The sequence below is a fragment of the Inquilinus ginsengisoli genome (assembly GCF_050434925.1).
GTDB classification, from domain to species: Bacteria; Pseudomonadota; Alphaproteobacteria; order DSM-16000; family Inquilinaceae; genus Inquilinus; species Inquilinus ginsengisoli_B.
The window spans coordinates 4,640,980-4,751,234 of sequence record NZ_JBNDJK010000001.1 but is presented as its reverse complement, the minus strand read 5'-3'; the positions used below and the strand labels follow the sequence as shown (position 1 = coordinate 4,751,234).

Here is a 110,255-nt window from a genome sequence, read left to right as displayed (position 1 = left end):
GCGCTGATCCGCGACAAGCGGATCGACACCCTGTCGCTGCTGGCCGCATCGCAGACCCGCGACAAGGACGCCCTGACCATGGAGGGTGTGTCGCGCGTCGTGGCCGAGCTGAAGGAGAAGTTCGACTGGGTGATCTGCGACAGCCCGGCCGGCATCGAGAAGGGCGCGGTCCTGGCCATGCGCCATGCCGACATGGCGGTGGTGGTGACCAACCCCGAAGTCTCCTCGGTCCGTGATTCGGACCGGATCATCGGTCTGCTCGATTCCAAGACCGAGCGTGCGGAGAAGGGCGAGCGGGTCGAGAAGCACCTGCTGCTGACCCGCTACGACCCGGCGCGGGCCGAGCGCGGCGAGATGCTGAAGACCGAGGACGTGCTGGAGATCCTGTCGATCCCGCTGCTCGGCATCATCCCGGAGAGCGAGGAGGTGCTGCGGGCCTCGAACATGGGCGCGCCGGTTACCCTCAATGCCCCGTTGAGCGCCCCGGCCCGGGCCTATGCCGACGCGGCGAAGCGGCTGCGGGGCGAGATCCTGGAGATGACGGTCCCGAGCGACAAGAAGGGGATCTTCGCCAAGCTGTTCGGCCGGAGGGTTGCATGAGCCTGTTCAGCTTCTTCACCAAGCGCAACTCCGCCCCGGTGGCGCGGGAGCGGCTGCAGATCCTGCTGGCGCATGAGCGGTCGGTGATCGGCGGCCGGTCCGACCTGGTGGCGATCCTGCAGGAGGAGATCCTGGCGGTGATCGCCAAGCACATCGCGATCGACCGCGAGAAGGTCCAAGTCAAGCTCGACCGCGGCAATTCTGTGTCGACGCTGGAGGTCGACATCGAGATCCCGACCCCGGAGGGTCCCGCCCGGATTGCCGCGCGCGGCTGAGCGAAGCCGGTCTCACCCAGAAGGGGCGATGCGGAAGGCCCCGGTGAGACGACGCTCCGGTCCCGGCTCAGCCGGCCGGACTCCTCCCCAAAGCAGCCTCGACGGCCTCAGCCCTTCACCGCCTCGATGGTGAGGCTGAGCGGCAGGTTCGGCCGGTCCGCCGGCATCCGCCACAACCCGTCCGCTCCCTGCACCAGGCACGGCCACATCTGCCAGGCGGCGGCGTCATGCTCGCGCAGCGCCATTAGCCGCATCCCGGCCGCCAGCAGCGCGCCGACGATGCTGGCGAGCGGATGGTCCCATTCGACCGAGCGGGTGTGGGTGAAGACGGCGTCGCGGTCGGCGTAGCTGCCCTGCATGTCGAACTCGATCGGCACGTCGCGAAAATAGGCGTAGCTCGGCACGAGGGGCGCCTCGGCGGCGGCCTGGTCCAGCGCCCGCGCCGCCGGATGGCCGTCGAGGAAATAAAGCCGCCCGCCGGGCTTCAGCAGCGCCGCCACCACCTGTGCCCAGCGGACGATGTCGGGCAGCCAGATGATCGTGCCCCAGCTGGTGAACACCAGGTCGTAGGCGCTCTCGCCGAGCAGGCGCGGCGCATCGTGGAGGTCGCCCTCGACGAATTCGGCGCCGCTACCGGTCTCGGCCGCCAGGGCCCGGGCCGCGGCGACCGCGTTGCGGGAGAAATCCAGCCCGGTGACCCGCGCGCCGCGCCGGGCCAAATACATCGTGTCCATGCCGAAATGGCACTGCAGATGGGCCACGCGCAGCCCGGCGATATCGCCGATCTCCGCCGCCTCGATCGGCCCCAGATCGGTCTCGCCGCGCCGGAAACCGTCGACATTGTAGAAGGCGGAACGGAGATGCACCGCCACTCGCTCGTCCCAGCTGGCCCGGTTGGCGGCAACGCCCTCGTGCATCGGTTCCTCCCCTCGCCCGCGCTTCGTCGGCCCCAGCTTCTACCAAAAGGTGCAGCGATCCGACAACCGCGGCCTCGGGTCAGCCCGCCGCCCGGCGCGCCGGCATCGCCGACATGCCGTCGACGGCGCGGAGCATGCCGGCATAGAGCGTCCGGGTCACCCGGGCCGAGGTCAGTACCGCGTCGATCTCCGCCGGATCGTCGAGCGCCGGCAGGGCTGCAGCCAGCGTCCGGACATGGCCCTCTCGCGCCTCGACACGGTTGCGCAGGAAGCTGAGCGCGCGGCGGATGCCGGCGATCCGCGCCGTGCGCAGCAGGCCGTCGACCGCCGTCCCGGCGCAGGTGGCGGCGAGGTATTCGAGCAGATAGGCAATCCCCAGGAAGCCGGCCGGATGGTCGCTGCGGGCGAGGAACCGGCACCAGGCGATGCAGGCCTCGGTCGGCGGCGTCGGCACCGAGGTGACCACATCCGCCCGGCTGAAGCCGAGCGCATCGAGATCGTCCAGCACCCGAAGATCCAGCCCCGCCACGTCCTTTGCTTTCTCCTGCAGCAGCAGCGCCAGCGGCATGTGCCGGCCTTGATCCAGCATCCGCTCCGCCGCCAGCGCCAGGGCCGGCTGCAGCGCATGCTGGTAGTGATAGGCCTCGCGCAGGGTGTTGGCATAGGTCGCAATACCGGCCGAACCGTCGAGCAGGCTGCGGGCGCTGCGGGTCTGCCGCACCGCCACGACCATGGCCACGGCTTCGGCGTGTAGCACATCGAAGAATGTCGCACCCATTCCGTATCACCATTTTCAGGATACGAACAAATCGTAAACACTATTTTATAGCAAACGCAATACTATTTTTGGTGGTGCACCCGGCCAGCCCCACCCGTCGCCACTGCGCTTGCCCCGAAGACCGCGCAACGATACGAATGCCGCCCATCAGCGCCTACGGCGCTCAAGTTCTCCGGAGTTGTGTTTCATGGAGCTGAACGATCTGATCCGCGGCCTCGGGCTGGATCCCGACGCCCTGGCCGGCGGCACACTGGTCGTCCGGTCGCCGGTCGACGGCGCCGAGATCGCCCGCCTGCACGAGAATACGGATGCCGATGCCGACGCCGCGATCGAGCGCGCGTCCAACGCCTTCCTGAACTGGCGCACCGTGCCCGGCCCGCGCCGCGGCGAGCTGGTGCGCCTGTTCGGCGAGGAGTTGCGCGCCCACAAGGCCGAGCTGGGTCGGCTGGTCTCCATCGAGGCCGGCAAGATCCTCCAGGAAGGCCTGGGCGAAGTGCAGGAGATGATCGACATCTGCGACTTCGCGGTCGGCCTCTCCCGCCAGCTCTACGGCCTGACCATCGCGTCGGAGCGGCCGGGCCATCGCATGGCCGAGACCTGGCACCCGCTGGGCCCGGTCGGTGTGATCTCGGCCTTCAACTTCCCGGTCGCGGTATGGTCGTGGAACGCGGCGCTGGCCTTCGTCTGCGGCAACCCGGTGATCTGGAAGCCGTCGGAGAAGACCCCGGTCACGGCGCTGGCCACCATGGCGATCTTCCGCAAGGCGGCCGAGCGCTTCGGCGGCGTGCCGGACGGCCTGGCCGAGATCCTGATCGGCGGCCGCGCCATCGGCGAAAAGCTGGTCGACAGCCCGAAGGTGCCGCTGGTCTCGGCCACCGGGTCGACCCGGATGGGCCGCGAGGTCGGGCCGCGCGTCGCCCAGCGCCTCGGCCGCTCGCTGCTCGAGCTCGGCGGCAACAACGCCATGATCGTCTGCCCGTCGGCCGATCTGGACATGGCGGTGCGCGCCATCCTGTTCGGCGCCGTCGGCACCGCCGGCCAGCGCTGCACCAGCCTGCGCCGGCTGTTCGTGCATGACAGCGTCTACGACAAGCTGGTTCCGGCCCTGAAGCAGGCCTATGGCGCCGTGCGCATCGGCAGCCCGCTGGAGCAGGGCACGCTGGTAGGGCCGCTGATCGACCAGGCGGCGTTCGACGGCATGCAGAAGGCACTGGCGGCGGCCCGCGACCAGGGCGGCACCGTCACCGGCGGCGCGCAGGTCACGGTGGGCGTGCCGGCCGGCGGCTTCTACGTCAGCCCGGCGATCGCCGAGATGCCGGCGCAGAGCGACATCGTCAAGCACGAGACCTTCGCGCCGATCCTCTACGTCATGAAGTACCGGGAGTTCGGCCAGGCGCTGATGCAGCACAACGACGTGCCGCAGGGCCTGTCCTCCTGCATCTTCACCACCGATATGCGCGAGGCCGAGACCTTCCTGTCGGCGGCCGGCAGCGACTGCGGCATCGCCAATGTCAACATCGGCACCTCGGGCGCCGAGATCGGCGGCGCCTTCGGCGGCGAGAAGGAAACCGGCGGCGGGCGCGAGAGCGGCTCGGATTCCTGGAAGGCCTATATGCGCCGGCAGACCGCGACGGTGAACTACAGCCGCGAGCTGCCGCTGGCGCAGGGCATCGTCTTCGATCTGGGTTAAGACCCGGGGGCTAAGTCGGCCAAAAATCCGACAAAACGCAGGCGGGCGGCGGTTCCTTGACGGGTCCCCGGCCGCCTGCGCTAATGCGCAACAGACGCCCGGCGACGTCAGCCGGGGCACCAAACACGGGGGGATGTTCATGCATATCAGCCGTTTGGCATTGGCGGCCGGCGCGGCGCTGGCGCTGCTGTCCTCGGCGGCCGTCGCCGCCGACAAGGTCACCGTCGCGGTCACGCAGATCGTCGAGCACCCGGCCCTGGACGCCGCCCGCGAAGGCGTGAAGAAGGCGCTGGAGGAGGCCGGCTACAAGGACGGCGACAACCTCGTCTTCCAGTATGAATCGGCCCAGGGCAACCCGGCCACCGCCGCCCAGATCGCGCAGAAATTCGTCGGCGAGAACCCGAATGTGATCGTGCCGATCGCTACCCCGTCGGCCCAGGCGGTGGTGGCGGCGACCCAGGACATCCCGGTGGTGTTCACCGCGGTCACCGACCCGGCGGGCGCCCAGCTGGTGAAGAACCTGGACAAGCCGGGCGGCAACGTCACCGGCATCTCCGACCTGTCGCCGCTGGCCGACCACCTGAACCTGATCAAGGAGATCGTGCCGAATGTGAAGACGATCGGCGTGCCCTACAACCCGGGCGAGGCCAATGCGGCGGCGCTGATCTCGGCGCTGCAGGAGATGGCGCCGGAGTGGAAGGTCGAGATCGTCACCGCCGCCGCCTCAAAATCGGCCGACGTCCAGGGCGCGGCGCAGAGCCTGGTCGGCAAGGTCGACGTGATCTACGTCCCGACCGACAATACCATCGTCTCGGCGCTGGAAGCCGTGATCGCGGTCGGCACCGAGAACAAGATCCCGGTGTTCTCCGGCGACACCGACAGCGTCACCCGCGGCGCCATCGCCTCGGTCGGCTTCGACTATTTCGAGGTCGGCCGCCAGACCGGCGCGGTCGTGGTCCGGGTGCTGAAGGGCGAAAAGCCGGGCGACATCGCGGTCAAGAACGCCAGCGGGACCGACCTGTTCGTGAACACCAAATCGGCCGCGGCGATGGGCGTCACCGTCCCGCAGGCGGTGCTGAGCCGTGCCAAGAAGGTGATCGAGTAAGCGTCCGACGCCCCCTCTCCCGCTCTCGGGGGAGGGGGGCTTTCGGTCATGCGCCCCGATGCGGCCGCCGGACATGACAGCTCCGGCCGGAAGCCGTATATCGGGGCCTTCTCGTTTCCGCGGCCGCCGCCGGCCGCCCGCAGGACGTGTTGATGAGTCTGTTCGCCTTTCTCGGCGCGATCGAAATCGGGCTGATCTTTGCCCTCGTCGCGCTCGGGGTGTTCCTGTCCTTCCGGGTGCTGAACTTTCCCGATCTGACCGTCGACGGCAGCTTCCCGCTCGGCGCCGCCGTCACCGCCACGCTGATCGTCGCCGGCCTCGATCCGGTGTCGGCGACGCTGGTCGGGGTCGCGGCGGGCGCCCTGGCCGGCCTGGTCACTGCCTGGCTCAACGTCCGCTTCGGCATCCTGCATCTGCTGGCCAGCATCCTGACCATGATCGCCCTGTGGTCGATCAACCTGCGGATCATGGGCAAGCCGAATGTCGCCCTGATCAACCAGGACACCGTGATCGGCCTGTTCGCCTGGCTGTCGCCGGTGATCGAGGCGGCCGGCCTGCCGGCGCGGGCGACGCTGAAAGTGGTGGTGCTGGCGATCATCGTGCTGATCGTCGGCCTCGCCCTCGGCCGGTTCCTCACTTCGGAGTTCGGCCTGGCCATGCGCGCCACCGGCGCCAACTCCCGGATGGCGCGCGCGCAGGGCATCTCGACCAAGCTGCACATCTATGTCGGCATGGCACTGTCGAACGCGCTGGTGGCGCTGGCCGGCGCCCTGTTCGCCCAGACCGCCGGCTTCGCCGACGTCACCGTCGGCACCGGCACCATCGTCAACGGCCTGGCCGCGGTGATCCTGGGCGAGACCATTTTCCGCACCCGTTCCATCGTGCTGATGCTGCTGGCGTGCGTGATCGGCGCCGTCCTGTACCGCACCGCCATCGCGCTGGCGCTGAACACCAGTTGGCTCGGGCTGCAATCCTCGGATCTCAACCTGGTGACCGCCGTGCTGGTCGGCGTCGCGCTGATGCTGCCGGGCGTTCGCAATCCCTTGAAGACCCTGTTCCGGCGGAGCGCCTGAGATGATCCGAGTCCAGGACGTTCACGTCACCTTCGGCCGCGGCACGCCGCTCGAGAACCGCGCCCTGCGCGGCCTCGACCTGACCATCCCGACCGGCGAGTTCGTCACCGTCATCGGCTCCAACGGCGCCGGCAAGTCGACCCTCCTGAACGTGCTGAGCGGCGACGCGCCGGCGGAGCGCGGCCGGGTCGAGATCGACGGCGTCGACGTCACCCGCTGGCCGGCGCCGAAACGGGCCGGCCTGGTCGCACGGGTGTTCCAGGACCCGATGGCCGGCACCTGCGAGGCCCTGTCGATCGAGGAGAACATGGCCTTGGCCCATGCCCGCGGCCGGGCTCGCGGCCTCGCCGCCTCGCTCGACGGGCCGCGCCGCGCGGTGTTCCGGGACAAGCTGGCGGTGCTGGGGCTGGGGCTGGAGAATCGCCTGGGCGATTCCATGGGGCTGCTCTCCGGCGGCCAGCGCCAGGCGGTCAGCCTGCTGATGGCGACGCTGGCCGGGATGAAGATCCTGCTGCTGGACGAGCACACCGCGGCGCTCGACCCGCGCACTGCGGATTTCGTGCTGCGGCTGACCTGCAAGATCATCGAGGAGCAGAGGCTGACGGCGCTGATGGTGACCCATTCGATGCGCCACGCCCTCGACCATGGCAGCCGCACGGTGATGCTGCATGAGGGCCGGGTAGCCTTCGACGTCGCCAATGACGACCGCAGCGGCCTCGACGTGCCGGACCTGCTGCAGCTGTTCAGCAAGGTCCGCGGCGGGCAGCTCGACGACGACGCCCTGCTGCTGGCCTGAGGCTCGGAGCTACTTGCTGCCGGCGTCGAGCGGCCGGCCCCAGAGCAGGTGGCGGATCACCGGCAGGAGCACGGCGACGCCGAGACCGAGCGCCGGCCACTGCACCCAGATGTCGTAGGGGCTGGTCATCAGGTTGATGACCAGCAGCACGGCGACGACCACAAGTGCGCCGAGGAACCGGCGGCGCAGCCGGTCGAACATCGCGTGCCCTGGTTGGCCGGCCGCAACAGGCAGGATCCGCTGCTCCGCCCAAGGCACTTCCGACCCGATTCGCAGGGCATAGACCCGCACCGGATCGGCGATGTTCTTCATCGAGCGCGGACCGAGATCGGCGAAACCGGTCTCGATCTTGCTGCGGACCTGCTCGTAGACCGCGCCGGACAGGCAGATGCCGCCCGGCACCGCCACCTCCTGCAGCCGCGCCGCGACATTGACGCCGTCGCCTAGCAGGTCATTGCCGCTGACCACGACGTCGCCGAGATTGACGCCGATGCGCAGGCGCATCCGGTCCTCTTCGGGCTGGACCTCGGCCCAGTCGCCGAGCCTGTCCTGGGCCGTGATCGCGGCCTGCACAGCGGCCAGGGCGCTGGGGAACTCGGCCAACATCCCGTCGCCCGCCAGGTTGAAGATTCGGCCGCCCTGCCCTTCGATCGCATTCCGCAGGATGCCGCGGGCCTGATCGAGCCGGGCCAGCGTGCCGGTCTCGTCGCGCCCCACCAGCCGCGAATAGCCGACCACGTCGGCACAGAGGATGGCGGTCAGGCGGCGTTCCGGGGGCATGTCGGCCTCGATGCAAATGGCGGCCGATCATACCTCAGCGGCGACAAGATCGCGAGACTATGGAACAATAGAGGAACATGGCAACCCAGGTTGGTCAGAAAACGATTGACCATATCGGATAATCGCGATATTCCCGATTTATGGATCCTCTGACAGCCTTCAAGGCGCTAGCCAATCCGGTGCGGCTGAAGATTCTGGCCGGGTTGAAGGAGCCTGCCCGGCATTTCCCGCCGCAGGATGAAGGCGATGTCGAGATCGACGGGGTCTGCGTCAGCAGCATCCAGGAGGGCATCGGCCTGTCGCAGTCGACGACTTCGGACTATCTCGGCATCCTGCATAAGGCCGGGCTGGTCACGGTCAAGCGGCGCGGTCAGTGGACCTACTACAAGCGCGACGAGGACAGTATCAGAAAGCTGGCGGAGCTCACGCGGACGGAGATCTGACTTTTGCCTTGAGAGTTCGGGATATCGCGATATCCAGAATCTTATAACCCTTCTACCAAGTCCGATCGGCCGAGAGGTCCGCGCGTACATCGAGAATTCTCGATTTATCGAAGGAGAAAACCTTGTCCCAGACAATGACAGCCGCCGTCCTGCCCCGGTTCGGCGGGCCGGAGGTGTTCGAGATCAGGCAGGTCCCGGTCCCGCCGCTCGGCCCGCGCCAGCTGCGCGTCCGGGTCCGTGCCACGGCGCTGAATCCGCTCGACGGCCAGATTCGGCGGGGCGACTATGCCGACCTGCTGCCGCTGCCGGCGATCATCGGCCATGACGTATCCGGCGTGGTCGAAGCTGTCGGCGCCGAGATCGTTGAATTCACGCCGGGCGATGAGGTCTGGTATACGCCGAAGATCTTCGGCGGGCCCGGTTCCTATGCCGAGCTGCAGGTTGCCGATGCCGAGATCGTGGCGCGCAAACCGGCGAAGCTCAGCCATCGCGAAGCGGCGAGCCTGCCCCTGGTCGGCGGCACCGTCTGGGAGGCTTTCGTCACCCGCGCGCAACTGCAGGCCGGCGAGACGGTTCTGGTCCATGCCGGAGCCGGCGGCGTGGGTTCGGTCGCGATCCAGCTGGCGAAGGCGATCGGGGCGCGGGTGCTGACGACCGCCCGTGCCCGCCACCATGCCTTCGTCGCGGAGCTCGGCGCCGATGCGGCGATCGACCATACGCAGCAGGACTATGTCGAGGCGGTGATGGGGCTGACCGACGGCCGCGGCGTCGACGTGCTGCTCGACACGATCGGCGGCGATGCGCTGTCGCGCAGCCCCTTTGCCCTCGCCCCGTTCGGGCGCGTCGTCTCGATCGTCGACATCGCGCAGCCGCAGAACCTGCTCGAGGCCTGGGGCCGCAACGCCACCTACCACTTCCTGTTCACGCGGCAGAACCGGGCCAAGCTCGACGGGCTGGCCGCGCTGGTCGAGCGCGGGCTGGTGAAGCCGGTGATCGGCGCCACGCTGCCGCTGGAGCAGATCACGCAGGCGCACGAGCTCATGGAGAACGGCTCGGCGCACGGTCTGCGCGGCAAGATCGTGATCGATGTGACGCCCTAAGCACCAATATGCCACCGCGCGGCAGCGGGCCGCCCCGCTGCCGACGTGCAGTCTCAGCCGACCTCGCCCTGCCGCCACAGCCAGGCGGCACCGCGGACGCCGCTGCTGTCGCCGTGCTTGGCCTTCAGGATCGGCGTGGCGCATTCCCGGCCGAACACGATCGGCGGCAGGCGGCGCGGTACCTCGTCGTAGAGCCGCGCGACATTCGACATGCCGCCGCCGAGCACGATGGCGTCAGGGTCGAGCAGGTTGACGACATGGGCCAGGCCGCGGGTCAGCCGGCTGATGTAGCGTTCCAGCGTGGCCGAGGCGTCAGGATCGCCGGCCTGGGCGCGCGACACCACCTCATGGGTGGAGATCTCCTGCCCGGTCACCCGGACATGGTCCTTGCCGAAGCCTGTGCCGGAGATCCAGGTCTCCAGGCAGCCCTGCTTGCCGCAGTAGCAGTCGGGGCCGGGCAGCTCCTCGGGCGTGGCCCAGGGCAGCTGGTTGTGGCCCCATTCGCCGCCCACGCCGTTGCCGCCGCGATGGGCGCGGCCGTTGACGGCGATGCCGGCGCCCGTGCCGGTGCCGATGATCACGGCGAAGACCAGCCCCTTACCCGCCGCGGCGCCGTCGGTCGCCTCCGACACCGCCAGGCAGTTGGCGTCGTTCTCGCAGCGCACCTCGCGGCCGAGCGCGGCGCTGAGGTCCTTGTCGAAGGGCTTGCCGATCAGCCAGGTGGAGTTGGCGTTTTTGACCAGCCCGGTCTGCGGCGACAGCACGCCGGGCATGCCGACGCCGACCGTGCCGCGCTCGCCCACCGTGGACTCGACCGCGCCGACGAGGTCGCGGATCGCCTGGACCGTGCCGTTATAGAGGCGTGGCGTCGGGATGCGCTGGCGATGCAGCTCCGTCCCGGCATCGTCCAAGGCGATCGCCTCGATCTTCGTGCCCCCGAGATCGACGCCGATCCGCATGCCCGCCTCCGCCCGTCTTCAAGCCCAAAAGGCCGTCAAGCCACGAAAACAGCCCCGCATCCGGGGCTGCAGGTCTACACCGGCACCATGTGCGCCCGCGGCTACTTCGCCGCGAGCACCATGATCATCTGCCGGCCTTCCATCTTCGGCATCTGCTCGACCTTCGACAGGTCCTGCAGTTCGTCGCGCACCTTGACCAGCACGTTCATGCCGATCTCCTGATGCGCCAACTCTCGCCCGCGGAAGCGCATGGTCACCTTGACCTTGTCGCCCTCCTCGAGGAAGCGCCGAGCACTGCGCATCTTCACGTTATAGTCATTGTCGTCGATGTTCGGGCGGAGTTTGATCTCCTTGACATCGATGACCTTTTGCCGTTTCCGCGCCTCGTTCTTCTTCTTCTGCGCTTCGAATTTGAACTTGCCGTAATCGAGAATCTTGCAGACCGGCGGCTCGGCATTCGGCGAAATCTCGACGAGGTCCAGCCCGGCCTGCTCGGCGGCCCAGAGAGCCTCGCGCAGGGGCACGACCCCGATCATCTCGCCATCCGCACCGACCAGCCGCACCTGCGCCGAGTCGATCTCGCGGTTCACCCTGGGCCCATCGCGGGTCGGCAGGGCATTGGTTGGTAGTCTAGCTATGGATAGCCTCCGTCAATTGCTGCGACCCCGTCTGCACCTCCCCCGTCTTGGATGTCAACGGTGATCGCGCCTCTGCCACAAGTTTATGAAGCGCCTCGCCCAGGGCAAGGACTTCCTGCGCCTCGCCCCCCAGGCGGCGCAGCGCCACATTCCGGTTCTCCGCCTCGCGTTTTCCGACCACCAGCATCAGCGGCACCTTCTTCAGGCTGTGCTCGCGGACCTTGTAGTTGATCTTCTCGTTGCGCAGGTCGATCTCGGCCCGGATGCCGGCGGCGAGCAGCGCCGCATGCACCTCCTGCGCGTAGCCGTCGGCCTCGCTGGTGATGGTGGTGACCACCGCCTGCACCGGCGCCAGCCACAGCGGCAGCTTGCCGGCGTAGTTCTCGATCAGGATGGCGATGAAGCGCTCCAGCGACCCCAGGATCGCCCGGTGCAGCATCACCGGCCGGTGCTTCGCCCCATCCTCGCCAACATAGGTGGCATCGAGCCGCTCCGGCAGCACCGAGTCGAACTGCAGCGTGCCGCACTGCCAGGTCCGGCCGATCGCGTCGGTCAGGTGGAACTCGATCTTCGGCCCGTAGAACGCGCCTTCGCCCGGCAGTTCCTCGAACTCCAGCCCGGCCGCCACCAAAGCATCGCGCAGCGCCTTTTCGGCGACGTCCCATTGCTGGTCCGACCCGGCCCGGACGTCAGGGCGCAGGGCCAGCTTCACCGCTACATCAGGGAAGCCGAGATCGCGATAGACCTCGTATTGCAGGGCGATGTAGCGCGCCGACTCCGTCACAGACTGTTCCACGGTGCAGAAGATGTGCGCATCGTCCTGGGTGAAGGCCCGCACCCGCATCAGCCCGTGCAGCGCGCCCGAGGGCTCGTTGCGGTGGCAGCTGCCGAATTCCGCCATCCGGATCGGCAGGTCGCGGTAGCTGACGATGCCCTGCTTGAAGATCTGGACATGGCAGGGGCAGTTCATCGGCTTGATGCCGGACAGCCGATCCGGCGAGCCGTCCTCCTTCTGGCCGATCACCACCTTGAACATGTTGTCGCCGTACATGTCCCAGTGACCGGACGCCTTGAACAGGCTGGAATCGACCAGCTGCGGCGTCTTCACCTCGACATAGTCGGCCCGGGCCAGCTTCTCCCGGATGTAGTTCTCCAGCGTCCGGTACAGGGTCCACCCCTTCGGGTGCCAGAACACGCTGCCGGCCGCCTCCTCCTGCAGATGGAACAGGTCCATCTCGCGGCCCAGCTTGCGATGGTCGCGACGCTCGGCCTCCGCCAGCTGGTGCAGATGGGCGTCGAGCTCCTTCTGGTCGCGCCAGGCGGTGCCGTAGATCCGCTGCAGCATGGCGTTGCGGTGGTCGCCGCGCCAATAGGCGCCTGCCACCTTCATCAGCTTGAAGCCCTGCCCCACCCCGCCGGTGGTCGGCATGTGCGGGCCGCGGCAGAGATCGAGCCAGTCGCCCTGACGATAGACCGAGATGCTCTCGCTCTCGGGCAGGTCCTGGATGATCTCGGCCTTGTACTTCTCGCCCTTGTTCTTGAAGAACTCGATCGCCTCGGTCCGGTCCCACACCTCGCGGGTGAAGGGCGCGTTGCGGCCGATGATCTGGCGCATCTTCGCCTCGATCTTCTCGAGATCGTCGGGCGTGAACGGCTCGTCGCGGGCGAAGTCGTAGTAGAAGCCGTTCTCGATCGCCGGGCCGATCGTCACCTGGGTGCCGGGATACAGCTCCTGCACCGCCTCGGCCATGACATGGGCGGCGTCGTGCCGGATCAGCTCCAGCGCCTCGGGCGAGCTGCGGGTGACGATGCCGATCTTTGCGTCGCGGTCGACCACGGTCGCCAGATCCGACAGCTTGCCGTCGATGGTCAAGGCGATCGCCGCCTTGGCCAGGCTCTTGGAGATGTCGGCGGCGATGTCGGCGCCCGACATCGGGCGGTCGAAGCGGCGGACCGCGCCGTCCGGCAGGGTGATGGCGATGCCGCCAGGGCTCGACAGCTCGGCCATGAGTCTATCCACGTTCTATCGTCCGGAGAGGGCGAGGCACTGTAAGGGGCGAGGGCAGCCTGTCAAGCGGCGCGCTCACGCCACCTGCGATGGCGAGGACTGGCGCATCACCCGCGGCGGCTTGATCGGCCGCTTCGGGGTCAGGCGCCAGCGCTTGTGCAGCCACAACCACTGTTCGGGCCGGGCACGAATCCAGCCTTCGACCACGCGGTTCAGCCGGATCACGCCCTCTTCCACATCGGCCTTGCGGTCGCCGCCGCGGGGGATGTCGAGCGGCGGGTCGATCACCGCGCGGTAGCGGGCGCCGCGGGTGCGCTCCACCCGCATCGGCAGCAGGGCACAGTTGAAGTGGTAGGCCATCTCGACCGCCGCCGGCGAGGTCAGCGCATCCTGGCCGATGAACGGCACCTTCAGCCCGCCGGTGTAGCGCTGGTCGACCATGACGCCGAGGACACCGCCGTTGCGCAGGATGCCGAGCGCCCGGCGCGCGTCGTTGCCGGCCATGCGCTTTTCCAGAAGGCCGGTGCCGAGGGAACTGCGCACGCTGCGGACCAGACGATCGACCAGGCGGTTGTTCAGCGGACGCACGAAGATGGTCAGGGGTGCGCCGTGGCGCGTGGCGACGATCGGGCCGGCCTCCCAGTTGCCGAAATGGGCGAGCGCGATGATCACCGGCCGCCCGTCGGCCCGCGCGGCCTCGTAGTTCTCGATCCCGTCGACGGTGATCCGGTCGGCCCGGCGCGACTCCGCCCGGCCGAGTGCCCGCAGATGCGGATATTCGCCCATCACCCGGCCGAGATTGTCCCACATGCCGGTGAGGATCTCGCGGCGCTGCGCCGCGGTCAGCTCGGGCATCACCAGCTGCAGGTTGCGGTCGCCATGCCGGGTGGCGCCGATCCGCATGCCGATGGTCCGCGCTGCCCAGGACCCGAAGCTCGAGGCGACCTCGATCGGCATGCAGCGCAGCAGCCCGTAGACGGTGTAGGCCAGGACCGCCTGCAGCGGATGCACGACATAGGCCCGCACCAGGCGCGGCCATGCCTTCCGCAGAGGCTTCAATCTGTTGCGTAGTCCGCGCATCGGAAGAATTCAGGATCGAGATTCGCTCAACGCGAAAATTGGGAATGTTGCTGGACAAAGGCAAGCTCGCTGCCGGGAGTGGGAGCCATGCAGAGATCGCCGGCCCGCCGGGCGCGGCGGCACGTCGCTTGAGCCGGACCGGACCCGCATGCTAACCCGGCGGTCAAGCGAACGGAAAACACTCCCCAATGGTCAACGTCATATGCGCGAAATGGGGCCCGAAATACGGGCCTGAATACGTCAATCGGCTGAAGTCGATGGTCAGCCGCAATTTGGCGCGGCCGCACCGTTTCGTCTGCTTCACCGACGACCCGACCGGCCTCGACCCCGATGTCGAGCATTTCCCGATGCCGGTGCTGCAGGTGCCGGAGCCGCATCGCAACCTGCCCTGGCGCAAGGTGACGCTGTTCGGCCAGCCGCTCGGCGACCTGAAGGGGCCGACGCTGTTCCTGGATCTCGACATCGTGATCGTCGACAGCCTGGACCCGTTCTTCGACCACCCGGGCCGGTTCTGCGTGATCCACAACTGGACCCACCCGGACCGCCGCGTCGGCAACACCTCGGTCTATCGGTTCGAGATCGGGGCGCATCAAGACGTGCTGGACAATCTGGTGGCCAACCACCGCCAGATCTTCGCGCGCTACCGCAACTCGCAGACCTATGTTTCCGACCACATCGGCGAGATCACCTGGTGGCCGGACGCCTGGTGCGTCAGCTTCAAGAAGCACTGCATGCCCGGCGGCCCGTTCGGCCTGTTCAACTGGTTCATGACCCCGCGCCGCCCGGACGGGGCCCGGATCGTGGTGTTCCACGGCGACCCGAAGCCGGAATACGCGATCAGCGGTCATTGGCCGGGACGCTGGTCGAAACATGTCCGGCCCACCCCCTGGGTGGCCGAGCACTGGGGTTGACCGACCCGTCCGACATCTCCGCGCTGCGCTGCTGGATCGTCAGCGAAAGCAAGGCCGGCACCATCGCCCAGTGCCGCGGCGTGGCCGAGAAGCTGGGCGTCGCCACCGAGACCCGGCTGGTGCGGCGCCCCGATCCGGCCAAGTCCGGGCTGGCCCGGCGCCTGAACCGCCGCTGGACCCATATCCGCAACGTCCATCTGAACCGGATCCGGCCGCCCTGGCCGGATCTCGCGATCTCCTGCGGCCGCCAGGCAGAACCCGCGGTGATGGCGGCGACGCGCCGGTCCCGCGGCGCGATCTTCACCGTGCACCTGCAGATCCCGACCGTCGGCTTCGACCGGTTCGACCTGTGCTTCGTCGGCCGGCACGACTGGCGGCCGGAATTCGATGGTCGCGACGACGTGCTGCCGATGGTGGGCGCACCGCATCGCGTCGACGCCGCGCTGGTCGCCGGCCACCGCGCCGCGGCGGAGCAGCGCTTCGGCGCCCTGCCCGGCCGCCGGGCGGCGGTGATGATCGGCGGCCCCAACCCCGGCTACCGCTTTTCCCCCGCCCGCATCGACACCCTGGTCGCACAGCTGCGCGGTCTGCAGGCCGAGGGCTGGAGCCTGCTGGTCACGACTTCGCGCCGTTCCGACCCCGCCGTGCTGCCGCGGCTGCAGCAGGCGCTGGCCGGCGATCGCGGCTTCGTCTGGGACCGCACCGGCGAGAACCCCTATTTCCAGTACCTGGCGATCGCCGATGCCGTGCTGGTGACGGTGGATTCGATCACCATGACGTGCGAGGCGGCCTCGACCGGGATGCCGGTGTTCTCGATCCCGCTGGACGAGACGCCCGGCCCCTATCTCGGGAAGTTCCACCGCTTTCACCGCGACATGCAGGAGACGCTCGGGCTGACCCGGCCCTTCACCGGCACGATCGAGCCCTACGCCTATGCCCCGCTGGACGAGGCCGGCCGCATCGCCGGCATCATCCGCGAGCGGATCGCCGCCGACCGGCAACGCCGCGGGTCGTAGTCAGCTTGTCCAGCGCGCCAGCCGGCGGCGCCACCGCCGTCGCGCATGGTCCAGCTGCTCGCGCAACACCCCGCGCGGCGTGACCGCGGCCGGCAGGGTGAAGGGTTCCGCGACCGCCTGCGGCACCCGGTCATGGGGCAGGTCCAGAAGCCGGGCGAAAGGTTCGCCGGTCGCGATCTCCTCCGGCGTCCACTGGCACCAGGCCAGGCGCTCGAACACCGGCTCACGTTCCGGATAGGCCGGGCGATCGACATCGGTGCCGCGCCGGCACAGCTCGTGGCAGATCAGGGTCGGCCCGCAAAAGAAGGCCGGCACGCCGGCGATCAGGCCCTTGATCGCGGCCGTGCTGGTCCAGGTCACCGTGCACCAGGCGCCGCGCAGTTGCTCCTCCAGCGGGACCGTCGTCTTGCGGGTCCGGCGCACCACCGGGCGCCGGGTCGCCAAGGTCAGGCCGTAATCCCAGCCTTCGGGCATGCGCCGGAAATCCTGGCCGGCCCCCTTCAGCTTCTGGCCGATCACCAGGACGTGCTCGCCGCCGCGGCTCCAGTCCCGCATCGGCACGTCCCAGCCGCGCCACCGTTCCGGCCCGCCCGGCGGAAACCGCCCCTCTCCGTTCCAGCCGTCGAGCGCCACCTGGAAGAAGCGCTGCGGACCTATCGGCGACAGCCAGCCGTTCTCCATCACGATGGCCCGGCCGCCGACCGCCTTGATGGTGCGCAGCGCCGCCAGCCGCTCGGTGCCGAGGAAGGGCGACCAGCAGATCAGGACGTCGTCCGGGCCGGCGTCGCGGTCGGGCATGCCGATCGTGACCGGGCCGAGCCGGCGCGCCCCGGCCGCGACCTCGTCATAGGGCTTGACGTTGGGCTGGCCGGGGGACGGCGGGTCGCCGAGGACGATGAAGATGCGCATGCGTCGATGGCTCCGGCGTCAGGACATGCCGAGGCGACGGCGGACCGGATGGTCGCCGGGCAGGCGCAGGGTCAGGTCGCGCACGCGGCCCAGCAGCGTGTAATGCGGGCGGACCGCGGCCGGCTCTTCGAGCCGCACCGGCGTGCCGTCATGTGGCAGATCCAGCAGCCGCCCGAGCGGCTCACCGGTCGCGATCTCGGCCGGGCTCCACTGGCACCAGGCGAGGCGCTCGAACACCGGCAGCCGATCGGGGTAGATCGGCGCCTCAATCACTAGGCCGGGCCGGGACAGCTCCGGGCACAGCGTGTTCGGGCCGCAATGGAAAGCCGGGATGCCGGCGACCAGCCCCTGGATCGCGGCCGTGCTGGTCCAGGTCACCGTGCACCAGGCGCCGCGCAGATCCTCCGCCAGCGGCCGCGCCGCGCCCGGCATGCGGCGCAGCACCGGCCGACGAGTGTCCAGGCGCAGGCTCTGGGCCCAGCCCGGCGGCATGCGCCGGGCGTCGCCGATCGACTGGGCCTTCTGGCCCAGGACCAGGACGTGCCCGCCCTGCCGCTGCCAGTCCTGCAGCGTCACGCCCCAAGCGGCCCAGCGCGACGGCCCGCCATCCGCAAACCGGCCGGTGCCGTTCCAGCCGTCGAGCGCGAACTGGAAGTGGCGGACGCCGCCCGGAGGCGACAGCCAGCCATTCTCCAGGATCACGGCCCGGCCACCCGCCGCGCGCACGTCGCGGACCGCCGCCCAGCGCTTGGACAGCCGGAACGGCGACCAGGTGATCAGGACGTCCTCGGGCCCGAACCGCTCCGGCAGCTCCGTCGCGGTCGGCCCGAAGCGCTCGCAGGCGGCGATGCATTCGCGCCAGGGCTTGCGGTCGCCCTGGGGCAGATAGACGAAGAAACGGAGCGTTGTTGGCATCTTACGAATTTGTATCCGACAACTCGCCGAGCGGGGCAAGCCTCGCGCTCAGGTGCCGGGGCCGGAGACGGAGCGGCGCCGGAGCCCGACGCCGGCCTGCTCGATCGCCGTCATGATCAGCGCCCGGTGAATCTCGCTGTATTGCGGCCGGCGGGAGGGGATCACGTGGTCCTCGGAATCTCCGACATCCGGCCGCGGCATGCAGACCGGGGTTCCGGCCACCGGGATCAGCCCGGCCTGGCGGGCGACCTCGGCGATGGCTGCGGCATAGCCTTGGGACTCCCTGCATTGCGGGTCCAGATAGGGGCCGCTGGCATAGAGGCAGGTCAGGGCCTGCTCGCGGCAGAAATCGCCGATCCGGCGCAGCGATGCGGCCGCGTCCTTGCGCACCGCGCGGGGTTCGTAGGTCCGCGGATACAGCGGTCCGCCGAACCGGGCCGGGTTCTGCGGCACGTAGTCGAGCCGGGCGATGGCCGGGTCGATGGGCTCGCCGGTCGCCGCCGCCTGCAGCATCCCGGCGGGGATGTCCCAGGTGGCCAGCGAGGACAGCATCACCTGCGGCGGCACGCCGGCGAGGTCGCCCAGCGTCTCGGCGGTGTAGAGCGCGCCGGGCCAGGACGGCCTGCGCCGCATCATGTCCAGCGTCTGCATCACCACGACGACGCGCGGCCGGGTCTCCCGCACCGCACGCTTCAGCATATTCAGCGTGCCCTCGAAGCCATAGGTGCCGACCAGCGGCAGCGACATGACCGAAAGGCCGAGCCGGCGGCTCCAGTCCCGCGCATCAATGCCGTTGCCGAGCGAGCTGTCGCCGACCAGCAGGATGTCGACCTGCCGGGTGTCCTCGATCTTTTCGATCTGGTACCGCAGCAACTCGGATTCCCGCCATTCCGACAGGCCATTCTGCATACCCCACAGCGACAGCGCGCAGATCGCGGCCACCAGCGCCACGGCGGCCGCGGCGCCGGTCAGCAGGTAGCGGCGCGCGTCAGAAGCGGAAATAGATGAATTCGGAGACATCGTTCAGCTTGAGGATGCAGGCGGCGAGCAGGAGACCGATGGTGGCCGCGGCGACCGGATGCGGCCGCCAGGCCGGGACCAGCCGGCCGAGCGCCGGCGGCTCGATCCCGTCGGCATAGCCGCGGGTGGGCAGGCCGACGCCGTAGCGCCGAAACAGCGTCTGGACATTGGGCAGGCACAGGCAGGCCAGCAGCCCGGCGATCCCGGCGCCGAGCGACAACCAGACGTTCCATGCCATGCCGGGAAGCAGCGCGCCGAGGATCGTCTCCAGCGTCACCGACGGGGCATAGTCCAGCGCCGGTTCGTGCAGCCCCCCGGCGACGCCGAACAGCCCGGCATAGATCCGGCCGGCGGTGGCGATGTCGGCCGCCCGGAACGGCACCCAGGCCAGGATCACCGTCGCCGTGGTCAGGAGCCAGGCCAGGCCGGCCGGCAGCGGCACATGGAACCGGCTGGCCCGCCAGGCCTGGCAAGCGACGATCAGCAGGCCGTGCAGCGCCCCCCACAGGATGAAGGTGAAGCCGGCGCCGTGCCAGATGCCGCCCAGCAGCATGGTGACGAAGACGTTGGCGTAGCGCCGCCCTGGCCCATGCCGGTTGCCGCCGAGCGGGATGTAAAGATAGTCGCGCAGGAAGCGGGACAGGGTGATGTGCCAGCGCCGCCAGAACTCGATGATCGACAGCGACCGGTAGGGCGAGGCGAAGTTGATCGGCATCTGGATGCCGAACATCCGGCCGAGGCCGATCGCCATATCGGAATAGGCCGAGAAGTCGAAATAGATCTGCAGCGCATAGGCCATGGCCGCCGCCCAGGCGTCCAGCAGTCCGGGCTGCGAGCCCTGCGCCGCGGCGTTGAACACCGGCGAAGCGATCAGGGCGAAGCTGTCGGCGACCAGCACCTTCTTGGCCAGGCCGATGGTGAAGATCGACAGGCCGACCGCCAGATCGCCGATCCGCGCCGTCCGGGCGCCGCTGGCGAATTGGGGGATCAGCTCGCGGTGATGAACGATCGGGCCTGCGATCAGATGCGGGAAGAAGACGACGAACAGTGCATAGCGCGGCAGCGGCCAGGGTTCGCCCTCGCCGCGGGCGACGTCGACGAGATAGGCGATCTGCTGGAAGGTGTAGAACGAGATGCCGATCGGCAGGGCGATATGGACCGCGATCGCCGGCCAGCCGAAGGCGTCCGCTGCCGTCTGAGTGACGAAGCCGGTGTATTTGAAGACGAACAGGAACAGCAGGTTGCCGGCCACGGCCAGCCGCATCCAGGCGCGCCCGCGCGGCGTCAGCCGGTGGCGGTAGATCACCCCGGCGAGGTGGTGGTTGAGCACGATCGCCGCGAGCAGCAGCAGCAGCTCGACCTGGGCCGAGGCCCCGTAGAACACCAGCGAGGCGACCAGGAGGGCGGCGATCGCCCAGGAGATTCCGGCAAAGCGGCGCGCCGCCATCCACAGCGCATAGGTCAGCGGCAGGAAGAGCAGGATGAAGGCGTAGGAGTTGAACAGCATGGACGGCAGGAGACCTCGGACGACCCGAGGTCATCCGCTCGGGCGGCCAGATAATGCACAAATCCGACGATCGATCCACCGGGACCGGCGATTCGCGGCGTCCCTACCCGATCAGGCGTTCCGCGATCCGGTCCAGCGGCTTGCGGCCGGCCACGGCCGCCCGCACCCGTCCGGCCATGGTCCAGGCCGACGACACCGCGTCGGGATCGATCAGGATCTCGGGCCGGCCGTCATGCGGCAGCGACAGCAGCCGCGCGAAGGGCTCGCCGGACCGGATCTCCTCCTCGGTCCACTGCATCCAGGCATAGCGGCGGAACACCGGCTCACGCTCCGGATAGATCGGGTTGTCGACGTCGAGGCCGCGCCGCATCAGCTCGCCGCAATTGATGTGCGGCCCGCAATAAAAGGCCGGGATGCCGCGGATCAGCGACTTGATCGCGACCGTGCTGGTCCAGGTCAGCGTGGCGAAGGCGTCGTCGAGCTGCCGGTCCAGCGGCGCCTCGGTGAACCGCGTCCGTCGCACTACCCTGCGGCTGGTCCGCGGCACGACGCTCTGCGCCCAGCCCGGCGGCATGGCGCGGGGGTCGAGATTGATGCCCTTCGGCCGCTGTTCCACCACCAGGATGGTCTCGCCGCCGCGGCGCCAGTCGCGCAGCGGCACGTTCCACGAGTCCCAGCGGCTGCCGTCGCCGGCGGGGAAATCGCCGGTGCCGTTCCAGCCATGCAGCGCGAGCTGGAAGTATTTCCGCCCCTGGACCGGCGACAGCCAGCCATTCTCGCCGATGATCGCCCGCCCACCGGCCGCCCGGATCTGGCGATAGATGTCGCTGCGGAAGGTGCCGCGAAACGGGGCCCAGAGAATCGCGATGTCGTCCGGCTCGAACCGGGCCGGCGTGCTCATATGAACCGTGCCGAGACGGGCCGCGCCTTCGGCCAGCGCCGCGCCGGGCTTGCCGATGGTCACGCCCCAGAACACGAAGATCCTAGCCATGCGTGCCGTCGCCGCGCGCCTCGGCATAGATGGCATGGGGCTGCTCGAGGTCCAGCGCGTAGTTCGCCTCCAGCGCCGAGGCGGCTCGGGAGAAGACGGCCCCCTCCTTCAACGCCCCCTTCGCCGACCAGATGAAGCTGTCCTCGTCGAACGCGACATCGACCAGGCCGGCCGGCATGTGCTGCCACCGGATCCGCGGCTTGAGCCGCCGGCGGATGACATAGAGATAATAGATCGCCGGCTGGTCGATATGGTCGGTCGGCCGCATGTGCAGCGCCCGCCAGACGACGGACGCCAGCTTCTCGCAGAAGCCGAGCGATTCCTTGGAATGGCTGACGCCGACGGCACCGGCCATCACCCGGCGCCAGACCCTGCGCTCGCCGAGCCGGAAATGCAGCGTCACGTCGGCTCGCTCGATCATCCTGAAGACCTGGCCCAACGGCCGGCGGACGATGCCGTCGATGTCGACGCACAGGATCGGCGCCTTGCAGGCCAGCAGCAGGTGATGCAGGACCAGGAACCGCGCCGCCGAGAAATAGACCGGCCTGGGCAGGGACAGCCGCCGGTAGGAATCATCCTCCCAAGTGAAGGACAGCTTCACATGGCACAAGGACCGGCGCATCCGGTCGATATGGTCGAGGGTCTCCTGGCAGGGACCATAGAGATGGATGTGGATGTGCAGCGGCTCCGCCAGCTGTTCGGCGGACAAAAGGAAGCTCGGCGCGAATTTCTTGTAGTAGCCGTCGTCACAGCCGCAAAAAAGAACCCCCGGCGTCCCCATATCCGGCGTATTGCCGCGAATCCTCAAACGATAGTTCTTGACGGCGTCCCTTGCCCGTGAGTCGGTCAAATTTTCCAGAAGAACGGAAAAGGACAATCGCTTTAGAAACCATCGGGACAATCTCTTGAGTGAATGACCGCTCATGACGCCTTGTCCGAAATCCTATGCCCTTTGAGGCGGCGGCGATCGTCTGTCACCTCCCGCTGCACCACTCACCGACAGGCTGGCGGCACGAGAAATACCACACTGTGCCCGGTATCACATCCGCTTTGCGGCGCTCCAGCCCTCCGCCCACGGTTGGCGCATTGTGGGACGGAACTGTGGGCAGGATCATGGCATGACCGTGAATTTCGCACGGCCCTCGATCACCCGGATTCGCGCCAATACGCCTCCTGCCGCTCCAGGACCAGATCGGCGCCCCGGCTCCGGCCCTCCTCCTTCCGTCCGCCCTTGAGATGATCCATGAACCGGCCGAGGGGGGAATTGATCAGCACATGCGGAACCTTGAGGCCCAGCCCGCCGGCGATGTCGTAGGATCTGTGCCCCCGGCGCTCGGTCTGTTTCCGGACGATGTCGAACAGATAGGAGTCGTGGAACTCGTATTCGTGGAACATCTCGTCCCGGGTGTAGAGCCGCTCGAACTCCGCCAGCATCTCGCGCGTCGCCGGATGGCGCAGGTTGTAGGCGACGAAGCCGCATTCGGAATGGATGCGCCGGCGCAGATAGCCGACGAAGCAGTCGGCCGGGATGAATCCCTCGATCTCGTCCCGGCCGACATCGGCGAAGAACCGAGTGTCGGCATCGATCCAGATCAGCACGTCGATCTCCGCGGCCGCGGCGGCGTGGAAGATGGCGAAGCTCTTATGGGCGAACCGCACCGCGTTCCAGCGGTAGCCTTCCCCCCAGCGCTTCTCGCCGAGCTTGAAGCGCAGCTTCGCCAGATCGTAGCTCAGCCGGAAGCGCGGGCGCCGTGTCAGCCCATGGGCCAGCGGATTGTCGGCGTGGCGGTGCTTGAACGCCGCCAGATCCGGCGAGCTGGCGATCAGATCGCGCACCTCGATCCGGCCGCCGGAGAGCTTGGGCGCGAAGCCTTCGCAATACAGCAGCAGCGGCACCTCGGCGGGCCAGTGGCGATCGAAGCTCTCGACCATGCGCCGCCCATAGGCTTCATATCCTGCGGCGTTGCAGGTGGTCACCACGGCAAACCTGCGCCTTCGCTCGGCAGGCCGAACAATCATGTTGTGTGATTCTTTGAGAACATCCCCGGTTGGCGGCGAGCATAGTGGGTTCCGCAAGTATCCGCGATCCCAATTTTTGCAGTTTGAACGGCCGTACATATTCGGACAACCGACATTGCGAGACGGCGCCGCCGCGGCACCCTGCCGGAAAGCCATCCTAGACGAGCATCACGCGTGCGCCCGCCGAGATTCGTCACGTCGACGGCCCCGGCTTCGCCAGCACCGCATCGTAGTCGGCCCGGTCCAGCCCCATCACCGCGCCGCCGCGGCCGACATTGCGCAGGATCCGGCCGTCCGCCTCGAACGCCTGGCGCAGGATGCCGAACTCGCGCCCATAGATCTCGTCCTCGGGGCGGACGTACTGATTCGTCTCGCTCTGCCCGGCGGCGTAGAAATAGGTGGTGTCCTGCGCGTAATCGAGGTCGACGCCGAGGATGTAGGCCTCCGCGAAGCCCATGTAATGGGCGATCTGGGCGGCGAACAGGATCACCGTCGAATCATTGCCCAGCCCTTGCCAGGGATGGTGCCGGAAGCCCTGCTTGCGCAGGCCGCCGCGATAGCCGGGGAAGGTCACCACCCGCTCGGCCGACGGCCGGAACTCGGGCCGGGCGGCGATGGTGTCGCGCACCAGGTAGGTGCCGACCGGCAGGGTCGAGACATCGGCCTTGATCCGGTCCCAGCCGCGCAGGTCGCTCAGCACATAATAGGGAATCGGCGCCGGCAGCCCGTGCTCCAGCGCCTTGTAGCCCTTCTTGACCACGAAGAACTGCTCGCCGGCCAGCTTCGACAGGTCGAAGTCGAGCAGCGACGGCGCATTGCCCAGCAGGAAGCAGCGCTGGCCGCGATGGCGGTCCTTCAGCTGCATGATCCGGCGGGTGCGGCCCGGCGCGGCCAGGGCCCCGGCCAGGGCGTAGGTCTTGGCGAGCAGCGGCAGCATCGCGATCTCCTCAGCCCTCGGCCGCGGCAGGCGCGCCCAACAGCTCCCGGTAGACCGCCAGGGTCGAGCCCGTCATCGCCTCCTTGGTGTAATGCGCCGCGACCGTGGCGATCGCCCGGTCCGCCATCCACCCGCGCTCCTCCGGCGTCAGCGACAGCGCATGGTCGATGGCGGCGGCCAGGGCGTCGGGGTCGTTCGGCGGCACCAGCCAGCCGGTCTCGCCCTCGGCCACCAGCTCGGGCGGTGCGCCGATATTGGTGGCGATCACCGGCCGGCCCAGCGCCATCGCCTCCACCACCACGCGGCCGAAGCCTTCGGGATCGGTCGAGGCATGCACCACCACGTCCGACAGCATATAGGCGGCCGGCATGTCGTCGCAGTGGTCGACCAGCTGCACCACGCCGTTCAGCCCCTTCGCCGCGATCCGGTCGAGCAGTTCCTTCCGATAACCGCTGCGGCCCTGGTCGCTGCCGACGATCAGGCAGCACAGGTCCTGCCGGCCGAGCCGGGCCAGCGCGTCGATCACCACGGTCTGGCCCTTCCACCGGGTCAGGCGCCCCGGCATCAGCACCACCGGTCGGTCGTCCGGCACTCGCCAGGCGCGGGCCAGCTTGATCATCCGCTCGGCCGAGACCGCCGCGATCGCGAATTGCCGCAGGTCGACGCCGCGCGGGATGGTGCGGATCCGCGCCGGATCGGTGCCGTAGCTGTCGACGATATAACGGGCGACGTAGTCGGAGATGGCGATCACCCGGTCGCCGCGCCCCATGATCGCATTGTACAGCCGCTTGGCCGCGCTGTGCTGGTTGTAGGGCGCGTGCACGGTGGTGACGAAGGGGATGCCCCGGCGCCGGCAGGCGGCATGGGCGCTCCAGGCCGGGGCGCGGCTGCGGGCATGCACCAGGTCGACCCCGCGGTCGCGGATCAGCGCCTCGAGCCGGCGAATGTTGCGCCAGATCGTGACCGGGTTCTTGCCGGCCAGCGGCAGCGCGACATGCTCGGCCCCGGCCCGCGCCAGGTCGCGCAGCATGGCGCCGCCGGCCGAGGCGACCAGCGCCTTGCCGCCCGCCGCCTCGATCGCCGCGGCGACGTCGACGCAGCCGCGCTCCGCCCCGCCGGTGCCGAGCGCCGGCAGCACCTGCAGGATGGTGCGTCCGCGCAGATCGACCGGGGACGCGTCGGCTGCGTCGTCATGGGGCAGGAGTTGAGCGGTCACGGGATCCGATGGTACCGGGCAAACAGGGCGCGCACCCTACCTCAGCGGCCGGAGGCGCGCCATCGCCCGGATCGTCAGGCAGGGCTGCGCCAGCGCAGCGACATGCAGGACAGGCCGGCGTCGAGCTTGCCGGTCTCCTCGACCTGCAGCGGCACCACCCGGTAGCCGAGCCGGTCGAGCGCCTCGGCGGTGCGCGGGAAGGCGGCGCCGACCAGGACGACATCGTTGACCCGAAGCGCATTGGCGGCCGCGTCCTCCCCCTCCGGCACCCGCACCACGCGCATCCCGGGGAAGAAGCCGGCCAGCGCCTCGGTCGCCAGCACCGTCTCGCTGTCGAGCAGCGAGCAGGCGGTCTTGAAGTGCAGCACGCCGGGCGGCGGCGTCACCACCTCGGCCTTGCGGCCGAGCTCGGCCAGCAGCGCCGCCAGCGCGCCGGCGCCGCGGGCATCGGTGCGGGCGGACAGGCCGATCATGACGGCGCGCGGCGTCACCAGCACATCGCCGCCCTCGGCGAAGCCGGCCTCCAGCGCCAGCACCTGCTCGAACCGCGCGGTCAGGGCCGCGGCGATCTCCGCCGCCTCGCCCAGCCGCGACGGCGCGCCGGGGCGCAGCAGGATGGCGCCCTCGGGGAAGGTCAGCGCCGGATCCTCGACGAAGACGGAATCGGGGAAGCCCTCGAGCGGCGGCAGCACCTCAACCGCCACGCCCGCCTGCTCCAGCGCCGCGACATAGGCGGCGTGCTCGGCCCGGAACCGGGCCATGTCGGGCGCGCCCCGGTCGACGGCGCGCAGCCCGTCCACCGCGGACCCGGCAGGCTGGCGCGCCAGGGCGCGATCGAACCGGAACACCTCGGCCATTTTTTGTCTCCCGCTTCCCTGTTTTGCGACGCCGAGTCTAGCGTGAGGGCCGGCGGCCGACCATGCCGGAAGCGACGTTCACCAGGCAATCGCTTGAAGGCAGCGCGACGTCGGAGGCCTTGCATTTGCCCCTCCCGCAAGCGGGACCTTTTCAGAACGTCCATCCCTCACCGTCATTGCGAGGAGGCGAAGCCGACGAAGCAATCCATCGTCCCGCACGAGCGGCTGCATGGATTGCTTCGCTGCGCTCGCAATGACGGTGTTGGGAATTCTGAAAAGGTCCCGCTTGCGGGAGAGGCAATCGGACCGTCCCCCATCCGCTGCCGGAGGCGCTTCAAGCGATTGCCCGCGCCGTTCACGATCCCCCACAACTCCGCTTGCCGAGCCCGACCCTCATGGCTATTGTCGGCGCCTCCAGCGGAGGGGTGGCCGAGTGGTTGAAGGCGCTCGCCTGGAAAGCGGGTATACGGTGTTGAGCCGTATCGAGGGTTCGAATCCCTTTCCCTCCGCCATTTATCGCTGTAAGTAGCTGTTTTTACGCGATAAATTGCCAGACAGAAATCTTGGCCTACATATCAGCGCACACATGCAAGCCCGGTCGATCCCGACTCGACGCACCGGACCGGCGGTGAGTCGTCTCCGCAACAGCGGCTCCCTGTCGGGGCCGCTCGGAACCCCGCGCCCGCGCCGCCCATTGCAGCGACATGGAGCACTGTAGCGACTGGCGCGACTGGACCGTCCTCCCGACCGGCCACGGCACCGGAACCGTAGGCTGTGGCGATCTCCGCGGCTGGTTCACGCGCAACAGCCATGGCCACATCCAAATCGAGTGGACCAGCGCGCCTGAATCCGTCCTTCCGCCGGATGTCGTCCGAGCCGCGACCGAAGCCTGCGCGAAGGCCGATGGCGGTCAGCATACAAGCAAGGCCGGGCGAAACAACGCGGGAGGCTGAGGTGGCGAGCGGGCGCGATGCGTCGGATTGGACGGTCGAGCACACCGGCGATGAGGGCACTATCCGCTCCGCCAACTATCGCGGGCGCTTCCGGGTCGACCGGCGCGGCGTGATCCGGCTCATATGGCAGGACGGGCCCGAGCCGCAGGATCATGGGCCGGTCAGCCAGGCTGCCAAAGAGGCGATCGAGGCGGCGATCAGGCCGAGGGCCTAGCCGACTCACCCGCCGCCGCGCTATCGGTCACTGATGAGCGACGCCCCTCCTCCATCGAAGATCTTCGCCCCCGGCTGGGTCCACTACTGCGAGCGCGCCGGCTGCACGGCCTGGGGCGCCTTCGGCAGCCCGGGCCCGCGCGGCGAGACCGTCTGGCACTGCAAGGAGCATGATCCGAACGGCGGGAGGGGGAGTGAGGGGCGACCCGGCATCGCGCCGGACTAAGCGCTTGACGGCCCCTCATCCAACGAACACGATATGACGACAACAGCAATCTATCACTGTTGAATTCTCGTATTTGAAACTCTCACTCGCAGATGGCAGGCACAAGCGGCGAATGCGGCTGTTCTGAAATGCCGGCGATACTGCATTACTTTCATACGCAATATGTCGAAGGATTGCAGAACTCCGATGAAAAGCTCAAAACCAAGAAGGATAATAACACCTGTTAAACCACAAAGGGTTCGCGATCCGGTACACAACCTCATTGAATTTGGAACTGGTCAATTCGAACACACGTTGTGGCGCGTAATTCAGGAACCGCCTTTTCAGAGATTGAGGCGTATTAGACAACTCGGCTTCTCCGAATTCGTTTTTCCAGGGGCGACCCACACCCGATTTGCTCATAGCATCGGTGTCTTCTACATCGCTCGTTCACTGATGAAATTGATCGAGCGTCATGTTGGCAATGCTTCGGGGCAATTCCTTGAATACCAATCTCGCTTGGCTCTCGCTGCCGCGTTAGTACATGACGTCGGACACGGAATGTTCAGCCATGCGTTCGAAGAAGTTGCTAGAGATTTTAATTTAGATATGGGAAAGCATGAAGATGTCAGTAAAGCAGTAATTAAGGATAGCGAAATAACAAATGTCTTTAACACGGAACTTGGAAGCGGTTTTTCTAATGATGTTGCCGACTTAATTGGCAGCAAGGAGCCCGGAAGCCTCTACGATGCAGTAGTATCGAGCCAATTTGATGCAGATCGGCTAGACTATATGCAACGCGACAGACTGATGACTGGTGTTCAGAGCAGCGGATTTGATCTTCCCTGGCTACTGGCTAATTTAGAGATCGGCTCGGTTCAGACTGGCACTGACGATGAAGGCACCGGATCGATTGAGACACTCGTACTCGGGCCTAAGGCGGCGCAAACTGCCGAAAGTTATGTTCTTTCCCTCTTTCATTTATATCCCAATGTTTACTTGCACAAAACAACTAGAGGCGCTGAGAAGATATTTGGCGTATTGGTCCGTCGTATGCTCAGGCTTGGCCTGGACGGTCAGGAAGCTCTAGTGGGCTTGGCATCAAATCATCCCCTGATTCGCTTCGTTAAGGACCCAACCAGATTGGCGCATGCGCTTGTCTTGGATGACGCAGTCTTTTGGGGTGCCCTTCCGATGCTGATCGAGGCCCAGGACTCACAGATTCAAAAGTTGGCGAAAGCGCTCTACGAGCGTCACCTCCCAGCCGGCATCGATATTCGAAGGCAGGTGGAGATGGCCCTTCCGATTAAGAAGGATGAGCCTCGGCCACACTGGAGAGCACGCCTGACGCTCGTCTGTGCTCAGATCGAGGCAGCACTAAAGGCTGAGCCGTTGGCCGATCCGGACGGCGCGGCTCGCATCCTCGTCGACAGATATGAGCGGGTGCCATACAAGCGGTATGCGGATTCCAATTCGCCGCTGAACCGGATACTCATTCGAATGGGGGTCGGAGAACCAGGAGACGTCGCCGAGATGTCACCCGTAATCGCAGGCGCGGAACCCTTCTCGATTTTTCGCGCTTACGTTTTCCGAGATGACACAGAGGCACGCCAAGTGGTAGAGAACATAGTGAGAACGGAAATCGGGGGAAGCACAAATGGCCACGCGTAATCCGCACCTCGCGGCGACGCGCATCATCATCGACGCCGGTGGAGAGCTCGTTGGGCGTACCCGCCTCCAGAAGATCGCGTATCTGATGCAACTGGCTGGCTTCGGCGAGGAGTTCGAATTCGAGTACCACCATTTTGGGCCATATAGCGAAGATCTGGCTCGCGGTATCGATATAGCCGCCGCATTTGGGGATGTCGAAGAGGAAGAAAAACAAGCAGCTTGGGGCGGCCGATATTCGGTTTTCACACTCAAGCAGCCGGCGGCAGCGGCCGATCAAATGCGGTCTGAGTTCGCGCAGCAAGCCAAGCTTTTAAATGCCGTTGAGTTAGAACTTGCTGCTACTGCGGCCTTTCTGTTTGCTGTTGAGCGCAAGGATGACCCTTGGGAGGAAACTCGGCGCCGCAAGCCGGAGAAGGCAAGGGACGGCAGGTTACAGCGGGCGATGGTTGCATATGAGAGCCTGCGCGGCTTGCAGACCCCGATTCCACTTCCAAAATTGCCGGAATAGTGTGAGCCCCGCTCCGGCGGGGCTCTTCGTTTCACGGCGACTCCCGCCTAGGGGTACCGCTGCCACCCCTTTCGGGCGGGCCGCACATATGCCCTTATTCCTGCAGCGCTAGGGGGTCACCCGCGCTCAGGCCCGGCCCGGATCTATCCCCACCACGTTCCGGGTCGGGCCACCCACGCTATGGTGGCATCGCTGCATCCCAGCTCGACTCGATCGCCGGGCAACACGGCCATGGCATCGAATTAATTTCAATTTCAGGAATATTGGGCTATGTATCATCCCACATAGACGTTCCCTCCGGGGGAAATGAGCGTGAACGCCATCGATTACAAATTGCAGTATGCCGTTGGTCCCGTCGCGGTACGAGCTGGTACGCCAGCAGAGTGGCGGTCATTACCCTCGAAACCGACAGAAAAGATGATCGCCGCCGGGAGCAAGGCTGGTCCGGTTAACGTGGATGTCGCGTGGCGGATATATCGAGCGGTTCTCGAGGCTGCTCGCTGATCGGCTCTGCTCGGCGCTGGGCCCGACCCGGGTCTCGCCTCACCATGTTCCGGGTCGGGCTTCGTACAAGCGGCGCGCGGTCGGAGCCGGTCTAGCTGTGCGCACTGCCGTTGTGCCGCCCCTGCTCACGGTCCGGCGAAACTAGCGGCCCACCGAGCAGGAAGGGACGCTCGTCGTTCCGCATGCGATGCCGGTTCGCGGTCTCGACTATCCATCGACCGTCCCGCGGCTGCTCATCAACGATGAAGTCGTAGGGCCCGCCCGTGACCTCGAAGCCGTGTCTCGAGAGGTCGTGCGCCGCCTTCCAGATGACCGTTGGATCTCCCGGTGCCACCGGAGGCTCCTCTTCGACAAGGGCTGCCTCTTCCCACGCGTCAGCTGGTTCATCGGCCAGGCGGTACTCGACCCGATTGCCTCCACCAGATCGCTTCAGCCGGCCCTGCTCAAGCAACTTGTCGAGCCGCTTGTAGGCCACGCCCTGCGAGATGCCCATCCGCTGCTCGATCAGACGGCGGTTGACGCGCACCTTGCGGCTGCGAAACTCGGCAATGACCTTCATGAGGTCCTCTGCCCATGTTTCGGGCTCAGGGTCGAGCCACCCCTCGGGCGCGGAGACGGGCGCGCGCTCCTCGGAGAAGCGGATATCGACGGGCCAGTACACGTGCTTGGTGGATGTCCCGACGTTTCGAACCTTGCCCTGAAGCAGCAGGTCCGTGACGCGGTGCCTCGCACGGTCGAGGCTCGTTCCGAGCGCGCGCGCTAAGGCGAGCGTTGTGGCCTGTTCCTTCCTTCCGACCAGGGCGTGCAATGCGGCCATTGTCTCCTTGCCCCGATCGACCTCTGCGAACGCGCTCCGCGTCAGCGGGCCATCGCCCACTAGCCTGTAATGTGCACCATGGTATTGGCCGTGCCTTTCGATTTCGCCCGCCAACCTTAGTCGCCGCAGGCGATCGGCTGCGTTCCCCAGAGGGATCCGCATGTACGAGGACAGAGTGGTCTTGGTGACCGGCTTCCCAGCTTGTGACATCTCGCGGATCGCATAGAAGGTTGCTTCCTTCCACCCACCAGATGTCGCGGGGTCTCCCGCCACAGGGCGCTCGGGGTCCTCCGATTGCGATGTGGATGGCCGTTTCAGGCAGTCAGCCTGACGCTGCGGCTCCGCGGTCGGAAGGGTCGCCCGCGGCGCTCCTGCGCAGATCCATTCCTCTGCCGACTGCGCCGCGGCCATGGCCACCGAAAGCAGGGAATGTTCGTTCAGCGCCGCATTGAGCAGGCGTTCTCGGAGAGCGACCGTCATCTGGACCTCGTCGAGAGAGGGCGTGAGCCCGATCTAACTATGGGGTCGTGAGAGGATCGAGGCCGCAATATATGGCGTTTCAGAGTTCGATTCGACTCAAATCTGCAACCGATTGAGTCGGCCACTGCCAACAAAAAGAAGGGCGGCCGAGTTGCCCCGGCCGCCCTCGCCTGCCCGCTATCCATCAGCCCAAAAGGCTGATCGGTCCTATCGACGGCTCCTCATGCCGCAAACTCCGGCGGCTCGATATCCTGGAGCGGCTCGTCGCAGGGTCGATCATCTACGGCTTCGTCGTCGCCCTGTGGCTCCAGATCCTCGCCAGGAGCATCCAGGGCATCGAGGGCGGCTATCAGCCGCTCCACCGCCGCCTCCATGCGGGTGCGAAGGGACTGGTGCATCAACCCACCTCAACCAGCCGGGCGAAGTCGGCCAGCGCGCCGGCGAGGCGCCCTCTTTCCTCCCCGCTTTCGTCTTCGTCGTCGTCGAACATCTCGATTGCGATGATGGATCGCAGCTTGCATGCAACGCCGGCTGCTGTCGTAGCCTGCGTAGCAAAAAGAACGCGCTCCGCCTCGTGCTTGGCCAACATAGCGGCTTCCTCGACCTCCTCCAGGGCGTCGAGGCCGCAAGCTTTGCGGTCAGCGTCGCGGCGGCGGCGCAGTTCCTCCAATTCCGTCTTCAGCGCGTCGGCTCTGGCCTGCCAGGCACCGGACTGGGACCTGCCGGCGGCGCCACGCATCAAGTGCGAATGAATGAACGGGGCAAACGCTCGATCAATCTCGATTTCGTTCTCGGCGAAGGCAGTCCCCACCGTTAAGACCCGGACCTCTGCAAGATCGGGCTTCTCCCGTCGCCACTTCGTATCAGCGTCATCGACCGCTTTGTATGCTGCGAGCCAAGATTGATCCGCCTTCTTCCAGGCTTCGAACGCGGCGACCGCCGGATCGAGTGTGAGGCTTTCCGCGATCGATGCGATCGGGATGCCCAACGCCGGCACGCCGATCGCGGCGAGCCCGAACGTCCGGCGCGAAAGGAACTTCCCCGTGATATTCTGTTTATCAGCCATGACCTGCACTCCTGGTGCGGTTGCGGTTAGGGCCGGGCGGGAGGTGGCACCCTCTTGCCCGGCTCGCTAATTTCTGGCATCAGATAATCATGAAGTCAATAACTAGCGCTAGAAAATCGAAGGGTCGGCCCAAGATCGGCGCGACGCCGATCAACGTCCGCATGCCGCCCGAGGAACTGGTTCGGCTTGATGCCTGGATCGAGGATCAGCCGGAACCCAAGCCGTCGCGGCCGGAGGCCATTAGGCGTCTAGTCGAGCGTGGCTATTCGAGAAAAGGGAATTGAAATGAAGGTTAGGATTTTCAGCGAAGAGTTGCCCAAGGACGGCCAGGAAGCGGACTGGCCCGCCATTCCGCGCGAGGGCGAAGTTGTCACCTTCCACCATCGCGGCGGTGGCTCGAGCCTGCGCGTCGAAACCGTAAGATGGCACGTAGATACAGACGGCACCCCTATTGAGGTCGAGATTCGGCTAACCTTCTAGTTCGACTGGGCCATTCGCCTCGCGTGCCGGGGCGCAAAGCTCTAATCCCCGCCGCTGGGCATCGCCGTCATCAATAGCCGTCCTTCGGCTCGCCGAACCCGAACGGCGCGATGCTCGGGGGCGGCGCGCGCAGCTTCTCCGGCAGGAGTAGACGCTGACGTTTGGCCTGCTCGATCGGCGTGCCGATATCGACGCCGTCAACGAACTCGTGGACCGTCGCCATCGCCCGGGCCTCGTCATAGGTCAGGGCCACCGGCTGCCCATTGCGCCGCCGCGCGACGGCTCCGTCGGCACCGACCAGCGTCCAGCCGTCCCCGCTCGGTGACGTGACCCACAATCCCCACCGCGCATTGTTCCTGGCCGCCATGTCAATGTCTTCCGGGTAGTAGAGTCCGGATCGATCCGGCAGCGTCGCCAGATCGGCCGCCGTCAGCCGCGATCGAACGACATCACTGGCCTCGGCCATATGCGACCCAAACCCGGCCGGAGCCAGGGCGTTGTACATACCGGTTGAGACCATCACGTCGTACTGGCCGGCGATTGCCGCGACAGCCCGCCGGGCCGCCGCGCTCTCCCCCATGCCCTGCGTTGCCAGCCCGTAGGCCAGAAGCTTGGCGGACTCCACAAAGGCGGCGCCGTGCGCTTGGCCGCCGGCCAGCACACTGAAGGTGCCGATGAATTCGGCCAGGTCACTCTCGATCTTCGTATCGATGCTCTTGCTGACGGCGTCCTCCAGGGCCGACTTCACGACGCCCGGCTTGGTCATCTCCTGCTGCAGGACATTCGTCAACGTCGTCCTGGCCGCCATGTCGTTGATCAGCCCCAGCGCCACGAACTGCGACGGCAGGCCCCCAGGCCCGCGTTGCAGGTCGGCGAACGCCTCAGCCCAGACGTCGATACCCATGGACGCCTTTAAGCCGGCCATGTAGTCGGCCACGGTTTTGGGATCCATGGTCGCGATCCTGCCTAGGATCTGCTGGCGGCGAGCATTGGGCAGGATCGCGCGGGCGCCGGGGGGCACGCCAATACGCTCCTGCAAGGCAGTCGTCGCCGTGGCATACCTAGCCCAGTTCTCCGGGGTCGGCTGCGCTTCCAGAGTGGCCGCCGCCGCTCGCACAGTCGGGTCCGCAACGGCATAGCCGGCCGGATCCTCCGTCATTGCCTTGGCCCTCCGGTCGGCCTGCTGATCGAACGTCTTTAGTATGTCCTGCCGGGCCGCGAATTCTCTGGCCTGGCTGGTCGCGGGCACCAGGTCAGTCGTCGGATCGGTGACTAGGCCGAGATTCGAGCGGATGGCCGCCGTCAGCGGCCCGGTCCCATCGGCGAGGTCCGCCCGCATCTGGGCGACGTCCGCCGGTGCAGCGAATTTGATGCTCTGATAGAGCTGGCCAGCAATTTGGGCGTTCTTCAGGCCGCCGATGACCTGTTCTGCCTCCACTGGCGGCAGGGTCGCCCGGATCTGCTGCTCCGGGATTGGCACCGTGAGGCCGGACGTCAGGGCCGCATCGGTCTCCTTGACCGTCTGCGCAAGCTGGCTGCGATCGACGCCATAGGCTATCTCGTTCGCGGCCCATGCGCTGTTGAGCCGGCTGAGGCTGACGCGCTGCAAGTCCGGGTCGCCAGCGGTTTGGGCCAGGATCTGCGCCGTGGCGCTCTGGCGGTCGGGCAGCGCGCCCGGGTCGAAGTCCCTGGCGTATTGGGCCCGGCCTTCATAATTGTGGCCGCCTCGAGGATTGGCTGCGGACCATCCGGCCGGGCGCTCAAACCCGATCGCGGCGTCCAGTGCTGCTGGCAGGTCCGTGGCATTCTTCAACGCCGAGCCGGCCGATGCCTCGCTACCAGCAAGCTCATAGGTCGCGAATTCCAACTGCGTCCCGATATCGGCGGGGCTGGTGCCCTTCTGCGCGGCGAAAGCCTCCAGAGCCGCGCGGCGGTCGCCACGCCACTGCATGAGCCCGAAGGCGGTGCCGCCGTCGCCGACTGCGCCCGGGTTGCCCCCGGACTCCGCCATGATCTGCCCGACAAGCGCCCGCGCCGCCGGTTCCGGATATCCCGCGGCGCGGAAATGCTGGAACGCCATGGCCGAAACCGGCGAGCTGTTCACGCCGCGCGGCGTGCCGCCGGCCATCGCAGTGCTCACAATCTGATCGGCCCGCGCGTCGAGCACTTGGGGGCGCAGCGTCTGGCCAATCCGGGCCGCGTCCTCCCCCATCATCTCGCCGCGGTATGCCTCGAACAGCTTGGCCGCGCCAAGAGGGTCCCCGTCGCCTAGCATCACGCCGACTGACGCAGCGACCGTGTTGCCAATGTACTGGCGACGGCGGATGGCCGCAGTCTCTGGATCCTCGCCGAGCCGGCGGGACAGGTTCGCAATGTCCTGGATCCCGTTGGAGAGATAGGTGCTGTAAAGGCTAGGATCGGCCGCGAACGACGTGGCGAGCGTGGCGCTGCTCTGGGCGGCCGACGTCGCCGACGCCACAGCCCACGCTTGGTTCTGTTGCCGGGCGTGCTGCGCCGCCTTCGCGGTCAGCGACGTGAACTGCTGGTCGAGGATGGGTTTGATGGACCGGCGCACGGCGTCATTCGGCGCCGCGGCCAGGGTCTGCGACTGCTGCTGCCTCAGATCCGCTTGGAAAGCATCGAGGCCAGCAACGGCGTCCTGCCCGTTGAGCATGCTGTACTTGCCGAAGGCGTCGAGCGATCCCTGTTCGGCGCTGGTGACCAGGTCGCGGCCCATGCTGTCATTCGCCAGACTGGCCTGGCTGATGACGATGTTGCTGGCCTGCGCCGCGGCGCGCTGGATACCTTCGCCAAGGCCGCCGAGCGCGCGCGCCTCCAGAGCCCCGAAGGCGGCAGGATCCGCAGAGGAGCGGCCGTAGGGCAGCCTCTGATCGGCCGGAGCGACACGGGGGGCATTGATCGTCGGGATTGCCATGGATAGTTCCCCCTCAAGCCTGTGGTGTCGGCGTGATCAGGTCGCGCAGGCCTTCGGCCTCGGGGCCCATCGCTCTCAGACAGGCCGCGCGAACCTCCTCCTCGCGGAATTCTGGGAGGTCGGTGCACAGGTTGTGAACCCACGCCTCCAGCTTCGCCCAGCGATAGGCGAGAGCCGCCGGTTGATCCGTCGCCAGCGCCGCGGTGGCTCCCCAAAGTCGGTCCGTGGTGTGCATGCCATCTGCCTTTGCTGCCCAAGGCGGAGTATCTCTCCGCCGCACCCGCCCCTCCAACGCGAGAGGCGGCCTCAATTCCGCAAGCGGCCTTGGGGCCGGCCTACGTCTTCGCATACGGTCACCGCATCTTTGCCGCCCGCGCGGCGAGTTTCCGGATGAACGCCGGGTCATTCCCCAAGCCGGTCTGCTCTAGGTAGGAGACGATGGTCGGATCTTTCTGCGCGGCTGCCTGGACCAGCCGCTGGGCGGCGGCGACGTTGGCCTCGAACTTCGGTCCCCAGTCCTGCCGCAGCTGCGCAAGCGCGACGTCCTGGGCGACTAGCTGATAGTCCGGCCGGGATGCGGCGACCACGTCCCGCCATGCCTCCTGCGCGAACGTCGTGCCGGCGCCGGCGGCGACCATGGCATCGGCTGCGCGCGCCCGGGCCGCGTCCCCTTCGGCCGTCAGGTCCCATCCCTCATCGGACGGGGCGGCCAAGCTGATGCTCCCGGGCGTCGCCGGTGGCTCGTCGAAGCGGACATATTCGCGGGTCGGAGGCGGAGCCGGCTCGTACAGCGTCGCGGCAGCGCTTTCGGGCACCGGGTCATCGGCGGGGGCCGGGCCCGGCTTGACCACCGGCGCGGTCGTGACTACCGGCACCGATGGCGCCGGCTCTGACAGCTTCGCCGCCTCTGCCGGCGCGGCGCTGGGATAGAGCGCGGCGAGCGCGTCCCCGGTCATCGGTCGCCATCCTGAGGCAAGCCGATGTCGATCGTCAGAGCCGGGGCCGCATGACGGTTCAGCTGCTGCCGCGGCGGCGGCTCGGTGTCGGCCGGCAGCATGTACGGCGCCATCGCGGCCAGTTCGTTGCGGCGCTTCTGCTCGGCCACCGCGGCGATCTGCTTCTCGGCCATCGCCTGATAGGCCGCCTCCTCAGCCGCCTGTCGTACCGGCGTCACCGGCCAGCGGTCGCGGATCTTGGCGCCCAGCTCCTCGGCCGCCTGCTCGCAGGAGAAAACGTTCTCGAAAGCGTGGACCAAGCCCCCATAAGCCGATGGGATGTCGTCATGGGACAGGATGCCGGCCGGGATGAGGGTCATGATAATTTCGTCGCGCACAGGCCGGCGCACCTCAACCAGCAGCTCGTCACCGACACCCGTCAGGGTGTGGATTTCCCGCGCCAGCCGCTTCATCCGGTCGTACCGATCGATGAGCACGGCGAGCGCGTCATCGATCTCGGAGGCTGCCGCGCGGCGCTCGTCCTGGAGCGCAAGCGCCTGCTCGAACTGGGCGACCTTTCGGTGATACTGCTCCGCCGCAATCTCGGCGCCGATCGCCGGCTGGAGGCCGTCCAAGCGCACCTGGATCTCCTCGAGCTCGCTGTGCAGGTCGGCTATCGCTCGGCGCCGGGCAACGCGCGCGGCGGTCTGCGCCAGGTCGAGCCCGGCCAACTCGGCCTGCTTGGCCTCGACCTGCCCCTTCACGTCGGCCATCAGGGCGTTGAGCCGGTCGCGCTCGGCGTGCGCCGGCTTGTCGACGGTGGCGGGGGCGGCGGTGGACATGCGGGGTTGCCTTTCGGGCTGAGGATGGCGAGGCGTCAGGACGCGCTTGCGAGGACGGCCACGCGGGCGCCCGGTGGGGGCGGTCATGTCGGGTGCTCCTCCAGATGGACTGGATTGAGCCACCGCCCCTTAGCGTCCATGGGATAGACCCCGGACAGCCGCACATAGTCGGCATCGAGGTAGCGGCGGATCCGGATCACGCAATCGCTCTCGGTGGGCTCTATGCGGGCCCTGGCGTAGGCCCGCTCGTCGGCGACGTCATCGGATGCGACGAGGACGAAGGCCCGGCGAGGCGTTGCCTGCTGGGCTTCTAGCGCCTCCAGGCGCGCCATCAGGCTCGCTTTCGCCATGGCCCTGCCGTCACGCTAGAGGGGGCGCCCGCCTTGCGCTCAAGCTCGTCGAGCCTGCGCTCCAGGTCCGCGCCCTCGATCGCCTGGCGCAGGACGTTCAGGCCGAAGATGAAACGCGATCCGGTTTCCGGCGAAAGCTCGTCCCGGCGCATCTCGCGGTAGACCTTCGCCATCTCGGTAATGACGCCACCGGCGGTATCTAGACGACCGATCCGAGGGGCTCTCGTGCGGGGCTTTTTCATGACCTCTGCAACGCAACTTGTAGGCTGGTCAGTATACTGCGTCCGCGTGTCGCCTCTAACGCGCTATTTTTGCTCTATTTCTTGACGAATAAAGGCGGAAGGAGGCTCCCCCAAACCCATTCATCGGTATCGTGATCGATCCGCGCGAGCGCCGTCGGAAACTCGTCCGAGCGTGCGGCCCGATTGAACCCAAGATCGGCGATGAGCGCGCGGCACCGATCCGAGAATTCCTGCCGATCCCTGACTGGCTCGCTGGGTTCGACCGGCCCCCTGTAGTGAGGTGTGACACAGACGATGCGGGGCTCGATGGCGCTCTCGTACCCCAGCAGAAAAGCGGTGGTTCCTTCCTCGATGGTGATTTGAAGCCGCTCCAGGACATCGGCGATATCGAGGTGTGGCGCGGCGGCGATCCAGTTGATGTGCCCGGCGATGCCGCGCAGCCCGGCATCAGCCTCCAGCCGTTCGACCCGGGCGAGTAGCGATGCCCTGGTCATGGCACGGTCCGGTGGCGAGGCGTGACATGGGCGTATGGCTGAGAGCGTGGCGGCTGCATCTTCGATCCTTCAGAGGGAGGGGTTGGGCGTTTTCTCGTGGTTTCTCATTGGGATGAGGCCTGACGAGTGCGCAGCGTAACGGCTGCTAAGGGGCGATCCGGAGCGCGCGGCGGTAGCCGGCAGCCACTGTTCCCTCCTGTTCGCAGGAGGCTCATCACGGGGCTGACTTCCCTGTCGATATGCTCGGCGAGCGGGCGCCCAGAAGATCCAATGCCTCGCGCAGGCCATTCAGATCGTCCTGCAGCACCATCCGGCGATGGCGAATATCCAGCAGCCTGGTCGAACGCTGCCCAGTCTCCAACTCGGTCACGATCTCATCGGCCGCCTGGCTGCGGAGACCTTCCATCTCAGCCTCAGCACGTCCGATGGCGATGCGGAGCAAGCTGATACGATCCGTAGGGTGATCCTGGTGCGTCATCACGACGTTCCTTTCGCTGGTCCCGATGTCCTTCGCAGTGGCGTTGAGCCCCCGAAAACCCCCAGTTCGGGGGCGTTCCAACGCCCGGGGGTATATAGGGGGTTGGAAGGAAGGGTGTTGGGAGGCAGTTGGAAGGGTGTTGGGAGGGGGTTACGAGGGTGTTGGGAGGGGTGTTGGGACCCCGTTGGAAGCCCATTTTTTGAGTTGGAAGGGTGTTGGAAGGTGATGATCGTCATGCCTCGACAACCAACTTCGAACGACGCTTTGAGGCGGGCCCGAACTCCATGATCCGGATGCTCCCTGCACCCAGAAGGTGCATCATCGCCCTCGATAGTTCCTGCTTGGTCACCCCTCCAGCGTCGGGATGGCGGGCGAAGATCGTTGGAGCGTGCGTGGGACCATTGTTGGCTGACACGTTCATCCCCTGCTCCGTGAGCCGGCCCAACAGCCGCAAGAACGTGTCCTCGGCCTTCCGAGCGCGTGCCATGGCGTCAAGGCCGTCGATGCCATCCAGAGGCACGAAGATCCCATCCCGCCAGCGCACGGTCAGAACGTCGCCGGAGCGGCCATAGTTGGCCTTCTTGGTCGTGAGGGTCCGCACGTCCGGATCCGGCTCTGTGCCGTCCTGTGCCTTCGCGCGCTCGAAATAGAGCCGGCTTCGAACCGTGTTGTTCCATGACGTGCTGCCCGATGACCCGGAGCCGGACGCCATGCCGGTGAGCGACGGGTGCGACAGGATCAGCACCGCTGTCTCATGTGCGCGGGCCATACCCTTCATGAGGCTGATGAACTGCCGAACCTGCGATCGGTGGTTCTCGTCGCCGCTGAAGGCGTCGGCCAGCGTGTCGATGACCACCAGGGTCGGGCCGAACGCCGCAACCTCGGCAGCGACCGCCTCATACAGTAGCGTCGCCTGGATGGTTCCCCCGCGTTCCGAGAGCTCGCCCAGAACCGCATTCTCGCCGACCAGGTCGACAAGCCGCAGGTCGGACAGATCGGACCAGCGGACGCCGCGGAAAGCGCGGATGGCCTCGAGCCGGCGGTGCATCTCGTCGGCGTCGTCCTCGGCCGAGACGTACAAAGAGCGACCCGGTTCCGGAGCGGTGCCGATCCAATCGCTGCCTATGGCGCGAGCGACACAGAGCTGCATCGCGAGAAGCGATTTGCCCGTGGCGCCGTCCCCCGACAGCATGCTCACGGTCTTCGCAGGGAGCAGGTTTGGCACGATCCACTCCCGAGCCGGGATCGCGACGCCTTCCCAATGCGCGGGATTGATGACACGGAGCTTCGGTACGTCGAGCGCCGGCGCCCGGGTATCCTTCGGCACGGCAAAGGGAATGTCGTCGGAATACGGCGGCACATCGGGATGCGATACGGCGTTCATGCCGCCTGCCGCACTGTGATGCCCGGCATCCGGCGCTCGTAGGCGCTAGTGATCGCAGCGCGTAGGCGACGGGCCAGTTGCGGAGTTTCGCACTCGATCGGTCCGGATCTCTGCAGGGCAGCCATTGCCGAATCCTGCAAGGGCACAGCGCCGTCGGGAGGCGCCCCGGCGCAAAGCCATCCCCACGCCGTCTCATACAGCCGGATGGACCATCCCCCCTGAGCTGCGGTCACTGCATCGGGGTTGAGCCAATCCAAACCACCACGTCGCGGCCAGATGCTTGCCGGAGCCCGAGGGCTGAATGCGAATAGATCGGCCAGAACACCCCGGTCGTATGTCGGCAGGATCAAGAACGGCCGGCCGACGTCATTCCCAGGCGACCACATTCCATCGAATATCCGGACGGTCGCGAAGCCGAAGCCGGTTGCGGCAAGCCCCGGCGCCGCCGGAGATGCCTTCAACCAGGCCAGCGAGACGTCATTGCGCCGAACGGCTGCCACTGCGGCCGCAAACTCGATTTCAAGGTCACCTATGCGGAACGGGTCGGCGTCGCCCATCTCGTCAATGTGATTGACGAGCTCGATGAGGCATGAGTCGACCTGTGCCGCACCCGATAGTTCGGGCGAGCTTGTCATGCGGTGGTCACGCGGGTAGTGGGCGGGATTGGTCTGTCGAGAGACGGGCGTCGCCATCACGGCGGTGCCTCCTATGTAAGCCGCCCTAGCGCCCGGAACCGCGTGCTGCTACAATGGATTGTTCCTAACTTCGCCCATGTATCAGCGACGCCATCCGGTCACACGGGTGGCGTTTCGCGTTTCAGGCGGCCTTGTCGTCGGCCTCAAGGTACGACTTGAGGGACGAGAACAGCACCAATCGCCGGCCGGCCTTGAGCCGTGACTGAAGGCTGCGTTCGTTGATCAGCTTGTAGATCGTCCCGCGGCTCAATCCGGAGATCGCAATGGCGGTTTCGACGGTGACTGAGATCGGCTGCTGAATGTCGGAGGATGCCGTGGACAAAGGTGCACTCCAATGCGTGCGAGTGAATCCAGGCCTCCGATTATATGCATGCCGAATCCCCCCTCAAAGGAACGATCTCAATGTTTTTTTTGCCGGCTACCCCGCAGCCGTAGGCGCTTGATTGAACTGAAGAATATTCGCGTCGGCCTCACCCGAGGCGCCGGGCTCTCTGCTCGGAAGTGCACAAAAGGCCGCCCAGTCAGCCATCATCCAGCGGCGCTTGTCGAGCTTGGCGCCGCGCTCATAGGCGGCCCGCGCCTTGTCCTTGATGCCGTGCGCCAGCGCCGCCTCCGCCACCTCGACTGGATAGCCGGTGGTCTCACCGGCCCAGTCCCGGAAACAGCTCCTCATGCCGTGAACCGTGGCACCGCGACCGCCCATCTTCGGATCGACCCACGGTTTCGGCTGGCCCTCGGGCACCTCGTTCAGGTCGCGAATGACCTTGGCCATGGCCATGTTGCTCAACCCCCGCCCCTTCTTGCCGCCGGGGAAGACGTAGTCGCCGTGTTTGGCGTCGCGCAGCTCCAGCATCTCGCGCAGCACCGCGAGGGCTGCCTCGGATAGCGGCACGACATGCTCGCGCTCGCCCTTCATCTTGTCGCCCGGCACAGTCCAGAGCGCGGCGTCGAGATCGATCTCTGGCCACCGGGCGCCGTAGGTCTCGTTCGAGCGAGCAGCAGTCAGAATGGTGTACTCAAGCGCCCGGGCGGCGACACCGTTCTTGGCCCTGAGCTTGGTGATGAAGGCGCCGATCTGCGGATAGGGCAGCGCCGGGAAATGCCCGTCTCCGCCGCCGTTCTGCTGCCGCTTGGCCCGCTTCGTCTTCTCGACCTTCGGCAGCAGCGGCTCCAGGCAGCCTTTCCAGGCGGCGGGGTTGAGCCCCTGTGGCCGCCAATTCTCGGCGGCAGCATAGTCCAGCACGGTCTCCAGCCGACCGCGGAGCCGGCTCGCGGTCTCGGGCACCCTGGTCCAGAACTCGTCAGTGATGACCCGCCGCACGGCCGGTGTGTCGATCGCGGCCACATCGAGGGCGCCAATTGCCGGATAGGCGTACTGCTCCAGCGTATTTTTCCACTGCTGCCGATGCTTCGGGTTCTTCCAGGTCGGCTCGAACTTCGCGATATAGCGCTTGGCCGCCTCCTTGAAGGTGACGACTTTGGCGGCATCAGCAACGGCCTTGGCGCGCTCGGCCCTCTTGTGCTCCAACGGATCAATGCCATCGAGCAGAAGTCGACGCATCCCCCGCGCTTTTTCGCGTGCGTCCTTCAGATCGAGGATGTCAGCCGGGCCAAGCCCCATCCAGTGCGCGTTGCCATTCCTCATGTACCTGAAAAGGTAGGATTTTTGCTCGGCGCTTCTGACCTGCAGATAAAGGCCGTTGCCATCCGAGTAGCGGCCTGGCTCCTTCAGCCTGCGCACCTGGACCGCCGACAATTTGTCTTTCATCACCACCTCCAGCATTCGACTCAGTGTACATGTCGAATGTGGATAGCGATAGACGGGCGTGAACAGGCATGGACAACGGAAACCATAACCTATTGGGGTAGCTTTGGTTTTTTGGACGGCCGTGGACGGCCGTGGACATTGGTTAGGCGGTCTTCCCCTCCGCCATTCAGCTTCGCGCTCACGCGCCTCGCAGGACTGTCGCCTCTCCTCATCGCGAACCAGGATGCCCTCCGTAGCTTCAGCGAAGGAGGGCCGCCGATGTTTCATGTCTAGCTTATCGAAAGCATTTCAACACAGGGTCAGCGCTACGTCGGAGTGACCGCGGGCCTCAAGCAGCGTCTTCAAGACCACAATTCAGGAACGTCGATCCACACTTCAAAATTCAAGCCATGGCGGTTGACGATCGCGTTTAGCAATCGAGCCAAGGCAGAAGCTTTTGAGCGCTATCTCAAGTCGGTATCTGGTCACACTTTCGCCAACAAGCGCTTGTGGCAGTATCCTTCATGGTGGATTGAGGCCTGAACGCATATCGACCACCTCGATCGTCTATTGACGTCGTGCGGTGAGCACCGCGCTCCGATCGTGCCATGAAGAATATTCGTTATTTAAGTAAATTGATATCAATAGGGAGGAAGTAATGGACCTTAGCACTCGCCTTGTCGATCTTCAGAAAAAAGTCAACGCCCATAGAGAAATTTTACTGACTGAGGAAGCAGCGAAGACGGCCCTTGTTATGCCATTCATTCAGGCGCTGGGTTACGATGTATTCAACCCTGGAGAGGTTGTACCGGAGTTTACTGCGGATGTTGGAACCAAGAAAGGCGAGAAGGTTGATTATGCCATTTGCATGGATAGAAAAATTTCGATTCTGATCGAATGCAAACCTTCCAGCGCGGAGTTGAGCCTCAACCATGCGAGCCAACTCTTCCGATACTTTAGCGTCACGGATGCCAGATTGGCCATCCTGACGAATGGTGTTGTGTATCATTTTTACTCAGATGTAGATCGCCCCAATAAAATGGACGAAAAGCCATTCTATACGTTTTCTATAGAAGCGATCAAACCATCGGATGCAAAGATCCTTGAAAAATTTGGGAAATCCTCTTTCGATATCGATCAAATCGTTCAAGAAGCCGTCAACCTGAAGATGCAATCCCAGCTCAGAAGAGAGCTGGAAAGGGAGTTCAACGAACCTTCAGAGGATCTCGTCCGCATACTGGCATCACGCGTTTACGGCGGACGGCTAACACCAGCAATCAAGGAAAGCTTCAGCAAAGTACTGCCGGCGGTGATTTCCAGCCTGATCCGTGATTTGGTAAATGAACGACTTTCCTCGGCCCTTAATGCCGCAGCTCCTGAAATTCCTGACGTTGTTGACGGCAACTCAGACGAAGAGGCTGTGATGACAACACAGGAAGAAGTTTCAGGCTTTCACATTATTCAAGCAATCGCCTCGCGACTTATCCACCCAAAGCGCGTCGTGATCAGAGATGCGAAATCCTACTGCGCCGTGTTGCTGGACGACAACAATCGCAAGACCGTCGCTCGGCTGCACTTTAATGGGGTGACAACCAAGCACCTTGGGCTGTTCGACGGCAAGGATGAGACCAGGCATTCGCTCTCTGATCTGACCGAGATCTACCAGTATATGAGCCAGATCGAGGCGCGGATTCGGGAGTTGGATCCGAGCATTCCAGTGCGATCTCAAGCCTGATAACCTCTTCTGGCAACCACGTTATCAGTCGGCCGGAGAGCCAAGGATGCCACGCACGCTTGAAGGCCGCTGCGCCTGCGGATCCGTGCGGTACCGGCTGCTGTCGCCGCCGATGGTCGTGCATTGCTGCCACTGCTGCGACTGCCAGCGGCAGACGGGCAGCGCCTTCGTGCTCAACGCCCTGATCGAGGCAGACCGGGTCGAGCTGCTGTCGGGCGAGCCGGAACTCGTCGCCGTGCCGACCGACAGCGGCGAGCCGCACGTCATCCACCGCTGCCCCGCCTGCCGCACGGCGCTGTGGAGCACCTATGGCGGCCGCACCCAGATCCGCTTCGTTCGGGTCGGCACGCTGGACGACCCGACGGCGCTGCCGCCCGACGTCCACATCTTCACCCGGTCGAAGCTGCCCTGGGTGGTGCTGCCGGAAGGCGTCCCCGCCTTCGAGGTCTACTACGAGATGGAGACGCTCTGGCCCCACGCCAGCCTGGACCGCCGGCGCAAAGCCCTGGGCGGTTGACCCGCCGCTCTCAGGCGAAGGCCGGCTGGGCGCCCTCGCCCATCCCGCGCGGCAGCGCCGCCACCGGGAGTTCCACCGGCGCCGGGGCGAACAGCAGGTCGGGGCGCGCCGCGGCCCAGGCCTTGTCCTTGGCCAGCGCCGCCGGGCGGTTGTCGGTGCGGCACAGCATCAGGGCGCCGGACGGGTGCCGCCACAGGTCGAAGCCGAGCAGGTCGGGGAACTCGCGCAGCGCCGCCTGCAGCAGCGCCGCCGGGCCCTCCGCCGCCAGCAGCCGCCGCGACAGTGTGTTGCGGTAGAGCTTCAGACCATCCCGTTCCCGGACTTCCCGCGTGACCGCCATTTCCGGATCTCCTTCGTCCGGGGCCGCGACGCCTCGCGGCCCGACGGAGAGAACATAGTGCGAACGCGACAGGGAGTCCAGCAAAAGGAACAATTCGGGAACTGTCCGTTTCGTTCAAGCCGCGCGGCGCGGCAGGGCGCAGACTGCCGGGACATCGACCATGGAGTCCGTCATGAGCCGAGCCCTTTCCTCCCGCACCCTCAGCGTCTGGATCGACCGCGACCCTGACGCCGTCTATGCCTTCCTCTCGATCCCCGAGAACTTCATGCAATGGGCCAGCGGCCTCGCCGATTCGCTCGAGCGCGACGGCGACGGCTGGGTCGCCGACACGCCGGAGGGGACCGTGCAGGTCCGCTTCACCCCGCCCAACCCGTTCCGCATCGCCGACCACTGGGTGATTCCGCCGAGCGGGCCCGAGATCGCCCTGCCGATACGGGTGCTGGCCAATGGCGGCGGCAGCGAGGTGACGTTCCACCTGTTCCGCCTGCCGGAGATGGACGACGCCCGCTTCGCCGCCGATGCCGAATGGGTCGAGCGCGACCTGGCGACGCTGAAGCGGGTGCTGGAAACCCGGCAGCCCGGCGCATAGACGAACGTCGAATACGTCCCGCGACGGCGCGGCTGTTAAAGTTGCACGATAGCGCGTCGTACTATAGGGGCGTTCGCCCTCACAAAAATCGGCGCGCCGGCCACAATGAACAGGGAGGATGCGCCGATGACTGCCGTGTCAGGTGCCGAGCTTCGAACACCGCTACGAACCCTCACCAGAGCCGAGGAACGGAAGGTCATATTCGCATCGTCGCTGGGGACGGTGTTCGAGTGGTATGACTTCTACCTCTATGGCGCGCTCGCCACGTCGATCGCCAAGAACTTCTTCTCCGGCGTCAACCCGACCGCAGCCTTCATCTTCACCTTGCTGGCCTTCGCCGCCGGCTTCTTCGTCCGGCCGTTCGGCGCACTGGTGTTCGGCCGCCTCGGTGACCTGGTCGGCCGCAAATACACCTTCCTGGTCACCATCGTGATCATGGGCGTGTCGACCTCGGCGGTAGGCTTCCTGCCCGGCTACGAGGCGATCGGCATCGCAGCACCTGTGATCCTGATCCTGCTGCGGCTGGCGCAGGGCCTGGCGCTGGGCGGCGAATACGGCGGCGCCGCGACCTATGTCGCCGAGCATGCCCCCAACGGCAAGCGCGGCTTCTACACCGCCTGGATCCAGACCACCGCGACGCTGGGCCTGTTCCTGTCGCTGATCGTCATCCTGGCCTGCCGCATGTCGATGGATGCCGCGACCTTCGACGCCTGGGGCTGGCGCATCCCGTTCCTGGTCTCGATCGTGCTGCTGGTGGTCTCGATCTGGATCCGGCTGCAGCTCAACGAATCACCGCTGTTCCAGCAGATGAAAGCCGAGGGCAAGGGCTCCAAGGCGCCGCTGACCGAATCCTTCGCCCGCCGCGGCAACCTGAAGCTGGTGGTGCTGGCCCTGTTCGGCCTGACCGCCGGCCAGGCCGTGGTCTGGTACTGCGGCCAGTTCTACTCGCTCTTGTTCCTGACCAACACGCTGAAGGTCGACGCCACGACCGCCAACCTGCTGGTGGCCGCGGCGCTGCTGGTCGCCACGCCGTTCTTCCTGGTGTTCGGCGCCCTGTCCGACAAGATCGGGCGCAAGCCGATCATCATGGCCGGCTGCCTGCTGGCGATCCTGACCTACTTCCCGCTGTTCCAGGCCCTGACCCACTACGCCAATCCGGCGCTGGAGGCGGCCCAGGCGTCGTCGCCGGTGAAGGTGATCGCCGACCCGGCCGAATGCAGCGTGCAGTTCAACCCGGTCGGCACGTCCAAGTTCACCAGTTCCTGCGACATCGCCAAGGCCGCGCTGGTCAAGGCCGGCGTGCCCTACAGCAATGAGGCCGCGCCCGCCGGGTCGAAGGCCGAGATCGACGTCGGCAGCACCCGGATCACCGCCTATGACGCTACCGCGGCGGATGCGGCGACGGCGGGCCCCGCCTTCACCAAGGGCCTGGGCGACGCGCTGAAGACCGCGGGCTACCCGCCCTCGGCCGATCCGGCGCAGATCAACCACTTCATGGTGTGGCTGATCCTGTTCGTGCTGGTGCTCTACGTCACCATGGTCTACGGCCCGATCGCGGCGCTGCTGGTGGAGATGTTCCCGACCCGCATCCGCTACACCTCGATGTCGCTGCCCTACCACATCGGCAATGGCTGGTTCGGCGGCTTCCTGCCGGCGACCGCCTTCGCCATCGTGGCCGGCACCGGCAACATCTACAGCGGCCTGTGGTACCCGATCATCATCGCCGGCATCACCTTGGTCGTCGGCACCCTGTTCGTGCGCGACACCCGGCACGTCGATATCCGGGACAACTGATCCGGAAAACTTGTATCGGCCCGAAGGCCGCGCCCAGAATGGCGCGGCCTTCTTTCTTTGGACCGATATGACTGATGCGACCGTCGTTCTGATCGCCGACGACCACCCGCTGGTGCGCCGCGCCTTGGCCGAGACCCTGGCGGAGGTGATGGCGCCCGCCCCTGACGTGATCCAGGCCGGCAGCTTCCCCGAGGTCCTGGCCGTTCTCGGCGACCGCATCGTCGACCTGCTGCTGCTCGACCTGTCGATGCCCGGCATGAACGGCTTCACCGGCCTGGCCTCGCTGCGCGCCGCCTTCCCCGCCGTCCCGGTGATCATGGTCTCGGCCAATGAAGAGCCGGCCGTTATGCGCCAGGCGATGGAGTTCGGCGCCTCCGGCTACCTGCCGAAATCGACGCCGCTGGCGGAGATCGGCGACGCCATCGAAAGCGTGCTGGGCGGCGGCGTCTGGTTCCCCGAGGCTGCGACCGCCCCGGCCGCCGATGCGCCGGGGCGCAGCGAGCTGAGCCGCCGCGTGGCCGAGCTGACGCCGCAGCAGCTGCGCGTCCTGGCCTTGCTCACCGAAGGCAAGCTGAGCAAGCAGATCGCCTTCGAGATGTCGATCACCGAGGCCACGGTGAAGGCCCATCTGTCGCAGATCTTCCGCAAACTCGGGGTCCAGAACCGGACCCAGGCGGTGATCGCCGTGCGCCAGCTCGGCGTCATTGAGCCAACCGGCCACTGATGGAGGTTGGCGCGAGGGCGGGAGCCTGGACTCTCGACATGCCGCCATAGCTGAAAGGCATGCCCGATCGCATTGACGCCCGGCCGCGAGTCCGAACACTGGGGCAGACGTCGCAGGAGAATTCGGCGGCAGACAGTGTCGGAGTTGAGCTATGGCCGAAACGCCGGGCCGCAGGCGCCCTTCCGAGGATGGCGAGAGCCTCTCCGAGTGGCTGATCATCGTCGCCCGGACGGATCCAGCTGCAACGGAGTCCTTCTTCGCCGAAACAGCGATCGGCCCTGCGGCCGGGACTGGAGACATCGACGATCATCCTTCGACATTCGGAGGGTTCGGCACGGACCCCAACGACCAGGATGACGACGGTGGGCTGGAAACCCCGTCCACCGAGCTGGAGTCCCTGAGCATCTCCGGGCTGCAGACCCCGGCAGCGTCCGGGAATCCCGGCTCCCCTCCCGAGCAGCCTGATCCCGGCATATTGGCTCTGAACCTCGCCAGCATGCTCTCGCCCATCGAGCTGTTTCGCCAGGCCGGGACGGATGCGAGTCTGGAGCGCGCCATCGGGGCTTCGGACGATACGGACCTGAAGCAGAAGCTGGCAAAGTGCCGGAGGGTCCAGGACGGTTGGACCGGGCTGCTGGGGATGCGGCCGGACGGCACCGACGAAGACTACATGCTGATCGACAAGAACGTGATCACCCGGCTGACGCGGACCCTCGATTGCTTGTCGTCCGATCAACAGAAGCTCCTTTTCGGCGCCGCCGAAAAGATCCGGAACCCTTGGAACCGCGCGGAGGCCCTCGGCAGCTTTGGCCGTGGCCTGTCGGCGCTGACGGAGTTGAAGACGGACGTCGTCGATACCGTCCTCAATGCCATACCCGATGACGGGCCCAGAGCAGCAGCGATCGGGGGCCTCGGTCCGGGTCTGGCAGCAGTCCCCGAGCGGCAGGACGAGATCGTGCAGGCCGCGATCGGGTTCAGCCTGGAGGAGCATTGCGCCGACGCGCTCGCCGGAATCGGAGCGGGCGCGGCAGCCCTGACGGAGACCAACCGGGACCTCGTCTTCAACAAGGCCGTCAAGCTTCTGGACAATCTGTCCCGAGGAAAGGCGATCGGGGGCTTCGGCCCGAGCCTGACGGCGCTGCAGCCGAAACAGCTGGCGACTCTTGTCGATGCTGTCTGCACCATGGACGACGCGTCGCTGGCGGAGGCCGTGGACAGGCTCGGCCCCTATCTGACGGTGCCGCCGCTGACAGCGGCGCAAGCGAAGCGAGTGGTCACGGCCGTCTACGCGATGAGCGATGAGGTTTGCCAAGGCAAGGCCATCGGCGGCCTCGGCAAGGGCGCGGCGCTGGAGCCGGACGATCTGAAGGACCTCGTCAGGAAATCCACGGAACGCGAGGATCCCGTCACCCACGAGGCAAGAGGAGAGATGTTTCTCGCCAGCGCGATCGGAGGATTCGGTCCCCGCCTTGGAACGCTGGCACGAGAGGAGCAGGAGACGCTCGTCACCTGTGCCGACGGGCTGACCCTGGAACCCATGCGCGCGGCCGCGGCCGGAAAGCTCGGCCGAGGCGCGGGGTCTCTGGAACGGGACCTGCAGGAGACGGTCGTCCATATCGCCATCGGCGTCGAGGACCCGGAGCAGAAGATCATTGCCTTCGGCGGTTTCGGCGAAGGCGGGAACCTGGGGGCCATGGAGCCGGATCTGCTGCAGCTGCTGATGACGGCTGCCGCCAATGAGGACGACGACGATACGCGCGCGGTGCTGATCGCAAGCCTCGCGGCGTGAGACGACCCCGCCTCAGGCGGCGGGCGGCGTTTCAGCGGGCGTCGGATGAGCCGCCAGGCGCTGGACCAGCAGCGCCCGCAGCGCCGCCGGCTTCAGCGGCTTGTGCAGCAGCGGCAGGCCGCGCGCGCGGGCGGCGGCCTTCAGCGCCTCGGTGCGGTCCGCCGTCACCATCGCGGCGGCCAGCGGATGGCCGACCGCGGCCTCCAGCGCATCGAGGACTTCGAGCCCGGTCTCCATTCCGGCGAGGTGATAATCGAGCAGCACCATGTCCGGCGTCCGCCCGAGCGGCTGCAGCGCCTCCGTCGCCCCGGCCGCATCGGTCGCCGCCAGCACGGTGCAGCCCCACCCCTCCAGCAGCAGCCGGGTGGCGGTCAGGATGGCGTGGTCGTTGTCGACGCAGAGGATGAGCCGCCCGGCCAGGTCGGTGCCCGGCGATCGCAGCTTGGGCGTCTCGGCCGGCCGCGCCGGAACTTGAGTCTCCGCCAGCGGCAGCACCACCTCGAACACGCTGCCGCGGCCGGGCCAGGAGCGCACCGCCACCTGGTGGCCGAGCCGCGCCGCGATGCGCTCGACGATGGCGAGGCCGAGCCCCAGCCCCGCCGGCTCGTCCGCGCTGCCCGAGCCGAGGCGGCGGAACTCCTCGAAGATGGCGGAGAGCTGCTCCGGCGGGATGCCCGGCCCGGTGTCCCAGACCTGGATCGCCAGGGCGCCGGCCCGCCGGCGGCAGCCGACCAGCACCGTCCCCTGCGTTGTGTAGCGCACGGCATTGGAGACGAAGTTCTGCACGATGCGGCGGACCAGCGCCGGGTCGGTCTGCACGGTCAGGGCCGAGCGCGCGACCTTGAGGCGCAGGCCCCGGCGGCGCGCGATCGGCTCGAACGGCAGAGCGGCCATGCGCAGGATCTCGTCCACCGCCACCGGCCGCGGCTGCGGCTCGACGGCGCCGGCGTCGAGCTTGGAGATCTCCAGCAGCGCCTGCAGCAATTCCTCGACCGCGCCGAGCGAGCTGTCTATGTGGCCGACCAGCGGCGCCTCCGGGCGGCGGCCGAGCCGCTCCGCCAGGGTGGCGGTCAGCAGGCGGGCGGCGTGGAAGGGCTGCAGCAGGTCGTGGCTCGCCGCCGCCAGGAACCGGGTCTTGCCGAGATTGGCCGCCTCGGCCGCCGCCTTGGCCGCCGCCAGCGCCTCGTTCAGCGCGGTCAGCTCGCTGGTGCGCTCGGCGACACGGCGCTCCAGCGTCTCGGCGGTCTCGCGCAGCACGGCCTCGGCCCGGCGCTGCTCGGTGATGTCCTGGTACAGGGTGAAGAAGCCGATGACCCGGCCCTGATCGTCCCGGTGCGGGATGTAGGTGCCGCGCGCCAGCTCGGCTCCGGCGGCGGCGAAGCCGATCTCGAACACCTGGTGCCGCCCGGCCAGCGCCGCATCGATATACGGCTTCAGCCGGGCATAGCGGTCCTCGCCCAGGGCGGTGCGGATCGACAGGCCGTTGCTCTGCCCCCGCTGCAGCCCCAGCGCCTGCTCATAGGGGCGGTTGGTGAAGCGGTAGCGCTCCTCCCGGTCGACATAGGCGATCAGCACCGGGACATTGTCGGTGTAGATGCGGATCCGCCGCTCGCTCTCGCGCAGCGCGTCCAGCGTCTTCACCCGCTCGGTGACGTCGGTGCAGACCAGGACAAAGCCGCCATCCGGCATCGGGTTGGTCTGCAGCTCCAGCACCCGCCCGTCGGTGTCGCGCCGCTCATGGCTGTGGGCGCGCCGGCGCCGCTCCGGATCGCGCTGCTCCTCGAGCAGGACCGACAGGTCGAGGCCGCCGCCCGGCGCCGCCAGCGCCTGGAGCGGCATGCCGATCGCGACCTGCGTCTCGGCCAGGCCGAGGATCTCGACGAAGCGGCGGTTCCAGCCGGCGAGGCGCAGCTCGCGGTCGAACACGCCGATGCCCTGGCCGATATTGTCGAGCGTGGCGCTCAGCAGGTCGCGATTGAAGAGGATCGCCTCCGACGCCTGGCGCAGCAGCGTCTGCGACCGGCCGATGGTGGAGCGGTGCCGGCGCATCGTCGCGGCCACCATGATGCGGGCCGAGGCGGCGCCGATCGCGCCGCTCAGCAGCCGTTCGGTGTGGTCGGCCAGGTCGCGGTCGCGCAAAGCCGCGACCGGCCCGCCGAAGGCCAGCTCGGCCCGGTCCGGCCCGATGAAGCGGGCGACCAGGGTCTTGAGGTCGTCGAAGGCGGCGGCGCGGTGCGTGGCCTGCGGCCGCTGCCGGGCCTCGACCACCGGGCCCACGAACGCGTCAGCCTGCTCCCGGTCGCGCTCGCCCGCCCGCGCCCGCCGCGACACGCCGACCAGCAGCACGGTGTTGAGCGCCAGGCTCCAGAAGGCGCCGCGGGTCAGGGCGTCGACATTGTCGCCGATCCCCCACAGCGCCCCGTCGATGCCGAACAGCGGCACCGACGACACCCAGTCGATCCCGGTGAGGGTCGGCGCCAGGAAGACCACGACCCAGACCAGGAAGCCGCCCGCCATGCCGGCGAAGGCGCCATGGCGATGGGCGCCGCGCCAGTACAGCCCGGCGATCAGAGCCGGCCCCAACTGGGCCACGGCGCAGAAGGCGATCAGCCCGATCGAGGCCAGCGGCAGGCTGCCCCCGATCATGGCGTGATAGGCATAGGCCAGCAGCAGGATGCCGAAGATCGCGATCCGGCGGATGCGCAGCACGGCGGGGCCGAGGTCGCTGTCGCCGCGCGCCGCCATGCCGCCGCGCAGCAGCAGCGGCAGCACCAGCTCATTGCTGATCATGGTGCTGAGCGCCACGGTCTCGACGATCACCATGCCGGTGGCGGCCGACAGCCCGCCCAGGAACACGGCCAGCGACAGCAGCGGGTCGCCCGCCCGCATCGGCAAGGCCAGCACAAACAGGTCGGGATCGGCGGCGCTGCCCAGCAGCAGCAGCCCGGCCACGGCGAAGGCCGGGACGAACAGGTTGATGGCGCCGAGATAGGCCGGGAACAGCCAGCGCGCCGTGCGCAGGTCGGCCGCCCGGCCGCTCTCCACCACGCCGACATGGAACTGCCGCGGCAGGCACAGGAAGGCCAGCGCCGACATCACCGTGATCGACACCCATTCCGGCCCGGCGGCGAAGCCCTCCAGCCGCGCCTGCAGCGCCGGCACCGACAGCAGCCGCGCCGCCAGGTCGCCCGGCCCGTCGAACATGGCGAAGGTGACGAACGCCCCGGCCGCCAGGATCGCGCCCAGCTTGACCAGGGATTCAAAGGCGATCGCCAGGATCATGCCCTGGTGCCGCTCATTCGCCTGGACGTGGCGGACGCCGAACAGGATGGCGAAGACCGCCATGGTCAAGGCGACATGCAGGGCAGTGTCGGTCCACACCGGCGCGCCCCCTCGCCCGCCCGGCCCCGTGGCCAGCGCGCCGAAGCTGAGCGACACGGCCTGCAGCTGCAGCGCGATATAGGGCAGCACGCCGACCAGCGCGATGATGGTCGCCACCGCGGCGACGACGCGGCTCTTGCCGTAGCGGGCGGCGATGAAGTCGGCGATCGAGGTGATGTTCTGCTCGCGCGCCACCCGGGTGATCTTCTTCATCATCGGGAAGCCGACGGTGATCACCAGGATCGGCCCGACATAGATCAGGGTGAAGTCGAGCCCGTGCGACGCGGCGCGGCCGACGCCGCCATAGAAGGTCCAGGAGGTGCAGTAGACCGCGAGCGACAGGGCGTAGACCGCGGGCTCGCGCAGGCCGGAGCGCCAATAGGCCGGGCTGCGGTCGCCGATGAAGGCGACGGCGAAGAGCAGGCCGAGATAGCCGAGCGCGATCAGCCACAGCAGCCAGTCAGCCACCGCCCGCTCCCCGCTTGTCGCGTTCGTTCCTCCCGATCATGACGCCAGCATAAGATGGCAGACGCCGCGCGCCGAGCGTTTCAGGCACGGTCTTTCCGGAGGCTTGTGACGACATCGGTCAAAAGCAAAATCAGTCCCCCCTCCCCTCGCGGGAGGGGGCTAGGGGGAGGGGGGTGTCGACGTCAGGACCGGCCCAAAGCCTGGTGATTTTGATTCCGACAGTGAAGCCTCTCCTGTGCGCATTCGCGCGCGGACGCGCGCAGCCCCCTCCCCCTGCCCCCCTCCCGCAAGGGGAGGGGGGACTAAAATGGGTTGGGTCTCAGCCTTTTTGAAAGGGACTCGCTTGCAGGAGAAACAACTCCCACTCAGCCGAAGAAGCGCGCCGGGCGGAAGGTGGCCAGCTCGGGGCGGACGGTGCCGCGCAAGACCTCGTCGGCCACCGCGGCGCCGAGGAAGGCGGCCAGGGTGACGCCGCTATGGGTCACGGCGGCGTAGTAGCCCTCGACCTGCGGCACCGTCCCGACGGCGGAGTAGCTGTCCCTCGGAATGGCGCGGATGCCGAGGCGCACCGCCTCCAGCTCCACCGGCCCGATCGCCGGCAGGATCGCGCGGGCGCGCTGCAGCAGCTCGCGCATCTCCGGCAGGTCGACGCTCGGCCGCGGCGCCGTGACCGGGTCGAACGCGTCGTCGTTGCGGCAGACCAGCAGACGGCCGGCGCCGTCCGGCCGGATGTCGCAGCCCGGCGCCTTCAGCAGGCGCTCGAGCCCGACCGCGACCGGCGGGGTGAAGGCCAGCAGCCCCGCGGTCGGCGCCAGCGGGATGCGCAGCGCCGGCTCGAAGCCATCGGCCCAGCGGCCGGTGCAGTTGACCACCAGATCGGCGCCCAGCGTCCGGCCGTCCGCCAGGATCACGCCGGTGACGCGGCCCGACCGCAGCTCCACTTGCGCCACCCGGGCCCCGATCTCGACCCGCGCGCCGAGGCGGCGGGCGGCGGCGAGCATCGCCTGGGCGTAGACCACCGGGTCGACCCAGCCCTCCTCCGGGAACCAGGCGACCGGCGCGTCGCCGACGGCCGCCGGGTCGATGTCAGGCGCCAGCTCGCGCAGTTGCACGCCCGAGATCCATTCGGCAGCATAGCCCCAGTCGCGCAGCCGCTCGAAGCGCCGGCGCTGCTCCTCCTGCCCGGCCCCGTCGGCCCATTCCAGGCTGCCGTTCAGGTGCAGCCAGGGCGTGACCGGGAACTCGTCGCGCAGCGCCGCATGCGCCTTCATGCCGGCGACGTTGAGGTCGTGATAGGCCCGCGGCGTCTTGCCGTGCGAATTGACCCAGGCGAAGCTGGTGCCGGAGGTGCCGGCGCCGATCCGCGTCGCCTCCAGCACCGTGACCGACGCGCCGCCCTGTGCCAGCCGGTATGCGACCGAGGCGCCGATGACGCCCGCGCCGATCACGATGATGGAAGCCATCCTCAGTTCTTCTTCACGTCTTCGAGGTAGAACCGCCCGAGCGGGGTCTGACCGAAGCCCTCGATGTTCTTGCGGGAAACGGTCAGGTACGGGCTGTAGTACAGGTCGATCCAGTTGACGTCGGCCTTGGCCATCTTCTGCAGGTCGACATACATCGCCTCGCGCTTGGCCGGATCGGTCTCGACCCGGGCCTTGGCCACCAAGGCCACCACCGCGTCGTTCTTGTAGCGGGTGTAGTAGTTCAGGTTGGCGTCGTAGCCGAGGACGAATGTGGTCTTCTGGTCCGGGTCGATGATGTCGTTGGTCCAGTAGTTCATCGCCAGGTCGTAGTCGCCGGCCACCTCCATGTCCCAGGTCTGGCTCGGGTCGACCTTCTGCAGGTTGACGGTGATGCCGACCTTGGCCAGCTGCTGCTGGATCAGCACCGACACCTGCTCGTCCACCGTGTCGCCGGTCTGCACCAGATAGGTCAGCGCGATCGGTCCGGCGGCCGCCTTCTCCAGCAGCGCCTTCGCCTTCTCCGGATCATAGGGCCGGGCGCCGTTGTCGGCGGTGTAGTACAGCGCGCCCTTCGGGACATAGGAGTTGGCGACCGTGCCGATGCCGAAGGTGACGGTGTCGACGATCACCTTCTTGTCGATGGCATAGTCGATCGCCTCGCGCACCTCCAGCTTGTCCAGCGGCGCATGCGAATGGTTGATCAGCAGGTGGTCCTCGCGGGTCGAGGGGTCCTTGTGCATCGTCAGGTTCGGGTCCTTCTCCAGCTCCGCCACCTTGGCGAAGGGCACGAAGATGGCGGTGTCGAGCTCGCCCGCCTGGACCTTCAGGATCCGGGTGTTGTCGTCGGGGACGGAAATCCATTCGACGCCGTCGAGGCTGACCTGGTCGGCCTGCCAGAAGTTCGGGTTCTTCTTCAGCACCACCTTGTTGCCGCGGCTCCACTCCTCCATGGTGAAGGCGCCGGAGCCGATCGGCTTCTCGGCGAAAGCGTCCTCGCCCATCGCGGTCACGACCTTCTGCGGCAGCACCGCCACGCCCGGCAGGGCCAGGCTGGCCAGGAATGGCGTCGCCGGCTGGTTCAGCGTGATCACCAGCGTGTGGTCGTCCTTCGCCTCGGCCGTCTTGATCACCTTGTAGTTGTCGGCGATCAGCGACCCCGGATTGTCGCGCGCCCGCAGCAGCGAGAAGGCGGCGTCGGCGGCGGTGACCGGGCTGCCGTCGGAGAATTTCGCGTCGCGCAGCTTCAGCGTGTAAACCACGCCGTCGTCGGAGACGGACCAGCTTTCGGCCAGGCCGGGGACCAGCTTGGTGCCGTCCTTGCTGACCCGGATCAGCACGTCATAGACGTTCGAGAACACCCAATAGTCGACATTCTGCGAGGTCTTGATCGGGTCGAAGGTGGTGCCGTCCTCGCGCCGGCCGATGGTCAGCACGCCCGCCGCTTCGGCCGCCGCCCCGCCGGCGACCAGCGCCGCCAGGAACGCGGCCGTGGCGATGCCGAGATGTTTCCTGTTTCGTGTCATCGTGAGCCTCCGGTTGTTGCCCCGCCTCAGCTATGGGCGGGGATTGCTGGATAGAGATGGCAGGCCGTGAAGCGCCCGTCGACCGGCCGCAGCGCCGGCGGCGCCCCGGCTCGGCATTCCGCCATGGCGAAGGGGCAGCGCGGATGGAAGGCGCAGCCCGGCGGCAGATCGAGCGGGCTCGGCGGCTCGCCGGCCAAGAGGCCCGCCGGCAGCGCGCGGTCGGGATCGATTTCGGGGATCGCCCGGACCAGGGCCTGGGTGTAGGGGTGTCGCGGCATCGCGAACACCGCCTCGGCCGGCCCCTCCTCGACGATCCGGCCGAGATACATCACCGCCACCCGGTCGCACAGCCGCCGGACCACGGCGAGGTCATGGGCGATGAAGATCAGGGCCAGGTTCATCCGGGCCTTCAGCTCGATCAGCAGGTTGATGATCTGCGCCTGGATCGAGACGTCGAGCGCGGCGACGCATTCATCGGCGATGATCAGCTTCGGCTCCACCGCCAGCGCCCGGGCGATGCCGACGCGCTGGCACTGGCCGCCGGACAGTTCGGCCGGGCGGCGGGCCGCGTGCTCGGGCCGGAGGCCGACCAGGGTCAGCAGTTCCGCCACCCGCGCCGGGACGCGGTCGCGCGGCACCTTGCGGTGGACCCGCAACACCTCGGCGATCGCCTCGCCCACCGCCATGCGCGGGTTCAGCGCGCCATACGGGTCCTGGAAGATCATCGCGGTCTCACGGCGCAGCCGGGCGACGCCGGCGCGGCCACTCGACGCCACGTCGGCGCCGCCGAAGCGGATGGCGCCGCCCGTGGCCTCGCCGAGCCGCAGGATGGCGCGGCCCAACGTGCTCTTGCCGCAGCCGGATTCGCCGACCAGCCCCAGCGCCTCGCCCGGCGCCAGGGTGAAGGACACGCCGTTGACCGCCCTCACCAGCCTTGGCGAGCGCCCCGGCAGCGCCAGGCCGCCGGCACGGAAATGAACCTCAAGGTCCTGGACGTCGAGCAGCGTCATGCCGCGTCCCCCAACGCCCGGTGGCAGGCTGCCATGTGGCCGGGCTCCGGCCACGACGGGTCCGGTTGGACCGCGGTGCAGCGGTCGAAGGCACGGTCGCAGCGCGGATGGAAGCGGCAGCCGGTGGGCAAGTCGGCCAGGGCCGGCGGCTGGCCGGGGATGAAAGGCAGCAGGCCGGCGCTGCCCCCGTGGGACGGCTGGCAGGCGATCAGCCGGGCCGTGTAGGGATGGCGCGGCGCCGCCAGCACCGCCCGCTTGGCGCCGGCCTCGCACAGCGTGCCGCCATACATCACGGCGATGCGATCGCAGCTCTGCGCCACCACGCCGAGATCATGGGTGATCAGGATGATGGCGAGGCCCGCGCCGGTCGCGCAGGTCCAGCAGCAGCCGCAGGATCTGCGCCTGCACGGTGACGTCCAGCGCGGTGGTCGGCTCGTCGGCGATCAGCACCTCCGGGTCGCAGGCCAGCGCCGTGGCGATCATCGCCCGCTGCCGCATGCCGCCGGAGAATTCGTGCGGATAGCCGCCGGCCCGCCGTTCCGGATCCGGGATGCCGACCTGGCGCAGCAGGTCCACGGCGGCCGATCGCGCCTCGCGCTTCGAGGCGCCGCGGTGCAGGCGGATGCCCTCGGCGATCTGGTCGCCGATCCGCATCACCGGGTCGAGATGGCTGGACGGGTTCTGGAAGATCATGCCGATCTCGCGCCCGCGCACCCGGCGCATCGCCTCCGGATCCAGCGCCGCGAGGTCGCGGCCCTTGAGCCACACCGAGCCGCCGGCGATGCACAGCCCGCCCGGCAAGAGGCCGATCAACGCCCGGCAGGTGACGCTCTTGCCCGAGCCGCTCTCGCCCACCAGTCCCATCACCTGCCCCGCCTCCAAGGCGAAGGAGACGCGGTCGACGATGGTCGTCTCCTCTCCCGCCCTGGTCAGGGCCACCGACAGGTCGCGCACCTCCAGCAGCGGCGCGGTCATTCCTTCACCCCAAGCCATTCGCCGAGGCCGTCGCCGAGCAGGCTGAAGCCGAGCGCGATCACCGCCAGCGCAGCACCGGGGAAGGCGGCGATCCACCAGGCGCGGATGATAAAGTTCTGGCTTTCCGCCACCATCACGCCCCACTCCGCCGTCGGCGGCTGCACCCCGAGGCCGAGATAACTGATCGAGGCGCCGAGCAGCATGGTCAGCACCACGTCCGACATCGAGAACACGAGCGAGCTGACCAAGGCGTTGGGCAGGATGTGCCGGGCCATGATGCGAAGATGGCCGTAGCCCAGGCTGCGCGCGGCGGTGACGAAGTCGCTGGCCTTCAGCACCAGCACCTGGGCCCGGACCAGCCGGGCGTAGGACACCCAGCCGACGAGGGCCATGGCGATGAAGAAGCTGCCCAGGCCAGGACCGAGGATGGCCATGATCGCCAGCATCAGCACCAGGAAGGGAAAGGCGATGACGATGTCGACGACCCGCATCACCACGACATCGACCCAGCCGCCGAAATAGCCGGAGACGCAGCCGACCGCGGTGCCGAGGATGAACGGGATCAGCACCCCGAACACGCCCATCATCAGGTCGAGGCGGGTGCCCCAGATCATCCGGGACAGCACGTCGCGGCCGAAATTGTCGGTGCCGAGCCAGTGCCCGGGCCCGGGCGGCAGCAGCGCGTTCGCGGTGTCCTGCGCGATCGGGTCGTAGGGCGCCAGCATCGGTGCCAGCAGCGCCGTCAGCACGAAGAATCCGACGATCCCGGCGCCCCACCACAGCGCGCCCGGCACCCGCGGCAGCCTGAGCCTGAAGCGCAGCCGGGCGGCGGGCGTGCCGGCGACGGCGCTCACAGCTTCACCCGCGGGTCGAGGGCGACGGTCAGGATGTCGGCCAGGAAGTTCACCGTGACGCTGGCCACGGCGAAGGCCATGGCCACGCCCTGCACCACCATGTAGTCGCGGGTGAAGATGCCGCGCACCAGCAGCTGGCCCATGCCGGGGATCGAGAACACGTTCTCGATGATCACCGTGCCGCCGATCAGCCAGCCGATGTTGACCGCCAGCAGGTTGATGGTCGGCACAATGGCGTTGGGCACGACATGGCGCCAGAACACCATGCCCTCGGGCAGGCCGCGCGCCCGTGCCGCGGTGGCTTGGTCGGAACGCAGCTCGGCGATCATCGCGGCCCTGAGCGTCCGGGTCAGCACCGCCGACAGCGCCAGGGCGATGGTCAGCCAGGGCAGCACCAGATGGTGCAGCCGGTCGGCCCAGTCGTCGCCATAGCCCGCCACCGGGAACAGGCCCAGCGTCACGCTGAACAGGATGATCAGCATGATCCCCAGCCAGAACGGCGGCAGGCCGAGACCGGTGGTGGAGATGATGCGGATGGCGTGGTCGGCCAGCCGGCCGCGGCGGCGTGCGGCGATGGCGGCGAAGGGCACGGCGATCAGCAGCGACAGGAGGACGGCGCCGAACACCAGCAGCAGGGTCGGCTCGATCCGCTCGGCGATCAGGCGCAGCACCGGGATCTTGTACAAGATCGACCGGCCCATCTCGCCCTGCGACAGGTTCTGCAGGAACAGCGCGTATTGCGTCCACAGCGGCTCGTCCAGCCCGAACTGGGCGCGGATCCGGACGACCGCGTCCGGCGTCGCCTTGGTGCCGAGCAGCACCCGCACCGGGTCGCCGGGGATCGAGCGGATCAGCACGAAGGTGATGACGCTGATGCCGAACAGCACCGGGATCAGCTGCAGCGGTCGGGTCAGGACGAAGCGGAAGCGGTGCATCGACGGTCAGCCCGGGCGGCGGGCGGGCATCAGGCGGTCGCCCCATGCGCCTTCAGGAAGTCCAGCAGCACAGGATAATACGCGTGCGGCTCTTCGTAGAAGGGCATGTGGCTGGAGTTGGGGAAGACGTGCAGCCGGGCGTTCGGCAGCGCCAGCTTCATGCGCAGCGCGCAGGCCGGGGTCAGCTCGTCATGCTGGCCGCAGGTGATCAGCACCGGCACGGTGATCCGGCGCATGTCCGGCAGCCGGTTCCAGTCCTTCAGATTACCGGTGTAGAGGAACTCGTTCGGCCCCTGGATGGTGCCGTAGGGCCCCATGTTCCAGTCGTCCAGCGAGCGCTTCACTGGCGCCGGCCAATGGTCCAGCCGGCAGACATGGCGGTGGTTCAGGATGGTGATCGCTGCCTGGTACACGGGATGGTCCAGCGTGCCCTCGGCCTCGTGCCGCTGCATCATCGCCACGGTCTCGGGGCCGAGCGCCGAACGCAGCCGCTCCAGCTCGCCGATCAGGTGCGGGATATCGGCGGCGGTGTCCTCCAGGATCACGGTCTTCAGCGCCTCGGGATGGGTCAGCGCGTATTCGACGCTGAGCCAGCCGCCCCAGGAATGGCCGAGCAGATGCACCCGGCCGAGCCCGAGCGCCTGGCGTACCGTCTCCACCTCTTCGACATAGCGGGTGATGGTCCACAGTGCCGGATCGGTCGGCCGGTCCGAGGCGCCGGTGCCGAGCTGGTCGAAGGCGACGACGCGGTAGCCCTGGTCGATCAGGCAGGAATGCGCGTCGCGCAGATAGTCACAGGGCAGCCCCGGGCCGCCGTTGAGGCACAGCACCGTCTCCGGCCCCGAGCCGAAGCTGTAGGCCACCACCTTGTGGCCATCCACACGAATCTCGTCCCGCCGATCCGGCGCGATCTCCCGCCACATCCTGCCATCCCCGTCTTGATCTTTTTTGCGTCGCGAGACGCTAGACTGATCGGACAAATCAGACAAGCCGGCCGAAGCGGAAGTTTATGACCGCCTGTCCCCGGCGACCCGCGACGATGGCGAGCGCGCCGGGGCGCTCTTCGGTCCGCCCGTCCGGCATCCCGAAGGCTTGGAGCGACGACCGGATCGTCTCGACGATCCTGGCCGCCGGCTCGTCGTAAATAATCCATATCTCGCCGCCGGGGCGGAGGCTGCGGGCAACATGCCGCAGGGCCAGGCCGGGACGGGTCCAGAAGCTGTTCACCCGAACGGCGAAGACCCGGTCGAAGCCGCCCGGCGCGACCGGCCCGTGCTCGATGTCGCCCCTGGCGATGCTCACCCGCCCGGCCGTGATCGCCGCCGCGTTGACGATCCGCGCCCGGGCCACGGCGGTGTCGGAGCGATCGATGGCGACGACCGCTGCAGTCGGCTGACGCGCGATCACCGCCTGGATCGCCTGGCCGGTACCGCAGCCGATCTCCAACAGCCTCTCCCTCGGGCGCGGGGCGAGGAGGTCGACCGCGGCCAGGATCCGGGGGGAGACCGGCCCGGTCACGCCTCGCCGTACACCGGCACGATCGCGCCGCGGCCGACCTTATTGTCCGGCGAGGCGAGATGCAGGATCGTCGCCGCCACCTCCTCCACCTTCGGCCAGGCGGCGTGATCGGCCTTGGGCATGGCGGCGCGGTTGGCCGGCGTGTCCATGATCGACGGCGCCACGGCGTTCACCAGGATGCCCTGCCCCGCCACCTCCTGCGCCAGGGCCACGGTCAGCGCGGCCAGCGCCGCCTTCGACGCGGTATAGGCGGTCATGCCGGCGCCCTGGCGCCATTCCAGCGCCGGCCGGGCCGCGACATTGACGATGCGGCCGCCGCCCTGCCCGATCGCCGCCACCGCGGCACGGCAGCACAGGAAGGCGCTGACGAGGTTGGTGTCGAGCTGCTGCTGCAGCATCGCCTTGTCGGTGTCGCCGATCGGCGCCATGGCGAAGCCGCCGGCGACATGGATCGAAGCCCAGAGCCCGGGCAGCGCCCCGTAGAACGCCGCCACCGCCGCCTCGTCGGCCAGGTCCGGCACCGGCGACAGCACCACCCGGTCGTGGCCGCGATGGGCGAAGCGGCGCGAATCCTTCAGGTCGCGGACCGGGACATGGCAGGTGGCGCCTGCCTCGAGCAGCAGCCCGACCACCGCCGCGCCGAGCGCGCCGGTGCCGCCGGTGACGACGACGTGACGATCCTGAAACTCCATGGCATCTCCTTAGCCTTGACGACGATCCTCCAGGATCATCGCCGCGGCTTTCTCCGCGATCATGATGGTGGGCGCGTTGGTGTTGCCCGAGGTGATGGTCGGCATGATCGAGGCGTCGGCGATGCGCAACCCCGCCAAACCACGCACCCGCAGCCGCTCATCGACCACCGCCAGCGGATCCCGGCCCATCTTGCAGGTGCCGACCGGGTGGAAGATGGTGGTGGCGATGTCGCCCGCCGCCCGCATCAGATCGGCCTCGTCCTGCAGCGCCGGGCCCGGCCGCACCTCCTCCGGCGCGTAGCGGGCCAGGGCGGGCGCGGTGGCGATCCGCCGGGTCAGCCGGATGGCGTCGGCCGCGACCCGGCGGTCCGCCTCCTCCGACAGGTAGTTCGGCCGGATCGCCGGCGCCGCGGTCGGGTCCGGGCTCTTGATCCGGATCGAGCCGCGGCTGTGCGGCCGCAGGTTGCAGACCGACGCGGTGAAGGCCGGGTAGCTGTGCAGCGGCTCGCCGAAGCGGTCGAGGCTGAGCGGCTGGACATGGTATTCGAGATTGGCCGTCTCCTGCGCCGGATCGCTGCGGGCGAAGGCGCCGAGCTGGCTGGGCGCCATGCTGAGCGGACCGCTGCGGAACAGCGCATATTCGACGCCCATGCCGATGCGGCCGAGCAGCCGGTTCGCCCGCTCGTTCAAAGTCGGCACGCCGCTGACCTTGTAGACCAGGCGCAGCTGCAGATGGTCCTGCAGGTTCTCGCCCACTCCGGGCAGATCGTGCGCCGGCTGCACGTCATGCGCGGCCAGCAGGTCGGCCGGGCCGATGCCGGAATGCTGCAGGATGGCGGGGGAGCCCACGGCGCCGGCCGCCAGGATCACCTCGCCCGCCGCGGCATAGGCCTCGGTGCCGTCCGGCCGCCGGAACACCACGCCGGCGACCCGCTTGCCCTCGAGATGCAGCTTCAGCACCTGGGCGTGGGTCTCGACCGCCAGGTTGGGCCGCTTCAGCGCCGGATTGAGGAAGCCCTTGGCCGTGGTCCAGCGGATGCCGCGGCGCTGGTTCACCTGGAAATAGCCGCAGCCCTCGTTATCGCCGGTGTTGAAATCCTCGGTCGGCGGAATCCCGGCCTCGGCCGCGGCCTGGCGGAAGGCGTCGAGGATTCTCCAGGACAGGCGCTGCGGCTCGACCCGCCATTCGCCGCCCGAGCCATGGAAGGCCGAGCGGCCCTGCCAATGGTCCTCGGATTTGATGAAATGCGGCAGCACGTCGTCCCAGCCCCAGCCGGCATTGCCGAGCTGCCGCCACTGGTCATAGTCGCGCGCCTGGCCGCGCATGTAGATCATGCCGTTGATGGCGGAGCAGCCGCCCAGCACCTTGCCGCGCGGATAGTTGATCGCCCGGCCGCCCAGCCCGGCCTCATGCTCGGTCTTGAAGCACCAGTCGAGACTGGGGTTGCCATGGGTGTAGAGATAGCCGACCGGGATATGGACCCAGATGGAGCTGGGCTTGCCCCCAGCCTCCAGCAGCAGCACCGAGGCCTTCGGGTCGGCCGACAAGCGGTTGGCCAGCACGCAGCCGGCCGAGCCGGCGCCGACGATGACAGTGTCGAACGCTCCGATCGTCCGCGTCATCGGCCCGCCGTTGTCTTCAACACCATTCCGAACCCCGACCCGCCTTGGTTTTTGATGTTCGATGCCGATCTTCCTACAAGGCCGGCAGCCATACAATGAGCCCGCGACCCCGGCAGCGCTCGACGGACCGGGCGGCCCGCGCTAACCATTCCCGATCCGACAGGCGAGAAAGCACATGGCCAGCGACGTCGAAACCGTGACCGCCACCCTGGACTCGCCGCCGCGGCAACGCATGGCGGCGCATCTGGCGGCGATCGGCCGCGGCCCCGGCCGGTCGCGGCCGCTGACCGAGGCCGAGGCGCAGGACGCCTTCGGCATCATCCTGTCCGGCGAGGCCGACCCGATGCAGGTCGGCGCCTTCCTGCTGCTGGAGCGCTATCGCGGCGAGACGGCGGCCGAGCTGGCCGGCATGATCCGCGCCGGCCGCGCCGTGGTCACCACCGCCCCGGCGACGCGGCCGGCGCTGGACTGGCCGTCCTACGCCGCCGGCAAGACCCGTGGCGCGCCCTGGTTCCTGCTGTCGGCTCTGCTGGTCGCCCGCGCCGGCCATCCGGTGCTGATGCACGGCATCAATGTCCGCGTCACCGAGGGCATCGAGACCGAGGATGCGGTGCGGGCGCTGGGCCTGCCGGTGCCGGAGACCCCGGCCGAGGCGGCCCGTATCCTGGACGAGACCCGCTTCGCCTATCTGCCGCTGCGCGCGGTCAGCCGCACCCTGACCGAGCTGATGGAGCTGCGGCCGGTGCTGGGCCTGCGCAGCCCGGTCAACTCCGCGGCCCGCCTGCTGAACCCATTCGCGGCCAAGGCCAGCTTCGTCGGCGTGTTCCATCCGGCCTATCAGGATTTGCACCGCGACACCGCGCGCCTGCTGGGCCAGAGCGACCTCTGCGTGGTCAAGGGCGCCGGCGGCGAGGCCGAGCGCACGCCCGTGAAGGCGCTGTCGCTGCAGCGCCTTGTGGCCGGCGAGGCGCTGGACGAAACGGTGCCGCCGATCGTCGGCGAAGGCCGCGGCGAGCGGCTGGCGCGCCACGACCTGGAGCATTTCCGCGCCGTCTGGACCGGCGCCGCCGAGGAACCCGCGGCCGAGGCCACGGTGGTCGGCACCGCCGCGGTGGCCCTCGCGGTGATCGCCGGCGACAGCGGCGACGCCGCCCATGCCCGCCACCAGGAGCGGGCGGCGGCGCTGTGGCGGGAGCGGAACGGCTAGGATTTCGGTGCCGGCGGCACCGGCAGCAGGATCTCCGACGCGATCTTCCAGTCCCGGCCGGTCCGGATCCAGTCGATGATGACCAGGAACGGCCTCGGCGTGCCGTCCTGACCGGCATAAGAGACGGTGATCGTCACCGGATCATAGGATTCGGCGACCTCGCGGGTCAGCCCGACGACCTTGAGCTTCGCCAGGTCCGGCCGCAGCGCCACGGGCCCGGACGCGGCGATGTCGTGCAGCTTCCGCTCGATCGCCTCGTTGCCCCAGTAGGCCGCCCAATTGCCCTCGGACGGGATGGCGCTCTTGGCGACCAGGAGGGCCGAGGGCGAGCGCCAATACATCCCGCCCAAGGCCGCGAGATCATGCCGGTTCGCCGCGGCCATCAGCTCTTCGAATCGCGAGCCGATCGCGGCCAGGGTGCGAGCATCCAACGGGTCCCCGGCCGCGGCGGCCGGCGCCGCAATCGATGCGGCCGCGAGCGCGACGGCGACCGCTGCGAACGTGCTCTTCATCATCGATACCTTCCGCGTTCCAAATGCCTACGCCTGCGGCTTGGCGGCCTTGGCCGCACCCCAGAGCGAACCCGGATTGGCGCGGCCGGAATGGAGGGCAAGCATGGCGTCGTACAGCTCGCGCGCCGTCGTGGTCGTCATGTCCAGCCGGTCGAAGTCGCGGAGGTACTGCCGCGTCTCGCCGATGACCCGCGGATGGTCCTCGGCTCCCGGTACCTTGTGCGCGGCGATCACGGTCCCCGCGCCCAGCGCCTCGAGCCGGTCGAGCGTGGCGATCCATTCCAGCCGGCTCTCCCTGTCGGTCTCGCCGAGATAGGGGTGAATGCCGTTGTAGACCGCATCGCCGCCGACCAGCAGCCCGATCGACGGGACGTGGAGGCAGGTCGAGACCTCCGTGTCGGTGCGCCCCGCATCGACCACGGCGAGCCGGTGCCCCTCCAGTTCCAGCGCGTCTCCCTGCAACGGCTCGGCGGCCGGGAGGCGATCGAGGATCTCGCCGGGGAAGAGCCGGCGCCAGAAGCCGTCGACGCTGGCCGGCGCCAGATGCGCCTGCATCGCCCGGACCACAGCCGGCGTGGCCACCGCCCGCGCCTCCGGGAAGCGCTCCAGCAGCGGCGCCAGGCCGAAGAAATGGTCGCCATGCGCGTGGGTGACGTAGATCGCCGTGAGGCGCTTGCCGCTGGCGACGACCCAATCCAGCAGGGTCTGCGACTGGGCGGCGGTGAGGAAGGTGTCCACCAGGACGGCATCGCGTTCGCCCTGGATCAGCACCGAGGAGTTCGCCACCCAGGCCAGCGCCTCCTGGCCGGGCGGCAGATCGCGGCTGAGGCCGGGGCGCTTGATCGTCAGCACATCCCAGCGCAGGGCCGGTCCGGTGGTCATGGCTGCATCCCTTTGCTTGACGGCGATCCGCGAGCGCCGATAAAATGAATATGACCGGTCGTCTTAAATTAATCAAGGAGCCTCGATATGGCATCTCGCCCGGTGGTCCGGCGAGGCCCGAAGCCGAAACCCGGCACCCGCGGCACCCTGGTGCAAGCGGGCCTCAGCCTGATGCATGCGGAGGGATATGCGGCAACGGGAATCCAGGCCGTCGTCGAGGAAGCCGGTGTCCCCAAGGGCTCCTTCTACAACCACTTCGCCAGCAAGGAGGCATTCGGGGCGGAGGTGATCGACGCCTATTCCGAGCGCACCCAGGCAAAGCTGCGCGACATCCTGACCGACTCCTCCCGGGCGCCACTGGCGCGGCTGGAGGCCTATTTCGACGACCGCATCGAGGCGTTCCGGGCCTCCGGCTATGTCCGCGGCTGCCTGATGGGAAACTTCAGCGCCGAGGCCGCGGACCACAGCGCCTTGATCCGCGAGCGCCTGGCCGGCCATTTCGCCGCCTGGACCGGATTGATCGAGGCCTGCATCGCCGAGGCCCAGGCCGACGGCTCGGCGGCGCGCCGCTTTCCTGCCCCGCTGCTGGCCGACTTCGTCATGAACAGCTGGGAGGGCGCGCTGCTGCGGATGCGAGTGGAGAAGAGCGACGCCCCGCTCCTCGCCTTCCGGCAGGTCGTCTTCGGCGGGCTCCTGGCCTGAGCGGCGTCAGCCCCGGCGGTCGCCGGCGATGCGGCCGATCTCCCCGGCGACGAAATCCGACAGGAGTCGGACCCGCATCGGCGCTGCTTGCCCGAAGGCGTGCAAGGCCTGGAACGGCATCGGCGGCAGGGGCTTGTCGGGCAGCACGACGACGAGATCGCCACGACGCAGATCCTCCTCGACGATGCAGCGCGTCACATAGGCGACACCCATCCCCAGCCTGGCCGCAGAGCGCAGGCCGAAACCGGAGTCGAAGCCTACCCGCCCGCGCGTCGCGACGATGGTGCCGTCGGCAAAGCGGATCTCGGGCGCCCTGCGACCGACGAAGTATCGCGCGAAGGGCAGCGCCCGGAGATCGTCGACGCTGCGGGGCGCGCCCCACCGGTCCAGGAAGGCCGGAGACGCGACCAGCACCATCTCGAGCCGCGCCAGAGTCCTGACCATGAGGTCGCTTGCCGGCACGTGGCCGACGCGGAAGACGACGTCGTAATCCTCCCGGATCAGGTCGACGGGCCGATCGGTGATGCCGATCTCCAGATCCAGCGAGGGATGCTGCGTCAGGAACCGGGTCAGGACGGCGTCCATCAGCAGCCGGGCGATCTCGCTGGGCAGGCTGACGCGCAGCCGGCCCCGCAGGTCCGCCGAGGGTTGCACGACGTCCGCCGATTGCTCGATCTCCTGCAACAGGGGCGACACCCGGTCGAAGAAGGCCTGCCCCTCCGGGGTCAGCGCCAGGATGCGGGTCGATCGCCGGAACAGCCTGGCGCCGAGATGCCGCTCCAGCCGCGCGACGCTTTTCGACACGGCCGACGGCGTCGTGCCCAGGTCCCGCGCGGCGGCGCTGAAGGATCCGGCCTCGACGGCGCGGACGAAGGCGGCCAGGCCGGGCGCCTCGCTCAGCAGATGGGGCATCGTGACCTCCAGGCACAGATCATGTGCCCGCCTCCCCTCTAATGCGGCGGCCGGGCGATGGGTACATCCAATCCGCAATCCAGTGGAGAAAACAGATGCCCAAGCTCGAAGGAAAGGTCGCCGTCGTCACCGGCGGCAACAGCGGAATCGGCAAGGCCGCCGCCCGGCTGTTCGCGCAGGAGGGTGCCCGGGTCGTGGTCACCGGCCGGCGGCAGGATGTCCTCGACCAGGCGGTGGCGGAGATCGGCCACGGCGCCGTCGGCATCTGCGGCGATGTCGCGGATCTCGACCACCACCGCGCCCTGGCCGAGGAGGTCGAGCGTCGCTTCGGCGGGCTGGACGTCTATGTCGCCAACGCGGCGGTGATCACCATCGCCCCGTCGGCGCAGGTGACCCCGGCCGAATACGACGCACATTTCGCCGTCAACACCCGCGGGGTCTTCTTCGGCGTGCAGGCCATCGCGCCGGTCATGCGCGACGGCGGCAGCATCATCGTCACCAGTTCCCTCGCTGCGACCAAGGTCCTGGACAACCACGCCGTCTATGCCGGGTCGAAGGCGGCGGTCGCGGCCTTCGCGCGCAGCTGGGCGCTGGAGCTGAAATCCCGCAGGATCCGGGTCAATGTCCTCAGCCCGGGGCCGACCGAGACCGCCATCCTCGGCAAGCTCGGCATCCCGGAGGCCGAGGTGCCGGGCTTCCTGCATGCCGTGTCGCAGACGATCCCGGCCGGCCGGATGGGCAGCGCCGAGGAGCTGGCCTCCGCCGCACTGTTCCTGGCCTCGGACGACAGCGGCTTCGTCAACGGCGCCGAGCTGCATGTCGATGGCGGCATGGCGCTGGTCTGATCGCTCAGCCGCGGCCCGCTCCGGCCTGCCCTGCCTTGTACGTCTCGATCGCGCTGGTGATCAGCCGGTGATCGTCCTCGTGCGGCAGGCCGGAGACGCCGATGAACCCGACCACCTGGGCGCCGATGCGGATCGGGAAGCCGCCGCCATGATCGATCATCGGCGTGCGGACCGATGGGCTCTCCGCCAGGGTCCGGCCGCGCGCCTTGAGCCGGTGGTGCAGCCACAGCGTGCTGTGGCCGAACTGGCGGACGGCGGCGGATTTCAGGTCGAGCCAGATCTGGTTGTCGGCCGCGGTGCCGTCGAGCGCGGCGGCGAACAGCACCCGGTCTCCCACCTGGATGCGGATCGCGACCGGTGCCGGCGCGCTCTCGACCAGCGTGCGGCCGATCGCCCAGGCCTCGGCGAAGTCGAAGCGGTCGAAGGCCAGCCGCGCCTCCTCGGCCTCCAGCTCGGCGGTGCGGGCGGCATGATCGGTCATCGGTCCCTCCTCGACTCTGCTGGACCGATCCTGCCACAGCCTCGCCGGCCATGGGCATCCTGCGGCTACTTGGTCCCGACCACCATCGAATAGGGTCCGACGAGGGCCTCCTGCCGGACCGAGGCGAACCCCGCCTCGCGCAGCCAGCCGACGCAATCGGCGCCGGTATAGTCGAAGCCGCCCGGCGTCTCGATCAGCATGTTCAGGCTCATCAGCAGGCCGGCCGCGTTCTCCCGCCGGTCGTCGTCGATCATCCGGTCATAGACGATCAGCGTCCCGCCCTGCGGCAGCGCCGCATGGGCCTTGGCCACCAGCATCCGCTTCTCCTCCAGGTCCCAGTCGTGGAGGATGTGGCCCATCACCAGCACTTCGGCCGAGGGCATCGGCCCGCGCATGAAGTCGCCCTCGTGGAAGCGCACCCGGCCGGCCAGGCCGCGCTGCGCCACATAGGCCTCGAACACCGGCCGTACCGGGGGCAGGTCGAAGCCGCCCGCCTCGAGATGCGGATGGGCGAGGGCCAGCTCGACCGGCATCGACCCGGCCGCGGCGCCGATGTCGATGACGCTGCGGACCCCGGCCCAGGGAAAGCGGGCGGCGAGCGCGCGCGCCACCGGCAGGCTGACGCCGGTCATGGCGTTGAGGAAGCCGGAGAGGCCTTCGGGGCTGGCATAGATCGCGCTGAAGAGGTCGCCGCCCGCCTTGGCCTCGTTCTGCGGCCGGCCGGTGCGCAGCGCTTCGGTCAGGTTCCCCCAGAACGGGTAGAGCCGCCGGTTGGCCATCTCCAGGATGCCGCCGACATAGGTGGGCTTGCCGCGGTCGAGATAGAGATCGGTCTCGGCGGTGTTGGCGTAGGCGCCATCCGTGCGTTCCAGGACGTGCAGCGCCACCAGCGCGTCGAGGAAGTCGCGGGCGCTGCGCGGATGCAGGCCGAGCCGGCCTCCCAGCGCCATGGCGTCGAGCGGGCCGCCGGCCAGCACGGTGAACACCTCCAGCTCGACCGCGCTCAACAGCGCCTTCGAGGCCCAGAAGCCGAACCCCAGCTGCAAGATGTGCTCGGGCGTGACCGGGGCCTGCCGGCCGGTCGCAGTGGACATGATGGCTCCCTCCAAAAGGGCATAGCGCCATCACGACAATCGGCGGGGCAAAGCGGCCGCGGCAATCCCCCGATTGGGAGACCAATTGGGGGTCACCGGGCGCGAGTGTCTCTAATCGCCGTCGCGCACGGTCAGCGAGCCGTCGGTCAGCCGGCAGCGCAGCGTCGTGATCGGTCCCACCGTCTCATAGGTCGACGGATTCAGATGCTTCAGGCTCAGCTCGGCGGTGTTGTCCGGGAAGATCCGCAGCCGGATGTATTCCAGCGACATCGCGCCGTTCGCCGCCTCGAAGGCGTGGGTCTCGGAGGTGGCGATGAATTGCGGCGTCAGGTTGTAGGTGGTGAAGCTCGGCACCGCCACCACCGGCGGACCGCCGGCGCCGGACGGGTCGAGGCATTTGGCCAAGTCGATCACCATGGTCGGCTTGTCGCCCTCGCGCAGCTCGCGGTCGAGCCTGGCGTAGTCCCAGCCGGCCTGGGCCGGCGCGGCGGCGGCGAGCAGGACGAGCAGCGCCGCGGCCGAGGCGCGGCGGAACGGTCGATGGGCCATCGGCAGCGAGTCCTTCCGGTGGAGATGACGGCCGGGATTCCGACCATGGGACGACGATCCTGACAGATTCGCGCCGATGCGAGCCGTGAAGGACACGGGCGGCCGGACCTCTGCCCGGCCGCCCGGTTCGCCTCAGGCGTCCTTGTCGGGATCGATCGGCCCGAGCTCGATGACGACATCGGTCGGTTCGGGCTCGTGCGGCGCAAGCGTGGTCCGCTCGGCATCCGCCCAGCTGGCCAGCTTGATCACCTGCCCCGCCGGAGCCCCGGCCGGAGGGATCTCGACCGCCTCGAGGATGTAGAGGCCGTCGCCGTCGAGGAGGAAGGTGTGCTCGCCGAACATGGTGCTGAGCTGGGACATCGCCGGATGGTTGTCGGGCAGGGCCTGGGCCCCGAACCGGGTCACCGTCCGGTCGACCAGTGCGGTGTTGAGCTTCATCGCGTTGCTCCTGTCGATGGAGCCGCCCCTCGGGGCAGCCTGTCGATCGGGTCGCGCCGGGCCGGATGCCGCGGCGCGTCGCGGGACCTCCCACACTCGGGGTGGTGCGATTTCGGCCGTCCGCACGACTTACCTAAGAGCTGAACAGCATCCTGCAACCCCGGCAGACCATTGTTATGATGGCCGTCGTGATTCGATCGAACCGAGGCGCAACGCCATGAAGCCGGAGGATTTCGACCGACTGCCGCGCCACCTCGACCCGCGCCGCGATCCCTGGCGCCCGGCGATCCGGCCGCTGCCGCCGGACCGGGCGGTCGCCGCGATCGGCGACGTGCACGGCCAGGCCGACCTCCTGGAAGCGATGCACCGGCTGGTGGCGGCGGAGTTCGCGGCCCTGCCCGGCGGCACCGGCTGCACCCTGATCCATCTCGGTGACCTGGTCGACCGCGGCCCGGAGAATCTGCGCGCCCTGGCTTTGGCGCGACAGGGCGTCGCGGGCGCCGAGACGATCACCCTGCTGGGCAATCACGACGACCGCATGCTGGCGCTGCTGGACGGCGCCACCGACCACGCCACCCTGCAGTTCTGGCTGAGCTATGGCGGCGAGCGGGTGCTGGCCGAATGCGGCGTCACCGATCTCGACGGCGACTGGCGCGCCCGGGTGCGGGCGGCGATCGGACCCGAGCTGCTGGGCTGGCTGCGCGGCTGCCCGGTCACTCATCGGATCGGCGACCTAGTCTTCGTCCATGCCGGGATCGACCCGCAGCGCCCGCTGGCGCAGCAGGACCGCCGCACCATGCTGTGGATCCGCGACCCGTTCCTGGACTGGCCCGGCCCCTTTCCCGAGGGCGTCGCGGTGATCCACGGCCACACCCCGGCCGACCGGCTGGACCTGGACCACCCGCATCGCATCGACGTCGACACCGGCGCCTTCGCCACCGGCTGCCTGTCGGCGGTGCTGATCCATGGCGACCGGATGCGGGGCTTGAGGGTCTGGCGGCTCTAGGCCGGGTCAGGCTCGAGCGTGAACAGCTCCTGCGGCATGCGCACCCCGCGCAGGGCGTAGCGGCCGACGCAGACCAGCCCGGCCTCGGCTCCGCCCGCCGCCGCGGCGAAGGCGGAGGAGACCAGCAGCGACTGGTCCGCCGACCGGCACATCTCGGCGATCCGGCTGGTCTCGTTCACCGCCGGGCCGACCACGGTGAAGTCGAGCCGGTGGACGCTGCCGATATTGCCGAAGAACACCTCGCCGATATGCAGCCCGGCGTAGATCTCGGTCACCGGCTGGCCGGCCGCTTGGCGCTGCGGGTTCAACGCCGCGATCGTCGCCTGGGCGCCGCGCACCGCCGCCAGCGCCGAGCGGCAGGCGCGGGCGCGGCCCTCGGCCGCGCCATTCTCCGGCCGGAAGATCGCCAGCACGCCGTCGCCGATCAGCTTCAGCACGTCGCCGCCCGCCGCCTGCACCGCCGAGATCACGGCATCGGCGTAGTCGTTGAGCAGCGGGATGATCTGTTCCGGCGGCGCGTTGTCGGTGATCCGGGTGTACCCGCGCAGGTCGCTGAACCACAGCACCGCATCGATCCGGTCGGCGACGCCGCGGGCGATCCGTCCGGACCAGACGGAGTCGCAAGCGTCGCGGCCGAGATAGGTCTCCAGCAACGTCGAGGCCATCCGCGCCAGGGTGGCCGCCTTGATCGCCATCGCCAGGGCGGGCAGGACCTTGAGCAGCCCGGCGATCTCCTCGTCGCTGAAGCCGCCGGGCTGGTCCGTGGTCCAGGCCGAGAACAGCCCGTCCCAATCGGCGATCGCGCCCTCGGGCTCGAAGCGGTTCAGGACGCCGAGATAGTCGGTCATCCCCTCCTCCCGCGCCGTGGCCACCGCCGGGAACTCGGCGCAGCTCTCCGCCGTCACCCGCCGGCGCATCCACTCCTCGCCGGTGTCGATCAGGTGGAAGAACGGGCTGGCCAGCCACTTCTCCTCGCGCTCGCCCGCGGTGGTGCGGCCATAGCCGGTGAAGCTGGCCTGGTCCTCGCCGCGGCGCCAGCGCACGGCATTGCCCTCATGGATCGGATGCAGCGTGTCGATCACCAGCAAACCGCTGGCGATCGGCAGCCCGGCGAACACGGCCCGGGCGCAGAACCCGGCCAGCAGCTCGGTCTCCGACAGGCCGATCAACCCCGCCTCGATGATCCAGGCGGACAGCGCGGTAAGCTTGGATTCGTCCATTGGTTCTCCTCGACCGGAAGCTTTACACCAACCGGAAGGCCGGCGCAGCGCCGAGGCGATGGCGTCAGGTCACGCCCAGCACGCCGTCGACCAGCAGCTTCAGCCCGATCGCCACCAGCAGCAGATGGCACCAGAGGTACAGCCGCACCTCGTCGATCCGGTCGTGGAAGCGACGGCCGATCCAGACCCCGACCGGCACCACCGGCGCCGCGGCGGCGATGGCGGCGAGGTTCCGCGGCTCCAGCACGCCGAGATAGAGGTAGGGCACCTGCTTGACGATGTTGCAGAGCATGAACACGATCGCCGAGGTGCCGGCGAACACGGTCTTGTCCAGCCGCTGCGGCAGCAGGTAGATCGCCAGCGGCGGGCCGCCGGAGTGGGCGACGAAGGTGGTGTAGCCGGTCAGCGTGCCCCACAGCGCCGCCCGCCGGCCGGAGGGGGCGGCCCGTGGCTGCTCCACCCGGCGGCGGACGAACCAGCGCAGAGCGAAGACCAGGGTGACCAGCGCGATCAGCAGCGTCACCCAGGCCGGGTCGACCAGGGCGAAGGTCAGCCCGCCCAGGGCGATGCCGCACAGCAGCGGCAGCACCAGGACCCGCAGGTTCGGCCGGCTCCAGGTCCGCGGCGGGAAGGCCCAGACGGTGAACACGTCCATCAGCAGCACCAGCGGCGCGATCACCGCCGCCGCATCCACCGCCGGCATGACGAAGGACAGCGCCGGGATGCCGAGGATGGCGAAGCCGCCGCCGAAGCCGCCCTTGGTGAAGGCGATCACGAAGATGGTGCCCAGCAGCACCGCGAGGAGGATGGGGTCGGTCGGCATCAGCGCGACCTTGGCCGGTCCGACCCGTCCCGCTCAATCACCGGATTGCGCCGAGAGCAATTCAGCGCCACAGCACCGCGGCCAGGCCGATGCCGAGGCCGACCGCCCCGGCGCCGGCGAACGCCGCGACCAGCGCCGTCGCGACCGCCATGTCGGCCCCCGAGGGACCGAGCGCCGTGACCAGGCCGAGCGCCAGGCCGGCCGCGGACACGCCGCAGACGCAGGCCAGAGAGGAGCGATCGTCCTTCGCGGTCACCACCCGGCGCGGGGCTACGGCCGGGTCGAGGAGATGAGACAGAGTGGGCATCGCGGGGCTCCATCGACGAATCGCGTGAACGATATGCCAGAGCAAAATCCGGGAGTATCCTGCCTGTCCGGATTTCATCCTTCCGGAAACCGCAAGGATGCTTATGGACCGTTTCGAGGCGATGGCCGTCTTCGTCGAGGTGGCCGAGGCCGGCAGCCTGTCGGCGGCGGCGCGGGGGCTCGGACTGTCGCTGACCTCGGTCAGCCGCCAGCTCGCGGCGCTGGAGGAGCGCCTGGGCACCCGGCTGGTGATCCGCACCACGCGGCGGCTGGCCCTGACCGAGGCCGGGCGCCTGTACCACGACCAGGCCCGCCGCATCCTGGGCGAGGTCGAGGAGGCGGAGCAGGCGCTGACCGCGCATCAGTCCGAGCCGGCCGGCCGGCTGCATGTCGCCGCGCCGACGCTGATCGGCCGGCTGAAGCTGGCGCCGCTGCTGCCGGAGTTCCTGGCCGGCCACCGCGGCCTCGCCATCGACCTGACATTGACCGACCGCCCGGTCGATCTTGTGGAGGATGGCATCGACCTCGCCATCCGCATCGGCCGGCAGCCGGATTCGAGCCTGATCCTCCGCCGACTCGGCGGCATCCGCATGCGGGTCTGCGCCGCACCCGACTACCTCGTCCGCCGCGGCGAGCCGGCTGTTCCCGAGGACCTGGCCGGGCATGACTGCCTGGTCTTCGCCGCTTCGCCCGGCCCGGTGTCCTGGCCGTTCCAGACCGCGTCGGGGCGGGTGACGGTGCCGGTCACGGCGCGGATCCGCGCCAACGACCTGGACGCAACGGTTGCCGCCGCCCTGGCCGGCACCGGCCTTATCCGCGCCCCGTCCTGGCAGGTCGCCGACCTGGTGGCCGCCGGCCGGCTGATGCCGGTGCTGACCGGCTATGAGCGGCCGTCGGCACCGGTCCAGGCGCTGTTCCTGCCCAGCCGGCTGCTGTCGCCGAAGATCCGCCTGTTCGCCGACTTCCTCGCCGAACGTTGGGCGGGGCGCGAGTTCGGCCATGAGGGGATGGAGGATGGCACAGCCGGATCGTAGACTGGGCGCCGCGCCGATCGCGTGCCCGCTCGACACAGGAATGGGAATGCCCTCGATGGCCGGAGAACGACCATTCGGATTTGCGCCCGCCGAGGATGCGCCGATTCCCTATCTGCAGAGGATTCGGACCTACTATCAGGCCCTGGGCTACGGCGCGCCCTATGAATGGGCGCATTACGCAGGCGTGCCGTTCCATCCCCTGGACAAGCCGCTGTCGCAATGCCGGCTGGCCATCGTCACTACGGCCGCGCCGTACCAGCCCGGCAAGGGCGATCAGGGGCCTGGGGCCGCCTACAACGCGGCGTGCAAATTCTACTCCGTCTATTCAGGCAGCACGGCGGAGGACCCCGACCTGCGGATCTCGCACGTCGCCATCGATCGCAGGCACACGACGGCCGAAGACCCCGCGACCTATTTTCCGCTGGCGGCGCTGCGCCGCATGGAGGCGTCGGGCCGGATCGGTGCCATCGCGCCTCGCTTCCACGGCCTGCCCACCAATCGCAGCCACCGCGTGACGCTCGAGGTCGATTGCCCGGAGATCGTTGCCCGTTGCCAGGCGGATGCCGTCGACGCGGCGATCCTGGTTCCGAACTGCCCCGTCTGCCATCAAAGCGTCAGCCTTGCCGCCCGGATGCTGGAGGAGAGCCACATTTCCACGATCGTCATGGGCTGCGCCAAGGACATCGTCGAGCATGTGGGGGTGCCGCGCTTCCTGTTCTCGGACTTTCCGCTCGGCAACGCTGCCGGGAGACCACGGGATGGGGAGTCGCAGATCCTCACGCTCGATCTGGCCTTGACGCTGCTGGAACAGGCCCCCGCGCCGCGCACCACCGTCCAGTCCCCGCTGGTCTGGAGTTCCGACCCCGACTGGAAGCTCGACTACTGCAACATCGACCGCCTTTCGGCCGAGGAAATCCGGCAGCGCCGGGCGGATTTCGACCGGCAGAAGACGGTCGCGCAGGCTGTCCGCAATTCGGATTGAGTCGCGCGATAGCGCCCTCGCTCCTTAGTCCGTCCCACCCTGCACCCGGAAGCTGACGCGATACTGGGCGGGCGTGACGCCGAGGCGCCTGGCGAAGACGATGCGCATCCGGTCGGGGCTGCCGAAGCCGCAATCATAGGCCACGGCCTTCAGGGCACGGTCGCTGCCCTCCAGCAGGTTGCGGGCGGCGTCGACCCGGGCGCGCTCCACGAATTCATGCGGCGTCACCCCGGTCTCCTGCACGAACAGCCGCGCCAGGTTGCGGCCGCTCATCCCCGCCACCGCGGCCAGGTCCTCGACCGAGACGCTCGCGCCGATGTGCTGCATGACATGCGCCTGCACCTTGGCGATCGGCGAGTCGGGGTCGGCCGGAGCGGTCAGGAACGGGCTGAACTGCGACTGGCCGCCCTGGCGCTGCGCCACCACCACCAGCCGCTTCGCCACCGCCAGCGCCACCCGGGCGCCGTGATGCTCCGCCACCAGCGCCAGGGCCAGGTCGATGCCGGCGGTGACTCCGGCCGAGGTCACCAGTGCCCCGTCGCGCAGATGGATCCGATCGTGCTCGACCCGGGCGCGCGGGAACAACTCGGCCAGGTGCTGTGCGTTCTGCCAATGCGTGGTCACGCGATGGCCGTCCAGCAGCCCGGCATGGCCGAAGGCGAAGGCGCCGGTGCAGATCGACCCGTGCAGCTCCGCCTGCGGCGCGGCCGCCGCCAGCCAGCCGGACAGCACCGGGTCGGGCGCCGCCATCGGCAGTCCGGGGCCGCCCGCGACCAGCACCATCGAGAACGGCTCCGTGGCGTCGCCAAAGCTGCGGTCGGCGACCATCTGCATGCCGTTCGAGGCACGCAAAGGCGCGGTGTCGGCCGCGACCAGCAGGGTCTCGTAGCGGTCGCCGGCGGCAATGAAGCCGTTGGCCTCGGCGAAGACGTCGACCGGCCCGGCCACATCCAGCGCCTGCACCCCCGGAAAGATGGCGATCGCGACCGTCCGCACCGGCATTCCGTTCCCCTCAAACCGTCATCGACCGATCCCACGGCCGCCGCCCGGCCGCAATGTCCGATTTCCGCGTGCGCTTGTCCGGAAGCGCCGCCCCGGCGGCGTTGAGACGGACAGCCGGCCGGACGCACTTAGGAGGGGTCGGCGGCGACCGCCGGGCCGACATCCCGAAGCAGAAAGGGCCGGACCATGACCGAGACCCACGACACCCCCGCCACGCCGGCCCCCGACCGGCAGGACCACTGGCTGGACGAGGCGCTGGAGGAAACCTTCCCCGCCAGCGATCCGATCGCCGCCCGCAGCTTCGACTGAGGAGAGCACCATGACCGACTCCATCGCCGGCATCCGTATCCCCGACAGCGCCATCGCCCGGGAGATCACCGAACTGGTGCGCGACACCGAGAGCGACCTGCTGTTCCACCACTCGACCCGGGTCTATCTGTTCGGCGCCCTGACCGGGCAGCGCAAGGGCCTGAAGTTCGATCCCGAGCTGCTGTACGCCGGGGCGATGTTCCACGACATGGGGCTGGTCGACGCCTATTCGAGCCCCGATCTGCGCTTCGAGGTCGACGGCGCCAACGCCGCGCGCGACTTCCTGAAGCGGCACGGCATTCCCGCCGCCGACATCGACCTGGTGTGGGATTCGATCGCCCTGCACACCACGCCCGGCATCCCGGAGCACAAGCATCCGGTGGTGGCGCTGGTGACGGCCGGGGTGGAGATGGACGTGCTGGGCCTCGCCTTCCACGACTTCACCCAGGAGCAGCGGCGCCAGGTGGTGCACGCCCATCCGCGCGGCGATGACTTCAAGCACGGCATCATCGAGGCCTTCGCCCACGGCACCATCCGCAAGCCGGACACGACCTTCGGCAATGTGAAGGCCGACGTGCTGGCCCGGATGGACCCGACCTACAAGCGGGTCGACTTCACCGAGGTGATCCTGAACTCGGACTGGGAGAGCTGAGGTTTCTCCCCCTTCCTGTCATTGCCGGGCTTGACCCGGCAATCCAGAGGATGTCGACGCTCTCTGGATGCCCGGGTCAAGCCCGGGCATGACAGTGTGGGGAAGGCTCTCAAGCCCAACCCTGGACAGCCCGGCCCGGACGGGCCATCTTTGGCTCATTATGACCGCCTCGGGATACAGCATCTGCGCCGCCGACGGCCTCGGCCGGTCGTTGCGGCTGTGGCGCGCGCTGCGGCGGGTCAAGCAGGCCCACGCCGCCGAATTGCTGCACGTATCGCAGGCGATGGTGTCGCGCTGGGAGGCCGGCACGCTGGTCCCAGATGCCGACGAGCAGGCTCGCCTGCGCAAGCTGATGAGCGCCCGGCTCGACAGCGCGGGCGACCATGCCCTGGCCCGGCTGGTCACGGAGTCCTCCGCCAGCGCCCATCTGGTCTGCGACCTGACTCACCGGCTGCTGGCCGCCTCGCGCGGGCGCAGCCGGGACTGGGACTTCCGCACACCGGAGCTGCTGGGCGTCTCGCTGTGGCGCTTCGCCACGCCGGAGATCCAGGCTGCCGAGGCCGCCCTGACCGACGATGGCTGGTTCGAGCCCGAGCCGCCGGCGGTTGAGCTCGACACCGGGGCCAACGGCTCGCCGATCGTCCCTATCCGCCAGGGCCGCATGCGCTGGACCCGGCTGCAGCTGTCCGACGGCGCCTTCGTTCGGCTGGCCGAGACCATCGCCTGATCTCCGGCCGTCTGAATTTCTTATTCAGCCACCCTCCCCTGCTCCTCGCTACGATCGCCTCGTCCTGAACACGGAGTGATCATGTCGTCCCGCGGATCCTGGGCCGCGATCCTGGTGATCTACGCCGCCGGCGTGGCCGCCGCGGCGCAGCTCGGCAAGCTGTCGGCGCTGCTGCCGCCGATGCAGCACGACCTCGGCCTCGACCTCACCGTCGCGGCGCTGCTGGTGTCGCTGCTCGAGATCGGCGGCGCCACGCTGGGGCTGTTTGCCGGGGTGGTGATCAGCCGCGTCGGCGCCCGTCGCGCCCTGCTGGCCGGGCTGATGCTGATGGCCATCGCCGCCGCCGGCATGGCCGCGACCTCGGCCGTGGCCGGTCTGTTCCTGTGGCGGATCGTCGAGGCCGCGGCCTATCTCGCCGTGGCGGTCGCCGCCCCGACCCTGACCATCGCCGTCGCCACCCCGGCGCAGCGGGCCACCGCCCTGGCGCTGTGGAGCACCTTCTTCCCGGTCGGCTTCGCCGTCGGCAGCATCCTCGCCGGGCTGGGGGTCGAGGCCGCGCCCTGGCGCTGGGTGCTGCTGGGCAGCGCCGGCCTGACCGCCCTGCTGCTGCTGCCGGCCTGGCACCTGCCGACACCGCCGGAGGCCGCGCCGCGCCGGGCCGCGAAAGGCGGCGCCCATCCGCTCCGGGCGCCGGTCGGGGCCTGGCTGATGGCCGTGGGCTTCGCCTGCTACACGGTGTTCGAGGTCGGGCTGCTGGCGGTGATGCCGGCCTATTTCACCAGCCAGCGCGGCGTCTCGGCCTCGATGGCCGGGCTGATCACCGGCGCGGCCGCCTTCGCCGCGGTGCTGGGCGGGCTGGCCGCGGCCTGGTGGATGCGGCGGGACCGTCCGCTCGGTGGCTTCATGGCCTTCGGCGTCGTCGTGCCGGCGCTGCTGCTGTTCGCCGTGTTCACGCCCTTGGGCGGGACCTGGTTCTGGCCGGCGGTGGCGGCGATGCTACTGAATGCCATCTCCGGCACCGTGCCGGCCGTGGTCTTCGCCCGCCTGCCCGACACGGTCGGCCCCGGCGGCGACATGGCGACCGCGAACGGCCTTCTGGCCCAAGGCGGCGCCTCCGGGTCGCTGCTGGGACCGCCGCTGCTGGCCGCCGCGGCGAGCCATTGGGGCTGGCCGGCCGCGGCCGGCGCCGGCCTGGTCGCCTCGGCGCTGTGCCTGCTGCTGCTCGCTTTGGCGCAACGCGGCCATGACGGCGTGGCGGCGGTCAGCCGCCGCTGATCGCGGTCAGCACGAACATCTCAGCCCCCGGCGCCAGCGGCGTCTCCAGCCTGGCGCGCCGGCCATCCACGAAGATGTTGATGTGGCGCCGGATCGCCGGGCTGGAGTCGCGGATGCGGTCGCCCATCCCCGGCCAGCGTTCATTCAGCCCGTCGATCGCCTCGGCCACCGTGCCGGCGCGCAGTTCCACCCGCGGCGGCGCGCCCGGGAACAGGATGGTCAGCACCGTCGGAAGCCGCACCAGCACGGCCGACGCCTCGTCCGGCATTGTCCTCGGCTCGGCCATGGCTCAGCGGTCGATCACCAGGGTTTCGACCGACAGGATCGAAGGCAGATGCTGGGCGATGCAGTCCCAGCTGTCGCCCTCGTCGGCGCTGGCGAACAGGGCGCCGCCCGAGGTGCCGAAATACACCCCGGCGGGATCAAGCCGGTCGGTCGCCATGGCCTGGCGCAGCACGCCGAAATAGGCATTCTCCTGCGGCAGCCCGCGGCGCAGGTCCTGCCAGCTGGCGCCGCCATCGCGGGTGCGCCACACCGCGGCCCTGCCGTCCGGCACGAAGCGGCCCTTGATGTCGCCGTTCAGCGGCAGCAGGAACAGCGTGTCGGCGTCGCGCGGATGGGCCGCGGCCGGGAAGCCGAAGCTGGAGGGCAGCCCCGCCTCGATGCTGTCCCAGCGCCGGCCGCCATCGTCGCTGCGGTACATGCCGCAGTGATTCTGCTGGTACAGCCGCTCGGCCGTGCCCGGCGCCATCACCAGGCAGTGCACGCATTGTCCGAACTCCGGATAGCGCTGGCCCTCGGGCATGAAATCGGCGCGGGTGCCGCGGTTGCGGGTCTCCCAGGTCGCGCCGCCATCGGCGGTGTGGAACACCCCGGCGGCGGAGATGCCGACCCAGATCTTGTCCGGGTCGTCCGGGTGCAGCACCAGCGAATGCAGGATCAGCCCGGCCCCGCCCGGGCTCCATTCCGGCCGGGTCGGATGGCGCTGCAACCCGTCGACATGGGTCCAGGATTGGCCGGCGTCGTCGCTGTGGAACAGGCCGGCCGGCTGCACGCCGGCATAGACCCGCCCGTTACGCACGCCCAGGCTCCACACCGCCTTGATCGGCTCCTGCCCCTCGGCATAGGCCAGACCTTCGCTGGAATGGGTCCAGCTCTCACCGAGATCGGTCGATTTCCAGACCGCCGGGCCGAACCATTCATTGCCGCCGGCGCCGTAGATCGTGCCCGAGGCCGGATCTGCGACGACATGGTTGATCGGCCAGGTCTCGCAGAACGGCCCGCGCAGCCGCCACGACCGCCGTGCCGGGTCGCTCTCGGCGATGAACGCGCCCTTCTTGGTCCCGACCAGGACCAGGATCCGGTTTGCCATGCTGCCTCTCCCTCGCCTCACCGGCCCGATTGTTGGTTTGGTCCGGCGGATCCCATATTTAACTTTTCAGTTAAGTTATGGCAGAGCAAGGCCGCTGTCAAACCGGGACGCGGGACCGGCCGCGGAACTCAAGAGAGCAGCCCACCTCAACACCCCATCGCCCTACTCCCGGGACTTCCGCTCTTCTTCCTCCTGGCCTTCGGCCCAATCGACGCCGGCCACGGCTTCTTTCTGCCATTGCTCCACGGCAGGCTCTTCCTCCGTCGGCTTTTGCGTCGATGTACCAGCGACGGCAGGTTCCTCCGGATCGATGCGCCGCTCTTCCTCGAACTTCGGTGGCACGTCCTCGGGCTTCAGCGGCGTGGCAGAAGAACTTGCCTCCTCTTCGCGACGTGGCCGCGTTCGCGTCATGGCCAGGGACTCGTCGCCCGAAAGCGCGCCCATATCCTCCGGCTCGTCTTCATCCACAATTTCCTCGATCCGCGCGGTCTCCTCACCCTCGAGTCGCGTCACTTCTTCGTCGAAGCGAGCCTTGAATTTTGCAAGGGCGCTTTCGAGGCGGTCCATATATCTCTCGTCGAAGCCCTCCGGCAGCTCGAATCCACCGCTGGCATTGTCCTGGCCTGCCGGCGGCACCGCCGCCTTGCCGCGTGCGGTGCCGCGCATGAGCCACAAGGTGGAGGCTGAAACAGCCTCGCCCATGCGACCGCTGATCAGGAGGTAGGTCAGCATCTGATAGGCCGTATAAAGGGCGAAATTGACCTTGCCGTCCGCGATATGGAGGTCCGGGTGCTCCGTGATGAGCATGCTGGGCGTGGTGTGCGTGAACTTCGCGTCTGCGGGCAGCCCCTCGGGACGCTCCGTCGTCACCAGATCGAACGCACCTTCATGAAAGGCAAACTCGAAGGCCAGGTTGATTCCGGATGGGATCGTGCCGACGAGTGATCCCCCGAGATAGCTGCCAAAGGTCCGGATTGCGGATTCGACGTTCATCGAATTGTCGCGCAGCCGTGCCAGTTCGACCAGAAATGCCGTCACGTAGTAAGGGATATAGTCAGACAGCAGCGCCGGGATGCGGATGGCGCCCAGGGAGTTCAGCGTGCCGATCAGGGCCGCCGCACCCAGCAGGCCGGGAGCGGCGATCTTCTTTGCCCTCTGTTCCTCCTTCGTGATGAGCTCGACCTGGGCCATGACGTTCTTGATCAGGGGATCGAGCAATTCGCCGATCCTCTGGATGCCCGACCCCACCTGATCGAGCAACTGGCTCTCCGCATCGCCGATCCGGCCGCCTTCCTCGTATCGGTCACGGGCTGTCCGGATCACCGACCAGAGGCCGCTGGCGAATTTGTAGTGATCGCGGATCAGCCCGGGCGTGTCCGTGTCGTCAGCGGGTACGGTTACGCCGCCGCTGTTGAGATTCGCCATGCGGACGGCATCGTTGGCCAGCCAGCGCCGGACGAAGTCCAGTGTCTCGGGGTCGTCCCGGCCCTTCTCTCCGGCGGTCTTGCGCCAGGCCCAGTCCTTCATCCTCTGGTATTGATCGGGGAAATTGGATGCCATGAACAGGGCGAACTCGGCCGTCGCCACGATGGCGGGGAACCATTTGCTCTCATTGACCTCGATCGCCGATTCGGCCGGCCCCTGGATGGCCGTGTTCTCGGGATGCTCGTCGGCATAGGCCTTGATGAAGGCCTGAATGGCGTAGAAGACCGCCGGAAGGAACCAGATGAGATGACGATCCCGGAAGTTGTTCTTCCAGAGCCGGGCGTTCAGTGCAGGGTTGAGCAGCAGGCCGGTCATCTGGGTGACCGTCCGGGCGTAGGCACCGCCCAAGGCGCCGGTATAAAGCCAGCTCGCGGGTCGTGTTTCGTTCGAGTAGACGAAGGGCAGCGGGATCAGCGCGAACGATGCGACCGTCCCGGCGATGACGCCAAGGCGCTCGCGAGGCGTCCGGTCATAGGCGATCGTGCCAAGGTCGGAAACGACCTGATCCAGCTGATCGGTGACCTGCTTCTTTGCGAAGACGAGGTCCGGATCCGTGTCGTCGCCCAGATCTCCCACCATGGCCCGCATCTGTGCGAAGACATCGCGCATCGTGCTCAGCACGTTCTGCGGATCGGGGGCGAGATCATCGCCGCTGCCGTCGAATTCGAGGCGGCGAAGCTGGTCTCTGAAGTCTTGAGACGAGATCAGGTCGGTGTACATCGTCGTACCCTTCCAGAGCCGGTTCAGGCCGGCCGGCTTGGTCGGGGGTACGATGGCGTCTCTCGCCGCTGCCTTGGCGGCCTCGATCACCGCATCGGGATCTCGTGCGTAGCGAACCAGGAGCTGCGGGTCGACCTGCGTGACCGCCTGCAGCCAGGCGGTGAGGTTCGTCGGAAGCTCGACCCCTCCGTACTCGAGATCCGTGGCTGGCAGCTTGCCGCGCGCCTTGGCGCTCATGGGCGGCGGGCGCAGGGGGAGCGTCCTGTTGATCTCATCCACCAGCGCCTGCCTGCGCGCCGGATTTGCCGAAGACTCGGCTTCGGTCTCGGGGCCCAAAACATTGGTGATGCCCGTATCGCTCATGAGAACGTCTCCTTGTCTGCAGCACGATCCGGCGTAATGCCGCGTCGACATCGGAGACTTTGATAGTCAAGGCATCAGGTCGTTTCCCAATGCGGCCTTGATATTGCCCGATCAGGCTTATGCATGCCCGGGCAAGCGCCAGATAGGGACTATTATTTGAGGAATCTCAGGGCGACGATGTCCCGCAAGACGCCGGCGGCTGCTTCAGCCCGCCGGCGCCCTTCCCGATCTCAGCGGAACACCACCGTCTTGGCGCCGTTTAGCAGCACCCGGTGCTCGGAGTGGTATTTGAGCGCACGGGCCAACACCACGCTCTCGACGTCGCGGCCGATGCCGACCCATTCGTCGGCCGAGGCGGTGTGGTCGACCCGGAGCACGTCCTGGTCGATGATCGGGCCCTCGTCCAGGTCGTCGGTGACGTAATGCGAGGTGGCGCCGATCAGCTTGACGCCGCGGGCATGGGCCTGGTGATACGGCTTGGCGCCCTTGAAGCTGGGCAGGAAGGAGTGGTGGATGTTGATCACCCGCCCCTCCATCTTCCGGCACAGGTCGGAGGACAGCACCTGCATGTAGCGGGCCAGGACGACGAGGTCGATCTTCTCCTCGTCCACCATCTCCAGCAGCCGCCGCTCCTGCTGCGCCTTGTTGTCCCGGGTCACCGGCAGGTAATGGAACGGGATGCCCGCGGCGGCGACCCGCTGATAGCTGTCGCGATGGTTCGACACCACGGCCGGGATCTCGATCGGCAGCGACCCGATCTGCACCCGGTACAGGATGTCGTTCAGGCAATGGTCGAACTTCGACACCATGACCAGGGCGCGGATCTTGCGGTCGGCGTCGTGCAGTTCCCAATCCATGCCGTAATCGGCGCCGATCGGCGCGAAGCCCTCGCGCAGGGTATCGATGTCGGCAGCGCCCTCCACCGCCTCGACCACCACGCGCATGAAGAAGCGGCCGGTGTCGCGGTCGAAGAACTGCGCGCTTTCAAGGATGTTGAGGCCGGAGCGGAACACGAAATCCGAGATCCGGGCGACGATGCCCGGGACGTCGGTGCAGGAGAGCTTGAGGATCAGCCGTTTCGCCATGGGGTGCCGCGTCGTCTCGCTGAAGGGCCGGCGGGCCGGCCGTGAAGCAATAGTCGACACCTAACACGGCAGCGGCCGTCGCCTGCGGCTTGATTGCGACGGCCGGATGCCTGGAGCCGACGCGGCCCCGACTTGGCTAGGCGGTTTCCCGGTACGGCACCAGGTCGGGCGTGGTCCCGTCCTTGAAGTCGACATGGACATGGTTGCCGTCCGGGTCGTGGAAATTCACCTGCACCAGCCCGCTGCGCGGCGGGCTGCCCAGCTTGGTCTCGATACCCAGGCCCTTCAGATGGGCCAGGAAATCGTCGAGATTGCCGTTGCTCTGGAAGGCGAAATGCGACAGCTGCACCTGCTCCGGATGCAGGTGCTCCTTCACCTCGACCAGATGCACCACCGCCTGGTCGCCGAGATAGAGCCAGGCGCCCGGGAACGGAAAGTCCGGCCGCGGCCCGGCTTCCAGGCCCAGCGCGTCGCGGTAGAAGCGGATCAGCCGCTTCTGGTCGGCGGTCCAGATGTTGACGTGGTCCAGGCGTGTCAGGCTGGTCATGGGCATTCTCCCGGCTGGCTCGTTGCCGCAGCATAGACCCGGGTTGTCGGACAAAAGAAGCCGGAACCGCGTCGCTTGATCCCGCGACCCCTTGCGCCGAGGGGGGCCGCGGCGCGACAACCGAAGGCAAGAATCGGCGCGTCGACGCCGGCGACCCTCAGGGAAGGATGCGCCATGAAGGCCTATGTCATCGGGACCTGCGACACCAAGGGCCGCGAACTGGCCCATGTCCAGGCGCTGATCGAAGCCCGCGGCGTCGAGGCCGTGCTGGTCGATGTCGGCACTCGGCCCGGTGAGATCGGGGCCGATGTGCCCCGTCCCGACGTGTCGGCCCGGGAGGTGGCGCGCCACCATCCGGACGGGCCGGAGGCCGTGTTCAGCGACGATCGCGGCCGGGCGGTGGCGGCGATGGCCCAGGCGCTGCGGGGCTTCCTGGCCAGCCGGTCGGATGTCGGCGGCGTCATCGGCCTGGGCGGGTCCGGCGGCACGGCGCTGATCACCCCGGCGCTGCGCGACCTGCCGGTCGGGGTGCCGAAGGTCATGGTCTCGACCGTCGCCTCGGGCAATGTCGCGCCCTATGTCGGGCCGGCCGACATCATGATGCTGTATTCGGTCACCGACGTCTCCGGGATCAACCGCATCTCCCGTGCCGTGCTGGGCAACGCCGCCCACGCGCTGGCCGGGATGGTGGCGCATCCGGCGCCGAAGAGCGACGCCGACAAGCCGGCGATCGGCCTGACCATGTTCGGCGTCACCACCCCCTGCGTCGAGCAGGTCAGCCGGGCGCTGGAGGGGGAGTACGACTGCCTAGTGTTCCACGCCACCGGCACCGGCGGGAAATCGATGGAGAAGCTGGTCGAATCCGGCCTGATCGGCGGCGTCATCGACATCACCACCACCGAGGTCTGCGACCTGCTGTTCGGCGGCGTGTTCCCCTGCGGCGAGGACCGCTTCGACAGCATCATCCGCACCCGTGTGCCCTACGTCACCTCCTGCGGCGCACTCGACATGGTGAATTTCGGGGCGATGGAGACGGTGCCGGAGCGCTATCTGAAGCGGAATCTCTACGTCCACAACCCGCAGGTGACGCTGATGCGGACGACGGTGGAGGAGAATGTCGAGATGGGCCGCTGGATCGGCGCCAAGCTGAACCGGATGGACGGGCCGGTCCGCCTCCTGATCCCGGAGGGCGGCGTCTCGCTGATCGACGCGCCGGGCCAGCCGTTCCACGATCCCGCCGCCGACGAGGCCCTGTTCCAGGCGCTGGAGGCGACGGTGCGGCAGACCCCGAACCGCCGGCTGGTCCGCCTGCCCCATGCGATCAACGACCCGGAATTCGCCGCCGCGCTGGTGCGCGAGTTCCGCGCCATCGCCCATCACTGACGCTAAGGATCCCGGAATGACCCGTTTCGCCCGCGCCGACCTTCTGGCCAAGTTCCGCGGCATGGTCGAGCGCCGCGAGCCGATCGTCGGCGGCGGCGCCGGCACTGGCCTGTCCGCCAAATGCGAGGAGGCCGGCGGCATCGACCTGATCGTGATCTACAACTCCGGCCGCTACCGCATGGCCGGCCGCGGCTCGCTGGCCGGCCTCCTCGCCTATGGCAACGCCAACGAGATCGTGGTCGAGATGGCGCGCGAGGTGCTGCCGGTGGTGAAGAACACACCGGTCATCGCCGGGGTCAACGGCACCGACCCGTTCCTGCTGACCGACCACTTCCTGGCCGGGCTCAAGGCCATGGGCTTCGCCGGGGTGCAGAACTTCCCGACCGTCGGGCTGATCGACGGCACCTTCCGCCAGAACCTGGAGGAGACCGGCATGGGCTACGGGCTCGAGGTCGAGATGATCGCCCGCGCCCATGCCCTCGACCTCCTGACCACGCCCTATGTTTTCTCGGCGCAGGAGGCCGTGGCGATGGCACAAGCCGGGGCCGACATCATCGTGCCGCATATGGGCCTGACCACCGGCGGCTCGATCGGTGCCGAGACCGCCAGGACGCTGGACGACTGCGTCGCCCTGGTCGACGACTGGGCCGCGGCGGCTTTGGCGGTGCGGCCGGACATCATCGTGCTGTGCCATGGCGGGCCGATCGCGATGCCGGAGGACGCCGCCTATGTCCTGCAGCGCTGCCGCCACTGCCACGGCTTCTACGGCGCCAGCTCGATGGAGCGGCTGCCCACCGAACAGGCCCTCACCGCCCAGACCCGCGCCTTCAAGCAGGTCTCGTTCTGACGTACCAACCAGGAGAAGCGAGCATGATCCGAGTGACCACCAGCAGCGTGATCAACGCCCCGGTCGACACCCTGTGGCAGGCGATCCGGGACTTCAACGATCTGCCCGGCTGGCATCCGGCCATCGCCAGCAGCAAGGTCGAGGACGGCGGCAACCCCGACCGCATCGGCTGTATCCGCAGCATGGAGCTGGCCGGCGGCGGTGGCACCATCCGCGAGAAGCTGCTGACCCTCTCGGATGCCGAGCACAGCGTCACCTATTCGATCCTCGCCTCGCCGATGCCGGTCGAGAACTACGTCGCCACGCTGCGCCTGCTGCCGGTCACCGACGGCAACCGCAGCTTCGCCGAATGGACCGCCGAGTTCGACGTCGCGGCCGAGAATGAGGCGGCGATGCGCAAGCTGATCGGCCAGGACGTGTTCCAGACCGGCTTCGACTCCCTCAAGAAGCGCTTCGGCGGCTGAGGCGCCGCGTCTTTACGCCGGGGCGCGCCCGGCGCAGGGTGCGCCCCGATCGGAACCAGGTGCAGGCCATGACCGAGATCGACGATACCGTGCAGATCCGCGCGGTGAAGCGGGAACTGCGCAGCGCGATCGGCGACGTCTCCGGGGTCTGGCGGCGGCTCGAGGATGCGGTGCGGCGCGAGGCCGACGCCATCCGCGAGATCGACGCCCAGGGCCGGTCGCCGGTCCCGGTGGTCCGCTTCGCCGACGTCGTCGGGAACACCGTCACCGCCGGGACTGTGGCCGAGATCCGTCGCCGCGGTGCCGCCCTGATCCGCGGCACGGTCGATCGCGACCAGATCATCCGCTGGAACGACGCGGTCGCCGAGTACATCGACGACAACGGCTACGCCAGCCAGAAGGACGACGGCAACCTGCAGAAGTATTTCGGCGGGTTGAGCGCCAAGACGCCGCAGATCTTCGCCATCTACTGGTCGCGGCCGCAGGTCGAGGCCCGGCAGCACCCGAACATGGCGGCGACGCGGCGCTTCATGAACCGGCTCTGGCGCTTCTGCGACAGCGGCGACGAGGCAACGGCCAGCCGGATGTTCTTCGACCCCGACCGCGAGGTCACCTATGCCGACCGGGTGCGCCGCCGGCAGCCGGGCGACACCACGCTGGGCCTGTCGCCGCATATGGATGGCGGCTCGATCGAGCGCTGGCTCGACCCGGGCTATCGCCGCGTGTACCGCAACATCTTCAGCGGCGACTGGGACCGGCACGACCCGTTCGACGGCGAGTTCCGGGTCGAGGCGCGTGAGTTCCCGGCCCCCAACACCAGCACCTTCTTTCGGTCCTATCAGGGCTGGCTGGCGCTGACCCGCCAGGGCAAGACCGACGGCACGCTGCAGGTGGTGCCGATGATCCAGCATTCGATCGCCTATCTGCTGCTGCGGCCGCTGCTGGACGACGTGCCCGAGGACCTGATCTGCGGCGCCGCCCGCGGCAAGGCGCAGGCGATCCTGCCGCAATGGCACCAGCCGCTGATCGACGCCCAGGTCTCGATCCCTACTGCCGAGCCGGGCGATACCGTCTGGTGGCACCCGGACTGCATCCATGCCGTCGGCGACGAGCATCGCGGCACCGACTATTCCAATGTGATGTTCATCGGCGCCGGCCCGCTCTGCGCCAAAAATGCCGAATACGCGGCCCGGCAGCGCGCCCGCTTCCTGGCCGGCGAGACCCCGCCCGACTTCTCGCCCGAACATCGCGAGAAGGCCTATCGCGGCCGCGGCACCGAAGCCGACCTGACCGATCTCGGCCGCCGCCAGCTCGGGCTGGAATCCTGGCCGACGGAGGGCCTGTCCCCCGCCCGCGCCGCCCTGATCCGCGAGGCCGCCGCGGCCGGCGGCTGATCGCCAATCGGCAATTTCTTGTTTCTCGCCTGATCTTCATCAGCGTGTAGCATTCCTGTCCTAATCGGGGATTCGTTCGACCGATCCGGGGGGATTGCTGATGAAATCTTGCAGGACGATGGCGCTGCTGGCCGTGCTGGTTCCGGCCGCGGCGCAGGCCGAGGAGCCGTTCTCCTCCGTCTCGGTGTTCGGTGACAGCCTCAGCGACCGCGGCCGGATTCCCGGCCTGATCACGGCGCAGAACCCGGCCTTCCCGCTGCGCTTCCCGGTATCGCCACCCTATTTCGACGCCCGCTTCTCGAACGGCCCGACCTATGCCGAGCGCCTGCCCGGCCTGCTGGGCCTCGACGCCGACCCCGGCCGCAACCTCGCCGTCGGCGGCGCCGAGACCGACAGCGGCAACATCGCCAACCCGCTGCTGGCACCCGGCGGCCTCACCCTGCCCGGCATCCGCGACCAGATCGACGGCTACACCGGCTCCGGCGGCCGCTTCGGCGCCCATGACCTGGTGGTGCTGTATGGCGGCGCCAACGACTATTTCGCCTGGCTCGGCGGCATGCCCTCGCCGGCCGGAGTGCAGGCCGAGGTGGCGCGCACCGTCGGCAACATCGATTCCGACATCCGCCGCCTGGCGGCGGCCGGGGCGAAGACGATCCTGGTGCCGAACGTGCCGGATCTCGGCTCGACCCCGGCCTATCGGGGCACGCTGGGCCAGGGGCTGGCCAGCGCCCTGTCCGCGGGCCATGCCGAGGCGCTGAACCGGCAGATGGGCGCGCTGGGCCGCGAGCTGGGCGTGCAGATCGTCGTGGCCGACTTCGCCACCGGGATGAAGACCGTGTTGGCCGACCCGGCCCGCTTCGGCTTCGGCAACGTCACCCAGGCCTGTGTCGCCAGCGCCACCGCCCTGCCCTCCTACGTCACGCCCGGATCGGTCTGCCGCGACCCGGAGGGCCGGCTGTTCTGGGACAGCGTCCACCCGACCGCGCTGGGCCACCAGCTCCTGGCGGAATACGCCGCCGACACGCTGACCGCCCCCACCACGATCGGCGCCCAGGCGGGCCTCGCCCTCCTGGCCAGCGACAATTTCCTGCGCCGGGTCGGCGACGCGACCGACGGCGAAGGCGGCCCGATGCTGGCCGGCCCGCCGGCCCCGGCGGACCGCCCGGTCGACGGCTTCCTGACCCTGCAGCGCGCCTTCGGCAGCCAAGGCTTCGACCGCGGTGCCACCGGCTTCGATTACGGCGTCACCTCGATCACCGGCGGCGTCACCGTGCGGCCGGTGGACCGGGTCACGCTCGGCCTCGTCGCCGCCTACGACACCGGCGACGCCGATCTCGACCGGGGCTGGGGCAGTGTCGATTACAGCTCGGTCCGCATCGGCGCCGTGGCCGGCTATGATGACGGCGCGCTGTTCGGCGGCGCCGGCGTCGCCTGGGGCTTCGACAGCTACGAGCTGGAGCGCCGGACCTATGTGCCGCAGCTGCGTGCCGAGGCCGATCCGGACGGCAACAGCCTCAGCGTCTTCGGCCGGGCCGGCTACCGCTTCGCCGTCGACGCCTTCACCTTCGGCCCGGTGCTCGGCCTGCGCTATTCGCGGGTCGAGATCGACCGCTACTCCGAATCCGGCGCGCCCGGCCTGGACATGGCCGTCGAAGGGCAGACGGCGGAGGCGCTGACCGGCAGCGCCGGGATCGCCGCCGCCGCCCGGTTCGAAGCCGGCAACGCCGCAATCACGCCGCATCTGGAGCTGTCGGTCGAGGGCGACCTGCTGGGGAGCGACCGATCGATCGAGACCGCGCTGGTCACCGTCCCGGATGTCGGCCGCGTCCAGGAGGTCGAGGCGTCCGGCGGCGCTTATGGCCGATTGGCCGGCGGCGTCGCGGTCCGGCTGATCCCGGCGGTGACGGCACAGCTCGGCGGTGAGACCACGCTGGGCCGCGACGGCGGCGACGACTACGCCGTGACCGGACGCCTCGCTGTGCGCTTCTGAGAATCGGGCTAGCCTCGTGGCCGGAAGGGGCCAACCCACGAGGGGACGGGCCGATGTCGGATTGGGCCGGAGACAATGATCCGGAGGAGCGCCGCCGCGCCACGATCGCGGCGGCGAAGCAGCGGACGACGCTGATCGACCGCTGGTCGCGTGAGGATGTCGGCAAGCTCGACTCCTGGGCCGAGCGGGCCCGGGCCGCCGCGATCCATGCCCGCCCCGGCACTCGGGTGCTGGACATCGGCTGCGGCGCCATGGCGCTGGAGGGGATGCTGCCGGAGGGCTGCACCTATCTGCCGCTCGACTGCGTCCGCCGCGACGCGCGGACAGTGGTCTGCGACCTGAACCGGGAGCCGTTCCCGGAGATCGAGGCCGACATGGCCTTCGCCCTGGGCATGCTGGAATACGTCTACGACGTGCCGCGCTTCCTGCGCGGCCTGCGGGCGGCGGTGCCCCGCGCCCTGCTGAGCTACCATCCGCTGGACCGCAACATCGGCCGCGACCGCTGGTCGCTCGGCTGGGTCAACGCGCTGAACGCGGCGGAGCTCGTGGCCCTGCTGCGCCATGCCGGCTTCAAGCGCGTCCGGGTTGTTCCCTACAGGCCCAAGCTGCTGTTCACCCTGGTCGAGCGCGACCCGGTTTAGGACGGCCGGCGCATCCTCGGACTCGACTCAGGCGCCGTTTTTGTCTAGAACAAAACACGAACAACCATCCCAGCGAGACCCCAAAGATGGCCGCGAGACCCGCCGCGACGATACCCATGGATTCGCTGTGCCGAATCCGAGCCCCTGCCCGCCCCGACATCCGAGGAGCTGTCCGCCCGATGCGTCCGATCCGGGACATCCGATCCCAGTCCGATCTCGAGGAGGCGGTGCGGCGCTGCGAGCTGCGCTGGCGCGCCCTGGAGTGTGGCCTGCGCGAGGACGAGATCGCGGCGCTGCTGTCGCTCGGCCTCGACCGGGCGGAGGCGCAGCTGCGCGCCCTCGGCCCGCATGATTAGACGCCGCCGGATGGCTGGGCTAAGAACGGCCGATCCCGACCGGAGACCGGCATGGCCCAGCCCGACCTGTTCACCGACCGCGGCGCCGTCTTCAGCGACTGCGGCCGCTATCGCACCCTGCTGTGGCGGCGCTGGGACCCGTCGGTGCCGCCGGCCAATTTCCTGCTGCTGAACCCGTCCACCGCCGACGAGGTCAAGAACGACCCGACGGTCGAGCGCTGCGAGCGCCGGGCCCGGGCGATGGGCTATGGCGGGCTGATCGTCACCAACGCCTTCGCCCTGCGCTCGACCGACCCGAAGGCGCTCTACGCCGAGCCCGACCCGGTCGGCCCCGGCAATCCGGAGGCGATCGTCCAGGCCGCCCGGGCCGCGGCGCTGGTGGTCTGCGGCTGGGGCCGGCATTGCGACGCCGTGCGTCCCGGCTGGGGCCGGGCGCTGCTGCGGATGCTGGCCGAGGAGGCCGGGGCAGTGCCGCATGCCCTGGCCATCACCTCCGACGGCTCGCCCAAGCACCCGCTCTATGTCGGCTACGCCGTGCAGCCGGCGCCGGTGCCCGCCGTCATCTGAAACTTGGGCCGCCGCGCCCCTCGCCACTGCCGATGCTGCGCTTTAAGATCGGCCCGATCCGAGGGTCCCGTCGGGCCTGACCGCCGCCCCTCCCGGATCGCGAGGGGGATGCATGCTCCAGGCCACCAGGGACCGACGCCCGCTGTCCAGCCGCGACCCGGACCGCGAGCGCATGCCCGGCCTCGCGGTCGTGCTCCATGCTCTCGGCGTCCTCCTGTTCGTCGCCGGGTTGCTGAGCGGCGCTATCCTCGCCCGCCGGCTGTTCGGCACCGCCGACCTGCTCGGCCAGGTCTCCGCCCTAATCCCCGACCGGCCGACCGACATGCTGGGCATGCCGGACGCCCGCATCGCCCAATTGGCCGACATGATCGGCGACGGGCCGGGCTTGAGCCGGCAGCTGCGGGTCGAGGCCTGGACCATGGGCGCCGGCGCCGCGATCTCCGGGCTGGTGCTGTGGCTGCTCTGCGCCGGCATGGCCTCGACCCTGACCCGGCTGCAGCGGATCGAGGTGGCGCTGGGGCTCGGCCGCGCCGCGCGTCAGGAATTCACGAAGGAATAACGCATTCTGTCCTATGCCCGCACCGAACCGGCCATCGCGCTCAAGAAGCGCCGGATTCGGAGGTGGAGCACATGATCGGAGGCCAGCGCCGCGAGCCGCCCGCCGATGTCGCCGAATGGGCCGCCCGCTACCTGGAGCGGCTGGACCAGCCCTTCGACGACTGGGAGGCCGATTTCTTCCGCCGCGGCTGCAGCTTCCTGTCGCGCCGGATGGCCGCCGGTGCCGCCTCCAGCTGGCGCTCCCTGAGCCTGCCGCACGACCGCCGCGCCGAAATCTATTCCGGCCCGCTCGCCGCCCGGCCGCTGACGGTCGAAGAAACCGAACGGTTCCGGGGGATGCTGGAGCGGATCGCGCGGGGGGAGTGACGGTCAGTGGATAGAAGGACGCCCCGCCGCAACAAGGCCGCGCGCGGGCGCCCAACCTGTCACAGCACGAAATCGCCGGCCTGCAAGGTGGTCGCGCTGACGACCACGATCGACATGTCCGCCACCTTGTCGCCATTCAGATCGGCCTGCACGACCTGCAACCCGCCGCTGATCGCCACCCGCAGCTCGTGGCCGGCGCCGGTGAAGGCGCCCCCGCCGAGGTAGGTGAAGCTGGAGTCGCCATTCCCGGCATTGCTGTCGGCGTCGATGGCCCCCAGGTCGATCCGGTCGGCCTCGCCATGCGAGAAGTCGTAGATGGTGTCGCGCCCGGCCACGGCCACGGTGCTGTCGCCGAGGGCCTTGTAGACGAAGATGTCGGATCCGGTGCCGCCCTTCAGGATATCGGCCCCGCCAGCCCCGACCAGCACGTCGTTTCCATCCAAGCCCCAGAAGGCGTTGGCGCCGGAGTTGCCGGTGATCGTGTCGGACTGGGCCGACCCGAGCGCATTCTCGACGCCGCTGTAGCTGTCCCCGGCCGCTTCGCCGCCGCTGCCCGCGCCGGTGGTGAGATTGACCGTCACCCCCGCAGTCGAGGACGCGTAGTTGACGACGTCCATGCCGGCGCCGCCGACCAGCACGTCCGCCCCGATCCCACCGACGAGGGCGTCGTTGCCGTCGCCGCCGTCCAGGGTGTCGGATCCGCCTTCGCCGTAGAGGGAATCGTCACCGCCACCCCCGTTCATCGTATCGTTTCCGAGGCCGCCGTACAGACGGTCCGCCCCGGCCATGCCCGACAGCGAATTGGTGCCGGCGTCGCCGAGGATGAGATCGCCGAACGCCGAGCCGATGGCATTCTCGACGCCGATAAAGCTGTCCCCTGCCGCTTCGCCGCCCGTGCCGCCGGACGCCAGGCTCAGCACGACCGCGGCCGCGGCGGCCGAATAGCTCGCCGTATCGTTCCCGGCACTGCCATTCAACACATCGGCTCCGACGCCGCCGACCAACGTGTCGTCACCGTCGCCGCCCTGCAGCGTGTCGGCGCCGGCCTCGCCATTGAGCACATCGTTGCCGGCAGCTCCGGCAAGCACGTCGTTGCCGTCATGTCCCCACAGCGAATTGTTGCCGCCATTGCCGGTCAGGATGTCGTTGAAGGCCGACCCGCCGAGGTTCTCGATCCCGGTCAGCACGTCGCCTGCGGCGCTGCCGCCGGTGTTGACGTTGCTGGCGATGTTGACGGTCACTCCGCTCTGGGATCCCGCATACTCGGCCCGATCGGTGCCGACGCCCCCGTCCAGCTTGTCGGCCCCGGCTCCACCGTTCAGGATGTCGGCACCGTCGCCCCCCGACAGCGCGTTTGCGCCGGCGTCGCCCGACAGGGTGTCGGCGTAGGAGGAACCCATGAGGTTCTCCACGCCGCTGAGCCAGTCACCCTGCGCGTCGCCGCCGCTTCCCGTGCCGGCGTAGAGGCTGACCGTCACTCCGGCCGTCGCCACAGAGACGCTGTAGGTGGCGGTGTCGATCCCGGCACCGCCGATCAGCGTGTCGGCACCGTGGCCGCCGTCGAGCAGGTCATCGCCATCGCCGTCGAACAGTGTGTCGTTGTCAGCGCCGCCCTGGAGATGGTCGTCGCCAATGCCGCCGAGCAGCGTGTCGCTGTCGGCGCCGCCCTGGAGATGGTCGTTGTCGGCGCCGCCATCGAGGAAATCGGTGCCCTTGTCGCCGAGCAGGAGGTCATCGCCGCCCAGGCCAAGAAATCGATCAGAGTCCGGACCAGTGAAATCGGCGATGATCGTGTCGTTGCCGTTGGTGGCAATAATATTATAATAGCCCGCGTCGTATTCGGATCCGATTGGCAAGACATACTGGTAATGATATGTCATGCCATTGACAATATCCGTGGTCCAATTGACGGTAACGCCCAGCTGGCCCGGGGCATAGGGAAGATAACTCAGATCAAGGACAGTGAGATCGGACATCATTATCTCCTTGGGCATTATTGCTTTGATGACAAATGTGGTCGCCGGACGACTGCATACCGGTGAGCTAGAAAGGTCAACCGGACGCGTCCGCATATCATTTTATGTGAGACAATGCCGCGAAGGCAATTCGCTGGATACGACCGGTCGCCCGGCAACAGTGCCACCTTCCCGGCGTCGGGACCAGCGCGGAAGGGCGACGGGGCCGGATGCCATGGCGACGGAAAATGAAAAGGCGCCGTCCCCGGATGGAGATGGCGCCTGAATTCGTGGCCCCGCTTCGCGAACTGGTGGGCGCAGTAGGGCTCGAACCTACGACCCGCTGATTAAGAGTCAGCTGCTCTACCAACTGAGCTATGCGCCCGTTCGCTCGGGACGGCCGGTGATATAGCCGCCGTCCGGACCGGTTGCAACCCTTTCTTCACGAAAGCCTCAACCTTTGTCGCCGCCGTCCCCCGGCGCGGCCGACAGCAGGCGCCGGCCGGACTCGCGCTGCTGGCATTCCAGCAGGATGTCGCGGGCGATCGGCGCGGCGTATTCGCTGCCGCCGCCGCCATGCTCGACGATCACCGAGCAGGCGTAGCGCGGCGCGCCGACCGGGGCGTAGGCGACGAACCAGGCATGGTGGCGCTGGTTCCACGGCCAGTTGTCCGGGTTCACCCCGGCGGCGCGCTCGGCCATGCTGATGCGGCGGACCTGGCTGGTGCCGCTCTTGCCGCCCATCTCCATGCCCTTCTGCTTGATCTGCGACCGCTTGCCGGTGCCGCGGGTCATCACCGCCACCGCCCCCTCGATCACCGTGTCGATATGGCTTTTGGCGATGCCGATCGACGGCACGTCCGGCACCTCGGGCATCGCCTCGTCGCCGACCGCCATCACCAGGCGCGGCACCACCGCCCTGCCGCCATTCACCAGCCGAGCGGTCATCGTGGCCATCTGCAGCGGCGTCGCCAGGACATAGCCCTGGCCGATGCCGGCGATCAGCGATTCGCCGAGCTGCCAGGAGGTGCCCATCGCCCCCTCCTTCCAGGCCTTGGTCGGCATCAGCCCCGGCCGCTCGTTCGGCAGGTCGACGCCGAGCTTCTGGCCGATGCCGAACTTGTTCGCGCCCTCGGCCAGCCGATCGATGCCGAGCCGCCGCGCCATCTCGTAGAAATAGACGTCGCAGGACTGGGCCAGCGCGTCGACCGCGTTCACGCTGCCATGGCCGCCGCGCTTCCAGCAGTGGAAGCGGTGGTCGCCGAGATTGACGTAGCCGGGGCAGAAGACGCGCTGGTCCGGTGTGACCACCCCGGCCTCCAGCGCCGTCGCCGCCACCGCGATCTTGAAGGTCGACCCCGGCGGGTACTGGCCGTTGATCACCTTGTTGTTGAGGATGCCGTAGGGATCCTCGACCAGGCGGCGCCAATCGGCGGTGCTGATGCCGTTCGGGAACAGGTTGGCGTCGTAGGACGGGTGCGAGGCCATGGCCAGCACATCGCCATTGTGCACGTCCATGATCACGGCGGCGGCGCTGAACTCGGTCTTCAGCCGCTCCATGACATAGCGCTGCAGCTCGAAATCGATGGTCAGCCGCACCTCCTGGCCCGGCTTGCCCTCTTCCCGATTGATCTCGCGGATCACCCGGCCGACGGCGTTGACCTCGACCTGGCTCGACCCGGCGATACCGCGCAGGCCGGTCTCGTACTGCCGCTCGACGCCCGACTTGCCGACGCGGAAGCCCGGCAGGCTCAGCACCGGCTCGCCGGTCAGGTCGGCCTCGGCCACGGCGCCGACATAGCCGATGATATGGGCCATCTCGGTGCCGAAGGTGTAGCGCCGGGATTCGCCGACCTCGATCGACAGGCCCGGCAGCTCCGGCCCGTTGACGTCGATCCAGGAGACCTGCTCCCAGCTCAGGTTCTCCTTCACCGTCACCGGCACGAAGGCGCGGCGGCGCTTGACGTCACGGACGATGCGGGCCAGGTCGGCCTCGCTCAGCGGCACCCCCTGCCCCAGCCGGCCGAGCACGCTCTGGATGTCCTTCGCCTCCTCGGCCACCAGCACGACCCGGAAGTTCTGGTCGTTGACCGCCAGCTGGGTGCCGAAGCGGTCGGTGATCAGGCCGCGCGAGGGGGCCAGCAGCCGCATGTTGATGCGGTTGGACTCGGCCAGCACCTTGTAGCGGTCGCTCTCCTCGACCTGGAGGTAGTACAGCCGCCCGGCGAGCACGCCGAGCAGGCCGAGCTTCAGCCCGCCGAGGGCGAAGGCGCGGCGGGTGAAGCCGCGGGAGCGGTCGGTGTCGCGCTCCATCGTCTAGTCCGCCGCCCGCAGGAAGCCGCGATGCACCTGGATGAACAGCCAGGCCAGCGGCGGGAAGATGGCGATGGTCAGGACCAGCCGGATCAGCAGCGGCCGCGGCGGCACCACCGCGACGTCGTAGAGGCTGACGCCGATCCATTCGACCACGGTGACGGCGGCGGCCAGCACGGCGTAGCCGAGCCACAGCACCGCGAAGGGCCGGCCGGCCAGGAAGCGGCGCTGGCGCAGCAGCACCCATTGGCACAGCAGCAGGATCGCGGCGTGCAGCCCGATCGGCGAGTCGGTCAGCGCGTCATGCAGCAGCCCGACCAGGAAGATCAGCCACATCGGCATCAGGTCGGGCCGGTGCACGCCCCAGTAATAGACCGAGGCCAGCGGCAGCAGCGGCGCGATCGCGCTGTAATAGGGCAGTTGCGTCGGCGTCACCCCGACCAGCACCAGGATCAGCGTCACGGCCCCCGGGGCGGCGTGGCGGGCGGCGAGGTCGAGCTTGTGCAGCAGGTCCCCGGTCATTGCGCGAAGCCGGGCACCGGCTGCATCGCCATCCCGGGATCGAGGTTGCGGAAATCGACGACCTTGACGTAGGGGACGGCCTCCAGCGGCTCGATCGGCTGGATGCGGACGGCGTTGTCCTGGGCGGCGGCGACGATGCCGACCGGCAGGCCGGCCGGGAACATGCCGCCATTGCCGGAGGTGACGATGCGGTCGCCGACCCGGATCGAAGCGTCCGGCGGCAGGTACAGGAGCCGCGGCCGGTCGGTGTTGTCGCCGCCGATGATGGCGCGCTGCTGGGTGCGCTCCACCACCACCGGGATGCGGGCGTTGAGGTCGGTGATCAGCAGCACCCGGGCGGAATGGTCGCCGGTCTGCACGATCCGGCCGATCAGGCCGCGGCCGCCGAGCACCGCCTGGCCGTCGCGGATGCCGTTGGCGGAGCCGAGATTGATCGTCAGGCTGCGCACGAAGGCGCCGCCATTGTCGGCCACCACCCGGGCGGTCAGGAAGGAATGGGCCGAATCCGGCGTGTAGTTCAAGAGGTTGCGCAGGGTCAGGTTCTCGGCCTCGAGCCGGAAGGTGACGTCCTGGTACTGCCGCAGCGTCGCCACCTCCTGCCGCAGCCGGGCGTTCTCGCCGCGGATGTCGGACAGGCTCTGCATCTCCGTCACCACCCGGGCGACGCTGGCGGCCGGGCGCGACATGGCGTCGAGGATCGGCGCCACGGCGTCGACCACGCGGGCGCGGGCGCCGTCCAGCAGCACGGCGTCGATCTTGCCGACCATCAGGAGGCTGATCGCGGCGAACAGCAGCAGGCCGAAGGAGAATCGGTGCGCGACGGCCCTGATGGCCGCGATGCGAACCCCCGGTCTGCTCCGCTGCATCATCCGCATGTCCCGTCCGCCCAAGACCGGATTCCTGAAAGGCAGAGTACTACCGTCTTTCCGATTTCCCCAGTATGCACCGGGGCGCCGATCAGTACATGTTGATCAACACGTGCTTGAGCGTCTTCATCTCTTCCAGCGCCCGGCCGGTGCCCAGCGCGACGCAGGTCAGCGGATCGTCGGCGATCGACACCGGCAGTCCGGTGGCGTGCCGCAGCACCAGGTCGAGATTGCCCAGCAGCGAGCCGCCGCCGGTCAGAACGATGCCCTTGTCGACGATGTCGGCCGCCAGTTCCGGCGCGGTGTGCTCGAGCGCCACCTTGACCGCCTCGACGATCTGGCTGACCGGCTCGGACAGGCTCTCGGCGATCTGCCGTTCGGAGATCACCAGCTCCTTCGGCACGCCGTTCAGGAGGTCGCGGCCCTTGATCTCCATGTACCGGCCCTCGCCATCCTCCGGCGGGGCGGCGGAGCCGATCTCCTTCTTGATCCGCTCGGACGAGCCCTCGCCGATCAGCAGGTTATGGTTGCGCCGGATGTAGGCGATGATCGCCTCGTCCATCTTGTCGCCACCGACGCGGACCGAGCGGGAATAGACGATGCCGCCGAGCGACAGCACCGCCACCTCGGTGGTGCCGCCGCCGATGTCGACCACCATGCTGCCGGTCGGCTCGGTCACCGGCAGGCCGGCGCCGATTGCCGCCGCCATCGGCTCCTCGATCAGGTAGACCCGGCGGGCGCCGGCGCTCTCGGCCGATTCCTGGATGGCGCGGCGCTCGACCGCGGTCGAGCCGGAGGGGACGCAGACGATCACCTCCGGCGCCGCGAAGCTGCGCCGGTTGTGCACCTTGCGGATGAAGTGCTTGATCATCTCCTCCGCCACCTCGAAATCGGCGATGACGCCGTCGCGGAGGGGTCGGATGGCAGTGATGTTGCCCGGGGTGCGGCCCAGCATCTGCTTGGCCTCGTCGCCGACCGCCAGGACCTGCTTCTTACCCCGGATGTTGGCGATCGCCACCACCGACGGCTCGTTCAGGACGATGCCTCGGCCCTTGACGTAGACCAGCGTGTTCGCCGTGCCCAGGTCGATGGCCATGTCAGCCGAGAGGAAACCGAAGAAGTTGAACATGCGGCCGTGATGTCCTGTCAGCCGGGCTCGGCTGGGCGGGTCCAGAGCGAGGGGCGGGAGCGGCGGGCCGATCCCGCCGCCGCGTTGCTTTAGACCAGCGCGGTCGGAGTCTCAAGCGGAGAGTCTGGCGGAATCATGGCAGCCGGGATCGCCCGATATCACATGCCGCGCTCGGCCATCGACCCGCTGATCCCGATGTCGCGCGGCGCGGCGCACTGCCCCGGCCGGCGGTACAGGCAGATCTCGCTGGGGCAGCTCTCCAGCCGGTAGCCGGTGTTCGGCGGCATCTGCTGCGGCCTTGCCATCACATAGTTGAAGGACGGGGCCGACCGCCACAACCGCCGCGTGTCGTCGCCGAACCAGAACACCGGCACGTCGCGGTGCAGGGTGGTGTAGCCCGGCAGGTCCCACCAGGGCGTCAGCAGGCCGACGCCGCACAGCGTCTCGCGGTCATGCAACGCCGTGGCGGTGGCGATGCCCGGGGCGACGCGGCTCCATTCCGGGACCCAGCGGTCGCTGGCCGAGAGCAGGCCCGAGGCCAGCACCCAGGCGGCGCAGAGCACGGCCAGGGGAACCCAGCGCGGCCCGCGCGCCCAACGTTCGGCCGGCCAGCGTTCGGCCGCCAGACCCGCCAGGCGGCGCGCCAGCCGCTCGGTGCCCAGCGCCGCCATGATCAGCAGGAAAGGCAGCGCCGGCAGGACGAAGCGGTATTCCTTGTGGGCAACCAGGCTGTGCGACAGCACCACCGCCAGCGGCACCGCCACCAGCATCGGCTGGCCGCGCGCGCCCAGCACGATCAGCGCCGCCATCGGCGCCAGCCACCACGACCAGACCCGGACATATTCCTCGAAGTAGAAGCCCAGCGGCATCACGCCGAAGCTGTGGCTCTTCTCCTCGACGATGTTGATCCAGAAGTTCTTCAGCACCGACTGGAACGGCCAGCCCAGCGTCGCCCAGTCGAGCAGCCCGTTGCACAGCACCACCGGGACCATTCCGGCCAGCAGCATCGGCCGCAGCCGGCCGCGCCAGTCGCCGCGGCTGGCGACCACGGCCGCGGTCAGGATCGCCGGCAGCAGGTGGAAGCGGAAGACGAAGACCAGGCCGAACAGCACCCCCGCCCAGATCAGCCGCCGGCGGTCGACCGTCTCCGCGGTCCAGGCCAGCCAGCAGGCGACCAGCAGCAGGCTGGTGGCGATCGATTCGGTCAGCGCCGTCGGCGCGTAATAGACCAGCTCGAACCAGATCGTGGCGATGAAGGCTGCGGTCAGCCCCGCCGTCAGCCCGGCGGCGCGCCGGGCCCAGAGGAAGGCGACCACCGGGATGCTCAGCGACAGCGCCGACCACAGCGCCTTCGACACGGCGAGATAGGAGGCCGGGTCGTCGCTGACCCAGGACACCGCCTTCATCAGCCCGGCCAGCATCCCCGGCAGCAGCCAGGAGCGGATGCCCTCGCGATACTCCCAGGGCACCATGCCCTGGCCGAAGGCCAGCCGGTGCGCCTGCTCGTAATACTGGAACAGCTCGTCGGCATGGTGGATGCGCGGGAACGCCAAGGCCAGGACGAAGCGGAGCAGCAGCCCGAGGGTCAGGAGCCCGGCGAGGCCGACCAGCCAGCCCGGCCAGCCGTCGAGCACGCCGGGCCGGGACGGGTACGGCAGGGCGACCGAGGCAGCTGCGGCACCGACCGGACGACCCGGATAGCGATCGGACACGGGCGAGTCGACCGATCGGCGTTGCTCCACAGTATCGTCGGTCATGTCGCTCCGAATCTCGGCCGGACTATCGAGTGTTGCTGCCTATAACACCCGCAATCCGGTTTTCGTCTGAAAAAACCTCGGAAAAAGCATCATATCCAGGGGATCTTGTTCGGAGTTTGTCCGGCCCCGCCAGGGATGAAAGTGCGGCGCGGATTAAAATCGCCGGCAGCTGCGTATATGGAGCATGAAACGCCGCAAGGATGATTTCGACGTCATCGCCGAGCTGCCGGGGCTGAAGCGCTATGCCCTGGTCCTGACCCGCGATGCCGCCGAGGCCGAGGACCTGCTGCAGGACACCCTGCTGAAGGCCTATGAGGGGCGGCGCGGCTGGCAGCCGGACCGGGCGCTGCGCCCGTGGCTGTTCTCGATCATGCACAACGCCCATGCCTCGCGGCTGCGCGGCCGCCGCGCCGAGGACGCCCGCATTGCCCAGGCGACGGAGTTCGCACCCCGATCCGGGGCACCGAGCCAGGATGCCCGCGTCCAGCTGGCCCAGGTGCAGCGGGCCCTGCTGACCCTGCCGGAGGAGCAGCGCGAGGCGCTGTTGCTCGTGGCGGTCGAGGAGTTCCGCTACCAGGAGGCGGCGACCATCCTCGGCATCCCGCTCGGCACGCTGATGTCGCGCCTGGGCCGGGCCCGGGCGGCGCTGCGCGAGACCGTCGGCAGCGCCGAGGCCCCTGCGACCCGCATCGACGGACCGGCCCCGCCGCATCTGCGGCTGGTGGAGTGATGACCATGCCCCAGACCATCCCGTCCGAAGCCGAGATCCAGGCCTATATCGACGGCGAGCTCGACCTGCCGCGCCGGATCGAGATCGAGGCCTGTCTCGAGGCCAACCCCGCCCTCGCCGCCCAGGTGATGGCCGATCTGCGCCTGCGCGACGCGCTGCGCCTGGCCTTCGCCGAGGATGCCGGCATCCGCGTCGCCAGCTATGAGAACGCCCGGCTGCTCGGCCGCGCCGTGCGCTGGCGCCGGCTGACGATCCGCCTGCGCCGGGTGGCCGCGGTGGTGCTGCTGGTCGGCATCGGCTGGGGCGCCCAGTCGATCCTGGGCGTCACCCGGATCGACACCGCCTCGGCGAATATCCCGGCCTATGCCGACGAGGCCGGCGACGCATACCGCACCGTGCTGTACCGCCATCTGGTCGACCCGGCCGAGCCCAAGGGCGGCGTCAAGCCGGAAGACCTGGCCAAGGCCCCGATCACCCTGCCCGACCTGCCGCAGGGCTGGTCGATCCGGTCGATCGAGGTTGTGCCCTGGGACGGCGGCTCCGGCTTCGAGGCGACGATCGACACCGACCGGTTCGGTCTGGTGACGCTGTTCGCCGCCGCCACCGACGGCTTCGACGTGCAGCCGCCGCAGGCGCAGCGGGCGAAGGACGTCACCGTCGCCTACTGGCAGGTCGGCCCCTCGGTCTACGCGCTCTGCGCCGAGGCGAAGGCGGACGACCTGCTGACGGCCGCCAACGGCCTCGCCGACACCTTGTACTGAACGATCCTCAAGGAGTGAACGACCCCATGAATACGCCGCAATATCAATGGCAGACGACGGCGCGCCCGACGGCCGCCGAGCTCGATGTCGGCCTGCGCCAGCACATGCTGCGCGTATACAACTACATGGGCCTTGGCCTGCTCCTGACCGGCCTCGTGGCCTTCCTGGTCGCCAGCACCCCGGCGATCTACATCCCGATCTTCACCAGCCCGCTGAAATGGGTGGTGATGCTGGCGCCGCTGGCGTTCGTCTTCTTCCTGTCGTTCCGCATCCACGCCGTCTCCTCCTCCACGGCGCAGCTGGTGTTCTGGGCGTTCTGCGGCGCCATGGGCCTGTCGATGGCGTCGATCTTCCTGGTGTTCACCGGGACCAGCATCGCCCGCACCTTCATGATCACCGCAGTCATGTTCGGCGCGATGAGCCTGTACGGCTACACCACCAAGGCCGACCTCTCCCGCTTCGGCTCGTTCCTGATGATGGGCCTGGTCGGCATCATCATCGCCAGCATCGTCAACATCTTCCTCGGCTCGACCGCGCTGCAGTTCATCGTCTCGGTCGCAGGCGTGCTGATCTTCACCGGCCTGACCGCCTGGGACACCCAGCGGATCAAGGCGGAATACGCCGAGCATTACGGCAGCGAGAGCCTGAACAAGATGGCGCTGATGGGCGCGCTGTCGCTGTACCTGAACTTCATCAACATGTTCCAGCTGCTGCTGCAGCTGACCGGCGTCACCCGAGAGGAGTAACCGCGTGTACGACACCGAGAAGCAGGCCATCGACGACCTCTTCACGAAGCTGGCGCGGGCCGAGCGTGACGGCGGCCCGCGCGATGCCGGTGCCGAGGAGCTGATCCGGCGCCGCCTCACCGAGCAGCCGGCCGCCGCCTACTACATGGCCCAGGTCATCCTGGTGCAGGAGCAGGCGCTGGCGGCCGCCCAGGCCCAGATCAACGAGCTGGAGCGGCGCGCCGCGCAGCCGGCGGCCGGCGGCTTCCTGGCCGGGCTGTTCGGCGGCGGCCAGCAGCAGCGGCCGCAGCCGGGCGCCTCGCCCTGGGGGCGGCAGCAGGCCCAGCCCGGCTACGGGGCGCAGCCTGGCTATGGCGACCAGCGGGGCGGCTACGGCGCCCAGCAGGGTTACGGCCGGCCCGGCGGCGGTGGCGGCTTCATGGCCGGCGCGATGCAGACCGCGATGGGCGTGGCCGGCGGTGTCGTCCTCGGCAACCTTCTGATGAACGCCTTCACCCCCGATGTGGCCCAGGCGGCCGGGGACCTCACCCAGGCGGCGGAGGACACCGCCGGCGACCTGGCGTCCGACGCCGGGTTCGATATGGGCGGCGAGGAACTCTGAGAGTAGTATGGGGCCGGAGGCGTTCGCGCCTCCGGCCTTCCTTTTTTTCACGTGAGCCGATCGGACATTATCCGTGGAATCCTTCGTTGCGCAGGTCACGCAGTTCATTGCCGACAACCAGGCCTGGGCGGGACCGATCCTGTTCCTGCTGGCCTTCGGCGAATCCATGGCCGTGGTCGGCCTGTTCGTCCCCTGCACCGCCCTGATGCTGGCCACCGGCGCCCTGGTCGGCGGCGGCCTGCTGCATCCCGTCCCGGTGATCCTGTGGTCGATCGCCGGAGCCGTGCTGGGCGATGCCGTGTCCTACTGGCTGGGGCAGAAGCTGGGGCCGAACGCCCGCAATGTCTGGCCGTTCTCGCGCGACCGGGCGATGATCGCCCGCGGCCGGCTGTTCTTCCGCCGCTGGGGCACCGCCTCGATCTTCCTCGGCCGCTTCCTGGGGCCGCTGCGCGCCGTGGTGCCGCTGATCGCCGGGATCATGCGCATGCGCCCTGCCCGCTTCCAGATCGCCAACGTGCTGTCGGCCATCGTCTGGGTTCCCGCCATGCTGGCGCCCGGCTGGCTGGTGGCGCAAGGTGTCGGCGAGCTGGAAGGCATCGGCGAGACCCAGTGGATCGTCATGACCGGCGGCCCGCTGCTGGCCGGCGCCCTGACCCTGGCGGTCTTCGCCAAATTCGCCTCCCGCCGCGCCGTCCCGGTCCGCGTCCGCCGGAACCGAGCCGCCGGCGAGCAGGCCTGAGGAAGAGGAGGCAGCGGTCATGGGCCTCAGCGGTGTAAAGCTCCTGATCATCGGCGCGGTGGTCGCGCTCCTGTTCCTGCCCCTGCTGCTGCGTCAGGCGCGGTCGATCCCGATGCTGCTGGAGCAGGCGCGCGCCGCCTTCGGTGGTGGCGAGGATTCGGAGACCCACCGTCCCCCGACGGCGGGGCCGACCCGTGAGGCCCCTCGCCCCGCCAGCGTCGCCGAGCGGCTGGGCCGTGGCATCGGCCGGCTGCTGCAGCGCCTGGGCCTGTTCCGCGCCGGCTGAGGCCTGGAGCGGAACGAGTTTATACCAAACCTTCTTAAGGTCGACTCTCCGCCCCCTCGTCATGGCGACCCCTGCGAAAGCCGAGGGTGGCCATCCAGTCGTGCAGCCAGAACGAACCCGACCATCCTCGGATCGGTCCGCTCTAAAGCACGAAATCGCCTGCCGTCAGCGCGATCGCTCCGGCCAGCATGATGTGGAAGTCGGAATTGCCGTCGCCGTTGACGTCTCCGGCAATGGTGGTGACGCCGCCGGTGACGGCGAAGCGCAGCTCGCCGGCGACGTGGTGGTATAGGCCCGAGCCGATGAAGCTGAACGCCTGGTTGCCCGCCGCCACGCTGTTGGCGTCGATCGCCGCCAGGTCGATACGGTCGCCCTGGGCCCGGCTGAAATCTGTGATCCGGTCGGCCCCGGCGCCGACCACACTCTGCGCCGCACTGCTGTAGACGAAGCGGTCGGCCCCGGCGCCCCCGGTGAGCGTGTCCTGGCCGCCGGCCCCGGTGAGCACGTCGCTGCCGTTCCAGCCCTGCAGCACATTGGCGCTGCTGCTTCCGACCAGGCTGTCATTGCCCTGGCTGCCGGACAGGTTCTCGATCCCGGTCAGCGTGTCGCCCTGGGCATCGCCACCGCTGCCCGTGCCGCCGACCAGGCTGGCAGCCACCCCGGCGGTGCCGGTGAAGTAGCTGGCGAGATCCACATCCGCGCCGCCGTCCAGCCGGTCCGCGCCGGCGCCGCCGCGGAGGATGTCGTTGCCGCCGCCGCCGAACAGCCGGTCGTCGCCGAGCCCGCCATCCAGCGTGTCGTCATCCTGCTCCCCGAACAGCCGGTCGTTCCCGCCCGCCCCGCTCAGCACATCATTGCCGAACTGGCCGAACAGGTCGTCCGCGGCAGCTCCGCCGGCTACGCTCTCCGCCGACGGGCTGCCGTCGATGAGGAACAGCTCCCGCGCCGTGATGGCCGAGGCGGCGACGCCCTCCAGCGTCATGGTGGCGATCTCGCCGCCGCGCGACACCGACAGCACGGCATGGCCGCCCACGGTGCCGAGCAGCGCCTGCACCGTCGCGAATTCGGAACAGAAGTTGAGGGACAGGATGTCGACCCCGGGAAAGAAGTCGAGGATCCGGTCGTCATCAGTGCCGTCGAGCGCGGTCCAGATGAAACCGTCCGTCGCGAATTGGCCGAGTGGCGGCACGCCGGCGACCGGCGGCGTCTCGCCGACCAGGATGTCGGCTCCGGCACCGCCTTCGATCGCGTCACTCCCGGCGCCACCGATCAGCGTGTCATTTCC

The 110,255-nt window shown here is 68.4% G+C and carries 116 protein-coding genes and 2 tRNA genes (2 of these 118 only partly in view); 49 read left to right on the top strand and 69 right to left on the bottom strand.

Translation table 11 applies throughout. The features are described 5' to 3' along the window. A protein-coding gene (minD, locus tag QFZ27_RS22715; RefSeq protein WP_429228729.1) for a septum site-determining protein MinD crosses the window boundary here: on the top strand, window positions 1–600 show its 3' portion. The gene continues 216 nt to the left of window position 1, outside the view; only the last 600 of its 816 coding nucleotides appear in the window; the start codon falls outside the window, past its left edge; its stop codon occupies window positions 598–600. Next, window positions 597–875 carry a cell division topological specificity factor MinE gene (gene minE, locus QFZ27_RS22710; RefSeq protein ID WP_429228728.1) on the top strand — a complete coding sequence of 93 codons (279 nt, stop codon included), beginning with the start codon at window positions 597–599 and terminating at the stop codon, window positions 873–875. The genes minD and minE overlap by 4 nt, the downstream gene beginning before the upstream one ends. 107 nt (window positions 876–982) lie before the next feature. On the opposite strand, the gene QFZ27_RS22705 is transcribed toward minE, so the two are convergent. Both QFZ27_RS22705 and QFZ27_RS22700 read right to left on the bottom strand, forming a co-directional pair. Next, window positions 983–1,792 (bottom strand): class I SAM-dependent methyltransferase, encoded by an 810-nt coding sequence (locus tag QFZ27_RS22705; RefSeq protein WP_429228726.1) that lies wholly within the window; start codon window positions 1,790–1,792, stop codon window positions 983–985. Window positions 1,793–1,871: 79 nt separating this feature from the next. After that, window positions 1,872–2,570 (bottom strand): iron-containing redox enzyme family protein, encoded by a 699-nt coding sequence (locus QFZ27_RS22700; RefSeq protein ID WP_429228725.1) that lies wholly within the window; start codon window positions 2,568–2,570, stop codon window positions 1,872–1,874. A 187-nt stretch (window positions 2,571–2,757) separates the two neighbouring features. On the opposite strand from QFZ27_RS22700, the gene amaB reads away from it, so the two are divergent. The 4 genes from amaB to QFZ27_RS22680 all read left to right on the top strand — a co-directional run bounded on the left by amaB (window position 2,758) and on the right by QFZ27_RS22680 (window position 7,234). Further along, entirely contained in the window at window positions 2,758–4,260 is a 1,503-nt protein-coding gene (gene amaB / locus QFZ27_RS22695; protein ID WP_429228723.1) for an L-piperidine-6-carboxylate dehydrogenase, read from the top strand. A gap of 139 nt (window positions 4,261–4,399) precedes the next feature. Then, on the top strand, window positions 4,400–5,365 hold the full coding sequence (locus tag QFZ27_RS22690; protein ID WP_429228721.1) for an ABC transporter substrate-binding protein: 966 nt from the start codon (window positions 4,400–4,402) through the stop codon (window positions 5,363–5,365). Between the two features lie 152 nt (window positions 5,366–5,517). After that, complete coding sequence (locus QFZ27_RS22685) at window positions 5,518–6,438, top strand: ABC transporter permease (protein ID WP_429228719.1); 921 nt, start codon at window positions 5,518–5,520, stop codon at window positions 6,436–6,438. A 1-nt stretch (window position 6,439) separates the two neighbouring features. Next, complete coding sequence (locus tag QFZ27_RS22680; protein ID WP_429228717.1) at window positions 6,440–7,234, top strand: ABC transporter ATP-binding protein; 795 nt, start codon at window positions 6,440–6,442, stop codon at window positions 7,232–7,234. A gap of 9 nt (window positions 7,235–7,243) precedes the next feature. On the opposite strand, the gene QFZ27_RS22675 is transcribed toward QFZ27_RS22680, so the two are convergent. Continuing rightward, complete coding sequence (locus tag QFZ27_RS22675) at window positions 7,244–8,014, bottom strand: adenylate/guanylate cyclase domain-containing protein (RefSeq protein WP_429228716.1); 771 nt, start codon at window positions 8,012–8,014, stop codon at window positions 7,244–7,246. 140 nt (window positions 8,015–8,154) lie between these two features. Here QFZ27_RS22675 and QFZ27_RS22670 point away from each other — a divergent pair, with 140 nt between their 5' ends. Together QFZ27_RS22670 and QFZ27_RS22665 are read left to right on the top strand one after the other, a co-directional pair. Further along, on the top strand, window positions 8,155–8,457 hold the full coding sequence (locus QFZ27_RS22670; protein WP_429228715.1) for an ArsR/SmtB family transcription factor: 303 nt from the start codon (window positions 8,155–8,157) through the stop codon (window positions 8,455–8,457). A gap of 122 nt (window positions 8,458–8,579) precedes the next feature. Beyond that, on the top strand, window positions 8,580–9,557 hold the full coding sequence (locus tag QFZ27_RS22665) for a zinc-dependent alcohol dehydrogenase family protein (protein ID WP_429228714.1): 978 nt from the start codon (window positions 8,580–8,582) through the stop codon (window positions 9,555–9,557). A 53-nt stretch (window positions 9,558–9,610) separates the two neighbouring features. Here QFZ27_RS22665 and mak read toward each other — a convergent pair whose 3' ends face one another. The 4 genes from mak to QFZ27_RS22645 form a co-directional block, all read right to left on the bottom strand. Then, window positions 9,611–10,516, bottom strand: coding sequence for a fructokinase (gene mak, locus QFZ27_RS22660; RefSeq protein ID WP_429228713.1), 906 nt, complete (start codon window positions 10,514–10,516; stop codon window positions 9,611–9,613). 101 nt (window positions 10,517–10,617) lie between these two features. Next, window positions 10,618–11,106, bottom strand: coding sequence for a translation initiation factor IF-3 (infC, locus tag QFZ27_RS22655; protein WP_342234985.1), 489 nt, complete (start codon window positions 11,104–11,106; stop codon window positions 10,618–10,620). A 40-nt stretch (window positions 11,107–11,146) separates the two neighbouring features. Then, window positions 11,147–13,162 carry a threonine--tRNA ligase gene (thrS, locus tag QFZ27_RS22650; RefSeq protein ID WP_429228712.1) on the bottom strand — a complete coding sequence of 672 codons (2,016 nt, stop codon included), beginning with the start codon at window positions 13,160–13,162 and terminating at the stop codon, window positions 11,147–11,149. 75 nt (window positions 13,163–13,237) lie between these two features. Beyond that, window positions 13,238–14,221 carry a lysophospholipid acyltransferase family protein gene (locus QFZ27_RS22645; protein WP_429228711.1) on the bottom strand — a complete coding sequence of 328 codons (984 nt, stop codon included), beginning with the start codon at window positions 14,219–14,221 and terminating at the stop codon, window positions 13,238–13,240. 209 nt (window positions 14,222–14,430) lie between these two features. Between QFZ27_RS22645 and QFZ27_RS22640 the strand changes: the two genes are divergently transcribed. Further along, on the top strand, window positions 14,431–15,153 hold the full coding sequence (locus QFZ27_RS22640) for a hypothetical protein (RefSeq protein WP_429228710.1): 723 nt from the start codon (window positions 14,431–14,433) through the stop codon (window positions 15,151–15,153). Next, a complete protein-coding gene (locus QFZ27_RS22635) occupies window positions 15,150–16,169 on the top strand; it encodes a mitochondrial fission ELM1 family protein (protein WP_429228709.1) in 1,020 nt (339 codons plus the stop codon). Before QFZ27_RS22640 ends, QFZ27_RS22635 begins: the two co-directional genes overlap by 4 nt. Here QFZ27_RS22635 and QFZ27_RS22630 read toward each other — a convergent pair whose 3' ends face one another. From QFZ27_RS22630 to QFZ27_RS22585, 10 genes are all read right to left on the bottom strand, one after another. Then, a complete protein-coding gene (locus tag QFZ27_RS22630) occupies window positions 16,170–17,078 on the bottom strand; it encodes a hypothetical protein (RefSeq protein WP_429228708.1) in 909 nt (302 codons plus the stop codon). It lies immediately after the preceding gene. 18 nt (window positions 17,079–17,096) lie between these two features. After that, on the bottom strand, window positions 17,097–17,993 hold the full coding sequence (locus tag QFZ27_RS22625) for a hypothetical protein (protein ID WP_429228707.1): 897 nt from the start codon (window positions 17,991–17,993) through the stop codon (window positions 17,097–17,099). Window positions 17,994–18,041: 48 nt separating this feature from the next. Next, a complete protein-coding gene (locus tag QFZ27_RS22620) occupies window positions 18,042–19,013 on the bottom strand; it encodes a hypothetical protein (protein ID WP_429228706.1) in 972 nt (323 codons plus the stop codon). After that, on the bottom strand, window positions 18,982–20,520 hold the full coding sequence (locus QFZ27_RS22615) for an MBOAT family O-acyltransferase (protein WP_429228705.1): 1,539 nt from the start codon (window positions 20,518–20,520) through the stop codon (window positions 18,982–18,984). Before QFZ27_RS22615 ends, QFZ27_RS22620 begins: the two co-directional genes overlap by 32 nt. Window positions 20,521–20,623: 103 nt before the next feature. Then, a complete protein-coding gene (locus QFZ27_RS22610) occupies window positions 20,624–21,511 on the bottom strand; it encodes a hypothetical protein (RefSeq protein WP_429228704.1) in 888 nt (295 codons plus the stop codon). Continuing rightward, window positions 21,504–22,220, bottom strand: coding sequence for a hypothetical protein (locus tag QFZ27_RS22605; RefSeq protein WP_429228703.1), 717 nt, complete (start codon window positions 22,218–22,220; stop codon window positions 21,504–21,506). Before QFZ27_RS22605 ends, QFZ27_RS22610 begins: the two co-directional genes overlap by 8 nt. A 437-nt stretch (window positions 22,221–22,657) precedes the next feature. Beyond that, window positions 22,658–23,491 (bottom strand): hypothetical protein, encoded by an 834-nt coding sequence (locus tag QFZ27_RS22600; protein ID WP_429228702.1) that lies wholly within the window; start codon window positions 23,489–23,491, stop codon window positions 22,658–22,660. Window positions 23,492–23,723: 232 nt separating this feature from the next. After that, the gene (locus QFZ27_RS22595; RefSeq protein ID WP_429228701.1) at window positions 23,724–24,467 is read right to left on the bottom strand and encodes a hypothetical protein; all 744 of its coding nucleotides are present in this window, start codon (window positions 24,465–24,467) and stop codon (window positions 23,724–23,726) included. A 10-nt stretch (window positions 24,468–24,477) separates the two neighbouring features. Next, window positions 24,478–25,683: a glycosyltransferase family 4 protein gene (locus tag QFZ27_RS22590; protein WP_429228700.1), complete on the bottom strand. Its 1,206-nt coding sequence runs from the start codon at window positions 25,681–25,683 to the stop codon at window positions 24,478–24,480. A gap of 74 nt (window positions 25,684–25,757) precedes the next feature. Next, the gene (locus QFZ27_RS22585) at window positions 25,758–26,540 is read right to left on the bottom strand and encodes an arginine deiminase family protein (protein WP_429228699.1); all 783 of its coding nucleotides are present in this window, start codon (window positions 26,538–26,540) and stop codon (window positions 25,758–25,760) included. A 419-nt stretch (window positions 26,541–26,959) separates the two neighbouring features. Here QFZ27_RS22585 and QFZ27_RS22580 point away from each other — a divergent pair. The 5 genes from QFZ27_RS22580 to QFZ27_RS22560 all read left to right on the top strand — a co-directional run bounded on the left by QFZ27_RS22580 (window position 26,960) and on the right by QFZ27_RS22560 (window position 30,090). Further along, a tRNA-Ser gene (locus QFZ27_RS22580) sits at window positions 26,960–27,052 on the top strand. Window positions 27,053–27,494: 442 nt separating this feature from the next. Beyond that, window positions 27,495–27,707, top strand: a complete 213-nt coding sequence (locus QFZ27_RS22575) for a hypothetical protein (protein ID WP_429228698.1) — start codon at window positions 27,495–27,497, stop codon at window positions 27,705–27,707. Window positions 27,708–27,740: 33 nt separating this feature from the next. Continuing rightward, entirely contained in the window at window positions 27,741–27,932 is a 192-nt protein-coding gene (locus QFZ27_RS22570; RefSeq protein ID WP_429228697.1) for a hypothetical protein, read from the top strand. A 186-nt stretch (window positions 27,933–28,118) separates the two neighbouring features. Next, on the top strand, window positions 28,119–29,582 hold the full coding sequence (locus QFZ27_RS22565) for an HD domain-containing protein (RefSeq protein ID WP_429228696.1): 1,464 nt from the start codon (window positions 28,119–28,121) through the stop codon (window positions 29,580–29,582). Then, window positions 29,569–30,090, top strand: a complete 522-nt coding sequence (locus QFZ27_RS22560; RefSeq protein WP_429228695.1) for a hypothetical protein — start codon at window positions 29,569–29,571, stop codon at window positions 30,088–30,090. Before QFZ27_RS22565 ends, QFZ27_RS22560 begins: the two co-directional genes overlap by 14 nt. 595 nt (window positions 30,091–30,685) lie before the next feature. Here QFZ27_RS22560 and QFZ27_RS22555 read toward each other — a convergent pair. The 3 genes from QFZ27_RS22555 to QFZ27_RS22545 form a co-directional block, all read right to left on the bottom strand. Next, on the bottom strand, window positions 30,686–31,891 hold the full coding sequence (locus QFZ27_RS22555) for a hypothetical protein (RefSeq protein WP_429228694.1): 1,206 nt from the start codon (window positions 31,889–31,891) through the stop codon (window positions 30,686–30,688). A 221-nt stretch (window positions 31,892–32,112) separates the two neighbouring features. Next, window positions 32,113–32,289, bottom strand: coding sequence for a hypothetical protein (locus QFZ27_RS22550; RefSeq protein WP_429228693.1), 177 nt, complete (start codon window positions 32,287–32,289; stop codon window positions 32,113–32,115). Beyond that, on the bottom strand, window positions 32,289–32,957 hold the full coding sequence (locus QFZ27_RS22545) for a hypothetical protein (RefSeq protein WP_429228692.1): 669 nt from the start codon (window positions 32,955–32,957) through the stop codon (window positions 32,289–32,291). Before QFZ27_RS22545 ends, QFZ27_RS22550 begins: the two co-directional genes overlap by 1 nt. A gap of 285 nt (window positions 32,958–33,242) precedes the next feature. Here QFZ27_RS22545 and QFZ27_RS22540 point away from each other — a divergent pair, with 285 nt between their 5' ends. Continuing rightward, window positions 33,243–33,437, top strand: coding sequence for a hypothetical protein (locus QFZ27_RS22540; RefSeq protein ID WP_429228691.1), 195 nt, complete (start codon window positions 33,243–33,245; stop codon window positions 33,435–33,437). Between the two features lie 70 nt (window positions 33,438–33,507). Here QFZ27_RS22540 and QFZ27_RS22535 read toward each other — a convergent pair whose 3' ends face one another. The 12 genes from QFZ27_RS22535 to QFZ27_RS22480 form a co-directional block, all read right to left on the bottom strand. Next, window positions 33,508–36,372, bottom strand: coding sequence for a phage tail tip lysozyme (locus tag QFZ27_RS22535; protein ID WP_429228690.1), 2,865 nt, complete (start codon window positions 36,370–36,372; stop codon window positions 33,508–33,510). A gap of 13 nt (window positions 36,373–36,385) precedes the next feature. Then, on the bottom strand, window positions 36,386–36,607 hold the full coding sequence (locus QFZ27_RS22530) for a hypothetical protein (protein ID WP_429228689.1): 222 nt from the start codon (window positions 36,605–36,607) through the stop codon (window positions 36,386–36,388). A gap of 118 nt (window positions 36,608–36,725) precedes the next feature. Beyond that, on the bottom strand, window positions 36,726–37,328 hold the full coding sequence (locus QFZ27_RS22525) for a hypothetical protein (RefSeq protein ID WP_429228688.1): 603 nt from the start codon (window positions 37,326–37,328) through the stop codon (window positions 36,726–36,728). Next, complete coding sequence (locus tag QFZ27_RS22520) at window positions 37,325–38,149, bottom strand: hypothetical protein (protein ID WP_429228687.1); 825 nt, start codon at window positions 38,147–38,149, stop codon at window positions 37,325–37,327. The genes QFZ27_RS22525 and QFZ27_RS22520 overlap by 4 nt, the downstream gene beginning before the upstream one ends. A gap of 83 nt (window positions 38,150–38,232) precedes the next feature. Next, window positions 38,233–38,499, bottom strand: coding sequence for a hypothetical protein (locus QFZ27_RS22515; RefSeq protein WP_429228686.1), 267 nt, complete (start codon window positions 38,497–38,499; stop codon window positions 38,233–38,235). After that, a complete protein-coding gene (locus QFZ27_RS22510) occupies window positions 38,481–38,672 on the bottom strand; it encodes a hypothetical protein (protein ID WP_429228685.1) in 192 nt (63 codons plus the stop codon). Before QFZ27_RS22510 ends, QFZ27_RS22515 begins: the two co-directional genes overlap by 19 nt. 143 nt (window positions 38,673–38,815) lie before the next feature. Continuing rightward, complete coding sequence (locus tag QFZ27_RS22505) at window positions 38,816–39,235, bottom strand: hypothetical protein (protein ID WP_429228684.1); 420 nt, start codon at window positions 39,233–39,235, stop codon at window positions 38,816–38,818. A 214-nt stretch (window positions 39,236–39,449) separates the two neighbouring features. Continuing rightward, entirely contained in the window at window positions 39,450–39,713 is a 264-nt protein-coding gene (locus tag QFZ27_RS22500) for a hypothetical protein (RefSeq protein WP_429228683.1), read from the bottom strand. A 232-nt stretch (window positions 39,714–39,945) separates the two neighbouring features. Further along, the gene (locus tag QFZ27_RS22495; RefSeq protein WP_429228681.1) at window positions 39,946–41,097 is read right to left on the bottom strand and encodes an AAA family ATPase; all 1,152 of its coding nucleotides are present in this window, start codon (window positions 41,095–41,097) and stop codon (window positions 39,946–39,948) included. Further along, window positions 41,094–41,789 (bottom strand): hypothetical protein, encoded by a 696-nt coding sequence (locus QFZ27_RS22490; RefSeq protein WP_429228680.1) that lies wholly within the window; start codon window positions 41,787–41,789, stop codon window positions 41,094–41,096. Before QFZ27_RS22490 ends, QFZ27_RS22495 begins: the two co-directional genes overlap by 4 nt. Before the next feature lie 124 nt (window positions 41,790–41,913). Further along, window positions 41,914–42,114, bottom strand: a complete 201-nt coding sequence (locus QFZ27_RS22485; protein WP_429228679.1) for a helix-turn-helix domain-containing protein — start codon at window positions 42,112–42,114, stop codon at window positions 41,914–41,916. Between the two features lie 96 nt (window positions 42,115–42,210). Continuing rightward, window positions 42,211–43,560, bottom strand: a complete 1,350-nt coding sequence (locus QFZ27_RS22480; protein ID WP_429228678.1) for a tyrosine-type recombinase/integrase — start codon at window positions 43,558–43,560, stop codon at window positions 42,211–42,213. 276 nt (window positions 43,561–43,836) lie between these two features. Here QFZ27_RS22480 and QFZ27_RS22475 point away from each other — a divergent pair, with 276 nt between their 5' ends. The 3 genes from QFZ27_RS22475 (at window position 43,837) to QFZ27_RS22465 (ending at window position 45,791) form a co-directional block, all read left to right on the top strand. Continuing rightward, window positions 43,837–44,082: a GIY-YIG nuclease family protein gene (locus tag QFZ27_RS22475; protein WP_429232481.1), complete on the top strand. Its 246-nt coding sequence runs from the start codon at window positions 43,837–43,839 to the stop codon at window positions 44,080–44,082. A 115-nt stretch (window positions 44,083–44,197) separates the two neighbouring features. Further along, entirely contained in the window at window positions 44,198–45,274 is a 1,077-nt protein-coding gene (locus QFZ27_RS22470) for a type I restriction endonuclease (RefSeq protein WP_429228677.1), read from the top strand. A gap of 46 nt (window positions 45,275–45,320) precedes the next feature. Beyond that, window positions 45,321–45,791 (top strand): GFA family protein, encoded by a 471-nt coding sequence (locus QFZ27_RS22465; RefSeq protein WP_429228676.1) that lies wholly within the window; start codon window positions 45,321–45,323, stop codon window positions 45,789–45,791. A gap of 10 nt (window positions 45,792–45,801) precedes the next feature. On the opposite strand, the gene QFZ27_RS22460 is transcribed toward QFZ27_RS22465, so the two are convergent. After that, window positions 45,802–46,131, bottom strand: coding sequence for a hypothetical protein (locus QFZ27_RS22460; RefSeq protein ID WP_429228675.1), 330 nt, complete (start codon window positions 46,129–46,131; stop codon window positions 45,802–45,804). A 172-nt stretch (window positions 46,132–46,303) separates the two neighbouring features. Here QFZ27_RS22460 and QFZ27_RS22455 point away from each other — a divergent pair, with 172 nt between their 5' ends. From QFZ27_RS22455 to QFZ27_RS22440, 4 genes are all read left to right on the top strand, one after another. Continuing rightward, entirely contained in the window at window positions 46,304–46,720 is a 417-nt protein-coding gene (locus tag QFZ27_RS22455) for an SRPBCC family protein (RefSeq protein WP_429228674.1), read from the top strand. 126 nt (window positions 46,721–46,846) lie between these two features. Beyond that, entirely contained in the window at window positions 46,847–48,514 is a 1,668-nt protein-coding gene (locus tag QFZ27_RS22450; protein ID WP_429228673.1) for an MFS transporter, read from the top strand. A 67-nt stretch (window positions 48,515–48,581) separates the two neighbouring features. Then, window positions 48,582–49,238: a response regulator transcription factor gene (locus QFZ27_RS22445; protein WP_429228672.1), complete on the top strand. Its 657-nt coding sequence runs from the start codon at window positions 48,582–48,584 to the stop codon at window positions 49,236–49,238. A 151-nt stretch (window positions 49,239–49,389) separates the two neighbouring features. Continuing rightward, window positions 49,390–51,027: a hypothetical protein gene (locus QFZ27_RS22440; protein WP_429228671.1), complete on the top strand. Its 1,638-nt coding sequence runs from the start codon at window positions 49,390–49,392 to the stop codon at window positions 51,025–51,027. Between the two features lie 12 nt (window positions 51,028–51,039). Here QFZ27_RS22440 and QFZ27_RS22435 read toward each other — a convergent pair whose 3' ends face one another. From QFZ27_RS22435 to QFZ27_RS22380, 12 genes are all read right to left on the bottom strand, one after another. Further along, window positions 51,040–54,876 carry a hybrid sensor histidine kinase/response regulator gene (locus tag QFZ27_RS22435; protein WP_429228670.1) on the bottom strand — a complete coding sequence of 1,279 codons (3,837 nt, stop codon included), beginning with the start codon at window positions 54,874–54,876 and terminating at the stop codon, window positions 51,040–51,042. 365 nt (window positions 54,877–55,241) lie between these two features. Next, window positions 55,242–56,339, bottom strand: coding sequence for an NAD(P)/FAD-dependent oxidoreductase (locus QFZ27_RS22430; RefSeq protein WP_429228669.1), 1,098 nt, complete (start codon window positions 56,337–56,339; stop codon window positions 55,242–55,244). A gap of 2 nt (window positions 56,340–56,341) precedes the next feature. Continuing rightward, window positions 56,342–57,862, bottom strand: a complete 1,521-nt coding sequence (locus QFZ27_RS22425) for an ABC transporter substrate-binding protein (protein WP_429228668.1) — start codon at window positions 57,860–57,862, stop codon at window positions 56,342–56,344. 26 nt (window positions 57,863–57,888) lie between these two features. Beyond that, window positions 57,889–58,872: an ABC transporter ATP-binding protein gene (locus QFZ27_RS22420; protein WP_429228667.1), complete on the bottom strand. Its 984-nt coding sequence runs from the start codon at window positions 58,870–58,872 to the stop codon at window positions 57,889–57,891. Beyond that, the gene (locus QFZ27_RS22415) at window positions 58,869–59,192 is read right to left on the bottom strand and encodes an oligopeptide/dipeptide ABC transporter ATP-binding protein (protein ID WP_429228666.1); all 324 of its coding nucleotides are present in this window, start codon (window positions 59,190–59,192) and stop codon (window positions 58,869–58,871) included. Before QFZ27_RS22415 ends, QFZ27_RS22420 begins: the two co-directional genes overlap by 4 nt. 10 nt (window positions 59,193–59,202) lie before the next feature. Beyond that, window positions 59,203–59,847 (bottom strand): ATP-binding cassette domain-containing protein, encoded by a 645-nt coding sequence (locus QFZ27_RS22410; protein WP_429228665.1) that lies wholly within the window; start codon window positions 59,845–59,847, stop codon window positions 59,203–59,205. Beyond that, window positions 59,844–60,701 carry an ABC transporter permease gene (locus QFZ27_RS22405; protein ID WP_429228664.1) on the bottom strand — a complete coding sequence of 286 codons (858 nt, stop codon included), beginning with the start codon at window positions 60,699–60,701 and terminating at the stop codon, window positions 59,844–59,846. Before QFZ27_RS22405 ends, QFZ27_RS22410 begins: the two co-directional genes overlap by 4 nt. Continuing rightward, entirely contained in the window at window positions 60,698–61,636 is a 939-nt protein-coding gene (locus tag QFZ27_RS22400) for an ABC transporter permease (protein WP_429228663.1), read from the bottom strand. Before QFZ27_RS22400 ends, QFZ27_RS22405 begins: the two co-directional genes overlap by 4 nt. Window positions 61,637–61,665: 29 nt before the next feature. Then, on the bottom strand, window positions 61,666–62,559 hold the full coding sequence (locus tag QFZ27_RS22395; RefSeq protein ID WP_429228662.1) for a proline iminopeptidase-family hydrolase: 894 nt from the start codon (window positions 62,557–62,559) through the stop codon (window positions 61,666–61,668). A gap of 58 nt (window positions 62,560–62,617) precedes the next feature. Further along, window positions 62,618–63,154, bottom strand: a complete 537-nt coding sequence (locus QFZ27_RS22390; protein ID WP_429228661.1) for a class I SAM-dependent methyltransferase — start codon at window positions 63,152–63,154, stop codon at window positions 62,618–62,620. Further along, the gene (locus tag QFZ27_RS22385; protein WP_429228660.1) at window positions 63,151–63,846 is read right to left on the bottom strand and encodes an SDR family NAD(P)-dependent oxidoreductase; all 696 of its coding nucleotides are present in this window, start codon (window positions 63,844–63,846) and stop codon (window positions 63,151–63,153) included. The genes QFZ27_RS22390 and QFZ27_RS22385 overlap by 4 nt, the downstream gene beginning before the upstream one ends. 9 nt (window positions 63,847–63,855) lie before the next feature. Beyond that, the gene (locus QFZ27_RS22380) at window positions 63,856–65,469 is read right to left on the bottom strand and encodes a GMC family oxidoreductase (protein ID WP_429228659.1); all 1,614 of its coding nucleotides are present in this window, start codon (window positions 65,467–65,469) and stop codon (window positions 63,856–63,858) included. 175 nt (window positions 65,470–65,644) lie between these two features. Here QFZ27_RS22380 and QFZ27_RS22375 point away from each other — a divergent pair, with 175 nt between their 5' ends. Further along, complete coding sequence (locus QFZ27_RS22375; RefSeq protein ID WP_429228658.1) at window positions 65,645–66,676, top strand: glycosyl transferase family protein; 1,032 nt, start codon at window positions 65,645–65,647, stop codon at window positions 66,674–66,676. Here the strand turns inward: QFZ27_RS22375 and QFZ27_RS22370 are convergent. Together QFZ27_RS22370 and QFZ27_RS22365 are read right to left on the bottom strand one after the other, a co-directional pair. Beyond that, window positions 66,673–67,191 carry a hypothetical protein gene (locus QFZ27_RS22370; RefSeq protein WP_429228657.1) on the bottom strand — a complete coding sequence of 173 codons (519 nt, stop codon included), beginning with the start codon at window positions 67,189–67,191 and terminating at the stop codon, window positions 66,673–66,675. The genes QFZ27_RS22375 and QFZ27_RS22370 overlap by 4 nt on opposite strands. Window positions 67,192–67,215: 24 nt before the next feature. Further along, the gene (locus QFZ27_RS22365) at window positions 67,216–68,070 is read right to left on the bottom strand and encodes an MBL fold metallo-hydrolase (RefSeq protein WP_429228656.1); all 855 of its coding nucleotides are present in this window, start codon (window positions 68,068–68,070) and stop codon (window positions 67,216–67,218) included. Between the two features lie 87 nt (window positions 68,071–68,157). On the opposite strand from QFZ27_RS22365, the gene QFZ27_RS22360 reads away from it, so the two are divergent. After that, complete coding sequence (locus tag QFZ27_RS22360) at window positions 68,158–68,772, top strand: TetR/AcrR family transcriptional regulator (RefSeq protein WP_429228654.1); 615 nt, start codon at window positions 68,158–68,160, stop codon at window positions 68,770–68,772. Window positions 68,773–68,778: 6 nt separating this feature from the next. On the opposite strand, the gene QFZ27_RS22355 is transcribed toward QFZ27_RS22360, so the two are convergent. After that, window positions 68,779–69,684, bottom strand: coding sequence for a LysR family transcriptional regulator (locus QFZ27_RS22355; RefSeq protein WP_429228653.1), 906 nt, complete (start codon window positions 69,682–69,684; stop codon window positions 68,779–68,781). Between the two features lie 95 nt (window positions 69,685–69,779). On the opposite strand from QFZ27_RS22355, the gene QFZ27_RS22350 reads away from it, so the two are divergent. Then, window positions 69,780–70,529, top strand: coding sequence for an SDR family NAD(P)-dependent oxidoreductase (locus tag QFZ27_RS22350; protein WP_429228652.1), 750 nt, complete (start codon window positions 69,780–69,782; stop codon window positions 70,527–70,529). 4 nt (window positions 70,530–70,533) lie between these two features. On the opposite strand, the gene QFZ27_RS22345 is transcribed toward QFZ27_RS22350, so the two are convergent. The 4 genes from QFZ27_RS22345 to QFZ27_RS22330 all read right to left on the bottom strand — a co-directional run bounded on the left by QFZ27_RS22345 (window position 70,534) and on the right by QFZ27_RS22330 (window position 73,091). Beyond that, window positions 70,534–71,010 (bottom strand): heme-binding protein, encoded by a 477-nt coding sequence (locus QFZ27_RS22345; RefSeq protein WP_429228651.1) that lies wholly within the window; start codon window positions 71,008–71,010, stop codon window positions 70,534–70,536. A gap of 65 nt (window positions 71,011–71,075) precedes the next feature. Then, window positions 71,076–72,104: a methyltransferase gene (locus QFZ27_RS22340; protein ID WP_429228650.1), complete on the bottom strand. Its 1,029-nt coding sequence runs from the start codon at window positions 72,102–72,104 to the stop codon at window positions 71,076–71,078. A 111-nt stretch (window positions 72,105–72,215) separates the two neighbouring features. Next, the gene (locus QFZ27_RS22335; RefSeq protein ID WP_429228649.1) at window positions 72,216–72,653 is read right to left on the bottom strand and encodes a VirK family protein; all 438 of its coding nucleotides are present in this window, start codon (window positions 72,651–72,653) and stop codon (window positions 72,216–72,218) included. A 132-nt stretch (window positions 72,654–72,785) separates the two neighbouring features. Continuing rightward, window positions 72,786–73,091: a hypothetical protein gene (locus QFZ27_RS22330; protein WP_429228648.1), complete on the bottom strand. Its 306-nt coding sequence runs from the start codon at window positions 73,089–73,091 to the stop codon at window positions 72,786–72,788. Between the two features lie 217 nt (window positions 73,092–73,308). Here QFZ27_RS22330 and QFZ27_RS22325 point away from each other — a divergent pair, with 217 nt between their 5' ends. Next, window positions 73,309–74,097, top strand: coding sequence for a metallophosphoesterase (locus QFZ27_RS22325; protein WP_429228647.1), 789 nt, complete (start codon window positions 73,309–73,311; stop codon window positions 74,095–74,097). Here the strand turns inward: QFZ27_RS22325 and QFZ27_RS22320 are convergent. The 3 genes from QFZ27_RS22320 to QFZ27_RS22310 all read right to left on the bottom strand — a co-directional run bounded on the left by QFZ27_RS22320 (window position 74,094) and on the right by QFZ27_RS22310 (window position 76,447). Further along, window positions 74,094–75,317 carry an adenylate/guanylate cyclase domain-containing protein gene (locus tag QFZ27_RS22320; protein WP_429228646.1) on the bottom strand — a complete coding sequence of 408 codons (1,224 nt, stop codon included), beginning with the start codon at window positions 75,315–75,317 and terminating at the stop codon, window positions 74,094–74,096. The two genes, QFZ27_RS22325 and QFZ27_RS22320, sit on opposite strands and share 4 nt — an antisense overlap. A gap of 64 nt (window positions 75,318–75,381) precedes the next feature. Continuing rightward, window positions 75,382–76,140, bottom strand: coding sequence for a sulfite exporter TauE/SafE family protein (locus tag QFZ27_RS22315; RefSeq protein WP_429228645.1), 759 nt, complete (start codon window positions 76,138–76,140; stop codon window positions 75,382–75,384). Between the two features lie 61 nt (window positions 76,141–76,201). After that, window positions 76,202–76,447, bottom strand: a complete 246-nt coding sequence (locus QFZ27_RS22310; protein WP_429228644.1) for a hypothetical protein — start codon at window positions 76,445–76,447, stop codon at window positions 76,202–76,204. 97 nt (window positions 76,448–76,544) lie between these two features. Here QFZ27_RS22310 and QFZ27_RS22305 point away from each other — a divergent pair, with 97 nt between their 5' ends. Together QFZ27_RS22305 and QFZ27_RS22300 are read left to right on the top strand one after the other, a co-directional pair. Continuing rightward, the gene (locus QFZ27_RS22305) at window positions 76,545–77,480 is read left to right on the top strand and encodes a LysR family transcriptional regulator (RefSeq protein WP_429228643.1); all 936 of its coding nucleotides are present in this window, start codon (window positions 76,545–76,547) and stop codon (window positions 77,478–77,480) included. Next, the gene (locus QFZ27_RS22300; protein ID WP_429228642.1) at window positions 77,461–78,462 is read left to right on the top strand and encodes a glycine/sarcosine/betaine reductase selenoprotein B family protein; all 1,002 of its coding nucleotides are present in this window, start codon (window positions 77,461–77,463) and stop codon (window positions 78,460–78,462) included. The genes QFZ27_RS22305 and QFZ27_RS22300 overlap by 20 nt, the downstream gene beginning before the upstream one ends. A 24-nt stretch (window positions 78,463–78,486) precedes the next feature. Here the strand turns inward: QFZ27_RS22300 and QFZ27_RS22295 are convergent, their stop codons facing one another. Further along, the gene (locus QFZ27_RS22295; RefSeq protein WP_429228641.1) at window positions 78,487–79,464 is read right to left on the bottom strand and encodes a GlxA family transcriptional regulator; all 978 of its coding nucleotides are present in this window, start codon (window positions 79,462–79,464) and stop codon (window positions 78,487–78,489) included. Between the two features lie 186 nt (window positions 79,465–79,650). Between QFZ27_RS22295 and QFZ27_RS22290 the strand changes: the two genes are divergently transcribed. The 4 genes from QFZ27_RS22290 (at window position 79,651) to QFZ27_RS22275 (ending at window position 82,427) form a co-directional block, all read left to right on the top strand. Continuing rightward, entirely contained in the window at window positions 79,651–79,773 is a 123-nt protein-coding gene (locus QFZ27_RS22290; RefSeq protein WP_429228640.1) for a hypothetical protein, read from the top strand. 10 nt (window positions 79,774–79,783) lie between these two features. Beyond that, on the top strand, window positions 79,784–80,425 hold the full coding sequence (locus QFZ27_RS22285; protein ID WP_429228639.1) for an HD domain-containing protein: 642 nt from the start codon (window positions 79,784–79,786) through the stop codon (window positions 80,423–80,425). A 160-nt stretch (window positions 80,426–80,585) separates the two neighbouring features. Further along, window positions 80,586–81,152, top strand: a complete 567-nt coding sequence (locus QFZ27_RS22280; RefSeq protein ID WP_429228638.1) for a helix-turn-helix domain-containing protein — start codon at window positions 80,586–80,588, stop codon at window positions 81,150–81,152. A gap of 81 nt (window positions 81,153–81,233) precedes the next feature. Beyond that, window positions 81,234–82,427: an MFS transporter gene (locus tag QFZ27_RS22275; RefSeq protein WP_429228637.1), complete on the top strand. Its 1,194-nt coding sequence runs from the start codon at window positions 81,234–81,236 to the stop codon at window positions 82,425–82,427. On the opposite strand, the gene QFZ27_RS22270 is transcribed toward QFZ27_RS22275, so the two are convergent. The 5 genes from QFZ27_RS22270 to QFZ27_RS22250 form a co-directional block, all read right to left on the bottom strand. Then, the gene (locus tag QFZ27_RS22270) at window positions 82,414–82,695 is read right to left on the bottom strand and encodes a MoaD/ThiS family protein (RefSeq protein WP_429228636.1); all 282 of its coding nucleotides are present in this window, start codon (window positions 82,693–82,695) and stop codon (window positions 82,414–82,416) included. The two genes, QFZ27_RS22275 and QFZ27_RS22270, sit on opposite strands and share 14 nt — an antisense overlap. Window positions 82,696–82,716: 21 nt before the next feature. After that, window positions 82,717–83,799: a WD40/YVTN/BNR-like repeat-containing protein gene (locus QFZ27_RS22265; protein WP_429228635.1), complete on the bottom strand. Its 1,083-nt coding sequence runs from the start codon at window positions 83,797–83,799 to the stop codon at window positions 82,717–82,719. Between the two features lie 162 nt (window positions 83,800–83,961). Next, entirely contained in the window at window positions 83,962–86,367 is a 2,406-nt protein-coding gene (locus QFZ27_RS22260; RefSeq protein WP_429228634.1) for a hypothetical protein, read from the bottom strand. A 230-nt stretch (window positions 86,368–86,597) separates the two neighbouring features. Further along, on the bottom strand, window positions 86,598–87,452 hold the full coding sequence (gene purU / locus QFZ27_RS22255; RefSeq protein ID WP_429228633.1) for a formyltetrahydrofolate deformylase: 855 nt from the start codon (window positions 87,450–87,452) through the stop codon (window positions 86,598–86,600). Between the two features lie 136 nt (window positions 87,453–87,588). After that, entirely contained in the window at window positions 87,589–87,999 is a 411-nt protein-coding gene (locus QFZ27_RS22250) for a VOC family protein (RefSeq protein WP_429228632.1), read from the bottom strand. Window positions 88,000–88,173: 174 nt separating this feature from the next. Here QFZ27_RS22250 and QFZ27_RS22245 point away from each other — a divergent pair, with 174 nt between their 5' ends. From QFZ27_RS22245 to QFZ27_RS22200, 10 genes are all read left to right on the top strand, one after another. Further along, the gene (locus QFZ27_RS22245; RefSeq protein WP_429228631.1) at window positions 88,174–89,382 is read left to right on the top strand and encodes a Tm-1-like ATP-binding domain-containing protein; all 1,209 of its coding nucleotides are present in this window, start codon (window positions 88,174–88,176) and stop codon (window positions 89,380–89,382) included. A 16-nt stretch (window positions 89,383–89,398) separates the two neighbouring features. Further along, window positions 89,399–90,229, top strand: a complete 831-nt coding sequence (locus tag QFZ27_RS22240; protein ID WP_429228630.1) for a phosphoenolpyruvate hydrolase family protein — start codon at window positions 89,399–89,401, stop codon at window positions 90,227–90,229. A gap of 23 nt (window positions 90,230–90,252) precedes the next feature. After that, entirely contained in the window at window positions 90,253–90,693 is a 441-nt protein-coding gene (locus tag QFZ27_RS22235) for an SRPBCC family protein (protein WP_429228629.1), read from the top strand. 68 nt (window positions 90,694–90,761) lie between these two features. Beyond that, a complete protein-coding gene (locus QFZ27_RS22230) occupies window positions 90,762–92,087 on the top strand; it encodes a YbiU family protein (protein WP_429228628.1) in 1,326 nt (441 codons plus the stop codon). A 100-nt stretch (window positions 92,088–92,187) separates the two neighbouring features. Beyond that, complete coding sequence (locus QFZ27_RS22225; protein ID WP_429228627.1) at window positions 92,188–94,077, top strand: autotransporter domain-containing protein; 1,890 nt, start codon at window positions 92,188–92,190, stop codon at window positions 94,075–94,077. A 53-nt stretch (window positions 94,078–94,130) separates the two neighbouring features. Beyond that, on the top strand, window positions 94,131–94,718 hold the full coding sequence (locus QFZ27_RS22220) for a methyltransferase domain-containing protein (RefSeq protein WP_429228626.1): 588 nt from the start codon (window positions 94,131–94,133) through the stop codon (window positions 94,716–94,718). A gap of 179 nt (window positions 94,719–94,897) precedes the next feature. Beyond that, window positions 94,898–95,074 (top strand): hypothetical protein, encoded by a 177-nt coding sequence (locus tag QFZ27_RS22215; RefSeq protein WP_429228625.1) that lies wholly within the window; start codon window positions 94,898–94,900, stop codon window positions 95,072–95,074. A gap of 51 nt (window positions 95,075–95,125) precedes the next feature. Then, window positions 95,126–95,641 (top strand): DUF1643 domain-containing protein, encoded by a 516-nt coding sequence (locus QFZ27_RS22210; RefSeq protein WP_429228624.1) that lies wholly within the window; start codon window positions 95,126–95,128, stop codon window positions 95,639–95,641. Between the two features lie 112 nt (window positions 95,642–95,753). Next, window positions 95,754–96,200, top strand: a complete 447-nt coding sequence (locus QFZ27_RS22205; protein WP_429228623.1) for a hypothetical protein — start codon at window positions 95,754–95,756, stop codon at window positions 96,198–96,200. A 71-nt stretch (window positions 96,201–96,271) separates the two neighbouring features. After that, window positions 96,272–96,565, top strand: coding sequence for a hypothetical protein (locus tag QFZ27_RS22200; RefSeq protein WP_429228622.1), 294 nt, complete (start codon window positions 96,272–96,274; stop codon window positions 96,563–96,565). A 59-nt stretch (window positions 96,566–96,624) separates the two neighbouring features. Here the strand turns inward: QFZ27_RS22200 and QFZ27_RS22195 are convergent, their stop codons facing one another. From QFZ27_RS22195 to QFZ27_RS22165, 7 genes are all read right to left on the bottom strand, one after another. Beyond that, on the bottom strand, window positions 96,625–98,421 hold the full coding sequence (locus tag QFZ27_RS22195) for a calcium-binding protein (RefSeq protein WP_429228621.1): 1,797 nt from the start codon (window positions 98,419–98,421) through the stop codon (window positions 96,625–96,627). Between the two features lie 408 nt (window positions 98,422–98,829). Beyond that, window positions 98,830–98,905 (bottom strand) — tRNA-Lys (locus tag QFZ27_RS22190). Between the two features lie 68 nt (window positions 98,906–98,973). Next, entirely contained in the window at window positions 98,974–100,833 is a 1,860-nt protein-coding gene (gene mrdA, locus QFZ27_RS22185; protein ID WP_429228619.1) for a penicillin-binding protein 2, read from the bottom strand. A gap of 3 nt (window positions 100,834–100,836) precedes the next feature. Then, complete coding sequence (mreD, locus tag QFZ27_RS22180; protein ID WP_429228618.1) at window positions 100,837–101,355, bottom strand: rod shape-determining protein MreD; 519 nt, start codon at window positions 101,353–101,355, stop codon at window positions 100,837–100,839. Continuing rightward, the gene (gene mreC / locus QFZ27_RS22175; RefSeq protein ID WP_429228617.1) at window positions 101,352–102,221 is read right to left on the bottom strand and encodes a rod shape-determining protein MreC; all 870 of its coding nucleotides are present in this window, start codon (window positions 102,219–102,221) and stop codon (window positions 101,352–101,354) included. The genes mreD and mreC overlap by 4 nt, the downstream gene beginning before the upstream one ends. A gap of 91 nt (window positions 102,222–102,312) precedes the next feature. After that, complete coding sequence (locus tag QFZ27_RS22170) at window positions 102,313–103,350, bottom strand: rod shape-determining protein (RefSeq protein WP_429228616.1); 1,038 nt, start codon at window positions 103,348–103,350, stop codon at window positions 102,313–102,315. Between the two features lie 158 nt (window positions 103,351–103,508). Beyond that, window positions 103,509–105,107 carry a glycosyltransferase family protein gene (locus tag QFZ27_RS22165; RefSeq protein WP_429228615.1) on the bottom strand — a complete coding sequence of 533 codons (1,599 nt, stop codon included), beginning with the start codon at window positions 105,105–105,107 and terminating at the stop codon, window positions 103,509–103,511. Between the two features lie 184 nt (window positions 105,108–105,291). Here QFZ27_RS22165 and QFZ27_RS22160 point away from each other — a divergent pair, with 184 nt between their 5' ends. The 6 genes from QFZ27_RS22160 to QFZ27_RS22135 all read left to right on the top strand — a co-directional run bounded on the left by QFZ27_RS22160 (window position 105,292) and on the right by QFZ27_RS22135 (window position 108,970). Continuing rightward, window positions 105,292–105,837, top strand: a complete 546-nt coding sequence (locus tag QFZ27_RS22160) for a sigma-70 family RNA polymerase sigma factor (RefSeq protein ID WP_429228614.1) — start codon at window positions 105,292–105,294, stop codon at window positions 105,835–105,837. A 5-nt stretch (window positions 105,838–105,842) separates the two neighbouring features. Further along, the gene (locus tag QFZ27_RS22155; protein WP_429228613.1) at window positions 105,843–106,598 is read left to right on the top strand and encodes an anti-sigma factor family protein; all 756 of its coding nucleotides are present in this window, start codon (window positions 105,843–105,845) and stop codon (window positions 106,596–106,598) included. Window positions 106,599–106,624: 26 nt separating this feature from the next. Beyond that, entirely contained in the window at window positions 106,625–107,344 is a 720-nt protein-coding gene (locus QFZ27_RS22150; protein ID WP_429228612.1) for a Bax inhibitor-1/YccA family protein, read from the top strand. Window positions 107,345–107,348: 4 nt separating this feature from the next. Next, a complete protein-coding gene (locus QFZ27_RS22145; protein WP_429228611.1) occupies window positions 107,349–107,945 on the top strand; it encodes a DUF2076 domain-containing protein in 597 nt (198 codons plus the stop codon). Between the two features lie 73 nt (window positions 107,946–108,018). Continuing rightward, complete coding sequence (locus QFZ27_RS22140) at window positions 108,019–108,684, top strand: DedA family protein (RefSeq protein WP_429228610.1); 666 nt, start codon at window positions 108,019–108,021, stop codon at window positions 108,682–108,684. A gap of 19 nt (window positions 108,685–108,703) precedes the next feature. After that, window positions 108,704–108,970 (top strand): hypothetical protein, encoded by a 267-nt coding sequence (locus QFZ27_RS22135; protein ID WP_429228608.1) that lies wholly within the window; start codon window positions 108,704–108,706, stop codon window positions 108,968–108,970. A 142-nt stretch (window positions 108,971–109,112) separates the two neighbouring features. Here QFZ27_RS22135 and QFZ27_RS22130 read toward each other — a convergent pair whose 3' ends face one another. Continuing rightward, a protein-coding gene (locus QFZ27_RS22130) for a calcium-binding protein (RefSeq protein WP_429228607.1) crosses the window boundary here: on the bottom strand, window positions 109,113–110,255 show its 3' portion. It continues 375 nt past the right edge of the window; only the last 1,143 of its 1,518 coding nucleotides appear in the window; the start codon falls outside the window, past its right edge — the gene reads right to left on this strand; its stop codon occupies window positions 109,113–109,115.

Coding starts and splice junctions, on each gene's coding strand:
- QFZ27_RS22495 (WP_429228681.1), bottom strand. CDS start 41,097: ATGAACGCCGTATCGCATCCCGATGTGCCGCCGTATTCCGACGACATT.
- QFZ27_RS22610 (WP_429228704.1), bottom strand. CDS start 21,511: ATGGCTAGGATCTTCGTGTTCTGGGGCGTGACCATCGGCAAGCCCGGC.
- QFZ27_RS22340 (WP_429228650.1), bottom strand. CDS start 72,104: ATGTCCACTGCGACCGGCCGGCAGGCCCCGGTCACGCCCGAGCACATC.
- QFZ27_RS22455 (WP_429228674.1), top strand. CDS start 46,304: ATGAGCCGAGCCCTTTCCTCCCGCACCCTCAGCGTCTGGATCGACCGC.
- QFZ27_RS22620 (WP_429228706.1), bottom strand. CDS start 19,013: ATGTCTCCGAATTCATCTATTTCCGCTTCTGACGCGCGCCGCTACCTG.
- QFZ27_RS22395 (WP_429228662.1), bottom strand. CDS start 62,559: ATGTGGCGGGAGATCGCGCCGGATCGGCGGGACGAGATTCGTGTGGAT.
- QFZ27_RS22705 (WP_429228726.1), bottom strand. CDS start 1,792: ATGCACGAGGGCGTTGCCGCCAACCGGGCCAGCTGGGACGAGCGAGTG.
- QFZ27_RS22240 (WP_429228630.1), top strand. CDS start 89,399: ATGACCCGTTTCGCCCGCGCCGACCTTCTGGCCAAGTTCCGCGGCATG.
- QFZ27_RS22460 (WP_429228675.1), bottom strand. CDS start 46,131: ATGGCGGTCACGCGGGAAGTCCGGGAACGGGATGGTCTGAAGCTCTAC.
- QFZ27_RS22530 (WP_429228689.1), bottom strand. CDS start 36,607: ATGCACACCACGGACCGACTTTGGGGAGCCACCGCGGCGCTGGCGACG.
- QFZ27_RS22260 (WP_429228634.1), bottom strand. CDS start 86,367: ATGAGCGATACGGGCATCACCAATGTTTTGGGCCCCGAGACCGAAGCC.
- QFZ27_RS22250 (WP_429228632.1), bottom strand. CDS start 87,999: ATGACCAGCCTGACACGCCTGGACCACGTCAACATCTGGACCGCCGAC.
- QFZ27_RS22505 (WP_429228684.1), bottom strand. CDS start 39,235: ATGACCAGGGCATCGCTACTCGCCCGGGTCGAACGGCTGGAGGCTGAT.
- QFZ27_RS22555 (WP_429228694.1), bottom strand. CDS start 31,891: ATGACGGTCGCTCTCCGAGAACGCCTGCTCAATGCGGCGCTGAACGAA.
- QFZ27_RS22230 (WP_429228628.1), top strand. CDS start 90,762: ATGACCGAGATCGACGATACCGTGCAGATCCGCGCGGTGAAGCGGGAA.
- QFZ27_RS22585 (WP_429228699.1), bottom strand. CDS start 26,540: ATGGCCGAGGTGTTCCGGTTCGATCGCGCCCTGGCGCGCCAGCCTGCC.
- QFZ27_RS22560 (WP_429228695.1), top strand. CDS start 29,569: ATGGCCACGCGTAATCCGCACCTCGCGGCGACGCGCATCATCATCGAC.
- QFZ27_RS22690 (WP_429228721.1), top strand. CDS start 4,400: ATGCATATCAGCCGTTTGGCATTGGCGGCCGGCGCGGCGCTGGCGCTG.
- QFZ27_RS22470 (WP_429228677.1), top strand. CDS start 44,198: ATGGACCTTAGCACTCGCCTTGTCGATCTTCAGAAAAAAGTCAACGCC.
- QFZ27_RS22165 (WP_429228615.1), bottom strand. CDS start 105,107: ATGACCGACGATACTGTGGAGCAACGCCGATCGGTCGACTCGCCCGTG.
- QFZ27_RS22570 (WP_429228697.1), top strand. CDS start 27,741: ATGAGCGACGCCCCTCCTCCATCGAAGATCTTCGCCCCCGGCTGGGTC.
- QFZ27_RS22275 (WP_429228637.1), top strand. CDS start 81,234: ATGTCGTCCCGCGGATCCTGGGCCGCGATCCTGGTGATCTACGCCGCC.
- QFZ27_RS22290 (WP_429228640.1), top strand. CDS start 79,651: ATGACCGAGACCCACGACACCCCCGCCACGCCGGCCCCCGACCGGCAG.
- QFZ27_RS22315 (WP_429228645.1), bottom strand. CDS start 76,140: ATGCCGACCGACCCCATCCTCCTCGCGGTGCTGCTGGGCACCATCTTC.
- QFZ27_RS22480 (WP_429228678.1), bottom strand. CDS start 43,560: ATGAAAGACAAATTGTCGGCGGTCCAGGTGCGCAGGCTGAAGGAGCCA.
- QFZ27_RS22345 (WP_429228651.1), bottom strand. CDS start 71,010: ATGACCGATCATGCCGCCCGCACCGCCGAGCTGGAGGCCGAGGAGGCG.
- QFZ27_RS22330 (WP_429228648.1), bottom strand. CDS start 73,091: ATGAAGCTCAACACCGCACTGGTCGACCGGACGGTGACCCGGTTCGGG.
- QFZ27_RS22440 (WP_429228671.1), top strand. CDS start 49,390: ATGGCCGAAACGCCGGGCCGCAGGCGCCCTTCCGAGGATGGCGAGAGC.
- QFZ27_RS22155 (WP_429228613.1), top strand. CDS start 105,843: ATGCCCCAGACCATCCCGTCCGAAGCCGAGATCCAGGCCTATATCGAC.
- QFZ27_RS22425 (WP_429228668.1), bottom strand. CDS start 57,862: ATGACACGAAACAGGAAACATCTCGGCATCGCCACGGCCGCGTTCCTG.
- QFZ27_RS22380 (WP_429228659.1), bottom strand. CDS start 65,469: ATGACGCGGACGATCGGAGCGTTCGACACTGTCATCGTCGGCGCCGGC.
- mreC (WP_429228617.1), bottom strand. CDS start 102,221: ATGCAGCGGAGCAGACCGGGGGTTCGCATCGCGGCCATCAGGGCCGTC.
- mak (WP_429228713.1), bottom strand. CDS start 10,516: ATGCGGATCGGCGTCGATCTCGGGGGCACGAAGATCGAGGCGATCGCC.
- QFZ27_RS22200 (WP_429228622.1), top strand. CDS start 96,272: ATGATCGGAGGCCAGCGCCGCGAGCCGCCCGCCGATGTCGCCGAATGG.
- QFZ27_RS22540 (WP_429228691.1), top strand. CDS start 33,243: ATGAAGGTTAGGATTTTCAGCGAAGAGTTGCCCAAGGACGGCCAGGAA.
- thrS (WP_429228712.1), bottom strand. CDS start 13,162: ATGGCCGAGCTGTCGAGCCCTGGCGGCATCGCCATCACCCTGCCGGAC.
- QFZ27_RS22515 (WP_429228686.1), bottom strand. CDS start 38,499: ATGGCGAAAGCGAGCCTGATGGCGCGCCTGGAGGCGCTAGAAGCCCAG.
- QFZ27_RS22295 (WP_429228641.1), bottom strand. CDS start 79,464: ATGCCGGTGCGGACGGTCGCGATCGCCATCTTTCCGGGGGTGCAGGCG.
- QFZ27_RS22625 (WP_429228707.1), bottom strand. CDS start 17,993: ATGCCAACAACGCTCCGTTTCTTCGTCTATCTGCCCCAGGGCGACCGC.
- QFZ27_RS22670 (WP_429228715.1), top strand. CDS start 8,155: ATGGATCCTCTGACAGCCTTCAAGGCGCTAGCCAATCCGGTGCGGCTG.
- QFZ27_RS22675 (WP_429228716.1), bottom strand. CDS start 8,014: ATGCCCCCGGAACGCCGCCTGACCGCCATCCTCTGTGCCGACGTGGTC.
- QFZ27_RS22150 (WP_429228612.1), top strand. CDS start 106,625: ATGAATACGCCGCAATATCAATGGCAGACGACGGCGCGCCCGACGGCC.
- QFZ27_RS22360 (WP_429228654.1), top strand. CDS start 68,158: ATGGCATCTCGCCCGGTGGTCCGGCGAGGCCCGAAGCCGAAACCCGGC.
- QFZ27_RS22135 (WP_429228608.1), top strand. CDS start 108,704: ATGGGCCTCAGCGGTGTAAAGCTCCTGATCATCGGCGCGGTGGTCGCG.
- QFZ27_RS22270 (WP_429228636.1), bottom strand. CDS start 82,695: ATGCCGGACGAGGCGTCGGCCGTGCTGGTGCGGCTTCCGACGGTGCTG.
- QFZ27_RS22420 (WP_429228667.1), bottom strand. CDS start 58,872: ATGACGCTGCTCGACGTCCAGGACCTTGAGGTTCATTTCCGTGCCGGC.
- QFZ27_RS22235 (WP_429228629.1), top strand. CDS start 90,253: ATGATCCGAGTGACCACCAGCAGCGTGATCAACGCCCCGGTCGACACC.
- QFZ27_RS22375 (WP_429228658.1), top strand. CDS start 65,645: ATGGCCAGCGACGTCGAAACCGTGACCGCCACCCTGGACTCGCCGCCG.
- QFZ27_RS22225 (WP_429228627.1), top strand. CDS start 92,188: ATGAAATCTTGCAGGACGATGGCGCTGCTGGCCGTGCTGGTTCCGGCC.
- QFZ27_RS22595 (WP_429228701.1), bottom strand. CDS start 24,467: ATGCTGCCGCTGCTCGCCAAGACCTACGCCCTGGCCGGGGCCCTGGCC.
- QFZ27_RS22535 (WP_429228690.1), bottom strand. CDS start 36,372: ATGGCAATCCCGACGATCAATGCCCCCCGTGTCGCTCCGGCCGATCAG.
- QFZ27_RS22245 (WP_429228631.1), top strand. CDS start 88,174: ATGAAGGCCTATGTCATCGGGACCTGCGACACCAAGGGCCGCGAACTG.
- QFZ27_RS22400 (WP_429228663.1), bottom strand. CDS start 61,636: ATGCACCGCTTCCGCTTCGTCCTGACCCGACCGCTGCAGCTGATCCCG.
- mrdA (WP_429228619.1), bottom strand. CDS start 100,833: ATGGAGCGCGACACCGACCGCTCCCGCGGCTTCACCCGCCGCGCCTTC.
- QFZ27_RS22325 (WP_429228647.1), top strand. CDS start 73,309: ATGAAGCCGGAGGATTTCGACCGACTGCCGCGCCACCTCGACCCGCGC.
- QFZ27_RS22700 (WP_429228725.1), bottom strand. CDS start 2,570: ATGGGTGCGACATTCTTCGATGTGCTACACGCCGAAGCCGTGGCCATG.
- QFZ27_RS22370 (WP_429228657.1), bottom strand. CDS start 67,191: ATGATGAAGAGCACGTTCGCAGCGGTCGCCGTCGCGCTCGCGGCCGCA.
- QFZ27_RS22640 (WP_429228710.1), top strand. CDS start 14,431: ATGGTCAACGTCATATGCGCGAAATGGGGCCCGAAATACGGGCCTGAA.
- QFZ27_RS22220 (WP_429228626.1), top strand. CDS start 94,131: ATGTCGGATTGGGCCGGAGACAATGATCCGGAGGAGCGCCGCCGCGCC.
- QFZ27_RS22465 (WP_429228676.1), top strand. CDS start 45,321: ATGCCACGCACGCTTGAAGGCCGCTGCGCCTGCGGATCCGTGCGGTAC.
- QFZ27_RS22310 (WP_429228644.1), bottom strand. CDS start 76,447: ATGCCCACTCTGTCTCATCTCCTCGACCCGGCCGTAGCCCCGCGCCGG.
- QFZ27_RS22685 (WP_429228719.1), top strand. CDS start 5,518: ATGAGTCTGTTCGCCTTTCTCGGCGCGATCGAAATCGGGCTGATCTTT.
- amaB (WP_429228723.1), top strand. CDS start 2,758: ATGGAGCTGAACGATCTGATCCGCGGCCTCGGGCTGGATCCCGACGCC.
- QFZ27_RS22320 (WP_429228646.1), bottom strand. CDS start 75,317: ATGGACGAATCCAAGCTTACCGCGCTGTCCGCCTGGATCATCGAGGCG.
- QFZ27_RS22430 (WP_429228669.1), bottom strand. CDS start 56,339: ATGGCTTCCATCATCGTGATCGGCGCGGGCGTCATCGGCGCCTCGGTC.
- QFZ27_RS22385 (WP_429228660.1), bottom strand. CDS start 63,846: ATGGAGTTTCAGGATCGTCACGTCGTCGTCACCGGCGGCACCGGCGCG.
- QFZ27_RS22210 (WP_429228624.1), top strand. CDS start 95,126: ATGGCCCAGCCCGACCTGTTCACCGACCGCGGCGCCGTCTTCAGCGAC.
- QFZ27_RS22615 (WP_429228705.1), bottom strand. CDS start 20,520: ATGCTGTTCAACTCCTACGCCTTCATCCTGCTCTTCCTGCCGCTGACC.
- QFZ27_RS22445 (WP_429228672.1), top strand. CDS start 48,582: ATGACTGATGCGACCGTCGTTCTGATCGCCGACGACCACCCGCTGGTG.
- minE (WP_429228728.1), top strand. CDS start 597: ATGAGCCTGTTCAGCTTCTTCACCAAGCGCAACTCCGCCCCGGTGGCG.
- QFZ27_RS22520 (WP_429228687.1), bottom strand. CDS start 38,149: ATGTCCACCGCCGCCCCCGCCACCGTCGACAAGCCGGCGCACGCCGAG.
- QFZ27_RS22215 (WP_429228625.1), top strand. CDS start 94,898: ATGCGTCCGATCCGGGACATCCGATCCCAGTCCGATCTCGAGGAGGCG.
- QFZ27_RS22490 (WP_429228680.1), bottom strand. CDS start 41,789: ATGGCGACGCCCGTCTCTCGACAGACCAATCCCGCCCACTACCCGCGT.
- QFZ27_RS22525 (WP_429228688.1), bottom strand. CDS start 37,328: ATGACCGGGGACGCGCTCGCCGCGCTCTATCCCAGCGCCGCGCCGGCA.
- QFZ27_RS22550 (WP_429228693.1), bottom strand. CDS start 32,289: ATGCACCAGTCCCTTCGCACCCGCATGGAGGCGGCGGTGGAGCGGCTG.
- QFZ27_RS22265 (WP_429228635.1), bottom strand. CDS start 83,799: ATGGCAAACCGGATCCTGGTCCTGGTCGGGACCAAGAAGGGCGCGTTC.
- QFZ27_RS22305 (WP_429228643.1), top strand. CDS start 76,545: ATGCTTATGGACCGTTTCGAGGCGATGGCCGTCTTCGTCGAGGTGGCC.
- QFZ27_RS22355 (WP_429228653.1), bottom strand. CDS start 69,684: ATGCCCCATCTGCTGAGCGAGGCGCCCGGCCTGGCCGCCTTCGTCCGC.
- purU (WP_429228633.1), bottom strand. CDS start 87,452: ATGGCGAAACGGCTGATCCTCAAGCTCTCCTGCACCGACGTCCCGGGC.
- QFZ27_RS22170 (WP_429228616.1), bottom strand. CDS start 103,350: ATGTTCAACTTCTTCGGTTTCCTCTCGGCTGACATGGCCATCGACCTG.
- QFZ27_RS22335 (WP_429228649.1), bottom strand. CDS start 72,653: ATGGCCCATCGACCGTTCCGCCGCGCCTCGGCCGCGGCGCTGCTCGTC.
- QFZ27_RS22410 (WP_429228665.1), bottom strand. CDS start 59,847: ATGACCGCGCCGCTGCTGGAGGTGCGCGACCTGTCGGTGGCCCTGACC.
- QFZ27_RS22285 (WP_429228639.1), top strand. CDS start 79,784: ATGACCGACTCCATCGCCGGCATCCGTATCCCCGACAGCGCCATCGCC.
- QFZ27_RS22280 (WP_429228638.1), top strand. CDS start 80,586: ATGACCGCCTCGGGATACAGCATCTGCGCCGCCGACGGCCTCGGCCGG.
- QFZ27_RS22680 (WP_429228717.1), top strand. CDS start 6,440: ATGATCCGAGTCCAGGACGTTCACGTCACCTTCGGCCGCGGCACGCCG.
- QFZ27_RS22350 (WP_429228652.1), top strand. CDS start 69,780: ATGCCCAAGCTCGAAGGAAAGGTCGCCGTCGTCACCGGCGGCAACAGC.
- QFZ27_RS22510 (WP_429228685.1), bottom strand. CDS start 38,672: ATGGCGAAGGTCTACCGCGAGATGCGCCGGGACGAGCTTTCGCCGGAA.
- QFZ27_RS22500 (WP_429228683.1), bottom strand. CDS start 39,713: ATGACGCACCAGGATCACCCTACGGATCGTATCAGCTTGCTCCGCATC.
- QFZ27_RS22630 (WP_429228708.1), bottom strand. CDS start 17,078: ATGCGCATCTTCATCGTCCTCGGCGACCCGCCGTCCCCCGGCCAGCCC.
- QFZ27_RS22205 (WP_429228623.1), top strand. CDS start 95,754: ATGCTCCAGGCCACCAGGGACCGACGCCCGCTGTCCAGCCGCGACCCG.
- mreD (WP_429228618.1), bottom strand. CDS start 101,355: ATGACCGGGGACCTGCTGCACAAGCTCGACCTCGCCGCCCGCCACGCC.
- QFZ27_RS22160 (WP_429228614.1), top strand. CDS start 105,292: ATGAAACGCCGCAAGGATGATTTCGACGTCATCGCCGAGCTGCCGGGG.
- QFZ27_RS22450 (WP_429228673.1), top strand. CDS start 46,847: ATGACTGCCGTGTCAGGTGCCGAGCTTCGAACACCGCTACGAACCCTC.
- QFZ27_RS22300 (WP_429228642.1), top strand. CDS start 77,461: ATGGCACAGCCGGATCGTAGACTGGGCGCCGCGCCGATCGCGTGCCCG.
- QFZ27_RS22565 (WP_429228696.1), top strand. CDS start 28,119: ATGAAAAGCTCAAAACCAAGAAGGATAATAACACCTGTTAAACCACAA.
- QFZ27_RS22545 (WP_429228692.1), bottom strand. CDS start 32,957: ATGGCTGATAAACAGAATATCACGGGGAAGTTCCTTTCGCGCCGGACG.
- QFZ27_RS22365 (WP_429228656.1), bottom strand. CDS start 68,070: ATGACCACCGGACCGGCCCTGCGCTGGGATGTGCTGACGATCAAGCGC.